General features: G+C 65.3%; 107 protein-coding genes (2 of these 107 cut by a window edge). 55 read left to right on the top strand and 52 right to left on the bottom strand.

Annotated elements, in window-relative coordinates:
• From JQ566_RS17740 to JQ566_RS17700, 9 genes are all read left to right on the top strand, one after another.
• Positions 1 to 131: the final stretch of an efflux RND transporter periplasmic adaptor subunit gene (locus JQ566_RS17740; protein ID WP_212373937.1), read on the top strand. It extends 976 nt beyond the left edge of the window; only the last 131 of its 1,107 coding nucleotides appear in the window; its start codon lies off the left edge, out of view; it ends in the stop codon at positions 129 to 131.
• A 179-nt stretch (positions 132 to 310) separates the two neighbouring features.
• Positions 311 to 3,445 carry an efflux RND transporter permease subunit gene (locus tag JQ566_RS17735; protein WP_212373935.1) on the top strand — a complete coding sequence of 1,045 codons (3,135 nt, stop codon included), beginning with the start codon at positions 311 to 313 and terminating at the stop codon, positions 3,443 to 3,445.
• A 33-nt stretch (positions 3,446 to 3,478) separates the two neighbouring features.
• Positions 3,479 to 4,078: a TetR/AcrR family transcriptional regulator gene (locus tag JQ566_RS17730; protein WP_212373933.1), complete on the top strand. Its 600-nt coding sequence runs from the start codon at positions 3,479 to 3,481 to the stop codon at positions 4,076 to 4,078.
• A gap of 142 nt (positions 4,079 to 4,220) precedes the next feature.
• Positions 4,221 to 4,844: a flavin reductase family protein gene (locus JQ566_RS17725; protein ID WP_212373931.1), complete on the top strand. Its 624-nt coding sequence runs from the start codon at positions 4,221 to 4,223 to the stop codon at positions 4,842 to 4,844.
• A gap of 291 nt (positions 4,845 to 5,135) precedes the next feature.
• Positions 5,136 to 7,403, top strand: a complete 2,268-nt coding sequence (locus JQ566_RS17720) for an acyl-CoA dehydrogenase (protein ID WP_212373929.1) — start codon at positions 5,136 to 5,138, stop codon at positions 7,401 to 7,403.
• On the top strand, positions 7,403 to 8,686 hold the full coding sequence (locus JQ566_RS17715) for an acetyl-CoA C-acetyltransferase (RefSeq protein ID WP_212373927.1): 1,284 nt from the start codon (positions 7,403 to 7,405) through the stop codon (positions 8,684 to 8,686). Before JQ566_RS17720 ends, JQ566_RS17715 begins: the two co-directional genes overlap by 1 nt.
• 2 nt (positions 8,687 to 8,688) lie before the next feature.
• The gene (locus JQ566_RS17710; protein ID WP_212373925.1) at positions 8,689 to 10,785 is read left to right on the top strand and encodes a 3-hydroxyacyl-CoA dehydrogenase NAD-binding domain-containing protein; all 2,097 of its coding nucleotides are present in this window, start codon (positions 8,689 to 8,691) and stop codon (positions 10,783 to 10,785) included.
• Positions 10,786 to 10,806: 21 nt separating this feature from the next.
• Positions 10,807 to 11,217 carry an acyl-CoA thioesterase gene (locus JQ566_RS17705; RefSeq protein WP_212373923.1) on the top strand — a complete coding sequence of 137 codons (411 nt, stop codon included), beginning with the start codon at positions 10,807 to 10,809 and terminating at the stop codon, positions 11,215 to 11,217.
• Positions 11,218 to 11,442: 225 nt separating this feature from the next.
• A complete protein-coding gene (locus JQ566_RS17700) occupies positions 11,443 to 11,634 on the top strand; it encodes a hypothetical protein (RefSeq protein WP_212373920.1) in 192 nt (63 codons plus the stop codon).
• 269 nt (positions 11,635 to 11,903) lie between these two features.
• Here JQ566_RS17700 and JQ566_RS17695 read toward each other — a convergent pair whose 3' ends face one another.
• Entirely contained in the window at positions 11,904 to 12,356 is a 453-nt protein-coding gene (locus JQ566_RS17695; RefSeq protein ID WP_124163309.1) for a nuclear transport factor 2 family protein, read from the bottom strand.
• Between the two features lie 154 nt (positions 12,357 to 12,510).
• On the opposite strand from JQ566_RS17695, the gene JQ566_RS17690 reads away from it, so the two are divergent.
• Positions 12,511 to 13,197 (top strand): HAD family hydrolase, encoded by a 687-nt coding sequence (locus tag JQ566_RS17690; RefSeq protein ID WP_212373918.1) that lies wholly within the window; start codon positions 12,511 to 12,513, stop codon positions 13,195 to 13,197.
• Between the two features lie 137 nt (positions 13,198 to 13,334).
• Positions 13,335 to 14,180 carry a DeoR/GlpR family DNA-binding transcription regulator gene (locus JQ566_RS17685; protein ID WP_035699976.1) on the top strand — a complete coding sequence of 282 codons (846 nt, stop codon included), beginning with the start codon at positions 13,335 to 13,337 and terminating at the stop codon, positions 14,178 to 14,180.
• 3 nt (positions 14,181 to 14,183) lie between these two features.
• On the opposite strand, the gene JQ566_RS17680 is transcribed toward JQ566_RS17685, so the two are convergent.
• Both JQ566_RS17680 and JQ566_RS17675 read right to left on the bottom strand, forming a co-directional pair.
• Entirely contained in the window at positions 14,184 to 14,609 is a 426-nt protein-coding gene (locus tag JQ566_RS17680) for a type II toxin-antitoxin system VapC family toxin (RefSeq protein WP_212373916.1), read from the bottom strand.
• Entirely contained in the window at positions 14,606 to 14,890 is a 285-nt protein-coding gene (locus JQ566_RS17675; protein ID WP_212373914.1) for a type II toxin-antitoxin system Phd/YefM family antitoxin, read from the bottom strand. The genes JQ566_RS17680 and JQ566_RS17675 overlap by 4 nt, the downstream gene beginning before the upstream one ends.
• A 234-nt stretch (positions 14,891 to 15,124) precedes the next feature.
• Here JQ566_RS17675 and glpD point away from each other — a divergent pair, with 234 nt between their 5' ends.
• From glpD to JQ566_RS17640, 7 genes are all read left to right on the top strand, one after another.
• On the top strand, positions 15,125 to 16,675 hold the full coding sequence (gene glpD, locus JQ566_RS17670) for a glycerol-3-phosphate dehydrogenase (protein WP_212373912.1): 1,551 nt from the start codon (positions 15,125 to 15,127) through the stop codon (positions 16,673 to 16,675).
• Entirely contained in the window at positions 16,672 to 17,751 is a 1,080-nt protein-coding gene (locus tag JQ566_RS17665) for an ABC transporter ATP-binding protein (protein WP_212373910.1), read from the top strand. The genes glpD and JQ566_RS17665 overlap by 4 nt, the downstream gene beginning before the upstream one ends.
• Before the next feature lie 12 nt (positions 17,752 to 17,763).
• Positions 17,764 to 18,849 carry an ABC transporter ATP-binding protein gene (locus JQ566_RS17660; protein WP_212373907.1) on the top strand — a complete coding sequence of 362 codons (1,086 nt, stop codon included), beginning with the start codon at positions 17,764 to 17,766 and terminating at the stop codon, positions 18,847 to 18,849.
• Positions 18,849 to 19,823, top strand: coding sequence for a carbohydrate ABC transporter permease (locus JQ566_RS17655; RefSeq protein ID WP_212373904.1), 975 nt, complete (start codon positions 18,849 to 18,851; stop codon positions 19,821 to 19,823). The genes JQ566_RS17660 and JQ566_RS17655 overlap by 1 nt, the downstream gene beginning before the upstream one ends.
• The gene (locus JQ566_RS17650) at positions 19,823 to 20,629 is read left to right on the top strand and encodes a carbohydrate ABC transporter permease (protein ID WP_027575556.1); all 807 of its coding nucleotides are present in this window, start codon (positions 19,823 to 19,825) and stop codon (positions 20,627 to 20,629) included. The genes JQ566_RS17655 and JQ566_RS17650 overlap by 1 nt, the downstream gene beginning before the upstream one ends.
• Positions 20,630 to 20,639: 10 nt before the next feature.
• On the top strand, positions 20,640 to 20,969 hold the full coding sequence (locus tag JQ566_RS17645; RefSeq protein ID WP_212373902.1) for a DUF2160 domain-containing protein: 330 nt from the start codon (positions 20,640 to 20,642) through the stop codon (positions 20,967 to 20,969).
• Between the two features lie 130 nt (positions 20,970 to 21,099).
• Entirely contained in the window at positions 21,100 to 22,842 is a 1,743-nt protein-coding gene (locus JQ566_RS17640) for an ABC transporter substrate-binding protein (RefSeq protein ID WP_212374121.1), read from the top strand.
• Positions 22,843 to 23,031: 189 nt separating this feature from the next.
• Here the strand turns inward: JQ566_RS17640 and JQ566_RS17635 are convergent, their stop codons facing one another.
• The 5 genes from JQ566_RS17635 to JQ566_RS17615 form a co-directional block, all read right to left on the bottom strand.
• Positions 23,032 to 24,132: an alkene reductase gene (locus JQ566_RS17635; protein WP_212373900.1), complete on the bottom strand. Its 1,101-nt coding sequence runs from the start codon at positions 24,130 to 24,132 to the stop codon at positions 23,032 to 23,034.
• Between the two features lie 179 nt (positions 24,133 to 24,311).
• Positions 24,312 to 24,815 (bottom strand): DUF1993 domain-containing protein, encoded by a 504-nt coding sequence (locus JQ566_RS17630; protein ID WP_212373898.1) that lies wholly within the window; start codon positions 24,813 to 24,815, stop codon positions 24,312 to 24,314.
• A 322-nt stretch (positions 24,816 to 25,137) separates the two neighbouring features.
• Entirely contained in the window at positions 25,138 to 26,439 is a 1,302-nt protein-coding gene (locus JQ566_RS17625) for a lytic murein transglycosylase (protein WP_212373896.1), read from the bottom strand.
• Between the two features lie 151 nt (positions 26,440 to 26,590).
• On the bottom strand, positions 26,591 to 28,528 hold the full coding sequence (locus JQ566_RS17620; protein ID WP_249139543.1) for a glycosyltransferase: 1,938 nt from the start codon (positions 28,526 to 28,528) through the stop codon (positions 26,591 to 26,593).
• Complete coding sequence (locus JQ566_RS17615) at positions 28,528 to 29,874, bottom strand: HlyD family secretion protein (RefSeq protein ID WP_212373892.1); 1,347 nt, start codon at positions 29,872 to 29,874, stop codon at positions 28,528 to 28,530. The genes JQ566_RS17620 and JQ566_RS17615 overlap by 1 nt, the downstream gene beginning before the upstream one ends.
• Before the next feature lie 281 nt (positions 29,875 to 30,155).
• Here JQ566_RS17615 and htpX point away from each other — a divergent pair, with 281 nt between their 5' ends.
• Positions 30,156 to 31,103: a zinc metalloprotease HtpX gene (gene htpX, locus JQ566_RS17610; protein ID WP_212373889.1), complete on the top strand. Its 948-nt coding sequence runs from the start codon at positions 30,156 to 30,158 to the stop codon at positions 31,101 to 31,103.
• Positions 31,104 to 31,238: 135 nt separating this feature from the next.
• Positions 31,239 to 31,880 carry a tetratricopeptide repeat protein gene (locus JQ566_RS17605; protein ID WP_212373887.1) on the top strand — a complete coding sequence of 214 codons (642 nt, stop codon included), beginning with the start codon at positions 31,239 to 31,241 and terminating at the stop codon, positions 31,878 to 31,880.
• A 57-nt stretch (positions 31,881 to 31,937) separates the two neighbouring features.
• Here the strand turns inward: JQ566_RS17605 and JQ566_RS17600 are convergent, their stop codons facing one another.
• Together JQ566_RS17600 and JQ566_RS17595 are read right to left on the bottom strand one after the other, a co-directional pair.
• Positions 31,938 to 32,291, bottom strand: a complete 354-nt coding sequence (locus JQ566_RS17600; protein WP_212373884.1) for a hypothetical protein — start codon at positions 32,289 to 32,291, stop codon at positions 31,938 to 31,940.
• A 163-nt stretch (positions 32,292 to 32,454) separates the two neighbouring features.
• Positions 32,455 to 33,255, bottom strand: coding sequence for a hypothetical protein (locus JQ566_RS17595; RefSeq protein ID WP_212373882.1), 801 nt, complete (start codon positions 33,253 to 33,255; stop codon positions 32,455 to 32,457).
• 231 nt (positions 33,256 to 33,486) lie between these two features.
• Between JQ566_RS17595 and JQ566_RS17590 the strand changes: the two genes are divergently transcribed.
• Positions 33,487 to 33,780, top strand: coding sequence for an antibiotic biosynthesis monooxygenase (locus JQ566_RS17590; RefSeq protein ID WP_212373881.1), 294 nt, complete (start codon positions 33,487 to 33,489; stop codon positions 33,778 to 33,780).
• A gap of 178 nt (positions 33,781 to 33,958) precedes the next feature.
• On the opposite strand, the gene JQ566_RS17585 is transcribed toward JQ566_RS17590, so the two are convergent.
• Positions 33,959 to 35,404 (bottom strand): helix-turn-helix domain-containing protein, encoded by a 1,446-nt coding sequence (locus JQ566_RS17585; protein WP_212373879.1) that lies wholly within the window; start codon positions 35,402 to 35,404, stop codon positions 33,959 to 33,961.
• A gap of 227 nt (positions 35,405 to 35,631) precedes the next feature.
• On the opposite strand from JQ566_RS17585, the gene JQ566_RS17580 reads away from it, so the two are divergent.
• From JQ566_RS17580 to JQ566_RS17570, 3 genes are all read left to right on the top strand, one after another.
• Positions 35,632 to 37,266: an isocitrate lyase gene (locus JQ566_RS17580; protein ID WP_212373877.1), complete on the top strand. Its 1,635-nt coding sequence runs from the start codon at positions 35,632 to 35,634 to the stop codon at positions 37,264 to 37,266.
• 32 nt (positions 37,267 to 37,298) lie between these two features.
• Positions 37,299 to 37,511: a DUF4170 domain-containing protein gene (locus JQ566_RS17575; protein ID WP_027575539.1), complete on the top strand. Its 213-nt coding sequence runs from the start codon at positions 37,299 to 37,301 to the stop codon at positions 37,509 to 37,511.
• Positions 37,512 to 37,709: 198 nt separating this feature from the next.
• Positions 37,710 to 38,264 carry a hypothetical protein gene (locus JQ566_RS17570; RefSeq protein WP_212373874.1) on the top strand — a complete coding sequence of 185 codons (555 nt, stop codon included), beginning with the start codon at positions 37,710 to 37,712 and terminating at the stop codon, positions 38,262 to 38,264.
• 113 nt (positions 38,265 to 38,377) lie between these two features.
• Here JQ566_RS17570 and JQ566_RS17565 read toward each other — a convergent pair whose 3' ends face one another.
• Complete coding sequence (locus tag JQ566_RS17565; protein ID WP_212373872.1) at positions 38,378 to 39,259, bottom strand: metallophosphoesterase family protein; 882 nt, start codon at positions 39,257 to 39,259, stop codon at positions 38,378 to 38,380.
• 92 nt (positions 39,260 to 39,351) lie between these two features.
• On the opposite strand from JQ566_RS17565, the gene JQ566_RS17560 reads away from it, so the two are divergent.
• A complete protein-coding gene (locus JQ566_RS17560; protein WP_212373870.1) occupies positions 39,352 to 39,843 on the top strand; it encodes an NUDIX domain-containing protein in 492 nt (163 codons plus the stop codon).
• Between the two features lie 155 nt (positions 39,844 to 39,998).
• Positions 39,999 to 40,514 carry a GNAT family N-acetyltransferase gene (locus JQ566_RS17555; protein WP_212373868.1) on the top strand — a complete coding sequence of 172 codons (516 nt, stop codon included), beginning with the start codon at positions 39,999 to 40,001 and terminating at the stop codon, positions 40,512 to 40,514.
• Positions 40,515 to 40,684: 170 nt separating this feature from the next.
• Here JQ566_RS17555 and JQ566_RS17550 read toward each other — a convergent pair whose 3' ends face one another.
• The 7 genes from JQ566_RS17550 to JQ566_RS17520 all read right to left on the bottom strand — a co-directional run bounded on the left by JQ566_RS17550 (position 40,685) and on the right by JQ566_RS17520 (position 51,302).
• Positions 40,685 to 43,063 carry a TonB-dependent receptor gene (locus JQ566_RS17550; RefSeq protein ID WP_212373865.1) on the bottom strand — a complete coding sequence of 793 codons (2,379 nt, stop codon included), beginning with the start codon at positions 43,061 to 43,063 and terminating at the stop codon, positions 40,685 to 40,687.
• A 144-nt stretch (positions 43,064 to 43,207) separates the two neighbouring features.
• Positions 43,208 to 43,615 (bottom strand): DUF2946 family protein, encoded by a 408-nt coding sequence (locus JQ566_RS17545; protein ID WP_212373863.1) that lies wholly within the window; start codon positions 43,613 to 43,615, stop codon positions 43,208 to 43,210.
• Positions 43,616 to 43,766: 151 nt separating this feature from the next.
• A complete protein-coding gene (locus JQ566_RS17540; protein WP_249139524.1) occupies positions 43,767 to 44,156 on the bottom strand; it encodes a globin domain-containing protein in 390 nt (129 codons plus the stop codon).
• Positions 44,157 to 44,481: 325 nt separating this feature from the next.
• Positions 44,482 to 46,545 carry a hypothetical protein gene (locus JQ566_RS17535; protein WP_212373858.1) on the bottom strand — a complete coding sequence of 688 codons (2,064 nt, stop codon included), beginning with the start codon at positions 46,543 to 46,545 and terminating at the stop codon, positions 44,482 to 44,484.
• Between the two features lie 7 nt (positions 46,546 to 46,552).
• Complete coding sequence (locus JQ566_RS17530) at positions 46,553 to 49,363, bottom strand: DUF4159 domain-containing protein (protein ID WP_212373856.1); 2,811 nt, start codon at positions 49,361 to 49,363, stop codon at positions 46,553 to 46,555.
• Positions 49,360 to 50,304, bottom strand: a complete 945-nt coding sequence (locus JQ566_RS17525; RefSeq protein WP_212373853.1) for a DUF58 domain-containing protein — start codon at positions 50,302 to 50,304, stop codon at positions 49,360 to 49,362. The genes JQ566_RS17530 and JQ566_RS17525 overlap by 4 nt, the downstream gene beginning before the upstream one ends.
• Positions 50,304 to 51,302 carry an AAA family ATPase gene (locus tag JQ566_RS17520; RefSeq protein WP_212373851.1) on the bottom strand — a complete coding sequence of 333 codons (999 nt, stop codon included), beginning with the start codon at positions 51,300 to 51,302 and terminating at the stop codon, positions 50,304 to 50,306. The genes JQ566_RS17525 and JQ566_RS17520 overlap by 1 nt, the downstream gene beginning before the upstream one ends.
• Before the next feature lie 275 nt (positions 51,303 to 51,577).
• On the opposite strand from JQ566_RS17520, the gene JQ566_RS17515 reads away from it, so the two are divergent.
• Genes JQ566_RS17515 through JQ566_RS17495 form a run of 5 tightly spaced genes read left to right on the top strand, consistent with a single transcriptional unit; the run spans position 51,578 to position 55,163 of the window.
• The gene (locus tag JQ566_RS17515) at positions 51,578 to 52,189 is read left to right on the top strand and encodes a DUF1285 domain-containing protein (protein WP_212373849.1); all 612 of its coding nucleotides are present in this window, start codon (positions 51,578 to 51,580) and stop codon (positions 52,187 to 52,189) included.
• The gene (locus JQ566_RS17510; RefSeq protein ID WP_212373847.1) at positions 52,186 to 52,869 is read left to right on the top strand and encodes a CoA pyrophosphatase; all 684 of its coding nucleotides are present in this window, start codon (positions 52,186 to 52,188) and stop codon (positions 52,867 to 52,869) included. The genes JQ566_RS17515 and JQ566_RS17510 overlap by 4 nt, the downstream gene beginning before the upstream one ends.
• Positions 52,866 to 53,129: a DUF6111 family protein gene (locus JQ566_RS17505; RefSeq protein ID WP_212373845.1), complete on the top strand. Its 264-nt coding sequence runs from the start codon at positions 52,866 to 52,868 to the stop codon at positions 53,127 to 53,129. The genes JQ566_RS17510 and JQ566_RS17505 overlap by 4 nt, the downstream gene beginning before the upstream one ends.
• Before the next feature lie 10 nt (positions 53,130 to 53,139).
• Positions 53,140 to 54,396 (top strand): CCA tRNA nucleotidyltransferase, encoded by a 1,257-nt coding sequence (locus JQ566_RS17500; protein ID WP_212373843.1) that lies wholly within the window; start codon positions 53,140 to 53,142, stop codon positions 54,394 to 54,396.
• Positions 54,393 to 55,163 (top strand): sulfite exporter TauE/SafE family protein, encoded by a 771-nt coding sequence (locus JQ566_RS17495; protein ID WP_212373840.1) that lies wholly within the window; start codon positions 54,393 to 54,395, stop codon positions 55,161 to 55,163. The genes JQ566_RS17500 and JQ566_RS17495 overlap by 4 nt, the downstream gene beginning before the upstream one ends.
• 80 nt (positions 55,164 to 55,243) lie before the next feature.
• On the opposite strand, the gene JQ566_RS17490 is transcribed toward JQ566_RS17495, so the two are convergent.
• A complete protein-coding gene (locus JQ566_RS17490) occupies positions 55,244 to 55,807 on the bottom strand; it encodes a hemerythrin domain-containing protein (protein WP_212373838.1) in 564 nt (187 codons plus the stop codon).
• Between the two features lie 318 nt (positions 55,808 to 56,125).
• Here JQ566_RS17490 and JQ566_RS17485 point away from each other — a divergent pair, with 318 nt between their 5' ends.
• Both JQ566_RS17485 and JQ566_RS17480 read left to right on the top strand, forming a co-directional pair.
• Complete coding sequence (locus JQ566_RS17485; RefSeq protein ID WP_212374134.1) at positions 56,126 to 56,305, top strand: hypothetical protein; 180 nt, start codon at positions 56,126 to 56,128, stop codon at positions 56,303 to 56,305.
• Positions 56,306 to 56,485: 180 nt separating this feature from the next.
• A complete protein-coding gene (locus JQ566_RS17480) occupies positions 56,486 to 56,713 on the top strand; it encodes a hypothetical protein (protein ID WP_212373835.1) in 228 nt (75 codons plus the stop codon).
• Between the two features lie 327 nt (positions 56,714 to 57,040).
• On the opposite strand, the gene JQ566_RS17475 is transcribed toward JQ566_RS17480, so the two are convergent.
• The 5 genes from JQ566_RS17475 to JQ566_RS17455 all read right to left on the bottom strand — a co-directional run bounded on the left by JQ566_RS17475 (position 57,041) and on the right by JQ566_RS17455 (position 59,579).
• Positions 57,041 to 57,370, bottom strand: a complete 330-nt coding sequence (locus JQ566_RS17475; RefSeq protein ID WP_212373833.1) for a GcrA family cell cycle regulator — start codon at positions 57,368 to 57,370, stop codon at positions 57,041 to 57,043.
• Positions 57,371 to 57,409: 39 nt separating this feature from the next.
• Entirely contained in the window at positions 57,410 to 57,598 is a 189-nt protein-coding gene (locus tag JQ566_RS17470; RefSeq protein WP_212373831.1) for a hypothetical protein, read from the bottom strand.
• Between the two features lie 147 nt (positions 57,599 to 57,745).
• Positions 57,746 to 58,057 (bottom strand): hypothetical protein, encoded by a 312-nt coding sequence (locus JQ566_RS17465; RefSeq protein ID WP_212373829.1) that lies wholly within the window; start codon positions 58,055 to 58,057, stop codon positions 57,746 to 57,748.
• Between the two features lie 163 nt (positions 58,058 to 58,220).
• Entirely contained in the window at positions 58,221 to 58,436 is a 216-nt protein-coding gene (locus JQ566_RS17460) for a dodecin family protein (RefSeq protein ID WP_212373827.1), read from the bottom strand.
• A 207-nt stretch (positions 58,437 to 58,643) separates the two neighbouring features.
• On the bottom strand, positions 58,644 to 59,579 hold the full coding sequence (locus JQ566_RS17455; RefSeq protein WP_212373825.1) for a LysR family transcriptional regulator: 936 nt from the start codon (positions 59,577 to 59,579) through the stop codon (positions 58,644 to 58,646).
• A gap of 59 nt (positions 59,580 to 59,638) precedes the next feature.
• Here JQ566_RS17455 and JQ566_RS17450 point away from each other — a divergent pair, with 59 nt between their 5' ends.
• Positions 59,639 to 60,616, top strand: a complete 978-nt coding sequence (locus tag JQ566_RS17450) for a Bug family tripartite tricarboxylate transporter substrate binding protein (RefSeq protein WP_212373822.1) — start codon at positions 59,639 to 59,641, stop codon at positions 60,614 to 60,616.
• A gap of 107 nt (positions 60,617 to 60,723) precedes the next feature.
• Here JQ566_RS17450 and JQ566_RS17445 read toward each other — a convergent pair whose 3' ends face one another.
• The 5 genes from JQ566_RS17445 to JQ566_RS17425 form a co-directional block, all read right to left on the bottom strand.
• Positions 60,724 to 60,924: a DUF2158 domain-containing protein gene (locus JQ566_RS17445; RefSeq protein WP_212373820.1), complete on the bottom strand. Its 201-nt coding sequence runs from the start codon at positions 60,922 to 60,924 to the stop codon at positions 60,724 to 60,726.
• A 505-nt stretch (positions 60,925 to 61,429) separates the two neighbouring features.
• The gene (locus JQ566_RS17440) at positions 61,430 to 62,170 is read right to left on the bottom strand and encodes an HAD family hydrolase (RefSeq protein WP_249139523.1); all 741 of its coding nucleotides are present in this window, start codon (positions 62,168 to 62,170) and stop codon (positions 61,430 to 61,432) included.
• Positions 62,167 to 63,054 (bottom strand): oxygen-dependent coproporphyrinogen oxidase, encoded by an 888-nt coding sequence (gene hemF, locus JQ566_RS17435; protein WP_212373816.1) that lies wholly within the window; start codon positions 63,052 to 63,054, stop codon positions 62,167 to 62,169. Before hemF ends, JQ566_RS17440 begins: the two co-directional genes overlap by 4 nt.
• A 20-nt stretch (positions 63,055 to 63,074) precedes the next feature.
• A complete protein-coding gene (gene queE / locus JQ566_RS17430; protein WP_212373814.1) occupies positions 63,075 to 63,707 on the bottom strand; it encodes a 7-carboxy-7-deazaguanine synthase in 633 nt (210 codons plus the stop codon).
• 18 nt (positions 63,708 to 63,725) lie between these two features.
• Complete coding sequence (locus JQ566_RS17425; RefSeq protein ID WP_212373812.1) at positions 63,726 to 64,184, bottom strand: tRNA (cytidine(34)-2'-O)-methyltransferase; 459 nt, start codon at positions 64,182 to 64,184, stop codon at positions 63,726 to 63,728.
• A gap of 278 nt (positions 64,185 to 64,462) precedes the next feature.
• Between JQ566_RS17425 and petA the strand changes: the two genes are divergently transcribed.
• The 7 genes from petA (at position 64,463) to JQ566_RS17390 (ending at position 71,581) form a co-directional block, all read left to right on the top strand.
• The gene (petA, locus tag JQ566_RS17420) at positions 64,463 to 64,993 is read left to right on the top strand and encodes a ubiquinol-cytochrome c reductase iron-sulfur subunit (protein WP_212373810.1); all 531 of its coding nucleotides are present in this window, start codon (positions 64,463 to 64,465) and stop codon (positions 64,991 to 64,993) included.
• 62 nt (positions 64,994 to 65,055) lie between these two features.
• Complete coding sequence (gene fbcH / locus JQ566_RS17415) at positions 65,056 to 67,128, top strand: cytochrome b/c1 (protein WP_212373808.1); 2,073 nt, start codon at positions 65,056 to 65,058, stop codon at positions 67,126 to 67,128.
• Positions 67,129 to 67,367: 239 nt separating this feature from the next.
• Complete coding sequence (locus tag JQ566_RS17410; RefSeq protein WP_212373806.1) at positions 67,368 to 68,042, top strand: dienelactone hydrolase family protein; 675 nt, start codon at positions 67,368 to 67,370, stop codon at positions 68,040 to 68,042.
• 43 nt (positions 68,043 to 68,085) lie between these two features.
• Positions 68,086 to 68,313: a hypothetical protein gene (locus JQ566_RS17405; RefSeq protein ID WP_212373804.1), complete on the top strand. Its 228-nt coding sequence runs from the start codon at positions 68,086 to 68,088 to the stop codon at positions 68,311 to 68,313.
• Complete coding sequence (locus JQ566_RS17400; protein ID WP_349643331.1) at positions 68,301 to 68,603, top strand: type II toxin-antitoxin system RelE/ParE family toxin; 303 nt, start codon at positions 68,301 to 68,303, stop codon at positions 68,601 to 68,603. Before JQ566_RS17405 ends, JQ566_RS17400 begins: the two co-directional genes overlap by 13 nt.
• A 263-nt stretch (positions 68,604 to 68,866) precedes the next feature.
• Complete coding sequence (locus tag JQ566_RS17395; RefSeq protein ID WP_212373800.1) at positions 68,867 to 71,032, top strand: anthranilate synthase component I; 2,166 nt, start codon at positions 68,867 to 68,869, stop codon at positions 71,030 to 71,032.
• Between the two features lie 9 nt (positions 71,033 to 71,041).
• Positions 71,042 to 71,581, top strand: coding sequence for an adenine phosphoribosyltransferase (locus tag JQ566_RS17390; RefSeq protein ID WP_018323310.1), 540 nt, complete (start codon positions 71,042 to 71,044; stop codon positions 71,579 to 71,581).
• 23 nt (positions 71,582 to 71,604) lie between these two features.
• Here JQ566_RS17390 and JQ566_RS17385 read toward each other — a convergent pair whose 3' ends face one another.
• The 11 genes from JQ566_RS17385 to JQ566_RS17335 form a co-directional block, all read right to left on the bottom strand.
• Positions 71,605 to 72,273: a P-loop NTPase family protein gene (locus JQ566_RS17385; protein ID WP_212373798.1), complete on the bottom strand. Its 669-nt coding sequence runs from the start codon at positions 72,271 to 72,273 to the stop codon at positions 71,605 to 71,607.
• A gap of 62 nt (positions 72,274 to 72,335) precedes the next feature.
• The gene (locus JQ566_RS17380) at positions 72,336 to 73,088 is read right to left on the bottom strand and encodes a P-loop NTPase family protein (RefSeq protein ID WP_212373796.1); all 753 of its coding nucleotides are present in this window, start codon (positions 73,086 to 73,088) and stop codon (positions 72,336 to 72,338) included.
• Positions 73,089 to 73,296: 208 nt separating this feature from the next.
• Positions 73,297 to 74,538, bottom strand: coding sequence for a M48 family metallopeptidase (locus tag JQ566_RS17375; RefSeq protein ID WP_212373794.1), 1,242 nt, complete (start codon positions 74,536 to 74,538; stop codon positions 73,297 to 73,299).
• A 33-nt stretch (positions 74,539 to 74,571) separates the two neighbouring features.
• Positions 74,572 to 75,132, bottom strand: a complete 561-nt coding sequence (locus tag JQ566_RS17370) for a LemA family protein (RefSeq protein ID WP_212373792.1) — start codon at positions 75,130 to 75,132, stop codon at positions 74,572 to 74,574.
• Positions 75,133 to 75,300: 168 nt separating this feature from the next.
• Positions 75,301 to 75,807, bottom strand: coding sequence for a hypothetical protein (locus JQ566_RS17365; protein WP_212373790.1), 507 nt, complete (start codon positions 75,805 to 75,807; stop codon positions 75,301 to 75,303).
• A gap of 57 nt (positions 75,808 to 75,864) precedes the next feature.
• Positions 75,865 to 76,836, bottom strand: coding sequence for a small ribosomal subunit Rsm22 family protein (locus JQ566_RS17360; RefSeq protein ID WP_212373788.1), 972 nt, complete (start codon positions 76,834 to 76,836; stop codon positions 75,865 to 75,867).
• A gap of 150 nt (positions 76,837 to 76,986) precedes the next feature.
• Positions 76,987 to 80,451 (bottom strand): chromosome segregation protein SMC, encoded by a 3,465-nt coding sequence (smc, locus tag JQ566_RS17355; protein WP_212373786.1) that lies wholly within the window; start codon positions 80,449 to 80,451, stop codon positions 76,987 to 76,989.
• Between the two features lie 218 nt (positions 80,452 to 80,669).
• Positions 80,670 to 81,341 carry a DsbA family protein gene (locus JQ566_RS17350; RefSeq protein WP_212373784.1) on the bottom strand — a complete coding sequence of 224 codons (672 nt, stop codon included), beginning with the start codon at positions 81,339 to 81,341 and terminating at the stop codon, positions 80,670 to 80,672.
• A gap of 140 nt (positions 81,342 to 81,481) precedes the next feature.
• Positions 81,482 to 81,979 carry a DUF721 domain-containing protein gene (locus JQ566_RS17345; RefSeq protein ID WP_212373782.1) on the bottom strand — a complete coding sequence of 166 codons (498 nt, stop codon included), beginning with the start codon at positions 81,977 to 81,979 and terminating at the stop codon, positions 81,482 to 81,484.
• 12 nt (positions 81,980 to 81,991) lie between these two features.
• Positions 81,992 to 82,312 (bottom strand): HigA family addiction module antitoxin, encoded by a 321-nt coding sequence (locus JQ566_RS17340; RefSeq protein ID WP_212373780.1) that lies wholly within the window; start codon positions 82,310 to 82,312, stop codon positions 81,992 to 81,994.
• On the bottom strand, positions 82,287 to 82,568 hold the full coding sequence (locus JQ566_RS17335; RefSeq protein ID WP_212373778.1) for a type II toxin-antitoxin system RelE/ParE family toxin: 282 nt from the start codon (positions 82,566 to 82,568) through the stop codon (positions 82,287 to 82,289). Before JQ566_RS17335 ends, JQ566_RS17340 begins: the two co-directional genes overlap by 26 nt.
• 83 nt (positions 82,569 to 82,651) lie before the next feature.
• Here JQ566_RS17335 and mutY point away from each other — a divergent pair, with 83 nt between their 5' ends.
• Positions 82,652 to 83,752 (top strand): A/G-specific adenine glycosylase, encoded by a 1,101-nt coding sequence (mutY, locus tag JQ566_RS17330; protein WP_212373776.1) that lies wholly within the window; start codon positions 82,652 to 82,654, stop codon positions 83,750 to 83,752.
• Positions 83,753 to 83,825: 73 nt separating this feature from the next.
• Positions 83,826 to 84,245, top strand: coding sequence for a PaaI family thioesterase (locus JQ566_RS17325; protein WP_212373774.1), 420 nt, complete (start codon positions 83,826 to 83,828; stop codon positions 84,243 to 84,245).
• A gap of 210 nt (positions 84,246 to 84,455) precedes the next feature.
• Here the strand turns inward: JQ566_RS17325 and JQ566_RS17320 are convergent, their stop codons facing one another.
• Positions 84,456 to 85,733: a flavin-dependent oxidoreductase gene (locus JQ566_RS17320; RefSeq protein ID WP_212373772.1), complete on the bottom strand. Its 1,278-nt coding sequence runs from the start codon at positions 85,731 to 85,733 to the stop codon at positions 84,456 to 84,458.
• 127 nt (positions 85,734 to 85,860) lie between these two features.
• On the opposite strand from JQ566_RS17320, the gene JQ566_RS17315 reads away from it, so the two are divergent.
• Complete coding sequence (locus tag JQ566_RS17315) at positions 85,861 to 86,481, top strand: glutathione S-transferase family protein (protein ID WP_212373770.1); 621 nt, start codon at positions 85,861 to 85,863, stop codon at positions 86,479 to 86,481.
• Positions 86,482 to 86,676: 195 nt separating this feature from the next.
• Here JQ566_RS17315 and JQ566_RS17310 read toward each other — a convergent pair whose 3' ends face one another.
• Positions 86,677 to 87,594, bottom strand: a complete 918-nt coding sequence (locus JQ566_RS17310) for a LysR family transcriptional regulator (RefSeq protein ID WP_212373768.1) — start codon at positions 87,592 to 87,594, stop codon at positions 86,677 to 86,679.
• Between the two features lie 91 nt (positions 87,595 to 87,685).
• Between JQ566_RS17310 and JQ566_RS17305 the strand changes: the two genes are divergently transcribed.
• The 3 genes from JQ566_RS17305 to JQ566_RS17295 all read left to right on the top strand — a co-directional run bounded on the left by JQ566_RS17305 (position 87,686) and on the right by JQ566_RS17295 (position 90,646).
• Positions 87,686 to 88,129, top strand: coding sequence for a nuclear transport factor 2 family protein (locus JQ566_RS17305; RefSeq protein ID WP_212373767.1), 444 nt, complete (start codon positions 87,686 to 87,688; stop codon positions 88,127 to 88,129).
• Between the two features lie 50 nt (positions 88,130 to 88,179).
• Complete coding sequence (locus JQ566_RS34870) at positions 88,180 to 88,347, top strand: YjiS-like domain-containing protein (RefSeq protein ID WP_212374119.1); 168 nt, start codon at positions 88,180 to 88,182, stop codon at positions 88,345 to 88,347.
• 289 nt (positions 88,348 to 88,636) lie between these two features.
• Positions 88,637 to 90,646 (top strand): HAMP domain-containing methyl-accepting chemotaxis protein, encoded by a 2,010-nt coding sequence (locus JQ566_RS17295; RefSeq protein ID WP_212373765.1) that lies wholly within the window; start codon positions 88,637 to 88,639, stop codon positions 90,644 to 90,646.
• 59 nt (positions 90,647 to 90,705) lie between these two features.
• On the opposite strand, the gene JQ566_RS17290 is transcribed toward JQ566_RS17295, so the two are convergent.
• From JQ566_RS17290 to JQ566_RS17280, 3 genes are all read right to left on the bottom strand, one after another.
• Complete coding sequence (locus JQ566_RS17290) at positions 90,706 to 91,392, bottom strand: glutathione S-transferase family protein (protein ID WP_212373763.1); 687 nt, start codon at positions 91,390 to 91,392, stop codon at positions 90,706 to 90,708.
• Between the two features lie 127 nt (positions 91,393 to 91,519).
• A complete protein-coding gene (locus JQ566_RS17285; protein ID WP_122404812.1) occupies positions 91,520 to 91,846 on the bottom strand; it encodes a hypothetical protein in 327 nt (108 codons plus the stop codon).
• Between the two features lie 191 nt (positions 91,847 to 92,037).
• Entirely contained in the window at positions 92,038 to 93,168 is a 1,131-nt protein-coding gene (locus tag JQ566_RS17280; RefSeq protein ID WP_212373761.1) for a site-specific DNA-methyltransferase, read from the bottom strand.
• A 417-nt stretch (positions 93,169 to 93,585) separates the two neighbouring features.
• On the opposite strand from JQ566_RS17280, the gene ypfJ reads away from it, so the two are divergent.
• Together ypfJ and moaB are read left to right on the top strand one after the other, a co-directional pair.
• Positions 93,586 to 94,527: a KPN_02809 family neutral zinc metallopeptidase gene (gene ypfJ, locus JQ566_RS17275; RefSeq protein WP_212373759.1), complete on the top strand. Its 942-nt coding sequence runs from the start codon at positions 93,586 to 93,588 to the stop codon at positions 94,525 to 94,527.
• Between the two features lie 158 nt (positions 94,528 to 94,685).
• Positions 94,686 to 95,249: a molybdenum cofactor biosynthesis protein B gene (gene moaB / locus JQ566_RS17270; RefSeq protein WP_212373757.1), complete on the top strand. Its 564-nt coding sequence runs from the start codon at positions 94,686 to 94,688 to the stop codon at positions 95,247 to 95,249.
• A gap of 185 nt (positions 95,250 to 95,434) precedes the next feature.
• On the opposite strand, the gene JQ566_RS17265 is transcribed toward moaB, so the two are convergent.
• Both JQ566_RS17265 and JQ566_RS17260 read right to left on the bottom strand, forming a co-directional pair.
• Positions 95,435 to 96,394 (bottom strand): bifunctional helix-turn-helix transcriptional regulator/GNAT family N-acetyltransferase, encoded by a 960-nt coding sequence (locus JQ566_RS17265; RefSeq protein WP_212373755.1) that lies wholly within the window; start codon positions 96,392 to 96,394, stop codon positions 95,435 to 95,437.
• A 63-nt stretch (positions 96,395 to 96,457) separates the two neighbouring features.
• Positions 96,458 to 97,033 carry a glycosyltransferase family protein gene (locus JQ566_RS17260; RefSeq protein WP_212373753.1) on the bottom strand — a complete coding sequence of 192 codons (576 nt, stop codon included), beginning with the start codon at positions 97,031 to 97,033 and terminating at the stop codon, positions 96,458 to 96,460.
• A gap of 323 nt (positions 97,034 to 97,356) precedes the next feature.
• On the opposite strand from JQ566_RS17260, the gene JQ566_RS17255 reads away from it, so the two are divergent.
• On the top strand, positions 97,357 to 98,196 hold the full coding sequence (locus JQ566_RS17255) for an RMD1 family protein (protein WP_212373751.1): 840 nt from the start codon (positions 97,357 to 97,359) through the stop codon (positions 98,194 to 98,196).
• On the opposite strand, the gene JQ566_RS17250 is transcribed toward JQ566_RS17255, so the two are convergent.
• From JQ566_RS17250 to JQ566_RS17240, 3 genes are all read right to left on the bottom strand, one after another.
• Complete coding sequence (locus tag JQ566_RS17250) at positions 98,190 to 99,800, bottom strand: PEP/pyruvate-binding domain-containing protein (protein ID WP_212373749.1); 1,611 nt, start codon at positions 99,798 to 99,800, stop codon at positions 98,190 to 98,192. The genes JQ566_RS17255 and JQ566_RS17250 overlap by 7 nt on opposite strands.
• Before the next feature lie 10 nt (positions 99,801 to 99,810).
• On the bottom strand, positions 99,811 to 101,739 hold the full coding sequence (locus tag JQ566_RS17245) for a hypothetical protein (protein WP_212373747.1): 1,929 nt from the start codon (positions 101,737 to 101,739) through the stop codon (positions 99,811 to 99,813).
• Between the two features lie 133 nt (positions 101,740 to 101,872).
• A complete protein-coding gene (locus JQ566_RS17240; RefSeq protein WP_212373745.1) occupies positions 101,873 to 104,290 on the bottom strand; it encodes a phosphoketolase family protein in 2,418 nt (805 codons plus the stop codon).
• Positions 104,291 to 104,499: 209 nt separating this feature from the next.
• Here JQ566_RS17240 and JQ566_RS17235 point away from each other — a divergent pair, with 209 nt between their 5' ends.
• The 4 genes from JQ566_RS17235 to JQ566_RS17220 all read left to right on the top strand — a co-directional run bounded on the left by JQ566_RS17235 (position 104,500) and on the right by JQ566_RS17220 (position 108,752).
• Positions 104,500 to 105,663 carry a PA0069 family radical SAM protein gene (locus JQ566_RS17235; RefSeq protein WP_212373743.1) on the top strand — a complete coding sequence of 388 codons (1,164 nt, stop codon included), beginning with the start codon at positions 104,500 to 104,502 and terminating at the stop codon, positions 105,661 to 105,663.
• A 23-nt stretch (positions 105,664 to 105,686) separates the two neighbouring features.
• Positions 105,687 to 106,142: a VOC family protein gene (locus JQ566_RS17230; RefSeq protein WP_212373741.1), complete on the top strand. Its 456-nt coding sequence runs from the start codon at positions 105,687 to 105,689 to the stop codon at positions 106,140 to 106,142.
• 78 nt (positions 106,143 to 106,220) lie between these two features.
• Complete coding sequence (locus JQ566_RS17225) at positions 106,221 to 107,105, top strand: ribonuclease HII (protein ID WP_212373739.1); 885 nt, start codon at positions 106,221 to 106,223, stop codon at positions 107,103 to 107,105.
• Positions 107,106 to 107,243: 138 nt separating this feature from the next.
• Positions 107,244 to 108,752, top strand: coding sequence for a glycosyltransferase family 39 protein (locus tag JQ566_RS17220; RefSeq protein ID WP_212373738.1), 1,509 nt, complete (start codon positions 107,244 to 107,246; stop codon positions 108,750 to 108,752).
• Between the two features lie 130 nt (positions 108,753 to 108,882).
• Here the strand turns inward: JQ566_RS17220 and JQ566_RS17215 are convergent, their stop codons facing one another.
• Positions 108,883 to 109,695, bottom strand: a complete 813-nt coding sequence (locus tag JQ566_RS17215; RefSeq protein WP_212373736.1) for a uracil-DNA glycosylase — start codon at positions 109,693 to 109,695, stop codon at positions 108,883 to 108,885.
• Between the two features lie 237 nt (positions 109,696 to 109,932).
• Between JQ566_RS17215 and JQ566_RS17210 the strand changes: the two genes are divergently transcribed.
• Positions 109,933 to 111,447, top strand: partial view of an electron transfer flavoprotein-ubiquinone oxidoreductase gene (locus JQ566_RS17210; RefSeq protein ID WP_212373734.1) — the 5' portion only. Its footprint extends 147 nt past the window's final position; only the first 1,515 of its 1,662 coding nucleotides appear in the window; the start codon lies at positions 109,933 to 109,935; its stop codon lies beyond the right edge, outside the window.

Raw genomic sequence — 111,447 nt, 5'->3', positions numbered from 1 at the left:
TGAAGTCCTATCAGAGCAACGATGTCGTCATCACGGGCGGCGTGGAAGAGGGCGCCAAGATCGTGGCCCTCGGCGTGCAGAAACTCGATCCGAGCCAGCGGGTGCGGATCGTGTCGTCGCTGTCGTTCTAGGTTTTTTTGTGAGTTACGTCGTGTGAGGTGAGTTTCGGCCTTTGTCCCTAAGCAAAGGCTGAAGCGGCGAAGCGATCCAGAACCTGCCCAGCCCCCTGGATTGCTTCGCTGCCTCGCGACGACGGTTTGAACAGAGCGGCTGTCGTTGTTTGCAACTGGATCGTCTTTCGGAGAGTGCGATGAAGCGCTTCAACCTTTCGGCCTGGGCCGTCAGCCATCCGACGCTAGTGCTCTTCCTGATGCTCGTGCTCGGCGTCGCCGGCTTCTTCTCCTATGAGAAGCTCGGCCGTGCCGAGGATCCGTTCTTCACGGTGAAGGTGGTCAACGTCTCCGTGATCTGGCCGGGCGCGACCGCGCAGGAGATGCAGACGCAGGTCGCCGATCCCATCGAGAAGAAGATCCAGGAGCTGCCCTATTTCGAGAAGGTGCAGACCTACTCAAAGCCCGCCTTCACCGCGCTCCAGGTCACTTTCCGCGACAACACGCCGCCGAAGGACGTGCCCTACCTCTTTTATCTCCTGCGCAAGAAGCTGGTCGACGTGCAGGGCCAGCTGCCGTCCGGCATCCTCGGACCCGTCGTCAACGACGAGTTCTCCGACGTCGATTCCATCCTCTACATGATGACCGGCGACGGCGCCGACTATGCCCAGCTCAAGAAGGTCTCGGAAGGATTCCGTCAGCGCCTGTTGAAGGTGCCTGGTGTCACCAAGGTCGACGTCTACGGCAACCAGGATGAGCGCATCTTCGTCGAGTTCAGCCATGCCAAGCTCGCGACCCTCGGCATCACGCCGCAGGCGCTGTTCGATTCGCTCGCCAAGCAGAACAACGTGACCCCGGCCGGCACGGTCGAGACCTCCTCGCAGCGCGTGCCGCTGCGCGTCACCGGCGCGCTTGATGGCGCCAAGGCTGTCGCCGAGACCCCGGTCGAGAGCAACGGCCGCGTCTTCCGCCTCGGCGATATCGCCAACGTCACCCACGGCTATGTCGATCCGCCGAGTTTCGTCGTCCGCCAGGAAGGCAAGGCCGCGATCGGCGTCGGCGTCGTCACCGCCAAGGGCGCCAACATCCTCGAGCTCGGCAAGGAGGTCGAGAAGGCGACGGCCGAGTTCATGAAGGCCGTGCCGCAGGGCGTCGACGTCAAGCTGATCGCCGACCAGCCCAAGGTGGTCGAGCACGCCGTCGGCGAGTTCGTGCACTCCTTCATGGAAGCGCTCGTCATCGTGCTGTTCGTCTCGTTCCTGGCACTCGGCTGGCGCACCGGCATCGTGGTCGCGCTGTCGGTGCCCTTGGTGCTCGGCATCGTCTTCATCGTCATGAACACGATGTCGCTCGACCTGCACCGCATCACGCTCGGTGCGCTGATCATCGCGCTCGGCCTGCTCGTCGACGACGCCATCATCGCGGTCGAGATGATGGTGGTGAAGATGGAGCAGGGCTGGGACCGCATGCGCGCGGCGTCCTTTGCCTGGGAATCAACTGCGTTTCCGATGCTCACGGGAACGCTGGTCACGGCCGCTGGCTTCCTCCCCATCGGCTTTGCCAATTCGGCGGTCGGCGAATATGCCGGCAGCATCTTCTGGATCGTGGCGATCGCGCTGGTCGCGTCCTGGTTCGTGGCGGTGATCTTCACGCCCTATATCGGCGTCAAGCTGCTGCCTGACATGAAGCACCACAACCACGATCCGCACGCGGTCTACGAGACCCGCATGTACCGGGGCCTGCGCGCCATCGTGCAATGGTGCGTCAACCACCGCATCATCGTGGTGGTCGCCACCGTCGGCGTCTTCGTCGCCTCGATCGTCGGCTTCGGCCACGTCCAGCAGCAGTTCTTCCCGCTGTCGGAGCGGCCCGAGCTGTTCCTGCAGCTGCGCCTGCCCGAGGGCACCGCCTTCAACGTCACCGAGAAGGCGGTGAAGAAGGCCGAGACGCTGCTCAAGGACGACAAGGACATCGAGACCTATACCTCCTATGTCGGCCAGGGCTCGCCGCGCTTCTGGCTCGGCCTCAACCCGCAGCTGCCGAACGAGGCCTTCGCCGAGATCGTCATCGTCGCCAAGGGCGTCGAGGCGCGCGAGCGCATCAAGGCCAAGATCGAAAACGCGGCTGCCGATGGCTTCCTCACCGAGGCGCGCGTGCGCGTCGACCGCTTCAACTTCGGTCCGCCGGTCGGTTTCCCCGTCCAGTTCCGCGTGATCGGCCCCGACGCCAACAAGGTGCGCGAGATCGCGTACCAGGTGCGCGACGTCATGCGGCAGAACAAGAGCGTCAAGGACGTCCAGCTCGACTGGAACGAGCAGTCGCCTTACCTCAAGCTCGTCGTCGACCAGGACCGTGCCCGCGCCATGGGCCTGACCCCGCAGGACGTCTCGCAGGCGCTCGCGATGCTGATCTCGGGCTCGCAGGTCACCACCGTGCGCGACGGCATCGAGAAGGTCGGCGTGGTTGCCCGTGCCATCCCGTCCGAGCGCCTCGATCTCGGCGGCGTCGGTGATCTCACCATCACCTCGCGCAATGGGGTGGCCGTGCCGCTGCAGCAGATCGCCAAGATCGAATATGCCCATGAGGAGCCGATCATGTGGCGGCGCAACCGCGACATGGCGATCACCGTGCGCTCCGACGTCGTCGACGGCGTGCAGGCCCCTGATGTCACCAACCAGATCACGCCGAAGCTGAAGGCGATCAAGGACCATCTCGAGCCGGCCTACCGCATCGAGGCAGGCGGCGCGTTCGAGGAATCGGCGAAGGGCAACGCCTCGATCTTCATCCTCTTCCCGGTGATGGTCATGGTGATGCTGACGCTGCTGATGATCCAGCTGCAGAGCTTCTCGCGCCTGATCCTGGTGTTCCTGACTGCGCCGCTCGGCATCGTCGGTGCCTCGCTCGGCCTCAACGTCGCCAACGCCCCGTTCGGCTTCGTGGCGCTGCTCGGCCTGATCGCGCTCGCCGGCATGATCATGCGCAACACGGTCATCCTGGTCGACCAGATCGAGACCGACGTCTCCCACGGCCTGACCCGGCGCGAGGCGATCGTGGAGGCCACCGTCCGCCGCGCCCGTCCGGTGGTGCTGACGGCGCTGGCCGCCATTCTCGCCATGATCCCGCTGTCGCGCTCGGCCTTCTGGGGCCCGATGGCGATCACCATCATGGGCGGCCTGTTCGTCGCGACCTTCCTGACGCTGCTCTACCTGCCGGGCCTCTACGCCCTGTGGTTCAGGAAGAGCCTGGACGAGGCCGGTACGCCGGAACAGCCTGCCGCGCCGCAGCATGGGAGCGATGACCAGCACGCAATTCCGCTTGCTGAAGCGGCTGAATAAATGAGAAGACTACCGACGAACGAGTCCTGACTGATGGCCCTTATTTCGGAACATATCGAAGTCGACACCCGGGATCGGATCCTCGAGGTGGCCGAGCGGCTGTTCCGCCAGATCGGCTACCAGAAGACCACCGTCGGCGACATCGCCAAGGAGCTCAGGATGAGCCCCGCCAACGTGTATCGCTTCTTCGAATCGAAGAAGGCGATCCACCAGGCGGTGGCCCGTTCGCTGATGGGCGAGGTCGAGCTTGAGGCGCAGCGGATCGTGGCGCGGCCCGGCCCGGTCAAGGAGCGCTTCCGCGAGTTGCTCACCACCATCCATCGCATGAACAGCGAGCGCTATGTCGGCGACAACAAGCTGCACGAGATGGTCGCGATCGCGATGGAGGAGGACTGGGACGTCTGCGTCGCCCATATGGAGTGCATCGCCGGCGTCATCGGCCAGATGATCGCGCAAGGTGTCGCCTCCGGCGAGTTCGAGGCGCCCGACCTGCAACTGGCCTCGCTGTGCGCCTGCACCGCGATGATCCGCTTCTTCCACCCCCAGATGATCGCCCAGTGCGCCACCAAGCCGGGCCCGACCATCGACCAGATGATCGATTTCGTCATCGCGGGTCTGTCGCCGCGCCACTGACGGGCGGGGAAATCTCTCCTATAAGCGAGCTGATGTAGCCCGGATGGAGCGAAGCGCAATCCGGGATGGTTCAGCGTTGCGCTGGCGGCCCCGGATTACGCTTCGCTCCATCCGGGCTACCAGGACCAGGAAAGACTCCGCGGTGACCGACAAAGACCTGTACTTCTACGAGCCCCGCAAGGGCCACGGCCTCAAGCACGATCCCTTCAACGCCATCATCGCGCCGCGGCCGATCGGCTGGATCTCCTCACGCGACGCCAGGGGCCACGTCAACCTCGCGCCCTACAGCTTCTTCAACGCGTTCTGTTACGTGCCGCCGATCATCGGCTTCTCCTCGACCAACTGGAAGGACACGGTCGAGAACATGCAGCAGACCGGCGAGTTCGTCTGGAATCTCGCCACGATGGATCTCGCCAAGCACATGAACGCGACCGCCGCGCATGTCGCGCCCGAGGTCGACGAGTTCGAGATCGCGGGCCTCACCGCCGTGCCCGGCAAGCTCGTCAACGTGCCGCGCGTCGGCGTGAGCCCGGTCGCGTTCGAGTGCAAGGTCTCCGACATCGTCCGCCTCAAGGGTGCCGACGGCAAGGAGGCCGACGCCTGGCTGACGCTGGGCGAAGTCGTTGCCGTCCACATCGACAAGGCCATGATCAAGGACGGCGTCTACCAAACCGCCGCCGCCCGCCCCATCGTCCGTGCCGGCCGCCGCGGCGATTATTTCGAGATCAAGCCGGAAAACATGTTCGAGATGGTACGGCCGGATTAGGCCCGTCTCCCTCAACGCCGTCATTCCGGGGCGCGCCGTCAGGCGCGAGCCCGGAATCCATTCCTCCACCGACACTGCCGCACGATGGATTCCGGGCTCACGCTTCGCGTGCCCCGGAATGACGGCGGAGAGACATTCAGCCCCCAACCCCTCCCGGAACTGCCCCCACGCCCCGGCCGTTATGGCCTGGGCGGCCGCCCGGCCGCGTCAATGTCGCAGGCGAGATGTTCGCCTCCGCCAGCCGATTTCCGCTAAAATGCCCGACAACCGCGCCGATGCATGAGGTCCGCCATGAGCTTCCGCCGCGACACCCTGACAAAGCCGATCTTCGCTCTCGCGCGCGGCGTCTTGCCGGCGATGTCCGATACCGAGCGCGAGGCGCTGGAGGCGGGTGACGTCTGGTGGGATGCCGATCTCTTCACCGGCAACCCTGATTGGTCGAAGCTGCTGAAGGTCCCGCAGGCGACACTGACGGACGAGGAACGGGCCTTCCTCAATGGCCCCGTCGACGAGCTCTGCGCCATGCTCGACGAGTGGAAGGTCTTCTGGGAATTGCGCGACCTGCCGCAGGACGTCTGGCACTTCGTCAAGCGCGAAAAGTTCTTCGGCATGATCATTCCGAAGGAGTTCGGCGGCCTCGGCTTCTCGCCCTATGCGCATTCGGAAGTGGTGCGCAAGATCTCGACCCGCTCGATCGCGGCTGCGGTCACCGTGATGGTGCCGAACTCGCTCGGTCCCGGCGAGCTCCTGATGCGCTTCGGCACCAGGGAGCAGCAGCAGCGCTGGCTGCCGCGGCTCGCCGATGGCCGCGACATTCCCTGCTTCGGCCTCACCAGCCCCGAGGCCGGCTCCGATGCCGCCTCGATGGTCGACACCGGCATCATCTGCAAAGCCATTTTCGAGGACCGCGAGGTCGTCGGCCTCAGGCTCAATTGGCACAAGCGCTACATCACGCTCGGTCCGGTCGCGACGCTGCTCGGTCTCGCCTTCAAGGCCTACGATCCCGATCATCTCGTCGGCGATCAGGACGAGCTCGGCATCACCGTGGCGCTGATCCCGACCAATCTGCCCGGCGTCGAGATCGGCCAGCGCCATCTGCCGTCGATGCAGGTGTTTCAGAACGGCCCGAATTGGGGCCGCGACGTCTTCATTCCGCTCGACTACGTCATCGGCGGCAAGGAGCGGCTCGGGCAGGGCTGGAAGATGCTGATGACCGCGCTCGCCGCCGGCCGCGGCATCTCGCTGCCGTCGCTTTCCGCGGCCGGCGCCGCCTATGCCGCGCGCACCACCGGCGCCTATGCCCGCATCCGCGAGCAGTTCGGCATCTCCATCTCCAAGTTCGAAGGCGTCGAGGAGCCGCTCGCGCGCATCGTCGCCACCGCCTATCAGCTCGATGCGGCACGCCGGCTGACCTGCGCGGCGCTCAACGCCGGCGTTCATCCCGCCGTCATCTCCGGCATCATGAAGCTGCACGCGACCGAGCGGATGCGCATCGCCGTCGACGACGCCATGGACATCCATGGCGGCAAGGCCGTGATCGACGGTCCGCAAAACTATCTCGGCAATCTGCATCGCGCCGTGCCGGTCGGCATCACCGTGGAAGGGGCCAACATCCTGACCCGCAATCTCATCGTGTTCGGGCAGGGGGCCATCCGCGCTCATCCCTATCTCCTCGACGAGATGAACGCGCTCGCTGATCCCAATCGCGAGCGCGGGCTCACCGCGTTCGACAAGGCGTTCTGGAAGCATGTCGGCCATAGTTTCCGGACACTGGTCCGCGCCTTCGGCCGCAGCTGGACCTTTGGCGCCTTCGCGCCGGCGCCCGATGCCGGCGATGCCACGCCATTTTACCGGCAGCTCTCGCGCTACTCCGCGGCCTTTGCGCTCTGCGCCGACATGGCGCTGCTGACGCTCGGCGGCGCGCTCAAGCGCAGGGAGATGCTGTCGGCCCGCTTCGGCGACATCCTGTCCGAGCTCTATCTGCTCTCGGCCGCGCTGAAGCGCTGGCACGATGAAGGCCGGCAGAAGGAGGATTTTGCCGCGCTGGAATGGTGCATGGCCACCGGCTTCCGCACTATCGAGAACCGGCTTGCCGAAATCCTCGCCAATCTACCCAACCGCCTTGTCGCAGGCTTCCTCAGGCTCGTGGTCCAACCGTTCGGCGCGCGCGTGCTCGGCCCCTCCGACCGCGTCGTGCACCGATGCGCTGCCATCGTGCTGGAGCCGTCGGCGGCACGCGAGCGCCTCACGCCGGATCTGGCCCATGTCGATGACGACGGCGGCTTTACCCGGCTGGAGCGCGCATTCAAGCTGGTCGCGGCTACGGATGCGATCGCCAGGCGCCTGCGCGCGGCTCATATCCGCGGCTGGGAGGAGGCCGTCAGCAAGGGCGTGATCACACAGGCCGAGGGCGAGCAACTCGCCGCTGCCCGCGAAGCCGTCACAAAAGTGATCGAAGTCGACGATTTCACGCCGGATGCGCTGTCGCCGATTTACAAGAAAACCGTCAACGTGCATCAGTTCTTCCAGGAACTCGGTGAGCAGAGGGCGGCGAGCTGATGGCACGACCGGTATTCATCGTCGACGGCAGCCGGACGCCGTTCTTGAAGGCGCGTTCGGGGCCCGGTCCGTTCACGCCGGTCGATCTTGCCGTGCAGTGCGGCCGGCCGCTGCTGGCGCGCCAGCCGTTTGCACCTGACAGCTTCGATCAGGTCATCCTCGGCTGCGTCAACGTGATCGCGGACGAGATGAATCCGGCCCGCGTCGCCGCGCTCCGGCTCGGCATGGGCGAGGACATGGTCGCCTTCACCGTGCAGATCAATTGCGGCTCCGGCATGCAGTCGATCGACACCGCCTACCGCTACATCCGCGAAGGTCATGCCGACATGATCCTCGCCGGCGGCACCGAGGCGCTCAGCCACGCGCCGCTGGTCTGGCCGAATTCCGGCGTGCGCTGGTTCGCCGGCCTTGCCACCGCCAAAGGCGTTGCCGCGAAGATCGCAGCAACCTTCAAGCTGCGACCGCGCTATCTCAAGCCGATCATCGGCCTCGAGCGCGGGCTGACCGATCCCGTCACCGATCTGAACATGGGCCAGACCGCCGAGGTCGTCGGCCATCTCTTCGGCATCACGCGCGCACAGTCCGATGCCTATGCCGCCGAGAGCCATCGCCGGCTCGCGCATGCGCAAAGCGCGGGTTATTTGAAAGGCGAAGTCGAGACCGCGTTCTCGCGCGACGGCAAGTTCTTCGATCACGACGACGGCGTGCGGCCGGATTCGACAGCTGAAACGCTGGCAAAACTGAGACCGGTGTTCGAGCGTCCCTGGGGACAGGTCACGGCGGGCAATTCCTCGCAAATCACCGACGGCGCCTCCTGGGTGATCCTTGCTTCGGATGCTGCGGTCGCCAAGCACAAGCTGACGCCGAAGGCCGTCATCGTCGACAGCCATTGGGCAGCGCTCGATCCCAGCATCATGGGGCTCGGCCCCGTGATGTCGGTGACGCCGCTGCTCCAGCGCAACGACCTCACCATCAAGGACGTCGAGACCTGGGAGCTGAACGAGGCCTTCGCGACGCAAGTGCTCGGCTGTCTCGCCGCCTGGAACGACGACAAGTTCTGCCGTGAGATTCTCGGCCTCGATGGCGCCGCCGGCGAGATCGACCGTGAAAAGCTCAACGTCGATGGCGGCGCGATTTCGCTCGGCCATCCCGTCGGCACCTCCGGCAATCGTATCGTGCTGCACCTCGTCAACGCGATGAAGCGGCTCGGCACGCGGCGCGGCGTTGCCACCGAATGCATCGGCGGTGGGCTCGGCGGCGCCATGCTGATCGAGACGGTGTGACCATGGATTCCAAGATCATGACCGCGCTCGGCGATCGCGTGCTGACACTCGGGCCGCAGCCGGCGCAAGACAGTCCCTACAAGCACTTCAAGCTGACGCGCGATGCGGACGGCGTCGCCTGGCTGCTGTTCGATCGCACTGATGCAAGCGCCAACACGCTCTCCTCCGACGTGATGGAGGAGTTCGACGCGGTGCTTGCGGCGATCGAGACCGAGCGTCCGGCCGGCCTCGTCATCCGCTCGGCAAAACCGTCCGGCTTCATTGCCGGCGCCGACGTCAACGAATTCCGCGGCGCCAGCGATCCCGACATGGTGGAGACGCGTATCCGCGCCGCGCATGCGGTGGTCGATCATCTGGAAGCCTTGAGGCTGCCGACGGTCGCGGTGATCCATGGCTTCTGTCTCGGCGGCGGGCTCGAGGTGGCGCTGGCCTGCCAGGCGCGCATCGCCATCGATGGTGCGCGCTTCGGCTTCCCGGAGGTGATGCTCGGCCTGCATCCCGGCCTCGGTGGCACCGCGCGGTTCACCGCGCTGGTCAATCCGACCCAGTCGACGGCGCTGATGCTGACCGGCCGTACCATCGATGCGCGCCGCGCCAAGGTGCTCGGCCTCGTCGACACCGTGACGCAGGAGCGGCACGTCCAGGGCGCGGTGAAGGATGCGCTGTTCGGCCGTCTGAAGCGGGCCAAGCCCGGTCTGCTCACGCGCGCTGCCAATCTCGGCCCGGTGCGTGGCCTGCTGGCCAGGCGCATGCGCGCGGAGGCCGCGAAGGCTGCATCCCGCGAGCACTATCCCGCGCCTTACGCGCTGATCGATCTCTGGGAGGCCCATGGCGGCAGCAAGGCCGCGATGCTGAAGGCGGAGCAGGCCTCCTTCGCCAGGCTGATGGTGACGCCGACCGCGCAGAACCTGATCCGCGTCTTCTTCCTGCGCGAGCAGATGAAGAAGGCGGCAGGCTCCGGCAGCACGGTGAAACATGTCCACGTCATCGGCGCCGGCGCCATGGGCGGCGACATCGCGGCCTGGTGTGCGGGGCAGGGGCTGCGCGTCTCGCTCGCCGACATGAAGGCGGAGCCGATCGCAGGCGCGGTGAAGCGCGCCGCCGAGCTCTACGGCAAGATCATCCGCAAGCCCACGGATGTGCGCGACGCGCTCGATCGCCTCATCCCCGACATGGACGGGGAGGGCGTCCGCAATGCCGATCTCATCATCGAAGCGGTGCCGGAGAAGCTGGAGCTGAAGCAGAAGGTCTATGCCGGGCTCGAGCCAAGGATGAAACCGGGCGCGATCCTCGCGACCAACACGTCGAGCATTCCGCTTCAGGATCTGCGCACCACGCTGGCGCGGCCGGAGCGGCTCGTCGGCCTGCATTTCTTCAATCCGGTATCGCGGCTGCAGCTGGTCGAGGTCGTCAGCCATGACGGCAACGATCCTCAGGTTCTGAGGGAGGCGCTCGCCTTCGTCGGTGCGATCGACCGCCTGCCGCTCACGGTGAAGAGCTCGCCCGGCTTCCTCGTCAACCGCGCGCTGACGCCGTATATGCTGGAAGCGATGGTGATGCTGGACGAAAAGATCGACCAGCGCCTGATCGACGCCGCGGCCGAGCAGTTCGGTATGCCGATGGGGCCGATCGAGCTCGCCGATCAGGTCGGGCTCGACATCTGCCTCGACGTCGGCGACATGCTGCGGACGAAGTTCGGCGATCTGCTGCCGCCGACGCCGGCCTGGCTGCGCGAGAAAGTCGCCAAGGGTGAGCTCGGCCGCAAGGCCGGCAAAGGTTTTTACACCTGGAAGGACGGCAAGGCGGAGAAGACGCCATTGCCGGAGACCGGTCCGCGCGTCACCGACCAGATGATCGATCGCCTGGTGCTGCCGATGTCCAATGTCTGCGTCGCGGCGCTGCGCGAGGGCGTCGTCGACGACGCCGATGCGGTCGATGGCGCCATGATCTTCGGCACGGGTTATGCACCATTCCGCAGCGGTCCGCTGAACTATGCGCGCACGCGCGGCGCGGAAAACATTGTATCCACCCTGCGTGCGCTGGCGGAGCGATTCGGCGCGCGCTTCGCGCCCGATCCGGGCTGGGACAATTTCAAGTGAGCAATCTCGAGTGAGAGAGGCATGAACGAACAAGCCAATACCGGGCCGAGCGGCGATCTCTGCATCCGCACGCTGGCGATGCCGGCCGACACCAACGCCAACGGCGATATCTTCGGCGGCTGGCTGCTCAGCCAGATGGACGTCGGCGGCGGCGTGTTCGCCTCGAAGGTCGCGCGGTCGCGCACCGTGACGGTCGCGATCGAGGCGATGAATTTTCGCAAAGCGGTCTATGTCGGCGATCTCGTTTCGGTCTACGCCAATCTCGTGCGCGTCGGGCGCACCTCGCTGACCGTGCATCTCGAGGCCTGGGCATTGCGGCGCAAGGAGCTTCACCCGTTCCTCGTCACCGACGGCCATTTCACCTACGTCTCGATCGACGACCACGGCCGTCCGCAGGCGATCCAGCGAAACGATCCGCCGATCGCGACGTAGTCGCGCGCGACGCTCTGCCTCATCTCACGAAAACGCAGCAAGCGCCGCCAAACGCGGCGCCGATGCGTCGTTCTCGTCGCGGCTTCGCCAAAAACCAGTCATAAAACGGATGAGGTCCCGGCGTACTCAATTGCGTGTCGATTCGGGGTGGAAACGGCCTCAAATGCCTGAGGAACCTTTGGGCAGGAGCACCGTTATTTGCCCGCACTGAGGAATCCACGGACCATGCCGGACAGCTACATCATCGAAGTCGATTCGCAGACCGCAGGTATCGTCGTTCGTTCCCAAGGAGGCTACTGTTTCTTCGCCTCAGCCCACCGGTTCAACCGTCTCGAAGGCCAGCTCTTCCGCAACGCGCGCGAAGCCGAGCGCGCCGCACGCAGGCTGGTGAACGGCGATGTGAAGGAGGCGGCGTAAGCGCCTGCCGCCGGTGATTTCGACGCGCGAAGCGTGGTCGGAATTTTTTGCCGCCCCTTCCTTCTCCCTCTGTGGGAGAAGGTGGCATAGGCCGCCTCCGGCGGCCGTGCCTTAAGAGAACGCCGAAGCAAAGCTTCGGCTATGGCGCCGGATGAGGGGTATCTTTCGGCGCATTCAAAAGTCAGAGGAGTGCTCGCTGAGGCAACCCCTCACCCGGCTTCGCTTTGCGAAGCCACCCTCTCCCACAAGGGGAGAGGGTAAGAACGTCATCACAGCTTCGTCGCAGCGCGCGACAAGAGCTTCCACTCGTCGCCCTGCTTCTGCCAGTTCATCAGGATGTGAAGGTTGGTCGATACTTTCTTCCCATCGGCCGCCATCTCCTGCTCGCCCAGCCAGTGGAATCGCACGATGGCTGCGGGGCCGACGACCTTGATGGTCGGGTCCTTGTATTCGATCGACAGAAACTTTGATTTGCCGTCAGTGGCGTTGGCGATGAAGGTCGCCTTGTCCTCGACCTTGCCGCTGGAATGGCTGTAGCTCAGATCGTCCCAGCACAGTGCACCAAGTGCCTTCGGGTCGGCCGCGATCTGGGCGAGGCGGAAGGCCTCGACCTTCTTCGCCACGGCTTCCTCGTCCGCCGAAGCGGCGAGCGCCGGCGTTGCGAACGCAAGCGCAGAGACGGCGAGGGTCGAGAGAGCCAGATCGCGTCGGTTGATCGTCATCGTTTCCTCCTTTTTGATCTTGGCCAGAGTGTTGCAGCCGCGCGCAGCTTTGTCGAGTGTCACGTGGCGGTCATGTGGATGCGTCATTGCGCGATCGAGGTCGTATTGATACGTCTTCCGTATCGATGCGTCGCGCATTTGGGAAAGTACGGAAATGATCGAGGCCAGCTACGATGCGATGGGCAGGGCGCTGTTGTTCGACATCGACGGCACGCTCGCCGACACCGATCCGTTGCACCTGAAGGCCTTCAACCAGGTGCTCGGTCCTCACGGCCATGTTTTCGATCACGCGCGCTTCTCCCGGGAGCTGCAGGGCTTCGCCAATGTCGCGATCGGTGAGCGCTTTCTGTCCCACGAGGCGCCGGAGCGGCGCGCCCTGATCCTCGACGAGAAGGAGGAAGTCTTCCGCACGCTGGTGGCCGGGCAGATCGCACCGCTGCCCGGCCTGATGGCGCTGCTCGACCGGGCCGACAGTGCCGGCATCCCCATGGTCGCCGTGACCAACGCGCCGCGTCTCAACGCCGAGCTGCTGCTCTCCGGCCTCGGCATCACGCATCGCTTCAGGGCGCTCGTGATCGGCGCCGAGCTGCCGCACGGCAAGCCGCATCCGCTGCCCTATCAGGAAGGGCTGCGTTTCGTCGGCGCGAGGCCGGAAACCTCGATCGCATTCGAGGACTCCCGCACCGGCGTCCAGTCCGCAGCGGCGGCCGGCATTCCGACCATCGGCATTCGCACCAGCCTCAGCCATGCTGACCTGGTTGCATCAGGCGCGGTCACGTCCGCCAGCGCCTTCGACGACCCGGTGCTGCTCGCGCGTCTTGCGGGCGCCATGACTTGGTAAGAAGTGCCTTGGTAAGAAATGCCTTGGTAAGAAATGGCGTGGTGAGGCCCCTTCATCCATTAACCGTGATCGGCGCGCGCATTGACCGAAGGCGCGAACCGCCGCACCATGCATCATTCTGATTTGAGGCCGTTGCCGTGACCGGACTGACCCATCGCCAAGCCGAAATCCTCAACATCGCGCGGGCCTCCGGCCGTGTCATGGTCGAGGAACTCGCGCGCCGGTTCGAGGTGTCCGCGCAGACCATCCGCAAGGATCTCAACGATCTCTGCGAGCGGAGATCGCTGACCCGCATCCATGGCGGCGCCATCATCGCCTCTGGCGTCGAAAATCTCGCCTATGAGGCGCGCCGTTTCGTTGCCGCCGACGAGAAGAAGGCCATTGGCGCCGCCGCCGCATCGCTGATCCCGAACGGCTGCTCGCTCTTCATCAACATCGGCACCACGACCGAGGAGGTCGCGAGCGCGCTGACCTCGCACGAGGACCTCCTCGTCATCACCAACAATCTCAACGTCGCGATGCTGCTCTACCGCCATCCCCGCATCGAGGTGGTGGTTGCCGGCGGCACGGTGCGGCGCGCCGATGGCGCGGTGGTCGGATCGACCGCGACGCAGCTGATCGGCCAGTTCAAGGTCGACTACGCCATCATCGGCGCGTCTGCGATCGACGAGGAGGGCGCGCTGCTCGACTTCGACTATCGCGAGGTGCAGGTGGCGCAGGCCATCATCGCCAATGCCCGCAGCGTCATGCTGGTCGCCGATTCCACCAAGCTTCGCCGCAGCGCGCCGGTGCGCATCGCCCACATCACCCAGATCCAGACCTTCGTCACCGATCAGGAGCTGCCCGAGCGCCTCGCCACCATCTGCCACAGCAAGGGCATCGAAGTGGTGGAAGCGCTGCCGAAGGGCGCGGACATCGACGATGCGCCGGCCGATGCCCAGGATGCGGCACCGGAAGCCGCGCCGGTGGTGCGGCTGCGATAGGTCTTATACGTCGTCCCACGGATTGAGCAGCCGGACGCCGAACGCCGCAAAATCCTTCACATTGCGCGTGACGAGCGTGAGGTTGTTCGCGAGCGCGGTCGCCGCAAAGAAGCCGTCCATGACGGACAGCGCAACGCCGCTTCTGCGGCTCTGAGCCATCAGGTCGCCCCAGTGCTCCGCCGCGGCGTGGTCGATCGGCAGGACGCGTTCGGCAAACCGCGCAGGCAGATCGTGGGCAAGCCAGGCGGCCAGCGCCGTGCGCCGGCGGCCATCCTCCAGCAATGCGATGCCGTGGCGAAGCTCGGCGATCGAGGCGACGCTGATGAACGCGCGATCCTCATCGATCGTATCCAGCCACGCCAGAACTTTCGGCGAAGGCGCGGGCCGCTGAACCTCCGAGAGCACGTTGGTGTCGAGCAACAGGTTCACGGCATTTCGTCGCGTGGTGTGTCGTGCACGCGCTCGAGGTCGAGGTCGGCGCCGCGCAGCGGCGATGCCAACAGGAATTCGGCCAAGGTGCCTTTGCGCGCAGTCTTGCGCGCCCATTCCTCCGCGGAGACGACAACCGCATTCGGCTTGCCGTGACGGGTGATGACCTGCGGGCCGGTCTGGGCGCGGTCGATCACCTCGGACAGTCGTGCCTTGGCGTTGGCAAGCGTCCAAGTGTCATCAGTCGGAAGCGTGTCGGGGGCAGTGTTGCGATCGGCCATGCGAGCTGGAACCAATATGACTACTATGACTATAATTCTGTGTAGCCGTCCATTCAAGGGGATGCTGCTGCATCTCGAAGCGCCGCCCAAGCTGCTCATTTTCTCATCCAAGTGCTCCCGAAAAAAGATCCTCTTTCACTTCCTTTCGCCTCTCTTTCATCTTGCTTTCGTTTTTCGGTGTGATCTAATCAAAAACGAAAGTAGCCGCTCGACGGAACGGGCGGTCGCCGGGGGATGCGTCTGTTGGAGCGTATTTTCGATCTCGCCATCATTGGAGGCGGTGTTAACGGCTGCGGCATCGCGCGCGACGCGGTGGGCCGCGGCAACACGGTTTTCCTGTGCGAAATGAACGATCTGGCGTCCGGGACCTCGTCCTGGTCGACCAAGCTGGTGCATGGCGGCCTGCGCTATCTCGAATATTACGAGTTTCGGCTGGTGCGCGAGGCGCTGATCGAGCGCGAGATTCTCTGGGGCATCGCGCCCCACATCATCCGTCCCCTGCGTTTCGTTTTGCCGCATCACGCCGGCTTGCGCCCGGCCTGGCTGCTGCGCCTCGGCCTCTTCCTCTATGACCACATCGGCGGCCGCCATTTGTTGCCGGCGACCCGCTCGGTCGATCTCAAGCGCGACGAGGTCGGCAAGCCGCTGATCCCGAATCGCTACGGCCGCGCCTTTGAATATTCGGACTGCTTCGTCGATGACGCTCGCCTCGTCGTGCTCAACGCGCGCGATGCCGCCGACAAGGGCGCCGAGATCCGCACCCGCACCCGCGCCACCGAGATCCGCCAGGCCGACGGCGTCTGGACCGTCAGCATGATCAACACGCTGACCGGCGAGCGCTCGCAGGTCCGGGCACGGGCCCTGGTCAACGCCGGCGGCCCCTGGGTCGAGGACGTGCTCGGCCGCGGCGCCGGCGTCAATGCCAAGGCAAAAGTCCGCCTGGTGCAGGGCTCGCATATCGTCGTGAAAAAACTCTACGATCACGACCGCGCCTACATGTTCCAGAACGCGGACGGCCGCATCATCTTCGTGATCCCGTACCAGGACGATTTCACGCTGATCGGCACCACCGACCGCGACTATGACGGCGATCCCGCCAAGGTGAAGGCGACGACTGAAGAGATCGAATATCTCTGCAAGGCGGCGAGCGAATATCTGGCCAAGCCCGTGATGCCGGAGGACGTGGTCTGGACCTATTCCGGCGTGCGTCCGCTGTATGACGATGGCGCCAGCGAAGCCAAGGCCGCGACGCGGGACTACGTGTTCGAGCTCGACACGCCCGGTGGCGTGCCGCTGCTGTCGATCTATGGCGGCAAGATCACGACCTATCGGCGGCTCGCCGAGGAGGCCCTGGAACGCCTTGCGCCCTATCTTCGCAGCGCGAAAGCGCGCGAGGGCTGGACCGGCAAATGGCCGCTGCCCGGCGGCGACATGAACGTGTCCGACATTGACGGGCTGATTGCCGAGCTTCAGCGCGGCTATCCCTTCCTCGGCCATGAGCATGCAAGGCGCCTCGCGCGCGCCTATGGCACACGGGCGATCAAGCTGCTCGGCGATGCGAAATCGGCCGCCGATCTCGGCCAGGCCTTTGGCGCCACGCTGACCGAGCGCGAGGTCCGCTATCTCATGGCCAATGAATGGGCCGTCACCGCCGAGGACATCGTCTGGCGCCGTTCCAAGCTTGGCCTGCGACTATCTGCCGACGAGATCGCGGCGCTTGACGACTGGATCAGGACCCACGCCGTGCCGCAAAGTCCCCTGCTGGAAGCGGGAGGACGCTCATGACCGTGACACTCGATCACGTGACCCGAACCGTCGAGGGCGTCGAGCACATCCGTGACGTCTCGCTGACGCTGGAGAGCGGTACGCTCAACGTGCTGCTCGGGCCGACGCTGTCGGGCAAGACCTCGATCATGCGATTGCTCGCCGGCCTCGACAAGCCGACATCAGGCAAGGTGCTGGTCAACGGCACGGACGTCACCGGCGCCGACGTGCGCCAGCGCTCGGTCGCGATGGTCTATCAGCAGTTCATCAACTACCCCTCGCTGACGGTCTATGAGAACATCGCCTCGCCCCTGCGCGTGCAGGGCAAGCCGCGCGACGAGATCGAGGCGCGCGTCGCGGAAGCTGCAAAGCTGCTGCGGCTCGAGCCGTTCCTGAAACGCACGCCGCTGCAGCTCTCCGGCGGCCAGCAGCAGCGCACCGCGATCGCACGCGCGCTGGTCAAGGGCGCCGATCTCGTGCTGCTCGACGAGCCGCTCGCCAATCTCGACTACAAGCTACGCGAGGAGCTGCGCGCCGAGCTGCCGCGCATCTTCGAGGCCTCGGGCGCAATCTTCGTCTATGCCACGACCGAGCCGACCGAGGCGCTTTTGCTCGGCGGCAACACGGTGTGCATGTGGGAGGGCCAGGCGCTGCAGATGGGCGAGACCGCCAATGTCTACCGCCGGCCGCAGACCTTGCGCGTCGCGCAGGTGTTTTCCGACCCGCCGCTCAACCTCGTCGGCATCGAGAAGAAGAACGGGTACGTCGCATATGCCGGCGGCACGGCTTCGCCGGCGTCCGGTCTTTACTCGGGCCTTGCCGACGGCACCTATCGCGTCGGCTTCCGCGCCCATCAGCTCGGGCTTGCCAACGGCGAGGCCAACCGCCACGCCTTCCATGCCACTGTCACGGTGACCGAGATCACCGGTTCGGAGAGTTTCGTGCATCTGACCCGCGACGGATCGAACTGGGTGGCGGTGCTGCACGGCGTGCACGAGTTCGAGCCCGGCCAGACCATCGACGCGGTGCTCGATCCGAACGATGTCTTCGTTTTCGATGCCGCCGACCGTTTGGTCGCGGCTCCCGGTCAATCCTGAGGGAGGTGCGCCATGGCCCGCATTGACCTCGTCGATCTCGCGCATTCCTACGGCGGCAACAATGCGCCGCAGGAAAGCTTTGCGCTGAAGCCCGTCACCATGACCTGGAGGCAGGGCGGCGCCTATGCGCTGCTCGGCCCGAGCGGCTGCGGCAAGACCACGCTGCTCAACGTCATCTCCGGCATCATCACGCCATCGCGCGGACAGATCCTGTTCGACGGCAAGGACATCACACCGCTGTCAACCCAGAAGCGCAACATCGCCCAGGTGTTCCAGTTTCCGGTGATCTACGACACCATGACGGTGGGGCAGAACCTGGCGTTTCCGTTGAAGAACCGCGGCGTGCCCAAGGCCGAGATCGACAAGCGCGTTGCCGAGATCGGCCGCCTGCTCGATCTCGAACCCTATCTCAATCGTAAAGCGACCCGGCTCACGGCGGATGCCAAGCAGAAGATCTCGCTCGGCCGCGGCCTCGTCCGTTCCGACGTCGCCGCGGTGCTGTTCGACGAGCCGCTCACCGTCATCGACCCCGAGCTGAAATGGCAGCTTCGCTCCAAGCTGAAGGCGCTGCATCGCGAGCTCGACCTCACGATGATCTATGTCACCCACGACCAGACCGAGGCGCTGACCTTCGCCGACACCGTGGTCGTCATGCATGACGGCCGCGTGGTGCAGAGCGGCACGCCGGCTGAGCTGTTCGACAAGCCGGCGCATACCTTCGTCGGCTATTTCATCGGCTCGCCCGGCATGAACATCCTGCCGGCGGAGGTGCGCGGGCGCGAAGCCAAGGTCGGCGGCCACGTCATCGCGCTCAACCGTGCGTACGACAATCTGCCTGCAGGCGCCAGGATCGAGATCGGCGTCCGTCCCGAATTCGTCGAGGTCGTCGCGCCCGCGCCCGGCCTGCTCACCGCGAAGATCGAGCGCATCGACGATCTCGGCCGCATCCGCTTCGCGCGCGTGCGCGTCGGCGACGCCAAGCTCGCAGCGCGCGCCCCTGGCGGCTTCACCAGCGTGGACGGCACCGCCGGGCTGAAATTCGACCCGTCGCATGTGCACGTCTATGCCGACAGCCTTCTGGTGGAGGGAGCCGCCTGATGGACAAGACCGTCAACCAAAAAGCCTGGTTCCTGGTGCTGCCGGTGTTCCTGGTCGTCGCCTTCTCGGCGGTGCTGCCGCTGATGACGGTGGTGAACTATTCGATGCAGGACACCTTCGGCAACAACCAGTTCTTCTGGAACGGCGTCGGCTGGTTCAAGGAGCTGCTCGATCCCTCGACCGATCTCGGCGGCCGCTTCCTCGCCTCGCTCGGCCGCAACCTGTTCTTCTCGCTGGTGATCCTCGCGATCGAGGTGCCGCTCGGCATCGTCGTCGCGTTGTCGATGCCGCGCGAGGGCTGGACGGTCGCGGCCTGCCTCGTGATTCTCGCGCTGCCGCTGCTGATTCCGTGGAACGTGGTCGGCACGATCTGGCAGATCTTTGGCCGTCCGGACATCGGCCTGCTCGGCTATCTGCTCAACGCTGCCGGCTTCGACTATAATTACGTCTCCAACGACATCGATGCCTGGGTCACCGTCATCGTGATGGACGTCTGGCACTGGACCAGCCTCGTCGCGCTGCTCTGCTACGCCGGCCTGAAGTCGATTCCGGAAGCCTATTACCAGGCGGCGCAGATCGACGGCGCCTCGCGCTGGGCCGTGTTCAAGGCGATCCAGCTGCCGAAGATGAACCGCGTGCTGCTGATCGCGGTGCTGCTACGCTTCATGGACAGCTTCATGATCTACACCGAGCCGTTTGTCGTCACCGGCGGCGGGCCCGGCAACTCCACGACCTTCGTGTCGATCGAGCTGGTCAAGATCGCGCTCGGCCAGTTCGACCTCGGCAAGGCCGCGGCGCTGTCGCTGGTCTACAACCTGATCATCCTGATCGTCTGCTGGATCTTCTACACCGTCATGACCAATGCCGGCGTCGAGCGCAAAGTCCAGGCTTCGAGCGAGCCGGCGGTGGAACCCAAGCCTTCGGTCGCGCTCAAGCCCGTGCCCGCACTCGAGCCAAAGGAAGGAGTGGCCTGATGCATTCGATCCCCGGCCGCCGCCTCATCATGGGGCTGTTCCTGGTCTTCCTGCTGCTGCCGATCTACTGGCTCGTCAACATGAGCTTCAAGACCAACAGCGAGATCGTCTCGACGATGACGCTGTGGCCGCATACCCCGACGCTGCAGCATTACAAGCGCATCTTCACCGACGAGAGCTGGTATTCCGGCTACATCAATTCGCTGGAATACGTCGTCCTCAACACCATCATCTCGATCTCGGTGGCGCTGCCGGCGGCCTACGCGTTCTCGCGCTACCGCTTCCTCGGCGACAAGCACCTGTTCTTCTGGCTGTTGTCGAACCGCATGGCGCCGGCCGCGGTCTACGCGCTGCCGTTCTTCAACCTCTATTCAGCGATCGGGCTGTTCGACACGCCCTGGGCCGTCGCGCTCGCGCACTGCATCTTCAACGTTCCGCTCGCAGTGTGGATCCTGGAAGGCTTCGTCTCCGGCGTGCCGCGCGAGATCGACGAGACCGCCTTCCTCGACGGCTATTCCTTCCCGCGCTTCTTCATCAAGATCCTGGTGCCGTTGATCGCGAGCGGCATCGGCGTCGCCGCCTTCTTCTGCTTCATGTTCTCCTGGGTCGAGCTCTTGCTCGCGCGCACGCTGACCTCGGTGTCGGCCAAGCCGATCGCCGCGATCATGACGCGCACGGTGTCGGCCGCCGGCATGGACTGGGGCCTGCTGGCGGCGGCCGGCGTGCTCACCATCATTCCGGGCGCGCTCGTGATCTGGTTCGTCCGCAACTATATCGCGCGCGGTTTCGCGCTGGGTCGAGTCTAGGGAGGCTCACATGGAATCCATCGCATGGATGGCCTGGACGCTGCCGACCGCGATCTTCTTCGCCGCGCTCGCCTGCACGCTCGCCGTGATGACCTGGCTTGCCGCGGTCTATCCCGAGGCCGAGCGCGTCGGCGTGCTGCGCATCCCGACCACGCGCGGCGATCGCCTGTTCATCTCGCTGATCGCGGCCGCCGTCATCCACCTCGTGTGGATCGGTCTCGTCGGCACCGACCCCATCGCCACGCTGCCGGTCGGCGAGGAGGGGTTTGAGATTTCGAGCCTGTGGCTCGCAAGTGGAATTTCGCTGGTCACGGCCGTGCACATCTTCCGCACGGTCTGAAGCTCGCGAAGGGACGGCCAGATCCGGGGCCAACCCGGGCCTGTATAAAAGTTTGTCGCTGCAACGGAGGAACAACATGCGACAGTTTAGGAGAAGGAAAGGTCCATTGACCAAGAATAGTTTTCTGACCATGTCCAGCGCCGCCGCGATCATTGCGGTGTCGTTCGCCGTCTCGGCGCCGGTCCGCGCCGCCGATGAGGCCGTGATCCAGAAGTGGATCGCGGAATTCCAGCCCTCGACGCTGTCGAAGGAAGATCAGAAGAAGGAGCTGGAGTGGTTCGCCAAGGCCGCCGAGCCCTTCAAGGGCATGGAGATCAACGTCGTCTCCGAGACCATCACGACCCACGAATACGAGGCGCAGACGCTCGCCAAGGCATTCTCCGAGCTCACCGGCATCAAGCTCAAGCACGACCTCATCCAGGAAGGTGACGTCGTCGAGAAGCTCCAGACCCAGATGCAGTCCGGCAAGAACGTCTATGACGGCTGGATCAACGATTCCGACCTGATCGGCACGCACTTCCGCTACGGCCAGACCGTCGCGCTGTCGGATTACATGACCGGTGAGGGCAAGGACGTCACCGACCCCATGCTCGACGTCAACGACTTCATCGGCAAGTCGTTCGGCACCGGGCCGGATGGCAAGCTCTATCAGCTGCCCGACCAGCAGTTCGCCAACCTCTATTGGTTCCGCTACGACTGGTTCACCAACCCCGACTACAAGGCCAAGTTCAAGGCCAAGTATGGCTACGAGCTCGGCGTGCCCGTGAACTGGTCCGCCTATGAGGACATCGCCGAGTTCTTCACCAACGACGTCAAGGAGATCAACGGCGTCAAGGTCTACGGTCATATGGACTATGGCAAGAAGGACCCCTCGCTCGGCTGGCGGTTCACCGACGCCTGGCTGTCGATGGCCGGCAACGGCGACAAGGGCATTCCGAACGGTCTGCCGGTCGACGAATGGGGCATCCGCATGGAAGGCTGCCGTCCGGTGGGCTCTTCCGTCGAGCGTGGTGGCGACACCAACGGACCGGCGGCGGTCTACTCGATCACCAAATATCTCGAGTGGATGAAGAAGTACGCGCCTCCGCAGGCCCAGGGCATGACCTTCTCCGAGTCCGGTCCCGTTCCGGCGCAGGGCAACATCGCCCAGCAGATGTTCTGGTACACCGCCTTCACCGCCGACATGGTGAAGCCGGGCATCGCCGTGATGAACGCGGACGGTACGCCGAAGTGGCGCATGGCTCCCTCGCCTCATGGCTCCTATTGGAAGGAAGGCATGAAGCTCGGCTATCAGGACGCCGGCTCAGCGACCCTGCTGAAGTCGACTCCGCCGGATCGCCGCAAGGCAGCCTGGCTCTATCTCCAGTTCATCGTCTCCAAGTCGGTGAGCTTGAAGAAGAGCCATGTCGGTCTCACCTTCATCCGTGAATCCGACATCTGGGACAAGTCGTTCACCGAGCGCGCGCCGAAGCTCGGCGGCCTGATCGAGTTCTACCGCTCGCCCGCGCGCGTGCAGTGGACCCCGACCGGCAACAACGTGCCCGACTATCCCAAGCTCGCACAGCTGTGGTGGCAGAACATCGGCGATGCGTCGTCCGGTGCGAAGACGCCGCAAGCCGCGATGGATGCCCTTGCGGCCGCCCAGGACTCCGTGATGGAGCGCCTGGAGAAGTCCGGCGTGCAGGGCGCCTGCGGTCCCAAGCTGCACAAGAAGGAGAAGCCGGAATACTGGTTCGCGAAGGCCGAGAAGGACGGCACCGTCGCGCCCCAGCGCAAGCTCGCCAACGAGAAGCCGAAGGGTGAGACGGTCGACTACGACACCCTGATCAAGTCGTGGCCGGCGAGCCCGCCCAAGCGCGCGGAAGTGAAGTAAGCGGCGCGTAACGTCATCAAACACGAAAGGCCGGGAGCGATCCCGGCCTTTTTCTTTTCTTCAATTCGGCACGCCGCGTCCACACCGTCATTGCGAGCGTAGCGAAGCAATCCAGAGTCTTTCGGCGGAGGCAGTCTGGATTGCTTCGTCGCAAGCGCTCCTCTCGATGACGGCGGAGAGAGCGGAACCTTACTCCGCCGGCTCGGCCGCCAGCGTCGGGTAATCCGTATACCCCTTCGCGCCGCCGCCGTAGAAGGTGTTCTTGTCCCAGTCGTTCAGCGCTGCGCCCCGCTTTAGCCGCTCGACCAGGTCGGGATTGGAGATGAACGGCTTGCCGAAAGCGATGAGATCGGCCGCGTTCGCGTCCAGCACCTTGGTCGCGAGGTCGAAATCGTAGCCGTTGTTGGCGACGTAGGCGCCGGAGAAGCGCTTGCGCAAAGCCGCATAGTCGAACGGCGCAATGTCGCGCGGCCCGCCCGTGGCGCCCTCGACGACGTGGAGATAGACCAGCTTGAGCGCGCTGAGGCCGTCGACGATTTGGTCGAACAAGGCTTGCGGATTGGAGTCGGAGAGGTCGTTGGCCGGCGTCACCGGCGAGATGCGGATGCCGGTGCGATCGCTGCCGGCCTCAGTGGCGACGGCCTTGGCGACTTCCAGCATCAGCCGCGCGCGGTTCTCGATCGAGCCGCCATAGGCATCGGTGCGCTTGTTGGCGCCATCCCGCGCGAACTGGTCGAGCAGGTAGCCGTTGGCGCCGTGGATCTCGACGCCGTCGAAGCCGGCTTCCAGCGCGTTCTTCGTCGCGCGCTTGAAATCGTCGATAATGCCTGGAATTTCGGACAGCTCGAGCGCGCGTGGCTCGGAGACGTCGGCGAAGCCGCCGTTGACGAAAGTCTTGCCCTTGGCGCGGATTGCGCTCGGCGCCACCGGGGCTGCGCCATTCGCCTGCAGATCGACATGCGAGATGCGGCCGACATGCCAGAGCTGGATGAAGATCTTGCCGCCGCGCGCATGGACCTTGTCGGTGACCTTGCGCCAGCCGGCGACCTGATCCTTGCTGTAGATGCCGGGCGTGTCCTGATAGCCTTGGCCCTGCTGCGAGACCTGGCTCGCTTCGGTGACCAGGAGGCCCGCGGAGGCGCGCTGGCCGTAGTAGTCGGCGGCGAGTGCGCCGGGCACGAACGTGCCGGGAACGGCGCGGTTGCGCGTCAGCGGCGCCATGACCAGGCGGTTGGCCAGCGTGATCGGGCCGAGCTTGTAGGTCTCAAACAATTTGGTCGAACGGCTCATGGGAAATGCTTCCAGGCGGTGAGAGGTTCCGAACACTTGTGCATTGCGACATCAGGCGCAAGGGATGAGCCATACGGAAAGTGCAGGCGAGCTACGCGGCAGCGCCCGCGTAGCACAATTCATACGCAATTTCGGCCGCGACAGTGGATTGCGACTGTCGCGGCCGTGCGATTTCGCAATCAGTTTGCGCCCATGAAATCGCGTTTGCCGATCTCGACGCCGTTGTGACGCAAAATGCCGTGGGCGGTTGCGGCGTGGAAATAGAAGTTGGGCAGCGAGAACGAGCTCAGGAATTGCTGGCCCTTCATGGTGATGGATTTGTCGGCACCGGCCGGGAAGGTGACGTCCCTGACATCGGCGCCTTCGAACTGCTCGGGCTTGAACGACTTGACATAGTCGATCGTCTTCGCCAGCCGCTGCTTCAATTCCGCGAAGCCGGTCTCCGTGTCGGGCGTCGACGGCACCTCGCTATGGGTCAGCCGGGCACAGCCCTTGGCGGCGAAATCGCTGACGAGCTGGATCTGCCTGGAGAGCGGCAGCATGTCCGGGAAGAGGCGCGAGCCGAGCAGGACATTGGGATCGATCTTCTTGGCCGCGCAATGCGCCTCGGCTTTGGTGAGCAGCCCGGTCACGCTGTTCAACATCTGCAAATAGGCGGGGACGACGGCGTCGTAGAAGGACATCTGATGCTCGCTTCAATGGTGGGAAATCTCAGGAGAAAACCTGAGCCACTCACATGGGAGCCTCATGGAAAAATGCAATCGCGGAAAGTGGCTTGTGCGGTGCGAAAATTCTCTACGGCGTCATCGTCGCTGTCATCGCCCGGCTTGCCGCCTTCGCTGAAGCTTCGGTGAGCCGAGCGCACCTGCAGGCCTCGGCGTAGACTTGGCGGAGCCGGGACCGGGCGATCCAGTACGCCGAGACAGTTTTGATTGAATCGATAGGCCGCGGCGTACTGGATGCCCCGGTCGAGCCAGGTCGAGCCGGGGCATGACAGAGGAGGGTTTAGCGGATCGTCGCCTGGGGCTGCGCCTGCGCCGTGCTGCCGCGCATGCGGGCGAGCAGCTCGGCCGTCGGCCAGGAATCCGCCGGCAGGCCGTGCTTGATCTGCATCGCCTTCACCGCGGCGCGGCTCTGCTGTCCCAGCACGCCGTCGACCTTGCCGACATTGAAGCCGGCGCGGACCAGCAGCTGCTGCAATTCCTTGAGCTCGTTGAACGGCAATTGCGCGACCGGCGCCGTCGGCTTGCGCATCGGCGCGGCACCGGCGATGCGCGAGGCGAGATAGCCCGCGGTGGTCGAGTAGATCAGCGAGTTATTCCACTCGGTATAGGCGGCGAAATTCGGATAGGCCATGAAGGCGGGACCAAAGCGTCCCATCGGCAGCAGCACGGACGCCGCGAGATTGTCGTTCGGCAGCGGCCGTCCGTCCGGATAGGTGACCCCCAGCTGCGCCCATGTCGAGCGCGGCTCGCGCACCGTGAGATCGGTCTTCTCCCATGGCAGGTTCGGCGGCACCTTGATCTCCTCCAGCCACGGCTCGCCGCGCCGCCACTTCAATCCATTGGCGATGTAGTTCGCGGTCGAGCCGATCACATCGGCCCCCGAGCGCAACAGGTCGCGCCGTCCGTCGCCGTCGTAATCGACCGCGTAGTTGACGTAATGCACGGGCAGGAATTGCGTCTGCCCGAGCTCGCCGGCCCAGGAGCCGATCATCTCGTCGGGATGCAGGTCGCCGCGATCGACGATCTTCAGCGCGGCGATGGTCTCGTTCACGAACATCTCCGAGCGTCGGCAATCATAGGCGAGCGACACCAGCGATTTCAGCGTCGGCAGATTGCCCATGTTGGCGCCGAAGTCGCTCTCGAGGCCCCAGAAGGCGGCGATCACGGCCGGCGGCACGCCATATTCCTTTTCGGCGCGCGCGAACGCGGCAGCATATTGCTTGATGTGCTGCTGTCCGTTCTGCATGCGATAGGCCGCGGCCATGCGTCCCGCAAACTCGGTGAAGAGCTGGCCGAACACGCGCTGGCCGCGGTCGCGGTTGACGATGCCCTGGTCGTAGACGAGATAGGGCGAGGCCTCCGCGATCGCGCGCTGCGAGACGCCGGCGGCCACCGCCTGTTGCTTCACGTCGGCCAGGAAGCGATCGAAGTTCGCGCCGTTATGACACGAGGCCGCGCGCGGCGAGGGCGCAGTGGATTTGGGTGGGGCAGGCCTCGTGGGCGGCGGCGCGAACTGGGCGGAGGCGGTGGCGGAGCATGCGAAGAGCGCGACGGCCGCGATCGCAAATCGGGTCTGGAGCATGGGAGTTCCGGCGGGGAGGACGGGCGTGGATTCGCCCGAAGTCTAAAGCATGATCCGGAAAAGTGCGAAGCGGTTTTCCGAAAAGATCATGCGTAAACAACAACCTAAAGTGAAGTGACGGCCTCGGGGGTCATCCTTTCCGCATCACGCTTTAGCCGAACAGCCGCATCAGCAGTGCTTTTCCGACCGGGAGCGCCCTGACGCCCCGATAGGCGCGAACATATTCGCCGGCATAAAACGCTCTGATCGCATGCACGCGCGTATCCATGCTTTCCTCGAACCGGACCGCGAATCCGTCCGTGGTCCGCCGCACCACGATCGCTGCGATCGAGCGGCCATAGATCCGGCACTCGATCGTGCTGCCGGGCCTCGGCGGATCGGGATCGATCAGGCGGGCGCCGGTGATGGAGATGTCGGCGAGCCGCGCGAGATGCGACCTGCCATCCTGGCGCAGCAGCACCGGTTCATTGCGATTGAACCGCTCCGCCTTGCGCTTGCGCGGCTGCTCGATGCAGACGAAGCAGACCACGGTGAGAACAAGCGCGTTGTAGAGACTCCAGGCCAGCGCCAATCCGCCGTAGGCGATGTTCTCGCCGCGCAGACGCAGGATGAAGGCGTAAGCGATGGCCGCGAGCGTGAAGAGAAGGGCGGTGCCATAGAGACGCAGCAGCGGCCATTCGACGAAGCGCCTGTCGCGGTCGCCGCCTTTCGCGGTGACCTTGAACTTGTGTCCTTTCGGCTTCAACAGGCCGCCCGCAACCGCCTTGAGCACGGCGGGCGCGGCAATGAGCTGCGAAACGTCCGTCATCATGGCGAGCGAACGGCCGCGCGACAGCCAGGCCAGGCTGAGACCGTTCCAGACATAGAACGGCAGAAAGATGCGCAATAGCTCGGTGAGGTCGGCCCGGACAGCCTTGATGCCGAACAGCAGGAACAGCCAGGGCACCACGAGGCCGGCCACCTTCGAGGTGTAGACCGCGGCCCAGCTCATGAAGGCGTCGACCAGCGAGAGCCGGTCGATGAAGGCAAGCTTCGACTCCCGCGAGAGCGGTCCGCTGCGGCCGCGTACGATCTGCATCAAGCCGAGGCACCAGCGCGCGCGCTGGGTGATGTATTCCTTCAGGCCTTCGGGCGCGAGCCCGATCGTCAGGCGCTCGTTGAGATAGATCGTGTTGAGGCCGCATTCCTTCAGGCGCAGGGTGACGAGGTAGTCTTCGGTCACCGAGTCGGTGGGAAATCCGCCGATCTGCACCAGCCCGGCGTAGCGAATGAGGGATGAGGTGCCGCAGCAAAACGCGACGCCCCAGGCGTCCTTCGCCGGCATGAGGATGTCAAAGAAGAATCGTTGCTCGTCGGGCCAGACGTCAGTCGCGGCAAGATTGGTCTGGATCGGGTCGGGATTGATGAAGTGCTGCGGCGTCTGCACCACGCCGACCGACGCATCGTCCATGAGCGAGATGGTTCGCGCCAGGAAGTCCGGCCGCGGCACGAAGTCCGCATCGAGAATGGCAACGAATTCCGGCCGCTCCGGCAGCGCGCCGACATGCTTGAGTCCGTGGTTGATATTGCCGGCCTTGGCATGCTGGTTGTCCGGCCGCGTCAGATAATGGCAGCCGAGCTCGCCCGACAGGCGCCGCAGCCAGGGCCGCCTTCCGTCGTCGAGCACCCAGACGCGATAGTTGCCGTAGTCCATGCCGGTCGCGCCGATGATCGTGCGCTCGAGGATCGATCGTTCCTCGTTGTAGGTGCAGATGAAGACATCGATCAGCGGTGCGCGCGGGTCGGTGGCGCGGGCGTCGATCCTCGCCGCGCCGGTGCGGTCGCGCGTCCGGCTCAGGAACAGCAGCGACAACGCGATCGCGACCAGCGAGGCTGCCTCCAGCAGCATGAAAGGGTAGCCGATCACGGCGTCGACAGTCAGATGCGGTGGCGGGAGCGTCGACGTGACACGCCAATGGAGATAGCGCAGCAGCAACGCCACCGATACGACGGCCAGGAACGAGCGTGCCATCGTGCTGTCGCGCCTGAGCAGCGGCACGATCGCCATGAACGCGCCGAGCGCCATCATGCCGGGCGTCAGCGCCGTCATCACGGCGTGGTCTCCTGCCGGGTGAACACGACGCGGCCGGTACGTCCTACGGTGCAGGCGCGGGCCGCGGCATCGCGTGACGCCACGGTCACGCGATAGGGCTCCTTGCTCAGCGCATCCGGATTGATCGCGAGATTGGCGGGCGCGCCGGCGGCGCCGGTCAGATTGACCACGCTGCCGGAGATCGGCTCGCCGCCATCATTCGGCTCGAAGGTGGCGCGATCGCCGAGCTGCAAGCGGTTGTAGACGTTCTCGGTGACATTGGCGGTGATGACGGCGCCGCTGCAGTCGAGCACTTTGAGCAGGGGCTGGCCGGCCTGCACGTCCTCGCCCGGCGAGGTCATCATTTCCCAGACCCGTCCTGCGACGGGTGTCGTGATGTCGGCTTCGGACAGATCGGCGACGCGGGCCTCTTCTATGATGATCTCGTTGGCGAGCCAGGCGATCTCGGTGTCGGTGCGTGCAAGATCGGCCTCGAGGTCGCCGGCGCGCTGGCGCATCTCTTCCTCGCGCTGCACCGAGCTTGGCCGGTCGTTGTAGCTGTCGCCGAGGAAGGAGCCGTTCTGTGCCGCGGCAAGCTCGACCTTGGCGGCGTCCAGCCGCTTGCGCGCGCCGAGCTCGGTCTGCTGCGAGACCGAAAGTTCGCGCGTCAGCCGCGCCAGCTCGACCGTCGAGACATTGCCGGATTTCGCCAGCGAGGAGGCGCGCTCGACAGCGGCGCTGGCCTCGTCCCGCCGCGCGGCCGCCGCCTCGATCGAGGTCTGGATCTCCGCAATGCGCGCCTCGAGCTGGAGCACGCGTCCCTCGCGGAATTGGGTGGCCTGCCGCGCAAGATCCTTTTGTGCGGCCTGGGCCGAGGCAAGCTTGGCGGCAAGGCTCGGCCGCTCGTTTTCAAGGCGCGCTTTCTGCCGCCGGAGATCGTCGAGCCGGGTCCGATCGCTGCGCGAGTTCACGACGCGCAGAATCACGGTTCCGGCTTCGAGCTTGGCCAGGTCGCTGACGCGCTGAGCAGCCGCCACACGGCCGCCGATCGGCGTGCGCAAGGTGACGAGGCGGGAATTCAGTACCGCCTCGACGCTCGAATTCTCCCAGATCGCGCGCAGCGGCAGCCAGCCGAACACGGCGACGATGACGAGCCCGATGGCAATCTTGGCTCCACGCCGCAGATACGACCGGCGCCGCTCTGGTTCGGGCGCAGTCTGCCCATCGGATTGGTGGCGGGACTCGTCGTGGGCGAACAGCTGCTCCTGCACTGCCTCCTGCAAGCCCTTCGCGTCAGTCTTGCTCTCGTTAGGGGCGGGAGTGGATGTGGGGTCGACGGAAGCGGCGCGTGAGCGGTCCATCATCACGGTCACCTTGCTGACGAGATGCCAACGGAACCGGTCAATGCACAAGAACCGTGCGACGTGCCCGGTCACTGCGGATTAAGCCAACCCCGCGCTTTCCAGGTTGCTAAGTGTCCACGTGTGTTTTTGCGCAAATCCCCGTCAAGGTTTAGCGGGAGTGGAAAGGCTGCAGCTGCAATGGATCTGCGGCCCGGCGACGCACGAACCTTGCGGTCGTCGGCGGCATTCATACTTCGGGGGAGCCGGCCAGAGGCTCGCCCGCAGCCGGCCAGGAGACGGCCATGAACTATTTTCGTACCGCAATGCTGCTCGCAGGCCTGACTGCCCTGTTCATGGGCGTCGGCTATCTGATCGGCGGTGCTTCCGGCGCCATGATTGCGCTCGTTATCGCCGCGGCGACCAATCTCTTCACCTACTGGAACTCCGACCGCATGGTGCTCTCGATGTACGGGGCCCATGAGGTCGACCGTTCGACCGCGCCGGAGCTGGTCGGGCTCGTTGCCGAGCTTGCGGGCCGCGCCGGCTTGCCGATGCCGCGCGTGTTCCTGATGGATGAGATGCAGCCCAATGCATTCGCGACCGGCCGCAATCCTGAAAACGCCGCGGTCGCCGTCACCACCGGTCTGATGAACCAGCTCAGCCGCGAGGAGCTCGCCGGCGTGATCGCGCACGAGCTCGCCCATATCAAGAATCACGACACGCTGCTGATGACTGTTACCGCGACCATCGCCGGCGCGATCTCGATGCTGGCGCAGTTCGGCATGTTCTTCGGTGGCAATCGCGACAACAACAATGGTCTCGGCATCGTCGGTTCGATCCTGATGATGATCCTCGCCCCGCTCGGTGCCATGCTGGTGCAGATGGCGATCAGCCGCACCCGTGAATATGCCGCGGACAATCTCGGTGCGCGCATTGCGGGGCAGCCGATGTGGCTGGCCTCCGCGCTGGTGAAGATCGAAGGCGCCGCGCACCAGGTGCCGAACTACGAGGCCGAGCGAAATCCCGCGACAGCGCACATGTTCATCATCAACCCGCTGTCGGGCCACGGCGTGGACAATCTGTTCGCCACCCATCCCTCGACGCAGAACCGCATCGCCGCCCTCCAGCAACTCGCGGCCGAGCTCGGCACGCAGTCGGTGCCGTCGGTCGGCGCCCACGAGAACTACCCGTCGCGCGGTCCTTGGGGCCGCTCCTCGTCACGTGGTCCTTCACGTGGTCCTTGGGGCTAACGGAACCGGTAAGGATTTGCGTCCGGCTTTGTGACCTGGCGCACATAGGGTCGTCCCCGCCGGTGTTAACACCTCGGCATGACCATTCCTTCGAAAGGGGATGCGTGGCCGGTCCTCCGCCGGCCACCGTCGAAGATGACCAGAGCTGCCGTACCATTGCTGATCGTCCTTTGCGTGCTCGTCGGCCTGTCCACGCACATGGTCGTCAATTGTGGCGACGAGGACGATCCCGACATCTGCTCGGCCGTGATCGGCTTCTCGCCGCTCCGCGGCTCGCTGATCGCTTTCGCCTATGACGGGCGCGGGCGGATCGCGCTGCGTCACGGCGACTTCAGGCGGGCGATCGCCGATTTCGACGAGGCCATCCATCTCAATCCCAACCGCGCCTCGTTCTATCGCGACCGGGCGCTGGCGCGCCGGCAGAACGGCGACCTGGAGCTTGCGGTTGCGGATTACGACGAGGCGATCGCGCATGATCCCAAGCGCGCCGCGCCCTATCACCAGCGCGGGCTCGCGCTCGCCGCCATGGGCGATCTCGACCGCGCGATCCTGAGCTACAACACGGCGGTCCGCCTCGACCCCTCCGATGCGCAGGCTCGTCTCGATCGCGGTCTGGCGTTCCTCGCCCGCGGCCAGGCCGACGACGCCCGCGCCGATTTCGAGGCCGCGCTCGCGCTGCCCGCCGGCAAGGACGGCCGCGCGCGCGAGGCAGCGCGCGCCAAGCTGGCCGAGCTTGCAAGTGCGGAGCCGACACAGGTGTCGGCGCCGAGAAGGTGAGGGAGTTGTCTCCCTCTCCCCGTTCTTACGGGCAGAGGTGAGGCGCGCGGGCCGCGCTTACTTCGCCTTCTTGGCTTTTGCCTTCTTCGCCTTGGCGGCCTTCTTCGCCGTCTTCTCCTTCGCCGTCTTCTCCACCTTCACCGCGACCGGCGTGCTGGCGGCGAGCCGCATCGATCGCGCGTAGCTGTCGGCGACGTTGTCGGCGGACATCTGCAGGCGCTTGGCGGCGGCGGTGGCCTGCTCCATGGTGGCCTTGGCCATCATCTTGAAGCGCTCGCCGGTCTCTTTGCCCTTGGCCTTGGCCGCGAGGCCGTTGAAGCGATCCCGCCGCTCCTTGGCGCGGGTCATCAGGCCCGTATGCAGCTGTCTGGCCAGTTGCCGGATCACGACATCCAGGTCGGCGTCCGCCATGTTCTCTTATCCCCTTCGAAAACGGTATCGATGCGGGCGGGACTATGCAGATCGGGCCCCACCTTGGCAATTCCCGGCCGCCCGTCATCCGCAGCTTCCGGTTACCCAAAACAAAAAAGCCGCGCATTTTGCGCGGCTCTTGTGTCCTGACGGTGTTTCCGCCTCACTTCAGCGAGGCAACCGGGCCGCTCGACGCCGCCGGGTCCGGGTCGAAGCCGAACACGCCGACCAGATATTTGTAATAGTCCGGCATCTTCTCCTTGAGCACCTCGCGCGACTTGGGGTCGTGGAATTCGCTCTTTCCGGAGAGGAAGATGCTGGCGGTCACGGCGAAGAACTCCATCGGGTTCTTCAACGCGTAGGATTCCTTGGGCAACTGGTCCTTGGACTTGGCCAGGGCATAGTAGCCGATCACGCCCTTGTTGGCGTAGCCGTCCGGCAGCAGCCGCGCATGATAGGCGTGCAGCAGCTCGTGCAGCAGCACCGCCTCCTTTTCGTAGCGCATCATGTCGGGCCGCAGCATGATCACGCCGAGCCCCGAATCGACCGCGAGGTCGACGGCATTGGGATTGCTCCAGCGCTGCTTGGCGGGATCCCAGACCGTCAGGGTCCGGGGCGCGGTGCGCTGCATGTCCGGCGCGACCCGGCCGTAGCAGGCGGTGGCGGCGCCTTCGTCGAGGCAGGCGAGCTCGCTCGCGACGATCGGAACGGTGTGGAAGAAGCGCAGCACGCGCGGGGAGAGGCCGACGCCTTCGACGACGTCGATCTGGCTCTTCAGGTTCTCGGTGAGCTTGTCGACATCCTTGCGGTCGCGGTTCTCGGATATGTCGAACATGTAGCCGCGGTAGCTCTGGAAGCCCGGCGGCAGCGGCTGCGCCGCATCGGCATCGAGCGCTCCGGCATGGGATGGATTGGCGAAGAGCGCGCCGACGATGGTTGCGGTCAGCAGCAACGCAATGCGCATGATGAACCCCCTGATGTCACTTCGCCCGGCACAATAGGCCGCCGTTGTTTGCGAAAAGTGAGTGCGACGAGACTAAGGCACCGATGTTGAGGCGTGCTTAACCGTTGGTTGCAGATCGCGGAGGCGGATTAGGGTGGGGTTAACCAAGCGTGGATCGGCGGCGCGCTTCGGCGTAACATCGCCTTTGGGCACCAAGCCCGAAAATCCAGACAGCCGGAAGGGGAGGATGCCATGTATGCCGCCATCCGTCAGGCCAAGGCGAAAAGCGGGAGCGCGGAGGAGCTGGCGCGCCGCATCAAGGACGGTGCCGTTCCGATCATCAGCGACGTCGATGGTTTTCGCGCCTATTACGTCGTCTACGCCGGCGACGACACGGTCACCTCGATCTCCATCTTCGACAAGTTCGAGCAGGCGGAGGAAGCGAACAAGCGCGCGATCGCCTGGATCGAGAAGGATCTCGGCCCGCTGCTCGCCGGCGAGGCGCGCGCCGTGGCCGGGCCGGTGATCGTGCATACGCTGGCGTAGGCTCTGGCGGTCACCACACATTCCGCTGTCATTGCCCGCCTAGTGCGCAATTGCGCACAGGGGCGGGCAATCCAGTACTCCGTGACAGCAGTGATAGAGTCGATGGGCCGCGGCGTACTGGATGCCCCGCCTGCGCGGGGCATGACAGTGGTGTGCGTAGTGCACACCAATCGCCCCCTCACAACTCCCGCGCATTCGAGAACGCGAAGCTCGACACCCTTCTCGTCGTCTCGTCCAGGATCAGCGTGCGTGTGATCGGCGGCTCGGCGCGCTGGGCGCAGTTTTCGCGCTCGCAGAGGCGGCAGTTGACGCCGATCGGCGTGCCCTCGATCTTCTCCAGGTCCATGCCCGCGGCGTAGGTCAGGCGCGTGGCGTGGCGGATCTCGCAGCCGAGGCCGATGGCGAAGCGCGGCTGCGGCAGCGGGTGCGGCGCGACGGGGCGGCGCACCATCTGCGCGATCGAGAAATAGCGCGTGCCGTCGGGCAGCTCGATCACCTGCTTGAGCAGGCGGTCCGGCGTATCGAAGGTCGAGTGCACGTTCCACAGCGGACAGGTGCCGCCGAATTTCGAGAACGGAAACGTGCCGGACGAGAAGCGCTTGGAGACGTTGCCGGCATTGTCGACGCGGAGCAGGAAGAACGGAATGCCGCGCGCGTTCGGCCGCTGCAGCGTGGTGAGGCGGTGGCAGACCTGCTCGAAGCCGGAATTGAAGCGCTGCGCCAGCACGTGGATGTCGTAGTTGAGCGCTTCGGCGGCGGCGAGGAACGCCGGGTAGGGCATCATCACGGCGGCTGCGAAGTAATTGCCGAGCGTGATGCGGAACAGCCGGCGCGGGGTGTCGTCCAGCGGTCCGGCGCGGCCGATGATGGTCTCCAGGGCTTGCGCACATTCACCGAGGCCGAGCTGGAAGGCGAGCTGGAAGGCGCGGCCGGGCGGGTCGACCAGCTCGGAGATCAGCAGCTGCCGGCGGTGGCGGTCGAAGCGGCGGAGCGTCTCGCGCATCACGTCGACCGGCATGATCCGGGTCTGGATCGAATGCTTTTCGCGCAGGCGCGCGGCCAGCGCCGCATAGAGCCCTTCGGCGGGCACGTTCAGCTCGTCGCGCAGATTTTCCGCGGCCTGCTCCAGCTCCGGAAAATAGTTGCGGTTGGCCTCGATCAGCTCGCGCACGCGCTCGACCGGATTGGCCTCATAGCGCGTGCCGACGTCGCGGTCGGCCATCTGCGCGGCGGCCAGCGTCTCGCCCTGGCGGGCCTCGGTATAGGCCGCGTAGAGCCGCTGCAGCGCATGGGTGACGCCGGGGCAGAGCTCGGCGAGGTCGCGCAGCTCCTGCTTGGGCACGTCGATCTGGCGGAACAGGGGATCGGAGAAGATCTCGTTCAGCTCGGCGAAGAATCGATCCTCGTCGGCGGTGGCGAGGTCGCGCAAATCGAGGTCATAGGTCTCGGCCAGCCGCAGCAGGATCTGGGCGGTCACCGGTCGTTGGTTCCGCTCGATCAGGTTGACATAGCTCGGCGAGATCCCGAGCCCCTCGGCGATCTGGGTCTGCGACAGCCCCAATTGCTGCCGGATCCGCCGGAAGCGCGGGCCGACGAAAAGTTTCTTGCCGGACTCGGCGGCCATTCTCAGATCTCCAGGCTTATCAAGGTCAGAATCGCTGACCAATATTTACAAGATTTACAAAATAACATCTGTTACATGTTCTGATGTTACATGACATCACCAATAAAAAACAAGGCCTCTATACGAAGTTTCTGTTTTCGCGTTTAGCTCCTGACACGCATATCGCAATGCACTGTCAAGAATGTCGATGGCAAGCCATCGCCACCGTCAGCGAAAGGATCAGGCACATGAATTATCAGCCCCGTGGCATCAACGCGCTCCAGCGCCCGTCCTCGTATCTGGACGAGGTCAAGGCGGCCCAGGCGCTCCTCGAGACCCAGCCGACCTGGAACGGCGTGTCGGCCGAAGCCGTCGCCCGCATGCGCCTGCAGAACCGCTTCAAGACCGGCCTCGACGTCGCCCGCTACACCGCGGCGCTGATGCGCGCCGACATGGCCGCCTATGACAAGGATCCTACCAAGTACACCCAGTCGCTGGGCTGCTGGCACGGCTTCATCGCCCAGCAGAAGCTGATCTCGGTCAAGAAGCACTTCGGCGGCAAGACCGATCGCACCTATTTGTATCTCTCGGGCTGGATGATCGCGGCGCTGCGTTCCGAGTTCGGTCCGCTGCCCGATCAGTCGATGCACGAGAAGACCTCGGTGCCGGCGCTGATCGAGGAGCTCTACACCTTCCTGCGTCAGGCCGACTCGCGCGAGCTCAACGACATCTTCCGCGCGCTCGACAAGGCGCGCAAGGAAGGCGACAAGATCCGTGAGAAGGAGCTGATCGAGAAGATCGACAACTTCCAGACCCATGTCGTGCCCGTCATCGCCGACATCGACGCTGGCTTCGGCAACGCGGAGGCGACCTATCTGCTCGCCAAGAAGATGATCGAAGCGGGCGCCTGCGCGCTGCAGATCGAGAACCAGGTCTCGGACGAGAAGCAGTGCGGCCACCAGGACGGCAAGGTCACCGTGCCGCATGAGGTCTTCCTGGCGAAGATCCGCGCCTGCCGCCACGCCTTCCTCGAGCTCGGCATCGAAGACGGCATCGTCGTGACCCGCACCGACTCGCTCGGCGCCGGCCTGACGCAGCAGATCGCCGTCAGCCACAAGCCCGGCGACATCGGCGACCAGTACAACAGCTTCCTCGATTGCGAGGAAGTGACGCCGGAGAACGCCCGCAACGGCGACGTCATCATCAACCGTAACGGCAAGATGATGCGTCCGAAGCGGCTGCCCTCCAACCTCTACCAGTTCCGCCCCGGCACCGGCGCGGACCGCTGCGTGCTCGATTGCATCACCTCGCTGCAGAACGGCGCCGACCTGCTCTGGATCGAGACCGAGAAGCCGCATATCGAGCAGATCGCCAGCATGGTCGACCGCATCCGCAAGGTGGTGCCGAACGCCAAGCTCGCCTACAACAACTCGCCTTCGTTCAACTGGACCCTCAATTTCCGTTGGCAGGTCTACGACGCGATGAAGGAAGCGGGCCAGGACGTCAGCAAGTACAACCGTGCCGAGCTGATGAAGGCGGAGTACGACGACACGCCGCTGGCGAAGGAAGCCGACGAGCGCATCCGCACCTTCCAGGCGGATTCGGCCAAGCGCGCCGGCATCTTCCACCACCTGATCACGCTGCCGACCTATCACACGGCCGCGCTGTCCACCGACAACCTCGCCCGCGAGTATTTCGGCGAGCAGGGCATGCTGGGCTACGTCAAGAACGTCCAGCGCGCCGAGATCCGTCAGGGCATCGCCTGCGTGAAGCACCAGAACATGGCCGGCTCCGACATCGGCGACGACCACAAGGAGTACTTCGCGGGTGAAGCTGCCCTGAAGGCGGGCGGCGCCCACAACACCATGAACCAGTTCGGCTAACGAACCACGCTACTCTCGATAGGAGACTGACAATGACCAAAGGCAGCAATTTCTGGGTGATCGGCGGCGAGTTCGGTTCGATGAACTTCCACAAGCTCGTGGAAGGCTCGGCCCAGGTCAAAGGTCCGTTCAAGTCCCGCAAGGAAGCCGAGGACTGCTGGCGCGAGGTGTCGGAAGAGAGCCGCCACAAGGCCGGCGTCCGCTTCTCGATCGTGGAAGAGCCGCAGCGCGCCCCGGCAGCCTGATCAGGCGGCTGCCGAGCTGAATTAAGAAGACGTCCAAGGACGGATGGTCCCATCCAGGCCTCAAGCCTGGGTGGGATCGTCTGTTTTTGGCACAGGTGTAAAGGCTGTGGGGCGCTGTAAGTATCTGGAATTGTGGGGCTTTGCGGAGGATGTGGTTGCTGATAGGTTAATGGTGGAAAGTCGAGGACGAGGCCGACAATGTCAGAGCCCGAGACCAGCGTGACCCATCCCGGCCAGCCGCGCCCGGTGCGGCTGCGCGATGCGCTGCTGCGCGCGCGGATCGAGGCCGCCGACCGGACCGGCGTCGTCGTCGATCTCAGGGACGCCGAGGTGGCGCGGCTCGAGATCCTCAACGATGCGCTCGATCCCCTGTTCGCGCAGGTGCCTGATAAGGTCGACCTGTTCGATCGCGGCATCAGCCAGGGCGATACGCCGAGACTCTGGATCGACGTCGTCGCCCACATCGTGATGGGGCGCGACAAGCGGATGTACCGCTTCGTCCAGGACACCCGCTTCGGCCGCATCGTGCTCGCCGAATCGCACGACACCGCTGTGATCGTCGATGCCGTCACCGACTATGTCGCGCGCCGCATGATCGAGCGCGAGCGTGCGATGGTGGTCCCGCCCGAACCGCAAGCCGCAGCCGCGGAGCCGCCGCGCCGCTCGCGGGTCTGGCCGTTCGTATTCGGCTTCGTGCTCGGCGCTGCCGCCTTGTTCGGAGTGGCTCTGCTTGCGGCCTTGCGGAGCTGGTGAGGCCGTCATCCCGGGGCGCGCGCAGCGCGAACCCGGGATCCATTCATCAGCACGCGCTGCGGCCCGATGGATTCCGGGTTCATGCTTCGCATGCCCCGGAATGACGGCCGGGACTAAATCAACCGCACATGCTTGATCTGCCCGATCTGAAATCCAGCCCCGAGGCTCCGCACCGTCTGCTCGCAGCGCCAGCCGGCATTGTCCTTCTCGATCTTGAACAAATTATACGCCGCCGCCGGATAGCGTCCGTGCGCGAGCGCGGAGGCCGAGGGCACGCCGAGCGCGGGAATATTGCCGTTGGGGCCTTCGACCCATATCGTCGAATGAATGTGGTCGTGCCCGTGCAGGATCAGCTCGACACCGTGGCGCTTGAGCAGCGTCAGCAGAGCGGGCGCGTCGGTCATCCGCTTCTGGCGCGCGCTGGACTTCAGCGGATGATGCACCAGCAGCACGCGGAAGACGTCCTCCGCCGCGAGCCGTTCGAGGACCTCTGCGAGCGAGGCGAGCTGATCGCGCCCGAGCGTGCCGGTCGCCATCAGCGGCAGCGTCGGCACCGCCGTGGACAGGCTGATCAGCGCCAGCGGCCCGCGCCGGCGCACGGACGGGAAGCCGATGCGGCCGTCATCGCCCGCAAGATAGGGCGCAAAGGTCTCGCCGAAGCGATGAAAGGTGGCGCGGACATAGGCGTCGTGATTGCCGGGAATCGTGGTGACGCGGTCGGGCGGGCCGACGCTTTCGAGCCAGTCCAGGGCCGGCGCGAACTCCGCCTCCAGCGCGAGGTTGACGAGATCGCCCGTCACCGCGATGTGGTCGGGCGCCTGCGCCTTCATGTCGGCAACGAGCGCGTCGAGAACCTCGCGGCGCTGGTATTTGTGGCGGTTGCGCGTCCAGTTGACATAGCCGAGCGCGCGCTTGCCCGCGAGCTCGATCAGCCGCGGCTTCGGCAAGGGCGCTAGATGCGGGTCGGAGAGATGGGCGAGCGTGAAGGGGGCCATGGCGCGCGATTGCCTCGCTATTGCTCCACTGTAATGGCAAGGTCGCGAGGAACGCGCAAGCAGGGCCTGAATCGCGGCGGCAAGGAAGTCTGATGGGAGAACGTCTGAACCGGGTCCGACGGAAATTCGAGCCGTTGCTGCGGCGGGCCTTCCACGTCTATTTCCTGCTCGTCCGCGGCATGACGCTCGGCGTCCGCGCCGTGGTGCTGGATGCCGAGGACCGGGTCTTCCTGGTCAGGCACAGCTACGTCAGCGGCTGGTATCTGCCGGGCGGCGGCGTCGATTTCGGCGAGGCCATGGAAGAGGCGCTGCGGCGTGAGCTCAAGGAGGAGGGCGACATCGATCTCACCGGCGAGGCGGTCCTGCACGGCATCTTCCTCAACAGCCACGTCTCCCGCCGCGACCACGTCGCAGTCTACGTGGTCAGGCAATTCAGGCAGGATCGCCCGCCCGAGCCCAACCGCGAGATCGTCGAATGCGGCTTCTTCGCCATCGCCGCGCTGCCCGAGGGGACCACGCCCGGAACGCGGCTGCGGATCGCGGAAGTGCTGGATGGCAAGCCCCCGATTGCGACGTGGCGCTGAGGGCGGCCTGTGCTGAAGCGAGATGGATTCTGGCTGAATCGATCGGGCCGCGGGCTCGCTCAACCTCTCCCTCTTGTGGGGATGGTCGGCTGAATTCCCGGCACCGACACCGCCCATGGACCTTCGCATGCGCAAGTGCTACTCCGCGAATTGACATGAACGATCTCTCAGTGACCATCCTTCCCGAGGCCGCCGGCGACGCTCAGGCGATCGAGCGGCTGCACGAACGTACCTTCGGTCCCGGCCGCTTCGTGCTGAGCGCCTACCGGATTCGCGAGCACGTCGACCATCTGCTCGAACTGTCCTTCACCGCCCGCATCGGCACGCTGCTGGTCGGCTCGGTCAGGCAATTGCCGATCCTGATCGGCGACACACCGGCGCTGCTGCTCGGGCCGCTCACTGTCGAGCCGCCGTTCCGCGACCGCGGCATCGGCCGTCTGTTGATGGAGCGCGCGTTGAAGGACGCCAAGGCGAAAGGCCACCGCCTCGTGCTGCTGGTCGGTGACGAGCCCTATTACAGCCGCGTCGGCTTCAAGCCGGTCCCCAAGGGACGCGTCACCTTGCCGGGCCCGGTCGATGCCGCCCGCATCCTCGTGTTCGAGCTCGTCGACGGCGCCTTCGAGGGCGTGTCGGGCGCGGTCGGCCCCGACTGGAGCAAGGCACGAAAGTAGGAGTGGCGCGCGTCGTTGGTAACGCCCGTAGCCCGGATGGAGCGCAGCGCAATCCGGGAAGGTCCTTCCGCGGCGAGAGAACCCCGGATTACGCTGCGCTCCATCCGTGCTGCGACGCTCGCAATGACGGCGTTGGTCGGGGCCCCCTCCAGGGCCCCGACCCGAGCAAGCTAGAACTTGAAGTTCGCGAACGCCCTGACGCCGATGCCCGGCAACAGCACCTGGTCCTTGTTGAAGGAGACGGCATTGCGGATGTTCTCGTTCAGCAGGTTGTTGCCGACGAGCCCCACATGCATCTCGCGCGCGCCGAACCAGCTTTGATCGAGCTTCGTTTTGTAGCTGACCTCGGCCCTTAGCAGGTTGTAGCCGGGCGTCGGCGTCTCCGCGATCGGTGCGATGTCGTTTTGCGCGAACGCGTGCAGCAGGTTGATCCGTGCAAACCAGTCGGCGTCGCGATAGTACACACCACCGCCCAGCCGCTGGGGAGGAATGCGTGGCACGTTGGTGCCGTCGTCGAAGGTCGCGCGCACGATGTCGTATTGACCCTCGATGCCCCAGATCCCGTTCCAGACCGGCATCACGTCGTACTGGAACTGGAATTCGCCGCCACGAAATGTCGCGTCGCGCTGCGAATAGACCGCCTGATTCAATTCGAGGCCCGCGCCAAGCTGGCAAACGCCGTCCTCACACGTGTTGCCGGTCAGGCGCCGGTAGATAAAACCGTTGAACTTGGTGTAGTAGCCGGTGATTTCGAAGCGAAGCGGCCCTACCGCCCGTCGCAGTCCCGCCTCGACCGACTTGGCGGTCTCGATACCGAGATTGGGATTGCCTATGTCGAAAGTGGTGGTGGCATCGTGGCCGCCGCGCGAGAACAATTCCGCCGGTTTCGGCGCACGCTCGACATATTGGCCGGTGATGCTCGCGACCAGATCCCAAGGGAGGTTGTGGATCAGGCCGATGCTCCCGCTCACCGGCGTGAAGTTGCGGTTGACCGCCGTTGCGGGGCCGATCGCTGCCGGATCGACGGCGAGGTCGAACACATCGGGGACGAAGGCTGGCGCCGTGCCGCTCAACCTTGCGCTCTCGACGCGCCCGGCGATCTGAGCCTTGGTAGCTTCGCTGAACTTGAACTCGTTGAAGATGTACCCGGCGACCTTTGTGTTCTTGTTCGGATCGAATAGTCCGTTGATCGGGCTGCCTGGATCGTCCGGACTCGGCGCGGTTAGCTTCTGGTGCGACGCCTGAACGCCCACAGCGGTGGTCAGCGCAGCGAAGCGGACGTCAAACGGCGCAAGCTGCACCTCGACGCGGCCTTCCTGTTCCTTGTTGGTGAAGGTTTGTCTCACGCCGAGGGAGGTGAGATCGGCAGAATCGGCGAGCCCGACCTCATCGTGTTTATAGTCGGTGGCCCCAGCCCAGAACCGGATAGCATCGATCGCCGCAGCGTCCGGCCGATATTCGCCTTTTGTCGTGAATTTTGTTTGTCGTCCGTCGATCCGCGTCAGGAACTCGCTGCCCTCGATACCGGGAATGTGGTAGAGCGCGTTGTGCTGCGTGATCGCCGCGCCAACGTAGCCGCCATCGAAGATGTAGGAGCCGCCGACAGATCCGCCGTAGCCCTGCGATGCCGAATTCGGCTGGCGTCCGTTGAACGGTAGCGTCGGATCGGTCAAGAACGGGTAGCTCGGGATGTTGTAGTCGCCGGCCTTGCGGCCAAATGCATCGGCATGGACGGCAAAGTTACCGCCACCGGCGTCGAGCAGCACCGCACCTTCGACCCCGCGATCGACAGAAGTCACTGCCGTCCGTGTTTCCGCGGTGATGCAGCCCGGCGATCCGACGTTTGCCAGCGGCGCCTTGGTCGGGAGTCCGTAAGTCGAAAAGGGCGCCGTGCAGGACGGCAAGGCATCCGGAATTCGATTGTTGGTTGCGCTGACCACGCCGCCGATCGCGGTGGAGCCGTAGCGCAGCGTCGCCGGTCCGCGGATGACCTCGACCTGGTTGGTTGCCAGCGGATCAATCGGTACGAAGTGGTCCTCGCCGAGATCGGACGCGCCGTTGCTGCCCGTTCCGTTCTCGACGATGCCGACACGGTTGGTGTCGAGGCCGCGAATGATCGGGCGGCTGGACGCGCCGGGTGCGAATTCAGAGCCGGTGATGCCCGGCTTCGAGAACAGGAGGTCGCCGAGCGTGCCGCCGCCGTTGCGCCGAATCTCCTCGTTCGGCACCACGGTGACGGTCGCGAACTGATCGGTCACAACAGGCAGCACGCCTTGCTGAGGCGCGGCAGGCGCCGGGGCCGCCGGCGCGGCTTCCGCCGTTTGCTCACGGCTGCGCACCCGCGCGGTCCGCGTGCCGCGGCCCGCGTTACGCGACGGCACCACCGCTCTGCGCACGATGGGGCTCGGTGCCGTCACGGTAACGGCGGGGATCTCGGTCGACGATTTGTCCTGCGCCGAGTCTTGAGCGAACGCAGATGTGGCGGCGGCGCCGAGCAGGAGCAGGCTTGCTCCGCCAAGACGCTGCGCGCGTCGCAATTGAAATGACATGGTCCTGATTCCAGTCAGGCGCCGTCCGGATGATGGTCTGCTGATCGGAGGCGGCCTGCCGTCGCGGTGCGACGGAATTCGACTTCAACTTCTCCCAGGCATTCGCCGGCGTTGGCAAGGCTGGGCGTGATCAAGCGTTGGACGTCAGGACGCGGGAGGGGCGCGCGGCTGGAACGCCGTGCCGGCCGATTTCAGATGGAGAAATTCTGCATCGGTGGTGCGGTGGAGCAGCTCGATCGCCTGTGGCAGCAGCAGCACGGGCGGTGTCGCCGAAATGATGGTGCCCGCCATCGCAATGATGGCGCAGATCGCGCAACTATCCTCGCGCGAATGCTCGCGATCAGGACTCGAGGGCGATTGCTTCTGGACGGCGGCGTCGCCGGTCGCTGCCACGCCGTTGGCGCTGCCTTCGGCGTGCTGCGCCGCGGATTGGGCGAGCGGCGCGGCCTGGGCAAACCAGTGGCTGTGCCCGAATGTCAGCGCGAATTGCACCAGCATCGCGAACAATGCGAGCCGGGCGCCGTGCCTGACCTTCGACCGGAACCACTTCATCTGAAAACGCCACCCCCACACCGGGGCGTCAATCCCAGGACGCCGCGATGTTATAGTATAACATCACTCGACCGGATGGCAGATGTCAACCGCCGCCGATCTGCGCAGGCGATCCAGTCACACGATGTGTCGTTCATGCAACTAGCGACAGTTACGTACGCCGTGGAGGGCTTGTGATCGGTGAGAATAGCGACGGCGGCGGACTGCTGTGGATTGCGATCATACGCTGAGCAATGATGCCGTAAACCTTCCGCCAGGCCTGCTCCACCTCATCGGTCCAATGCGCGCCAAGACCGCGCGCAAAACTCCAGATCAAAGCTTCGCCGACGATCGGGTAGTGCTCAGGTCTGACGCCATAGCGCAGGTGATTGCGGCCGAGGATGTCGGCACCCGACAACAGTCCAGTTGTCTCGTCGAGGCTGCCAACCAACACCGCGAGCTTCGAGATGAAATCATTCTTGAGGTTGGTCATGTCGGCCGGAAACATCGGTCGGATTTCCGGCGCAAGTTCAAACATCCGATCGTAGAACGTCGTCGTCATGTCGGTCGCGTTCGCGAATACCCTGTCGAAGGAAGACCTGACGTGAACGATCTCCTCTACGGTCAACATCCCAATTCCCATTTGTAAAATCCAGCGACAGGGACTGCTGAGAGGCCACGACACGCGCCGTAGCCTCAACATTCGGTCCGTATGACACCGGCGCAAAAATTCTAGAGAATTCCCCGAATTCCGCAAGCCGGGATGACCGGCAGCGAAGCGCACGAAGTTGGGCCGCGCAGCTGATCATCTTGAGCGCGCACGACTGATGTTCGTGAGCTTGTCATCCGACGGGCGGGCGGATTCAGAGAGCTTTCGTCAGCAGCGTTCAGCGCCCCTCGCGAACCCACGTCGCCGCAAACGCGCCGAGCAGCAGCAGAAGGCCGATCAGGCCGGAGAAGATCGGCAGCACGCCGACGCCCTTCACCACGCTGGCGTCGCGCATCCGCACGCCCATCCAGCCGTCGCCGTGGAAGACGCTGGTGGAGCGCACCGGCAGGATGCGCGGCAGCTCGACGCTTGAGCTACTCGCCACGCGCACGGCGTCGCCGCCCGTCGCCTGTGTCAGCGGCCTCAATGTGTCGACGGTGGAGGTGACCTCCGAAAACTCCTTCGGATTGGTGGGGCCGACATTGATCAGCGCCTTCAGCGTGCCGTCGGTGGCCTGCCACAGGCCGAGCTCGTTCGCCGGCAGGCTGGCGCGCCACTCGCCGGGATCGCCGGGGCCGAGCGTCAGATCGTGCGATACGCCCGACGGCGAGGTCACGCTCACCGGCTGGACGCTGTCCGCCATGGTCTGACGCACCACGACGAGGTCCTTGCCCTGCACCTGGAGGCGAAGCGCTTCTTCATCGAGATCAGGTTGCTTCATCAGCCAGTGCGACATCCGCCGGAGCAGATCGAGATGCGGGCCGCCGCCCTCATAACCGCGCGCCCACAGCCAGATGTGATCGGAGAGCAGCAGCGCGACGCGGCCCTCGCCGAAACGCGACAGGAACAGCAGCGGCTTGCCGTCGACGCCGGTCATGACAGGCGGGTTCACGGCATTGCGGGTGTCGACGGTGCGGAAGAAGCGGCTCCAGCGCGGCGGTTCGCTGGCGGAGCCCTCGAGGCCGCGTGTGACTGGATGGCGTTTGCCGATGTCGGACAGATGCGCATAGAACGGCTTTTCCGTCACGCCGACCGGCTCGGCCGGCAGCACCGAATCCAGCGGCGTGCGCCAGATGCTGGTGTTGGAGGCATAGTCGGGGCCGGCGGAGACCAGCACCGCGCCGCCCGAGCGGACATAGCGCGCGATATTGTCGAAATAGGCGATCGGCAGCACGCCCTGGCGGGCGTAGCGGTCGAAGATGATCAGCTGGAATTCGTTGATCTTCTGCTGGAACAGCTCGCGGGTCGGAAACGCGATCAGCGACAATTCGTTGATCGGCGTGCCGTCCTGCTTCTCCGGCGGACGCAGGATGGTGAAGTGCACGAGGTCGACGCTGGCGTCGGACTTGAGCAGATTGCGCCAGGTGCGCTCGCCCGAATGCGGCTCGCCCGAGACCAGGAGCACGCGCAGCTTGTCGCGCACGCCGTCGATGGCGACCACGGCGCGGTTGTTCACCGGCGTCAATTCGCGTTCGAGCGGCGAGGCCTCGATCTCGACGATGTTCGGGCCGGCATGCTTGATGTCGACGTCGACGCTGGCGGCCTGGCCGCTCGACAGCGTCCGCTCGTTGATGACCTCGCCGTCGCGGCGCACCGTGACCCTGGCGCGCTCGCCGGAAACGCCCTGGTCGTCGAGGCGGTAGGAGATGGTCTGGGTCTGCCCGACGATGCCGAAGCGCGGCGCCGCCGTGATCGCGATGCGGCGGTCGCGCTCGTCCTTCTGCCCCGTGATCAGCGCGTGCACCGGCGCCTGGAAACCGAGCGCGGCGGCGTTCGCCGGGATGTCGTGGACGCGGCCGTCGGTGATCAGGAACGCGCCGGCGACGCGGTCGACCGGGACGTCCGACAAGGCCGAGGCCAGCGCCCCGAACAGCTTGGTGCCGTCGGTCTCGCCGTCGGCCTGGCCGGCCTCGACGACGCGGACTTCGAGGCCCTTGATCTTCTTCAGGCTGTCGACCAGCGCTTCCTGCGCCGCTGCGGCCTCGCGATTGCGGCTGCCGAAGTTCTGGCTCGGGCTCTTGTCGACGACGATGGCGGCGACCGAGGTGAGAGGATCGCGGTCCTCGCGTGTGAAGGAGGGATTGGCGAGCGCCAGCAGGAACAGCGCCAGCGCGGCCACGCGCACCGCGGCGCCGCGCGCACGCGCCACCAGCAGCAGAAGCGCGATGACGACGATCGCGGCCAGCGCGAGCCACAGGACGATCGCGGGAACGAGCGGCGTGAATGCGATGCCGTAATTCATGTCGGTCCTATTGCCCCAGCCGTTCGATCAGGGCCGGTGCGTGCACCTGGTCGGCCTTGTAGTTGCCGGTCAGCGTGTACATCACGATGTTGGCGCCGGCGCGGTAGGCGAATTCGCGCTGGCGGGTGTCGCCGCCGATCACCGGCAGCATGGCGTGTCCATCGGGCCGCACCGCCCAGGCGCCGGCAAGATCGTTCGAGGTGATGATGATCGGCGAGACGCCGTCGCCGCCGCGCGCCGGCCGCTGCGCGCTGTCCTCGTCGTCTTCGCGCGGCAAGGTCTCGACCCAGGTCTGGCCGGCGGTGAAGCGGCCGGGGAAGTCGCGCAGCAGGTAGAAGGTCTTGGTCAGCACGTGCTCGCGCGGCACCGGCTCGAGCTCGGGCACGTCGAGCGACGACAGGATCTCGCGCAGCGTCTGCATGCCCGGGGTCTGCGACGCCCCGTTTGCGCCGGGCGGTGCCTCGATCGCGTCGCGGGTGTCGAACAGCACGGTGCCGCCCTGCTTCATGTAAGCGTCGATCTTGTTGATGGCGTCCTGCGGCGGCTTCGGCGCGCCCGGCACGATCGGCCAATAGATCAGCGGGAAGAAGGCGAGCTCGTCGCGTGTGGGATCGACGCCGACGGGATCGCCGGCCTCCAGCGCGGTGCGTTGGGCCAGGAACAGCGTCAGCCCGTTCATCCCCGCTTTGACGATGGAATCGACGTCGGCATTGCCTGTGACGACATAGGCGAGGCGGGTCTGCGACACCGCCTTCATCGCGAACTCGTCGGATACGCCGTCGGCGCGCGACGGCGCCGGCGCGAGCGAGGCGAATCCCGCGAGCAAGGCGAGCACGATCATGGCGGGTGCGGCGCGGCGGCGCAGCAGCGCGGCAATCCCGCCGCCGAGCACCGCGACGATGATGGCGTCGATCAGGAACAGCGCGAGCGCCGTCGACAGCAGCCAGCCGCGCAAATCCTGCGGCTCCGCATTGGTGTAGGTGGCGTGCCGGGCGCGCAGGGCCGCGGTGTTCAGGGCCGCGATGCGATCGGCGCTAGCAAGCGTGTTCACGGCGAGCGGTCCTTCTGCCGGACCATAGAAGCCGGGCGGATGATCGGGGGTGGCGCGGTCGCGGTAATCCGCAGGCAGCGGCTTTGCGGTCGCCGGCGGCGGGCCGAACGCGCCAAAGCCGTCGAGGATGTGCAGCGGCGCCACCGTCTCGGCAGTCGCTTCGCTGGCAACACCCGGCCCCGGCTTGGCGGTGTAGCCGGACATGTCGACCACCCGCCGCAGCATTTCGACGAAGGTGCCCGACATCGGCAGATCCGACCAGCGCATGTCGGCACTGACGTGGAACAGGCTGACCATGCCCTTGCCGCGATGCTCGCCGGTCACCAGCGGCGTGCCGTCTTCCAGCGAGGCCCAGCTCTTGGTGGCGAGCACGGCGTCGGGCTCGGCCAGCACCTGGCGGCTCACGGTGACGTCCTTGGGCACCGCGACGCCGGCAAACGGGCCGTCGCCCGCGAAGGCGGCGAGATGCTGCGGCTTCTCCCAGGTCAGGCTGCCGCCGAGCGTGCGGCCGCCCTTGCGCAGCTTCACCGGCACGAGATCGTCCTCGGCCTGCGCCAGTCTTGGACCCGCGAACCGCACCAGCACGCCGCCCTGGTCGACCCAGGCATTGAGGCGCTCGCGCAGTTCAGGCGCGATGGTGCCGACATCGGCGAGGATGATCATCGGCAGCTTCTGGTCCAAAAATTGTGTGATGCCCTGCTGCGGCGAGCCCTTGTCGGCGAGCCGCACGTCGGCGAACGGGGCCAGTGCGCGGGTGAGATAGAAGGTCGGCGCCAGCAGCGGCTGCGCAGTCTCGCTGGTCGAGCCCGAGACGATGCCGATGGCGCGGCGGCGCCAGCGCTTGTCGAGCAGTTGCACCGCGCCGGCGGAGCGCTCGCCGGATATTTCGAGCCGCGTGATGTCGTTGCGCAGCTCGACCGGCAGATCGAACGCCGCTTCGGTCTCCTTGTCCTGCGGACCGAACGAATAGCGCGCTTCGCCGATCGGCGACGCCTTCTGGTCCAGCGCGCGCACGGTGCCGACCGCGATGCCGCTGTCGGTGCGCAGCACCTTCACCGTCATCTTCGCTGCGGCGTTCTCGGCGGCGACCAGGGCCAGCGGCGAGGAGGTGCCGCCTTCGAACACGGTCAGGCTGCGATCGCCGATGGTCTTGCCGAGGCCAGCCACGAAGTCCTCGCCGCGGCCGGTGTCGACGCCGTCGGACAGCCAGGCGATCTCGCAGTCGCCGGTGACCTTGAGGAAACGGTCGACCGCAGCCAGCGTGTCGACGCGGTCGATCGAATAGGGCTTTGGCGCCAGCTGCCGCAGCGCGACGCGCGCCGCACCCGCCGGCATCAGGGTGATGTCGCGGTTCGGCTCGGACAGCGGCACCAGCGCGATGCCGCGGCCGTCATTGTCGGCATTGGCTATCAGCTCGTCCGCGGTCCTGATCCTGACGTCCCAGTGCGATGCGGCGCTCCAGCCGTCGTCGAACATGATCATCAGCGGCGCCTTGCTGCCGGCAAGGCCCGTTTGCGGATTCCAGATCGGGCCGGCGGCGGCGAAGATCACCAGCGCCGCGGCGAGCAGGCGGAGCGCGGTCAGCCACCACGGCGTCCGCGAGGGCGTCTCTTCCCTCGGTGCGATGTCGAACAGGAGCCGCGTCGGCGGAAACTCGATGCGGCGCGGCCGCGGCGGCATCACGCGCAAGAGCCACCACAGTACGGGCAGGCTGACGAGGCCGATCAGGAGCAGCGGTTGGGTGAACGCGAGCGGCAATCCCATCATGCGGCCGGCCCCGCCTTGATCGTCGTGGTGCGGGCGCCCGACTTGCTCACCTGCATGCCCGCATGCAGGAACAACAGCAGCTCGGCGGCCGAGCGGTCGGTCGCGTGCGTCGTGAACAGCCAGTCGAGGTTGTTGGTCTCGGCGCGGATCTGGTCGCGATGCAGCGCGAGCCGTGCGGTGTAGTCCTGCGCCCAGCTCTCGGCGCGGCCGGCGGTGATCACGCCGAAGCCTTCGGGCTCGACGAACTCGACGCGGCCGGAATAGGGGAACGACTCCTCGGCGGGATCGACGACCTGGACCATCGTGCCATGCGCGCCGGAGCCGGACAGCCCTGCGAGCGTCGTCCTGATCTCGGAGATCGGCGACCAGAAATCCGACAGCACGATGATCTCGGCCAGCGCGGCCGGAACGAAGGACGGCGGCAGGCTCAGCCGGTCGGCATCGTCATGCAGCATCGCCTGCGCCATCTTGTCGATCACGCTGCGGCTTGCGGTCGGTGCCATCAGCCCGGGAATGCCGACGCGCTCGCCGCCGGCGACGAGCAGCTCGGCGAGCGCGAAGGCGACGATCAGCGTCCGCTCGAGCTTGGACTCGCGCGCGGTCTTCGAGGCGAACGCCATCGAGGGCGAGCGGTCCGGCCAGATCCAGACCGTGTGCGAGGCCTCCCATTCGAGCTCGCGGACATAGAGATGGTCGTCACGCGCCGAGCGGCGCCAGTCGACGTTCTGCGACGGTTCGCCCGAGACGAAGCGGCGGTACTGCCAGAAATTTTCACCGGAGCCGGCGCGGCGCCGTCCATGCAGGCCGTGGATGACGTTGGCGGCGACGCGGCGGGCCTCGAGCACCAGGCGCGGCAAAGAAGCGGCGAGCGTGCGGCTTTCGCCATCGGCACGTCGGATCGCCAGTGTCTCCTTCGCTGCGTGCCCGTTGTCTGCTGCCATCAACCGATCCGTGTCTTCAACTGCCGGATCACGTCCGGAATCGTGCGGCCTTCGGCGCGCGCCTGGAACGTCAGCGCCATGCGGTGCTTGAGCACGGGTTCGGCAAGGTCGAGCACGTCGTCGACCGAGGGCGCGAGGCGGCCGTCGATCAGCGCACGCGCGCGCACCGCCAGCATCAAGGATTGGCTGGCGCGTGGGCCGGGTCCCCAGGCGATGAACTTGCCGGCTTCGCCGGCGTCCGGACCCGGGCGGGCCGAGCGCACCAGCGACAGGATCGCCTCCACGACGGAATCGCCGACCGGCAGCCGCCGGATCAGCCGCTGCGCGGCGATCAGCGCATCGGGCGTCATCGCGCCCTTGGCCAGCGTCTCCTCGGCGCCGGTGGTCTCGAACAGGATGCGGCGCTCGGCATCGCGATCGGGATAGTCGACGTCGATCTCCATCAGGAAGCGGTCGAGCTGCGCTTCCGGCAGCGGATAGGTGCCTTCCTGCTCCAGCGGGTTTTGCGTCGCGAGCACGTGGAAGGGTTTTGGCAGATCATGACGCGCGCCGGCGACGGTGATGTGCTGCTCCTGCATCGCCTGCAAGAGCGCGGATTGCGTGCGCGGGCTGGCGCGGTTGATCTCGTCGGCCATCAAGAGCTGCGCGAACACGGGACCGGCAATGAAGCGGAAGGCGCGCCTGCCCGCGGTGCTCTCGTCCAGCACTTCGGCGCCGAGGATGTCCGAGGGCATCAGGTCGGGCGTGAACTGGATGCGCTTGGCATCGAGGCCGAGCGTGACGCCGAGCGTCTCGACCAGCTTGGTCTTGGCAAGTCCGGGCACGCCGATCAGGAGCGCATGGCCGCCGGAGAGGATGGTGACCAGCGTGTTCTCGATCACGCGATCCTGGCCGAAGATGACGGAGGCGATCGCGTCCTTGGCCGCGCGAATCTGGCTCGACACCTGCTCGGCCGAACGGACGATCCCGTCCTCGAGTTTCTCGACACTCTCCGCCATTCGCTCGCTCCTTCAGCCTGCCACGCGGCTTGCTTGCGTCGTCACGTTCCTGCGTCGTCGCGCCAGCACATGGGCCCAGCACATGGGCCCTATGCTAGACTCGCAGGAAGGCCATGTATTCGTTGAATTAACCTATCCCCACCTTATCGGCTTCGGGGTATGTACGGCATCACGAAGTGGCGACCTCCACACCGGACTATTCCAGGATGGAACCGCGCACCCGAGTACAACGTAGACCTGCACCAATCGTGCCAATCACAGAGTCAGGGCAAACCATGGCGAACCAAGGGCAGAGCGCCGATCGCGGTCTCGAGGGGCTGACTGCCGCCGCCAAAAGTGCTGCCGGTGCCGAAGGCGCCAAGAAGGGCCTGCCTCCGGTGCATCTGTGGAATCCGCCGTTTTGCGGCGATCTCGACATCCGAATCGCCTCCGATGGTACTTGGTTCTACATGGGGACGCCAATCGGGCGTCACGCCCTCGTCCGCCTGTTCTCGACCATCCTGAAGCGCGAGGGCGACAAGCATTTCCTCGTGACGCCGGTGGAGAAGGTCGGCATCCGCGTCGACGACGCGCCGTTCATGGCGGTCGAGATGCAAAAGGACGGCGAGGACAACCATCGCGTGCTGAGCTTCCGCACCAATGTCGACGACTGGGTCACCTGCGATGCCGCGCACCGGCTGCGCTTCGAGCAGGCGGCGGACGGCGGGCTGACGCCCTATCTGCACGTCCGTGCCGATCTCTGGGCCAAGGTGACCCGTGCGCTCTATTACGATCTGGTTGACATGGGCGAGGAGCGGATGGTCGATGGCCAGCCGATGTTCGGCGTCGAGTCGGCCGGCGAATTCTTCGCCATGGCCGATGCGGAGCAGGTGAGGGCCGCGCTTTGAACAAGCCTATCCCCAATAGCGAGCCTGAGCGCGAGCCGGTCGCGCTCGGCGCTGCCGATTTCTTCGCCCGCTCCAGAGCGAGGCTCGGCTTCGACGTGCCGCCCGGCCTCTACGATCCCAACATCATCCCCGCCTCGGGCGATCCCGGCACCGACAAGATGCTCGAGATCATCGCGCGCGAGCAGCCGGTGCGCCCGGCGGCGGTCCTGATCGCGGTGGTCGACCATCCCGAGCCGACCATCCTCCTGACGCAGCGCTCGGCGCATCTCAACGACCATGCCGGCCAGATCGCGTTTCCCGGCGGCAAGATCGATGCGACCGACGCCTCGCCGCTCGATGCGGCGCTGCGCGAGGCCGAGGAGGAGGTCGGCCTGTCCAGGGACTTCGTCGAGCCGCTCGGCTATCTCGACCTCTACGGCACCGGCTTCGGCTTCCGCATCCTGCCGACGGTGGCGAGGGTCAGGCCGGGCTTTTCGCTCGCCATCAACCGTTCCGAGGTTGATGATGCGTTCGAGGTGCCTCTATCCTTCCTGATGAACCCGGTGAACCACCAGGTGCATAGCAAGGAATTCCGCGGCATGGAGCGGTCTTACTACGCGATGCCGTTCGCGGAACGCTACATCTGGGGGGCGACGGCGGGAATGCTGCGTGTGCTGTATGAGCGGATCTATTCATCATGATCCGGACGGTTCTGACCGAGATCGGAATCTTCCTCATCCCCTTTGCCGTCTATGCGCTGTTCCTGGCCGCCACGCGCTCCGGCCTGTTCGCGCGATCCTCCTGGCCGGTCGCGATCGTCGCGCGCCTTGCGCTGGCGGCGATCGTGCTGGTCATCGCCGGCCTGATCGGCCTTGCGCATTTCTCCGGCGCGCCGCCGGATTCGACCTACGTTCCCGCCCATATCGAGAACGGCAAGCTCGTGCCGGGCGCGGAAAAATAGGGGCCGATCGATGAGCGCGGAGCCTTTACTCGCCCATGCGCCCTGGCTGACCGCAGGCGGGACCGCGCGCGTCCTGGAGCTGCTCGGCGCTGATGGCGAGGAGGCGCGGGTGGTCGGCGGCGCCGTACGCAATGCACTGCTCGGTCTCAAGCCTGGTGACATCGACATCGCGACCACGGCGCTGCCGGAGGAGGTGATGCGGCGCGCCAAGGCCGCCGGCATCAAGGGCGTGCCGACCGGCATCGACCACGGCACCGTCACGCTCGTCATCGACGGGCATCCCTATGAAGTCACAACGCTGCGCGAGGACACCGAGACCTTCGGCCGCAAGGCCAAGGTCGCGTTTGGCCGCGACTGGGTGAAGGATGCCGAGCGGCGCGACTTCACCATGAACGGCCTGTCGGTCGATGCGCGCGGTGTCGTCTACGACTATGTCGGCGGCATCGCGGATGCGAGAGCCCGCCGCGTGCGCTTCATCGGCGATCCCGACCAGCGCATCGCCGAGGATTATTTGCGCATCCTGCGTTTCTTCCGCATCCACGCGGCTTTCGGCGCCGGCGAGCCCGACCGCGACGGCTATCTCGCCTGTATCCGGGGACGCGCAGGGCTAGCCAGCCTGTCGGCCGAGCGCGTGCGCATGGAGATGCTTAAGCTGCTGGTGGCCGGCGGCGCCTCCGCGGCCGTGCTGGCCATGGCCGAGGGCGGATTGCTGCAAGCGCTGATCGGCGGCGTTGTCTATACGGGCCCGCTGGCGACGATGGTCGCGATCGAGCGCGAGCTCGGCCTTCCCGCCAGCGGCACGCGACGCCTCGCCGCGCTGGCGGTCGCCGTCACCGAAGACGCCAAGCGCGTCGCCGTGCGCTTGCGGCTCTCCAATGCCGAAAACAAGGCGCTGGATTCGATGGGGCACCGCTGGTGGCGCTTCGCCGCCAAGGACGAAGCCAATGCACGGCGGTTGCTCTACCGGCTCGGGCCTGAGCGCTATCGCGATCGCGTGTTGCTCGGCTGGGCGAGGAACGGCGGCGATGTCACCTCGATGCGCTGGCGTGCGCTCGCCGAGCTGCCGCAGCGCTGGACCGCGCCGAAATTTCCGCTGAAGGCCGCCGACTTCATCGCGCGCGGTCTCGCCGAAGGACCCGCGCTCGGACATGTGTTGACGCTCGCCGAGGACGCTTGGCTTGCGGCGGATTTTCCCCTGGAGGAAGCCGCGCTCGCTGCCATCGCCGATCAAGCTGCGGCACGAATCAGCCGCGACGGGAAATCGTGACCATCGTCTCGGGCTTCGCCGACATCTCGATCCCACAGCTTTTGCTGGTAGCAACGATGGCGTTGTTTGCTTCGGTCATCGGCGGTCTCGCCGGCTACGGCACCGGCGCGCTGATGCCCTTGGTGCTGGTGCCGCTGGTCGGCGCCGAGCCCGTGGTGCCGATCATCGCGATCTCCGCGATGCTGACCAATGCGAGCCGCGCTCTGGCCTATGTCCGCCATGGCGACCGCCGCCGCGTGCTGATCGTGCTGGCCTGCGCGGCGCTGACGACCGCGCTCGGCGCCTACGGCTATACGCGCCTCACCAACGCCGGCGCGGCGCTCGTGATCGGCACCATGCTGATCCTGAGCGTGCCGCTGCGCCGCGTGCTCCGCCGCCGCCAGGTCAAGATCGGCGACACCGGCCTTGCCGCCGGCTCCGTCGGCTATGGTGTGCTGGTCGGCGGCACCTCCGGCTCCGGCGTGATCCTGCTCTCGCTCTTGATGGCCGCCGGCCTCGAAGGCGCCGCCGTGATCGCGACCGATGCGATGATCTCGCTCGGCACCGGCCTCATCAAGATCTCGGTGTTCGGCCTTGCCGGCGCCGTGACCGCGCAGGTGCTCGCCTTCGCGCTTCTGATCGGCGGCGTCGCCGTGCCCGGCGCGTTCCTCGCCAAGGCTTTCGTCGAGCGGATGCCGGTGCACATCCACACCGCGATCCTCGACGTCGCGGTGATCACGGGCGGGCTCGTGATGATCTCGGCGGCTGCGAGGCAGCTGATCCGATAGACGGTCGAGGCATTGACGGTGCGAATCCCCAACCCACGGCGCTGCGGTCTCTAGCTCTATTGTGCTCCAATCGAGCGCCTCTAACGTCGCCCGACTTCGGATTCGTTCTCCATCTGCAAGATGCGCTGTCGTAACGCGCTGAAGGTCTCTTCGGCAGCCTCGCTGAACAGCGGATCCTCATGATCGGTTGAGGTCGAAGCGATCTCGCTCCAATCTGCAGGCTTCAGAGCCTTGAGAGCGGCAGGAAAGAAATCGCGGTCTTCAATCATGATGTGATGCCGCTCGCTCTCTATGAAATCGCGAACGATATTGTCCACGTTTTGCCGAAGGATCTCCCGATCCGAAAGAACACCCTCGATCGCCTGCGCAACGCGGCGCAAACGATCGGTGCCCTTTTTGTGCTCAAGTCTCAGATTGCCGACGCTTGCCGCCGCAGCCGGATCCCGAAGCTCTAGCTTGGCAAAGACCAACTCCTCCAGGGGATGATGATACATCTCGGGATAGAGCTCGAAATAGCTGATGATTGCGCGAATGACCTCATAGTCGGGGTGGTCGCCGCGATCGAAAATCTCAAGCTCGTGCTCGAGCACGGCGAGCAGCGTTTCGATATTGCGGTGTTCCTGGGATAGGCGCTCAATGATCATTGTCGCCTCCAACTAAGTGAATATATTATTACTGAGAGCGATTCCGAATCTTGCGCTAGATCAAGCCGGGGGACCGGGTCGCCGGGGTTGAACAGCCAGCCTCCATTTGACTGCACCCGACCATCGCAGCACCTCGGGCTGTGCCTCAGTCTGGAGGCCTTACGTCGTCGCACGCGATATGCTGCTGCTGGCACCATTGAGTGCACTGTCCCGGTTCGCCGATGGTTCGCTCGGCGCGTCCGCGCTGGTTGCCAATTTCGTGCCTGCCATGCCGAAAAAGGGTAGAGTGCCCCGGGGTCACATCCGAGGAGCAACAACATGACCCTACCCCCCGAGCTGGTTCCCGCTGAGATCGACCGGCACGTCTCCGCGATGACGGCCAACACGATGCCGCCCCGAGATCCTGATGACGACGAAGAGGAGGAGGAGGAAAGGCAAGACGATGAAGGGAACCAAACCGACGAACCGCCGGTCGTGCGCGAGCCGGACGAGGACTAGGCAGGACGCTCAGACGTGGCCTGAGCTTCGGTGAGTGCGGTCTCCCGGCCTACGTGGGCGCGTTGGTGCGTCCGGCGGCTTTCAAGGTCGGTCTGATTCCGAGAGTGGCGGGCAGACGCTGAATGCGCGACGGTTCCCGGCGCAGCAACCTATCGGCGTTCGCGGGTAGAGGAGGCGAGCATGACTCTCATATGGCTTGGTGTGCTCCTTGTTTTCGGCGGCGTGCTCCAAATGGCGTTTCAGCCCATCTGGCGAGGCCGGTTCAGCGGTGGAAGGTGGCTTCGCTCCGGGCGCGATACGCTGGAACCTGAAAGGCCAGGTAGCGGCTTCGGCATCAAATCGAACTGGCCGGGACTCGTGATGGTCGCGCTTGGCGGCGCCTTCTTGCTGGCCGGAGCTGCCATCTGAGTTGAAACGAATTCCTTGTACGAATGTCTTGGGCGTTGCCCGATAGCCGAGCCCGTCGAGCTGGGCCGGGCAGTGACGCAGGACTATCGCATATGACTCGCGGCGGCGGCCTGCGCGCACGCCTCGTCCTTCGCGACGGCGCTTACGCGCCTCCTCAGGATGAGGCTAATTAGCTTCAGTGCCCGTTGAAACTGCAGCCGTGCGCTCCGTCCTCATCCTGAGGAGCCCGCCTCAAGCGGGCGTCTCGAAGAATGGCCGCAGGGAAAAGCTCTCAAATGCGATTGCCCTCGGCATTGACGGGAGCGCCGCGACGTTGGTGGCGAACTCTTAGCCGGTGTTTCTGACCGCCTCAGCCAGAATGGCGTAAAGCTGCTGCTTGCTGAATTCCTTGGGCTGCTGCCTCTCCGCCGAGTTTCGCGGCACCTTCTGTGCGACTGGACGGGCGCAGTCTGCCGACGACGTCGGCCTCAGCTTCGGGGCCGACCTTATCTTGGGTCTTGCCGTGGGCGGCTTGTGGCCACGCTTCAGGCCCTGACGGGTCAGCAGGCCGCAGACCGCGTTACGACTGCACCCGAGACGGCGCGCTATCTGTGCCGCGCTCTGTCCTTCGGACCAGAGCCTGTTGAGGAGCGCTATGTCTTTCGCATCCCAGCCCATGGGAGATAATATATCGCGGACTGCCGAGCACGCGCCAGTCTAGTCTTCGTCCGGCTCGCGCACGACCGCCGGTTCGTCAGCGTCATCTTCCTCCTCCTCGTCGTCGTCTTCGTCCTCGTCCTCTTCGTCGTCATCGGGATCTCTTGGCGGCATCGCGGTGCCCATGAGCACGAGCGGTGTCCAGCCGGCCGCCGCGGTGGAAGATGTTTCGGAGGTGTGTTGCTTCATATTGTTGCTACTCCTCGAAAAGTCGCGCAGTCGCATTTCCCTGGCCAACGACCTGCAGATGTCCAGGGCCCGATCGCTGCAAAGACGCGGACCAGGTTGATTGCATCGGCAGCAGGCGGCACCCCATGCAGCTGGCAGCGCTTTCCGCTACTCTATGCCCGAGGACCCGTTAGGCTCTATGTTCACCAAAACCTCGCCGGTGGTGATTTCGGGAACTCCAAGATCGAGGTCATGAAGACTGGCCTGAACAAACGCCAGTATCTTGGCGTTCGCTGCATTGGCGCTTTCGCGGTCGTCAAATATCATCACGGCGATACCAACACCGTCGCCCGCATCCAGCACATAGTAAGATCTGAATCCGTGCGATTGCCTCAGGATCTCACCGACGCCGCTCTTGGCGCGGCGAGCGGCGTCCGCTACCGAACGAACCTTGGTGTACTTGCGAATGACCATGTACATGGGGCTACCACGCGCAACACGCCTCCACGCATCAAAGCATATCGGGGTTAGTCGGACTAGGGCCTACTTCCGAGAGGGTCCAGCGCCCGGTTAGGCGCAGCACTTACGCGCCTTTCTCAATGAGAGATCCCCGCCCCCACAAGTGGGGGCGAGGTGCCGAGGCTCAGGAGCCCTCGAACTTGAACGACACGTTGAGCTTGGCGCGATAGGCCTCGACCTTTCCCTTGTCATCCAGCTGCATATCGAGCTTGACGACCTCTGCAACGCGAAGATCCCGGAGAGATTTTGCAGCTTGCTCGACCGCGTTGGCGGCCGCCTTTTCCCATGAGTCGCTGCTGGTACCGACCAGTTCAATGACCTTGTAGACGCTATCAGGCATGCTGTCCTCCTGTCCGGTAGGAGCAGGAAATCTAGCACCAGGATATTGACGGCGATACGGTCTCGGGGATGCCCGGAGCCGAGAGGCCTGAGACGGAACCCAAACATCGCGCCGCCGACATGCGGGCCTTCGTGGCTCCTGCCTGCGGATCAGAGCAGGCGCCAGGTACCAAGATGGTACGGCTAAGCTTGCTGCAGCCAGGGCGCGCTAGGCCTTATTCTTTGCCATCGCCCGAACCAGGCTCAAGAACTTCTTGAGCACCGGCGACGGATCGTCTCGCCGCCAGGCCAAGCCAAGAAAAGCCTTTGCTGAGGCATCTGCAAGAGGAAGATAAGTGACCCCTTTCATGCGCGCACTCTGCATCGTTGAAGGCACCAGGGCGATGCCCAGTCCAGCCGCCACCAAGCCGAGTGCCGATGTGATTCTGGGGGCCGGCTGGCCAAGACGAGGTGTAAATGCAGCCCTATGGCAAGCTGCGATTGTCTCGTCGTGCAAACCGGTCCCGGCCGGGCCGATCATGATGAACGGATCGTTTGCAAAGCTCTTCAGGGAAGCTGCCTTGGACTTGGTTCTTGCCGCGCGATGATGGCTTGGCAGGGCGGCGACCAAGGGCTCCTCTTGAAGAGGGGCGACGATGACCCCGTCTGCGTGGATCTGGGACGCGCGCACGAAGGCAACGTCCATCTGGTCGTTGTTGAATTGCGCAACGATGTCATTGCTGAGCCCCTCATGCAACACGAGCGAAACCAGCGGATTGGCTTCCCTGAAGCATCGGATCGAGTCTGGAACGAACGGGTTAAACGGCGCTGTTGGCGCAATTCCGATACACAGAGTGCCCTGTTCTCCGCGTGCTGCACGCCGGGTCGCATCGATCGCACGATCGAACTGTGCAAGGACCGCCTTGGCTTCGCTTAACAGGGCTTGACCCGCGACGGTCATTTCGACGCCGCGAGGCGTGCGACGGAAGAGCTGAATGCCCAGATCTCGTTCCATCAGGCTGATTTGTCGGCTGAGAGGCGGCTGCTGCATATCAAGGCGCTCCGCTGCGCGGGTGATATGTCCTTCCTCGGCAACCGCAACGAAATATCTAAGGCGGCGTAGGTCCACAGCATACCCTGAAAGTATCAAGATCGATCCAAGCATATCATAGCGGAATACGGGTCCAAACGTTAGTCGTTCCGTCGCCAAGCAAGGAGAGCGACATGCAACTGCGGAGGCGCGATCTTGTGAACGCCGCGTTGGCGACGATAGGGACATCTTTTCTGCCGCAGATCGCTTTGGCCGAAGGCTATCCGGCGCGAAGCGTACGGCTTGTCGTCGGATTTCCCGCCGGGGGACCGGTCGACATCGCCGGTCGCTTGATCGCCCCTTGGCTTTCCGAGAGACTCGGTCAGGAATTCATCATCGAAAACCAGCCGGGGCAGAGCGGGAATGTGGCGACGAGATCGGTGGTCAAGTCGGACCCTGATGGTCACACGCTCCTCATTTGTGGACCGGTGAACACCATCAACACGACCCTTTTCAAAGGGCTCGACTTCGATTTCGCCCGTGATATCGCGCCCGTTGCGTTCTTGTATCGGGTCCCGCTGGTGATCGAGGTGCATCCCTCCGTTCCAGTCCGGACGGTCACGGAATTTATCGCCCACGCCAAGGCCAACCCGGGCAAGCTCAAGATCGGATTCGCGGGGAGGGGTACGCCTCAGCACATCGGCATCGAGCTGTTCAAGACGATGACCGGCATCGATGTTGAACTGGTGCCGTATCTCGGTTCAACGCCCGCGCTCGCCGCTCTCTTGGCCGGAAGCATTGACGCAATGTTCGATCCCATGCCCTCGTCGATTGCGCACATCAGGCGAGGCGAGCTCATCCCGATTGCGGTGACAACTTCGAACAGGTCTGCGAGTCTGCCCGACGTGCCGAGTGCCGCCGAGACTGTCCCTGGCTACGAGGCCGGTTCGTGGTTCGGCATAGGTGCTCCAAGAATGACCCCGACAGACATTGTCGAAAGGCTCAACCGGGAAGTTAACGCCGCGCTCGAGAACCCCCGCATGAAGACCAGGATTGCAGAGCTCGGGGGAACGAGCATCCTCGGTTCATCGACACAATTCTCCGAGTTCATCGCTCAAGAGACTGAGAAGTACGCCCGCGTGATCCGCTCTGCAGGAATTGAAGTTAATTGAGACGCTGCCCCTCTTGGCCGCTGTACGACATCCAGCGATGTCCGCCATTGGCAGAAGCGGACATCGGGAGCACCGGAGCGGAAAGCTCCGGCCGGGCGAGGATGCGCCTACTCCTCGTCCTCATCCTCGTCGTCCTCTTCCTCCTCTTCCTCGACCTGCACGAGCACGGCGAGCGGCAGCGTCTCGCGGAAGAGATCGCCTTCCATGCCCATCCACAGGCACAGCACCTCGTTCTCCTTCACCTCTGCAACCGTCAGCGGCTGGCCGCCGGATTTCAGCATCACGACATCGCCGGCTTTCAAATCCATAAATTGTCCTTTCGGGTTGATCGACGCGGGGGAGGCTAGCAGGCGGTCATGACACGGGGAAAACGCAGGGCTATCGCATTTGAGAGCTTTTCCCTGTGGCCATCCTTCGAGACGCCCGCTTCAGGCGGGCTCCTCAGGATGAGGACGGAGTGCGCGGCAGCAGTTTCAACAAGCACTGACGCCGCTTAGCCTCATCCTGAGGAGGCGCGTAAGCGCCGTCTCGAAGGACGAGGCGTGCGCGCAGGCCGCCGCAACGAGTCATATGCGATAGCCATGGGGGAAAACGGCGAGGAACGATGGTCCGCGCCAGTCTACGCGAACGGCTCGAACGCCCGGGGACGGCTCACGCGGAAAATATCTCCGTCGCACGCATCCCGACCATGCCATTATGCCCCTGTTTTGCCCGACGGGTCAAAGGAAATTCGTAAAATCCGTAAGCCTTTGATTTTGCAGCGGCGCCCTACTGTGCATGGGGTTGTTTTTCGATATTTTGTTTTGTGCCTGGTCAAGTCTGGTCAGGCAGCAGCTCGCCGAGCGAGCGGATGATGCGGTCGGGCCTGACCGTCGAGCCTTCGGGCAGGCCCTCGCCGTGCACGTCCATCCAGATCGAATAGATGCCGAGGCGCTGGGGCGTCACGACCTCCCATTCCAGATTGTCGCCGATCATCCAGGTATCCCCAGCGGTGACGCCGAGCGCCTCCATCGCGTGCAGATAGGCGCGCTCCTCGGGCTTGCCGAAACCGTGCTCGCCCTCGATCTGGATGTGGTGGAAGCGGTGCGCGAGCTCGAAACGCTCGACCTTGGCGCGCTGCATGTCGGCGGCGCCGTTGGTGACCAGCGCCAGCTTGATGCCGAGCGCCTTGAACTGGTCGATCGCCTCATGCGCGCCGGGGAAGACGAACATCTCCTCCTCGCGATAGGCGGTGAAGCGGTCGGCGAGGCGAATGGCGAGGTCGTCGGGCAGGGCGCGGTGACCGGCGGCCGCGAGCGCGGCGAACCCGCCCTTCACCGTGAGGTGGCGGGCTTCGGCGAGCTTCATCCGCCACGCTGCTTCCGCGTTGGCCCAGAAGTTTCGCGCGAACGCCAGCACCGCGGTTGCGACCATCGGCGGCGGCAGCGGGGCGAGCTCTTCGGCGAATTCGGCCGTGATCGTGTTCCAGGCGATCTCGGGCCGGCCATAGGCCGACAGGATGGTGTCGTCCATGTCGATCAGCATGGCGCGCGGCAGCGGGTTCACAGCGCTCATGGCCACTTCACCTCCGGCGGCAGCGACGACAGGATGGAGTCCACATTGCCGCCGGTCTTGAGCCCGAAGATGGTGCCGCGGTCGTAGAGCAGGTTGAACTCGACATAGCGGCCGCGCCGGATCAGTTGCTCCTCGCGGTCCGCAGCGGTCCAGGCGCTCGTGAAATTGCGCCGCACGATCTCGGGATAGATCTTCAGGAAGGCGCGGCCGACGTCCTGGGTGAAGGCGAGGTCGGCATCCCAGTCGCCGCTGTCGTGCCAGTCGTAGAAGATGCCGCCGATGCCGCGCGCTTCTTTCCGGTGCGGCAGGTGGAAATATTCGTCGCACCATTTCTTGTACTTGTCGTAGTCGGCAACGCCGCTCGGCTGCTTGCAGGCCTCCTTCATCGCCGCATGGAAGGCGATGCTGTCCGCATCCTCCTGCGTTCGCCTTCGCTCCAGCACCGGCGTGAGGTCGGCGCCGCCGCCGAACCAGGCCTTTGTGGTGACGACGAAGCGCGTGTTCATGTGCACGGCGGGCACGTTCGGATTGCGCATATGCGCGATCAGCGAGATGCCGGACGCCCAGAATTCTGGATCCTCCGCGGCGCCGGGGATCTGGGCGCGAAACTCGGGCGCGAACTCGCCGTGCACGGTCGAGCAGTGCACGCCGACCTTCTCGAACAGGCGGCCATGCATCATCGACATCACGCCGCCGCCGCCGGGCGCGCCAGAGTGGTCGGTGCGCTGCCAGGGCGTGCGCTTGAAGCGGCCGGCCTCGCCCGGATAGAGGCTTTGCGGTGCGTCATCCTCGAGCCGCTCGAAGCTCGCGCAGATGTCGTCGCGCAAGCGCTCGAACCAGGCGCGGGCGCGGGCCTTGCGGTCTTCGATTGTCGTAACGTCCATCTGCATTCGTGGGTCGTGTCCTATCTGATGCCGAGCGATTTGTGGGTCTGCACGCTCAGCCGCCATTGCGGATGGTGCAGGCAATAATCGATCGCGCGCGCGGTGTTCTCGATGACCTCGGGCCCGTCCATCGGCTGCAGCGAGAAGCGTTCGAAGGCGAGATCCTCAAATGCTTCGGGCATCGCCAACGCCTGGGGATAGACCAGCTTCAGCTCGTGGCCGCGCCGCACGACCAGCTCGCTGCCGCCCTTGGGGCTGACGCAGATCCAGTCGAGCCCCTCAGGAGCTGCGATCGTGCCGTTGGTCTCGACGCCGATCTCGAAGCCTCTCGCGTGCAGCGCGTCGATCAGCGCGGCGTCGACCTGGAGCAGCGGCTCGCCGCCGGTCAGAACCACGTAGCGGTTGTCGGCCCTCGCACGCCATTGCGCGGCGATGGTGTCGGCGAGTTCCGCAGCCGAGCCGTAGCGGCCGCCGAGGGTGCCGTCGGTCCCGACGAAATCCGTGTCGCAGAACTTGCAGGTCGCATCCCCGCGGTCGGCCTCGCGGCCGCTCCAGAGATTGCAGCCGGCAAAACGGCAGAACACGGACGCGCGCCCGGCATGGGCGCCTTCGCCTTGCAGGGTCAGGAAGATTTCCTTGACCGCGTAACTCAAGTCTCTCTCCTCAACCTGTCAAACTTGCGGGTTCCGAATCTGCCGCAGCGCCTCGCCTGCGGCCATCGCCGCCGTCATGGCGACATTGAGCGACCGCAGCCCCGCCTTGATCGGGATCACCAGGCGCGCATCGGCGGCCTCGACCACCGCGTCGGTGACGCCGGCGCTCTCGCGCCCGAATAGCAGGATGTCCGAGCTCTGGTAACGAAAATCGCGATAGTCGGTGGCGGCCCTGGTGGTGAACAGCAGCAGCCGGCAGCCCTGGCCTGCGCGCCACTCCTCGAATTTCGTCCAGGAGTCATGGCGGGTGAGCCTGACATGGTCGAGGTAATCCATTCCCGCCCGGCGGAACAAGCGGTCGGAGACGGGGAAGCCCGCAGGTTCGATGATATGGGCGGGCATGTCCAGACAGGCGCAAAGCCTGAGAATCGTGCCGGTGTTCTGAGCGATGTCAGGTTGGAAAAGCGCTATCTGCATGGGCGGTGTCAGGGGCAAGGCGGACCGGAAATGTCTCAATAAAACATCGCCCGCCCGGGAATTCGTGCATGGCACGCTCCCACGCCGTTAGCGGGCTTGCGCTCGCCCGGCAAGGGTGCCAATAGAACGATTCTGGACTGCTGTTTCACCCGTTTAGAGGTGAACAAGCCAAGTTCTGCCGCCGCGGGGGGCCGCGGGCGCCGGCAGCCTTTCCGGGGACCTCTTGGGCGCCCCTCGGAGCGGTTCCACCGGTAGCATAAGAAGAAAGGGTTGGAATCGTGACGACAGCGTCTTCGGCGGACCATCCGACACGCCGTGATTTCTTATTCGTTGCAACAGGGGCAGCTGCAGCAGTAGGGGGCGCGGCTGCGCTCTGGCCCTTCATCTCCCAAATGAATCCTGATGCCTCGACGATCGCCGCCGGCGCGCCGATCGAGGTCGATCTCAGCCCGATCGCCGAGGGCCAGGACATCAAGGTGTTCTGGCGCGGCAAGCCGATCTACATCAGCCACCGCACCAAGAAGCAGATCGACGAGGCGCGCGCCGTCAGCGTGGCGAGCCTGCCCGATCCGCAGGCCGACGAAGCCCGGGTCAAGTCCGGCCACGAGCAGTGGCTGGTCGTGATCGGTATCTGCACCCATCTCGGCTGCATCCCGATCGCTCATGAAGGCAGCTACGACGGGTTCTTCTGCCCCTGCCATGGTTCGGTGTACGATACGTCCGGCCGCATTCGCCAGGGCCCTGCGCCCTCGAACCTGGCAGTGCCGCCGTACCAGTTCGTTTCCGACACCAAAATCCAGATCGGCTGAGCTTCGGACCCGCGTCCGAAGCTTCGCGCCGTCTCGTCGTACTATTTCCTCAGGATCGCATCATGAGCGGACCATCCGACTACCAGCCGAGCAATCCGGCCCTGCAATGGATCGAGCGGCGTCTGCCGATCTTTGGTCTCATGCACTCCTCCTTCGTGGCCTATCCCACCCCGCGCAACCTGAACTATTGGTGGACCTTCGGCGCCATTCTCTCCTTCATGCTGGGGATGCAGATCCTGACCGGCGTGATCCTGGCGATGCACTACACGCCGAATGCCGATCTCGCCTTCAAGTCGGTCGAGCTGATCGTCCGCGACGTCAACTACGGCTGGCTGCTGCGCAACATGCACGCGGTCGGTGCCTCGATGTTCTTCGTCGCCGTCTATGTCCATATGTTCCGCGGCCTTTATTACGGGTCGTACAAGGAGCCGCGCGAGGTGCTGTGGATCCTCGGCGTCATCATCTACCTCCTGATGATGGCGACCGGCTTCATGGGCTACGTGCTGCCGTGGGGCCAGATGAGCTTCTGGGGCGCCACCGTCATCACCAATCTGTTCTCCGCCATTCCCTATGTCGGCGAGAGCATCGTGACGCTGCTGTGGGGCGGTTATTCGGTCGGCAACCCGACGCTGAACCGCTTCTTCTCGCTGCACTATCTCCTGCCGTTCGTGATCGCGGGCGTCGTCGTGCTGCACGTCTGGGCGCTGCACGTCGCCGGCCAGAACAATCCTGACGGGGTCGAGCCGAAGACGGAAAAGGACACGGTGCCGTTCACGCCGCATGCGACCATCAAGGACATGTTCGGCGTTTCCTGCTTCCTGCTGCTGTACGCCTGGTTCATCTTCTACATGCCGAACTATCTCGGCGACGCCGACAACTACATTCCGGCGAACCCGGGCGTGACGCCGCCGCACATCGTTCCGGAATGGTATTACCTGCCGTTCTACGCGATCCTGCGCTCGATCCCGAACAAGCTCGCGGGCGTCATCGCGATGTTCGGGGCGATCATCATCCTGTGCTTCCTGCCCTGGCTCGACAGCGCCAGGACCAGGTCGTCGAAGTACCGTCCGCTCGCCAAGCAGTTCTTCTGGATCTTCGTCGTGGTCTGCATCCTGCTCGGCTATCTCGGCGCGCAGCCGCCGGAAGGCATCTACGTCGTTGCCGGCCGGGTTCTGACGGTCTGCTACTTCGCCTACTTCCTGATCGTGCTGCCGCTGCTCGCGCGCATCGAGAAGCCGCGGCCGGTGCCGAACTCGATTTCGGATGCAGTCCTGGCCAAAACCGGGAGCAGGTCGACGCCGATGGTCTCGACCGCGATCATGCTGGCGCTGGCCGGATCATTGTTCGCGGGCTCGATCGACAGCGCGAAAGCGTCTGAAGGCAGCGACTCGCCTCCGGGCAACAAATGGTCGTTCTCAGGCCCTTTCGGCACGTTTGACCGCGGCGCGCTGCAGCGCGGCCTGAAGGTCTACAAGGAGGTCTGCGCCAGCTGCCACGGCCTGTCCTATATCGCCTTCCGCAACCTCGCCGAGCCCGGCGGGCCCGGCTATTCGGTGGCGCAGGCGGCCGCCTTCGCATCGGACTACAAGGTCAAGGACGGTCCGAACGATGCGGGTGACATGTTCGAGCGTCCGGGCCGGGCGGCGGATTATTTCCCCTCGCCATTCCCGAACGAGCAGGCCGCGCGTGCGGCGAACGGCGGTGCGGCGCCGCCCGACCTGTCCCTGATCACTAAGGCGCGCTCCTACAAGCGCGGCTTCCCCTGGTTCATCTTCGACTTCTTCACCCAGTACCAGGAGCAGGGGCCCGACTATGTCACCGCGGTGCTCCAGGGTTATGAGGAGAAGGTGCCGGAGGGCGTCACCATCCCGGAGGGGTCCTACTACAACAAGTACTTCCCGGGTCACGCCATCAAGATGCCGAAGCCGCTCAGCGACGGCCAGGTAACCTACGACGACGGCTCGCCGGCCACGGTCGCCCAGTACGCCAAGGACGTCACCACGTTCCTGATGTGGACCGCCGAACCGCACATGGAAGCGCGCAAGCGCCTCGGCTTCCAGGTGTTTGTGTTCCTGATCATCTTCGCGGGCCTGATGTACTTCACCAAGAAGAAGGTCTGGGCCGACTCGCACTGAGCGGCGCAAGACGAGACGAGATGAAAAAGCCCCCGCAAGGGGGCTTTTTTTGCTTCGTCATTCCGGGGCGCGCGATAGCGCGAGCCCGGAATCCATCGCGCGACAGAGTTGGTGGATGAATGGATTCCGGGCTCGATGCTGACGCATCGCCCCGGAATGACGAGAGTGTGGATTGCGCCGCCCGCTCCCACCGGCCAAAATACCCTCGACCGCTCCCCAGAAACTCACCGGAGGACACCATGGGAACCACCATCACCTTCAAGCGCCCGGACGGCAAGGACGCCTCGGGCTATCTCGCCAATGCCGCGCGCGGCAACGCGCCGGGCGTGGTCGTGATCCAGGAATGGTGGGGCCTGTCGGATCAGATCAAGGGCCTGTGCGATCGCTTCGCGCTCGCCGGCTTCGATGCGCTGGCGCCCGATCTCTACAAGGGCAAGGTGGTGCCGTATCACGACACGGAGAGCGCCAACAAGGAGATGAACTCGCTCGACTTCATGGACGCGACCACGCAGACCGTGCGCGGCGCCACGCAATACCTGTCGCGCAATGGCGCCAAGGTCGGGCTAACCGGCTTCTGCCTCGGCGGTGCCGTCACCATCATCGGCGCGACCAAGATCCCGGAGCTCGCGGCCGGCGTCGTCTTCTACGGCATTCCGCCGGAGCAGGCGGCCAAGCCCGCCGACGTCAAGATCCCGCTCCAGGCCCATTTCGCCAACAAGGACGATTGGTGCACGCCGGAGCTGGTGGGCGGCTTCGAAAAGGCCATGAAGGCCGCCGGCAAGTCGCTCGAACTATTCCGCTATGACGCCGAGCACGCCTTCGTCAACGAGCAGCGCCAGGCCGTGCACGACCGTGAAGCCGCCGAGCTCGCCTGGGGCAGGGCGACGGAGTTTTTCAGGAAGCATCTGGGCTAGGGAACGGGTCGTTTTCAGTACCCAAGTGGTGTATATTCCGTCCATGACCAAGGACTTGGAAGATGTGATCGAGAAGGTGAGAAGGCTGCCGGAAGATCGGCAAGCCTATGTCGCCGAGGTGCTCGAACAGATCGTCGCCAACGACGACGTTCTGTTCGTCGTGCCTGATGACCATCGCGCGGCCGTGCTTGAGGGGCTTGGACAGGCCGAGCGCGGCGAGTTCGCGACCGACGAGGAAATGGCTGCGCTCTGGAAGAAGTGCGGGCTGTGAAGCTTCGGTACGCCCGGCGTGCCCGCACTGATATCAACGGAATTCACGAATATATCTCGGATCACGACAGGCGCGCTGCCAGCGCAGTTGTGAGGCGCATCCGGTCCGCCAGCCAGTTGCTTGCGAAGTATCCGGGCCTGGGGCGTGCGACTGATATGGCCGGAGTTCGAGTCTTTCCGATCGTCCCGTTTCCGTACCTGATCTATTACCGCGTCACCAATGACGCGCTGGAGGTCATCCACGTGCGTCACGGGCGGCGCGATGTGCCGAAACCGGACGAGCTGGTCTGATCCGAGACTCGATCTCGCTGCCGGCGAGCCATCTGTACGGGCAGCGTCGGGGCCCGGCCGCCCTTGACGCCGCCCCCGTGCCATGGTGAGTATCCCGCCCATGAGCACCGCCGTCCGCCCAGCCCGTCTTTGGTGGCGCACCTCCTGACGAGGTGGCCGGTGCGATTTCCTTTCCAAAATCGTCTGAGGTCGCCAACGCAGTGCGGCGGCCTGATCGTTTGTCCTGTGTGGCGTTCCCTCGGCAAGTTTCGTAAGAGGACGACATGAACAGGACAGTCTTTGCCCTTCCGGCCAGAAGCGACTACGTGACCCGCGCGGGTCTTGCGATCACGCGCGTGGCCGAGCAGTTCACCGGCGGCGCCAACAGGCTCGACGATCTCGTGAGCCTGCTCGACCGCCGCCGCGGCGTGGTGCTGTCCTCAGGCACGACCGTGCCCGGCCGTTACGAAAGCTTCGACCTCGGCTTTTCCGACCCGCCGCTCAAGCTCGAGACATCAGGCGTCAATTTCAAGCTGGAAGCGCTGAACGAGCGCGGCCAGGTGCTGATCGCCTTCCTCACCGAGGTTCTGCGCGAGCCCTGCGTGGTCATCTCCGAGAGGACCGCGACGCGTTTGGCCGGCCACATCATCCGCGGCGATGCCCCGGTCGAGGAGGACCAGCGCACGCGGCGTGCCAGCGTGATGTCGCTGGTGCGCGATCTCGTCGCCGCCTTCTCCGCCAATGATGACGGCCTGCTCGGCCTGTTCGGCGCCTTCGCCTACGACCTCGTCTTCCAGATCGAGGACCTCGTGCAGAAGCGCCCGCGCGAGGCTGACCAGCGCGACATCGTGCTGTACGTGCCCGATCGCCTGCTGGCCTATGATCGCGCCACCGGCCGCGGCGTGGTGCTCGCTTACGATTTCGCCTGGAAGGGGAAGTCGACCGAAGGCCTGCCGCGCGAGACCGCCGACAGCCCATACCTGAAGACGCCGCGCCAGGGCTTTGCCGATCACGCGCCCGGTGAATATCAGGCCACCGTCGAGACCGCGCGCGCCGCCTTCGCGCGGGGCGATCTGTTCGAGGCCGTGCCCGGCCAGCTGTTCGCCGAGCCCTGCGACCGCTCGCCGGCGGAAGTGTTCCAGCGCCTCTGCGTCATCAACCCGTCGCCCTATGGCGCGCTGATGAATCTCGGCGAGGGCGAGTTTCTGGTCTCGGCTTCGCCGGAAATGTTCGTGCGCTCGGATGGCCGCCGCGTCGAGACCTGCCCGATCTCGGGCACGATCGCGCGCGGCAGCGACGCGATCGGCGATGCCGAGCAGATCCGCCAGCTCCTTAATTCGGAGAAGGACGAGTTCGAGCTCAACATGTGCACCGACGTCGACCGCAACGACAAGGCGCGCGTCTGCGTGCCCGGTACCATCAAGGTCCTGGCGCGCCGCCAGATCGAGACTTACTCAAAGCTGTTCCACACCGTCGATCACGTCGAGGGCATGCTGCGCCCCGGCTTCGACGCGCTCGATGCCTTCCTCACCCACGCTTGGGCGGTCACCGTCACAGGTGCGCCGAAGCTCTGGGCGATGCAGTTCGTCGAGGATCACGAGCGCTCGCCGCGGCGCTGGTATGCCGGTGCGATCGGCGCGGTGAATTTCGACGGCAGCATCAACACCGGCCTCACCATCCGCACCATCCGCATGAAGGATGGTCTGGCAGAGGTGCGCGTCGGCGCCACCTGCCTGTTCGACTCCGATCCCGCCGCGGAAGACCGCGAGTGCCAGGTCAAGGCCGCTGCCCTGTTCCAGGCGCTGCGCGGCGATCCGCCGAAGCCGCTCTCGACCTTTGCCCCCGATGCCACCGGCTCGGGCAAGCAGGTGCTGCTGATCGACCACGACGACAGCTTCGTGCACATGCTCGCCGACTATTTCCGCCAGGTCGGCGCCAGTGTCACCGTGGTCCGCTATGTGCATGCGCTCGACATGCTCAAGCAGAAGAGGTGGGATTTGCTGGTGCTGTCGCCCGGCCCCGGGCGCCCTGAGGATTTCGGGATCAAGAAGACCATCGATGCGGCGCTGGCGCAGAAGCTGCCGGTGTTCGGCGTCTGCCTCGGCGTGCAGGCGATCGGCGAATATTTCGGCGGCGAGCTCGGCCAGCTCACCCATCCCGCCCACGGCCGGCCCTCGCGGGTCCAGGTCCGCGGCGGCCGCCTGATGCGCAACCTGCCGAACGAGATCGTCATCGGCCGCTATCACTCGCTCTATGTCGAGCGCGACAGCATGCCGGAGGTGTTGAGCGTCACCGCCAGCACCGAGGATGGCGTCGCCATGGCGCTGGAGCACAAGACCCTGCCGGTCGCCGGCGTGCAATTCCACCCGGAATCGCTGATGTCGCTCGGCGGCGAGGTGGGCTTGCGTATTGTCGAAAACGCGTTCCGGCTGGATGCGCCGGTCAATTGAGAGGCACGAATGACTTTTGACCACGACATCAAGGCGAGCGTCCGTACCATTCCCGACTATCCCAAGCCGGGGATCATGTTCCGCGACATCACGACCCTGCTCGCGGACGCGCGCGCGTTCCGCCGCGCGGTGGACGAGCTCGTCAATCCCTGGGCCGGCAACAAGATCGACAAGGTCGCCGGCATGGAAGCGCGTGGGTTCATCATCGGCGGCGCGGTGGCGCATCAGCTCTCCGCCGGCTTCGTGCCGATCCGCAAGAAGGGCAAGCTGCCGCACACCACCGTGCGCATCGCCTACTCGCTCGAATACGGCATCGACGAGATGGAGATGCATGTCGACGCGATCCAACCCGGCGAGCGCGTCATCCTGGTCGACGACCTCATCGCCACCGGCGGCACCGCCGAGGGCGCGGTGAAGCTGCTCCGCCAGATCGGCGCCAACGTCGTCGCCGCCTGCTTCATCATCGACCTGCCCGAGCTCGGCGGCGCCGCCAAGCTGCGCGCCATGGACGTGCCGGTGCGCACGCTGATGACGTTCGAGGGGCACTGAGGGATATCGCCCGGGAATTCAGCCTACGACCGCTGCAGGATCAGGCTGAGCTCCAGCTCCCGGAAGGCGATGTAATTGCGCCGCGTCCATTGGTGCAGCTCTGTCGAGGAGTCCTTCTCCTGGCGCAGATAGCCGGTGAAGGAGAAGGTCAGCCGGTCGATATAGGTTTTCAAGAAGCCCGGCAGCGCGGGCAGGCGGAACAGGCGGCCGCCCGCCATCGCGGCGGGCAGCTCGCCGCGCACGACATATTCGTTGTCGACCGTGATCAGGTTCATCCGCGGGATCTGCCCGCGCAGCATCTCATGGGCGCGGGCCGAGACGCGGTCGGTGTCGGCGACGAACAGGATCTGCGGTGCGACATGGCGGCGCGCGGCTTCCTTGAGGAGACCGATCTCGTCGGTCATCTTGAAGAACTCGTCAAAGGCGTGGAAACCGAGGTCGATGACCTTGGCGAGCCCGTCATCAACGATGACGCGGTCCATCAGCTGCATCTTGCCGTAGGTGTCGATCACGTCGGCGGTCTCGGTGATCTTCGGCAGGTAATCCAGCAGCGACGGCTCCTTCAGGTTGACGTCGAAGGCCGCGACGTTGCCGTTCTTGAGCAGCAGGAATTCGGCGAGCAGCCGCGCCAGCAGGGTCTTGCCGACCTGCGGGCGGGGCGAGCAGATGATGTAGACGGGGGTCGCGGACATTGCAGGCTATTATTTGAGCGAACTCGTCGCCCAATCCAGCCGTATCCGCTCGGGGTCCGCAACTATTTTTCGCTGTTGCGGGTCACCGGCTTCGAACCGACGATGTCGGTCAGGCGGATGCGGTCGAACTCGCTCCAGACGTTCGCCAGCCAGTGCCGGACATAGCCGCGCAGCACGAACGAATAGTTGGCGGCATCGTCGTTGATGCCCTTGTTGGCGACGAATTTCAGGAACGGGACGGAAGACACCTCGACCTGCTCGTAGGCCATTTCGTTGAGCTTGGGGATGGTCAGCTCGGTCGCGTCCTTGATGCGGTGGAAGTAGGAATTGTAGGTAGCCTGGTCCCACTGGAAGAACTGGGTGTCGTTGATGAAGTTCTTCACCAGGAAGTATTTCGCGCCGCCCATGAAGCCGGCGGTCTCGGCGATCTCCTCCAGCGAGGCGATCGAGGGTCCGAGGATGTGGAACACCGCAAAGGTGATCTGGCCGGCCTTGGCGGCATCGAGGAAGCCGATGTCGCGGAGCGAGGCGAGGGCCGGCGAGAGCAGGCCGGCCCGAACGTCGATCACGGTCACCGACGGGCTCACGGTGTTGAGCGTGTCGAAGATCTTCATCTGGTCGGCCGTGGTCGTCATGTCGACGATCTCGGTGATGTCGGGGTGGAAGCGCCTCAGGGTTCCGCGCGGAGACTCCGTGTCGAACGCGCGCGTCGGCACGTTGTTGGCTGAGAAATAATCGAGCAAGGTCCGCGACACCGTGGTCTTGCCGACCCCGCCCTTGTCCGCGCCCACCACAACCACTGCCGGCTTTGCCATTGCTGTCCCCTAACGCGCGCCCCCGATCGCGAGGTCGCAATCGGCCGGGCCCCAAATCGATGTCCCAAAAGACGTCCCAAGTCTGCTGTTGGGCGCGAACATGGCAGAAACAAGGGAGAATTCAATTCCGTAGGCCCCAGTTACGGCAATTCCCGAGGTTTTTCCCGATCACTGGGAAACACGCCCTATGTAGCGGGAAATCACGTCCTCAGTGACGGCCCCACGGTCCCATCGGATTGCCTGCCGGGGCTCCTGAGGGGCCTGGTGCCGGTACGGGCGGCGGACCAGCCGGGCTGGCTGCGTCGTTCCACGGCCCGTGCGGCAGTGGCTGCTGGGGATCCAGCGGGTTGGCCTGCGCCGCGGGTTGTTCCGTCTCGGGCTGATCCGTCTCGGGCCGATTCGTCTCTTCAGCGGGGTCCGGCAGCGGACCGGGGTCACGGCCGCCGGCGAACTTGACCAGCGCGTCGACCCGGGACTGCACGGAAGGATGGGTCGCGAACAGGTCAGCAAAGCCTTCGCGCGGATTGTCGACGCAGAGCTCCATCACGGCCGAGGTCGCGCCCGGCAGCTCGCCGCGGCCCTCGATCTTGCGCAGCGCCGAGATCATGGCGTCGGGGTCTTTCGTCAGTTCGACCGAGCCGGCATCGGCGAGATATTCGCGCGACCGCGATAGCGCGAGCTTCACCACCTGCGACAGCAGCCAGGCCAGCACGATCAGCACGACCGCGATGATGATGACGATGATCGCACCGCCGCCGGAGCTCTTGCTGTCGCTCGACGACGAGGACGACCGCGACGACGAGGAGGAGCCCGAGGACCACGAGCCGCCGGAGCTCGGGCTCCAGTCGAAGCTCGTGAACAGGCGGAAGAACAATTCGCCGAAGAAGCCGACTACACCGGCGATGATGACGGCGACCACCATGAGCTGCACGTCGCCGTTCTTGATGTGGGTCAGCTCGTGGCCCAGCACCGCCTCGATCTCCTTGTCGTTCAGCGCGTCGAGGAGACCGGTGGTGACGGTGATGGAATATTGCCGCGGATTGAGGCCGGTCGCGAACGCGTTCAGCGCCGGGCTCTCCATGATCTTCAGCTTCGGCATGGTGATGCCGCGCGAGATGCAGAGGTTTTCGAGCAGATTATAGAGCCGCGGCTCTTCCTGCCGGGTCACGTCGTGGCCGCCGGTCACGGCATCGATCATCGACTGGTGGAAGAAATAGGCGATCGCGATCCAGGCGATCGCCGCAAGGGTCGCGAAGGGGGCGGCCTTGAGCAGGTCGGCGAAGGCGCGGCTCAGATAGTAGGCCACCGTGCCATTGCCATTGATGATGACCTCGGCCACCAGCGCACCGGCATAGACCAGCACGTAGACCAGCATGAACAGGCCGGCGAGCAGCAGCATCGAACGAAACTTGTTCGAGGCGATGTGCGTGTAGAGACCATACGCGGCCATGACGCGATGCCCTGCCGGCCTATCGGCTCAACCTCAGAACTTCACCTGTGGCGTGGCCTCGACCTCGGTGCGGCTGGTGCCGAGATCGAAGAAGTCCTTCCTGGTGAAGCCGAACATGCCGGCGAACAGCGCAGCGGGCATCTGCTGGATGCCGGTATTGTATTCCTGGACAGCGTTGTTGAAGAAGCGGCGGCTGGCCGCGATCTTGTTCTCGAGATCCGACAGCTCGCTCGCGAGCTGCTGGAAATTGGCGTTGGCCTTGAGGTCCGGATAGGCCTCCGACAGCGCGATCAGCCGGCCGAGCGCGCCGGAGAGCTGGTTCTCGGCTGCGGACACCTGAGCCGGTCCCTGCGCCGACATCGCCGAATTGCGCGCCTTGATGACGTCGTCGAGCGTGCCGCGCTCGTGCGAGGCATAGCCCTTCACGGTCTCGACCAGGTTCGGGATCAGGTCGTGGCGCTGCTTGAGCTGCACGTCGATATCGGCAAAGGCCTGGCCGACGCGCTGGCTCAGCGCCACCAGGCGGTTGTAGGCGCTGAAGGCGAACAGCGCGAGGACGACGATGACGCCGAGAACGATCCAGCCGGTCGACATGGAGAACTCCTGAAGAGGGAAGAAGGCGGGCGCTAGGGTAGACCAAATTGGCGCAGGATAAGAGCCCGACGCAGAGGGGAGGTAAGACTTGGTCGGATGAGGAACCATCCGAGTTCAAGGCAAAAGCCCCGAACGGGGTTAACTTTCGGCAATGACGGCGGCTGCCGGTTACGCCACGGTATCGAACCTGGGAATGCCGGTGGCATGCACCAGATGCGATACGGCGAGACTGACATCGCGAAACGTCCCGCTCGGCAGGGGAATGGAATATTTCCCACCTTGCTTCAGTTCGACATAGGCACCGTAACTAACTCCGTTCTCGTTGCGGTATTCCATCGTTCCAACCCGGGTGCATTCGTCGAGCGGACAAGCGAATACGATTGTGTTCGGGCGACCGAGCAGGCTTTGCGAAATTGTCAACTTTTGGCCGGTGAGATCGAACTCCACGGTCCAGCGTCGCATGACCGTAAAAAGAAAAATCAATGTCAGGATGGCGAGGACGACAACGCCTCCTGCGGTAGCTCCGGGCGTTGTAACCGTTCCGGTCACGCCATTTGCGAAAACCAACAGGAAGCCGAAGGCAATCACGATCCCGCCGATGGCTGCGCCCAAGCCGGGCTTCGGCGAAACGTATGTGAGCTTGCCGTCCGTGACGGCTGGGTGAGGCTCGATCATAAGGCGATCGTAGCCCAACGTTGGCGAGAGTTGTAGCCTGCCTCAATCTCAGATGAATCAGCCTGCCGTATCGCCCCATCGCCAGCGCCGGGCGTCGGCATAGGCAGCCTTGTCGCGCCGCGGGATTTTCGTCAGCGCGACACCTTCCTCGGTGCAGAGCTTCGCCGCGATCTCGGCCTTGCCGACATCCGGCGGCGCCAGCACGCGCGCGGCGCGCGTTGCCGGTGACGTGCGGGTGAGGGCGACGTAGATGAAGCGCTCGTCCTCGAACGGCACCTCGGCGCCCTTGATCTGGCGGTGCGCCTGCGAGCGCGGCAGGCGTTGGGAGAAATGGCACCAGTCGGGCGCGATGAGCGGGCAGGGCCCTTCGTGCGGGCAGGGCGCGGCGACATAAGCACCCGCTGCGATCAACTGCTGGCGCAACGCGAGGATCCGGGCGTAGCCGGCGGGCGTGCCGGGCTCGATCACGACCAGCGCGTGGCGCGCCTTCGCCCACATGGCTTCCGCAAGCTTACGTTGATCGCTCTCGCCGAGCTCGCCGATGACGTAGCTGGCGACGACGAGATCGGCTTGCGAGACCTCGGCCAGGTTCGCGCCGGCGTCGCCAGGCAGATAGCGGCACTCCGCCAATCGCGTGCTGTCGCGAGCGAGTTCGAGCGCGAGCCGGCTCAGGGTGGCGTTGGCGTCGAGCAGGGTGAAGTCCTGGAGTGACGGAAACGCCTCCGCTGCGGCCCAGCTTGCGGTGCCCGGGCCAGCGCCGACGTCGAGCAGCGTTTCCGGGGCGAGGCTTGGTGCGATCTCAATCAGCGCGTTCAGGCTTGCGGCGACGGCCGCGTAGGTCGCCGGCATGCGCGCCAGCGCGTAGGCGAGGGCATCGGCTTCCGACTTGATCGTGCCGGAGCCCCCACCAGCGCGATAGGTGGTCGAGATTTTCTGGGAGCGCTGCGCAGCGTCGGTGCGCGAGAAGCCCTGGAGCTTGCCGTCGAGGGCGGCTTTCAGTTCGGCAGGGAGGGTGGGTGAGATCTGCATCCGCGGTCATGCCCCGCGCAGGCGGGGCATCCAGTACTCCGTGACAGTGCCGTCAACCGAGAAGCTGCGGCGTACTGGATCATCCGCTCCAGTGCGCAATTTGCGCACAAGGCGGATGATGACGTCAATGGGTGTGGCGCGACCGAGCTATCACGCCACGTTCTGATCGAGAATGTCCACCGCCTCGGCCAGGCTCACCGATACCAGCTGCGACACGCCGCGCTCGGCCATGGTGACGCCGAACAGCCGGTTCATCCGCGCCATCGTGATCGGGTTGTGCGTGATGATGATGAAGCGCGTGTCGGTCGAGCCGGTCATCTCGTGCAAGAGGTTGCAATAGCGTTCGACGTTGTGGTCGTCGAGCGGTGCGTCGACTTCGTCCAGCACGCAGATCGGCGAGGGGTTGGTGAGGAACACCGCGAAGATCAGCGCCATCGCCGTCAGCGCCTGCTCGCCGCCCGAGAGCAGCGACAGCGTCTGCGGCTTCTTGCCGGGCGGCTTGGCGATGATCTCCAGACCGGCTTCCAGCGGGTCGTCGCTCTCGATCAGATGCAGCGCGGCCTCGCCGCCGCCGAACAGCTCCACGAACAGGCGCTTGAAGTGGTTGTTGACGACCTCGAACGAGGTCAGCAGCCGCTCGCGCGCCTCCTTGTTGAGGCTCTGGATACCCTGGCGCAGCCGCTTGATGGCTTCGACCAGGTCGTCACGCTCGGTGACGAGGCCGGTATGCTGGGTCTCGACCTCGCGCAGCTCTTCCTCGGCGCGCAGGTTGACGGCGCCGAGGCGCTCGCGGTCGCGGCGCATCTTTTCGAGGTCTTCCTCAATGTCGTGCAGCGGCGGAAGCTCCGCGCCGGGCTCGATCTCGGCAAGTCCGGCCACGGCCTCCGGCTCGACCTCGAGCATGTCGCGGATCTCGCGCTCGATGTCCTCGAGCCGGCGCCGCGCGCCCTCCATGCGTTCCTCGGCACGGGCGGTGGTCTCGCGGGCGCTCGACAGCGCTTCGAGCGTCAGCTTGGCGACGCGATCGGTCTCCGCCATCGCGCTTTCCGCGGTGGCGAGCGCGTCGGCGGCCATGCGGCGGTCGTTCTCGGCGTATTCGATCTCGGTGATCAGCGCGCTGCGCTTTTCGGCGAACACGGCGGGGGCGTTCTCGAGCTCGCCGCGCTCGATGGTGAGCTCGGCGATGCGGGCCTGGATGGTGTCGATATGGGAGGCCGCGCTCTCCTTGCGGTTCTGCCACTCGGTGCGCTCGGCGAGGATCGCCTGCACGCGGCGGTCGGCGAGCTCGGCCTCGCGCGCCAGCGCCTGCGCCTCGGCGCGGACCTGCGCGGCCATGCGGCGGTGGCCCTCGATGTCGCTGCGGACGGCGGCGAGCTGGGTCTCGGTGTCCTCGCTCGACGGCAGCTCGGAGATCCCGGCTGCGGCATATTCGTAGGCGGCCTCGGCTTCGGCACGGTCGGCGGCGAGGCGGCTGTGCGCTTCCGACAGCGTCGCCTTGCGCGCGGCATGGCGGCTGATCTCGCGCTCGGCGGTGGCATGGCGCTCACGCGCGACGTTGAGCTCGCGCTGCGCGGCGCGCCAGGCTTCGCGGCTGGCACCTTCGGTGCTGGCCGCCATCTGCAGCTCGGACTCGGCGTTCTCCAGCGCCTGGCGCTTGATCTGCGCGTCGATGCGGGCTTGCTCCAGCTCGTTCTCGATGTCGACGAGACGGGCGCGCTCGGCGAGGCGGCGGGCGGCGCCGGTCGGCGCGTGAGCCGCGGCGACGAAGCCGTCCCAGCGCCAGACGTCGCCTTCGGGCGACACCAGACGCTGGCCGGTCTTGAGCTGCGAGACCAGCTCGGCGCCGCGCTCGCGCGGCACCACGCCGATCTGCGCCAGGCGGCGCGCCAGCTCGGCCGGCGCCTGCACGTGGTTGGCGAGCGGCACGGCGCCGTCGGGCAGCTCGGGATCGCCCTCGGTGTGTCCGACATTGGTCCAGCGCATCGGCGCCGACGGATCGATCGGCGCGTCGAGATCGTCGCCGAGCGCGGCGCCGATCGCTTTTTCAAAGCCCTTGTCGACGGTGATGCCGTCGATGATCGGCGGCCACAGATTCTTGGTTTCGCCGTTGACGATCTTGGAGATCGTACGCGCCTCGGTATCGAGCCGCTGCACGCGCTTGTCCGCCTCGACCAGCGGCGAGCGCGAGGATTCCAGCGTCTGGCGTGCCGCGACATGCGCAGCTTCGCTCGCCTGCGCGGCGGCTTCGGAAGCTGCCAGCGTCTGCTCGGCGGTCTCGACCAGCGCGGTCAGCTCGTCGAGATCGCCGAAGCCGCCGGTCTCCTGCGCGAGCTTCTGCTCTTCCGCGGCGACGTTCGCGATCTCCTGGTCGAGCCGGGCGAGCTTGTCGCGGTGGGTGCGGACATTGGCCTCGAGCTGGTTGCGCTTGGCGGTGAGATCGGCGAGCGCGGTGGTGAGCTCGGCGAAGCGCTGCTCGGTTTCGGTCAGCACCGCTTCGGCTTCCGCGACGCGTTCGTCGACGCCGGAGCGCTTCTCGACGCGGGACTTGATCTCTTCCTTCAGCTCGGCGTCTTCAGTGTCGAGCCGCTGCAGCGCGACGTCGGCGTCCATAGTTTGTTGCTGAGCACGGGAAATGTCGCCTTCGAACTGGGCGAGGCGGCGCTCGAGCTCGGCGACGCGCTCCTTGGCGCGCTCTTCCTCGCGGTCAAGCAGCTCGCGGGCATTGGTCAGGCGCTGCAGGCCGGCCGCGGCGCGCGCTTCGGCATCGCGCAGCGCCGGCATTTCGGCGGCGCGGATCGCCTGGATGCGGGCGGCCTCGGCCTGGTGCTGGGTGCGCTCGGCCATCTCGCGCACGGCGAGATCGTGCGTCTGCCCGGATTCGTTGACGTCGGCATGGGCACCGATCCAGCGCAGATGGAACAGCGTGGCTTCGGCCTTGCGGACCTTGGCGGCGACCTCGCGGTAGCGCACGGCCTGGCGGGCCTGCTTCTTCAGGCCTTCCATCTGGCCGGAGAGCTGGCCGATCACGTCCTCGACGCGGGTGAGGTTGGTTTCGGCCGCCTTCAGCCGCAGCTCGGCCTCGTGACGGCGGGCGTGCAGGCCGGCGACGCCGGCGGCGTCTTCCAGCACGCGGCGGCGCTGCTCGGGCTTGGCCTGGATGATCTCGCCGATCTTGCCCTGGTGGACGAGGGCCGGCGAACGCGCGCCGGTGGCGGCGTCGGCGAACAGGATTTGCACGTCGCGGGCGCGCACGTCGCGGCCGTTGATGCGATAGACCGAGCCGGCCTCGCGCTCGATGCGGCGGGAGACCTCCAGCAGCTGGCTGTCGTTCATCGCCGCCGGTGCGGTGCGATCGGCATTGTCGATCGTCATCGTCACTTCGGCGTGGTTGCGCGCGGGACGGTTGCCGGAGCCGGCGAAGATCACCGCATCCATGTCGGCGGCGCGCAGCGATTTGTAGGACGTTTCACCCATCGCCCAGCGCAGCGCCTCGACGAGATTCGACTTGCCGCAGCCGTTGGGTCCGACCACGCCGGTCAGGCCGGGCTCGATGACGAAGTCCGTGGGCTCAACGAAGGACTTGAAGCCGTGAAGTCGCAGGCGGGTGATTTTCATAAGCACGCATCTCTGTTGGCAGGCGCGAATCCCCCTGCCGGGACAATACCATGGAAGGCAATGTCGCTATCCGGGGCGAGTCGCGCGAGGCGCCTCATGCGGCTGGACAATGGCCGCGGTGCGCCGCGAGGGCAACCGGCGAAAGCCGCTTTTCCCAAGGGATTTATGCCGGGAAAGATACGGCTTTCGAGATGCGAATCAGGATCTTGACGAGCGAATCAGCTCTTCAGCAGCGGGTTGATCTTCTTGGCGAACTCCTCGAACGAGGCCTCGCCCTTGATCTTCTCGCCGTTGATGAAGAAGGTCGGCGTCGAATCCACCTTCAACACGTCGCTGGCATATTTCTGGTCGGCGGCGATCTTGTCGAGCAGCGCCTGGTCCTTCAGGCAGGCCTCGACCTGCTGCTGGGTGAGGCCGGCCTGCTTGCCGATCCGCGTCAGGGTCTCGGTGGTGTTCTTCACCACCCAGTCGTTCTGCTGGCGGAACAGCATATCTGTGACGGCGAAGTATTTCGGCGCGTCGTCCTTGGCGATGCAGCGCGACAGCATCGAGCCTGCGGCGGCTTTGATGTCCAGCGGGAACTCGCGGAAGATGTAACGCACCTTGCCGGTGTCGATGTATTCCTTCTTGATCTTCGGGAACACCTGCTCGTTGAAGGCGGCGCAGTGCGGGCAGGTCATCGAGGCGTATTCGGTGATGGTGACGGCGGCGTCCTTCGGGCCGAGCGCCATGTCGGGCAGCGACACCGGCTTGGCGACATCGGCGGCCGACTGCGCCATTGCTTCAGGGATCATGGCGTCAGAGATGAACCGCAGCGGCGAGAGCCCGGCGACCGCGGCAAGCCCGGTCAGCGACAGCATCGTGGTGAAGGCGCGGCGGGTGATGATCAAGGTCGGCTCCCGGGATTGGCAAGGTTCGCCCAAAGGATCGGGTCAAGGTTCCCGCTCGGACGGCCTGTCGCTAGCTTGAAACGCCGTTTGAGGCAATGGCGAGCCGCAGGGACGGCTCCAGTTTGGCCGGGGAATGAGGCTCAATTTCGCTTGATGGCGGCCCCCAGCCGCGCCAGCGCCGCCTTGAGCTCGTCATCTTCGATGCCACCCAGGCTCTCCGCCACCTTGGCGACGCTCTTGGGGTCCGGCGGGCCGGGCCGCACCCGGCGCCGGACGCGCGACAGAGGAGCCTGGCGGAAGGCGAGCTTGCCGACCGCGCTCCAGCCGAAGAAGCGGTTGACCCGCTCCAGGATCACGTCGGCCGAGTGCTGGATCTCCAGCGCCATCGGCCCCTCGACCCGCAGCACCAGGGTCGCCGGCTCCTGCGGCTGGCCCTCCACCGGACGCGGCCATTGCATCTTGAGCGGCTCGGCATGGGCCGCGATCTCGGGCCCCGCAATATGCGCCCACCGCGTCACCAGCTCGCGCGCGGCAAAGCCCTGCTTGGCATAGGCCTCCGCAAAGACGTCGTTGAGCAGGATCGACAGCGGCTTGGCGCTGATGGGGCCGGGCTTGAAGATGGGACCTGATTTGGACATGGGCCGTGTCCGTTAGGCCGCCGCGCGAGGCCGGATGGCCTTGAGGTCGCGATCAATCTCACGCCGCCGCTGCATCAGATCGTAGTCCATCTGGAGCCCTAGGAAAAAGCCCTCCGACAGACCAAAATAGCGGGCGAGCCGCAGGTCGGTGTCGGCCGTGATGTCGCGTTTGCCGAGGACGATCTCGTTGATTCGTCGCGGCGGCACACGCACGGCCCGCGCCAGCGCGTTCTGGCTGAGCTCCATCGGCCTCAAAAACTCCTCCAGCAGGATCTCGCCGGGATGGGGATTGCGGAGGAGCCCATTCCTAGTGGTAGTCGACGATTTCGACATCTCTCGGTCCTCCTTCATCCCACACAAAACAGATGCGCCACTGATCGTTGATCCGGATCGAGTGCTGACCTTCGCGGTCGGCTTTGAGGGCTTCCAGCCGGTTGCCCGGAGGAACCTTGAGATCAGCCAACACCCGTGCCTGGTTCAACAAGCGCAGTTTTCGCAAAGCCACATTCTGGATGTCGGGCGGCAGTTTTCGACTTCGCCGGCCGGACCAGATCAACTCTGTCTCGGAGTTGGCGAAGCTCTGGATCATGTCTGTGTATAACGCAAGGCGTTATAGGGCGCAACGGCCCGGTCCCGCTGGCCACGGGCGTAGTCCTCCTCTAGTAAAGGCGGATGCCCACCACGACCGCGCTCAAGAAGGAACGAAGCTCGGCGGCGAGCACTTCATCGGCTCGCCCGACACTCCTGCTCGCCTGGTACGACCGCCACCGCCGCCGCCTGCCCTGGCGCGCGGCGCCCGGCGAGGCGTCTGACCCCTACCGTGTCTGGCTCTCGGAGATCATGCTCCAACAGACCACGGTGAAGGCGGTCGGCCCCTATTTCGAAAAGTTCGTCGTGCGCTGGCCCGACGTCACGGCGCTCGGGCGGGCTTCGCTGGATGACGTGCTGCGGATGTGGGCCGGGCTCGGCTATTACTCGCGCGCACGAAATCTCCATGCCTGCGCTGTCGCGGTGACGCGCGAGCATGGCGGCGTCTTTCCCGATACGGTGGAGGGCTTGCGCGCGCTGCCGGGGATCGGGCCCTACACGGCGGCGGCGATCGCCGCGATCGCCTTCGATCGCCGCACCATGCCGGTCGACGGCAATATCGAACGGGTGGTGTCGCGGCTCTTTGCTGTTGAAGAAGAACTTCCGCAGGCAAAACCTCTGATCCAGCAACTGGCGGCGACGCTGTTGGCGGACTCCCGCGCCGGCGACAGTGCGCAGGCCCTGATGGATTTGGGCGCCTCGATCTGCACGCCGAAGAAGCCGGCCTGCTCGTTGTGCCCGCTGAACGAGGATTGCACGGCGCGCGCGCAAGGCACCCAGGAGACGTTCCCGCGCAAGGCGCCGAAAAAGAGCGGCACGTTGCGGCGCGGCGCCGCCTTTGTGGTCACGCGTGGCGACGAGCTGCTCGTCCGCTCGAGGCCCGAAAAGGGCCTGCTCGGCGGCATGACGGAGGTGCCGGGCTCGGATTGGCTCGCCGATCAGGACGACGCAAGGGCAAAGCAGCAGGCGCCGGAGCTGAAGGGGCTGTCGCGCTGGCAGCGCAAGGTGGGCGTGGTCACCCACGTCTTCACGCATTTTCCGCTGGAGCTGGTGGTCTACACCGCGAAGGCCGAAGCCCGCACCCGCGCGCCCGAGGGCATGCGTTGGGTGCCGATCGCAACCCTGGCCGGCGAAGCGCTGCCCAATGTCATGCGCAAGGTGATCGCGCACGCGCTGGATCTTTGATCGGGTTTCCAACCTCCTGACAGTACGCTGGCAGCAGCGTTACGTTATCGGCGTGCGATACGGAGGCTCCCCGATGGTCACGACCGCGCTCGACAACTTTCGAAGGCCGCCCTGCGCCGAGCTGCTGGGATGGCGCCTGCTCGATGCCCGCCCGCAAGAGGGCTGGATCAAGCTCGGCTTCGAAGGCAGGCCGGAGTTCTGCAATCCGGCAGGTTTCATCCAGGGCGGCATGCTTTCGGCCATGCTCGACGACACCATGGGCCCGGCGGTGCTGGTGATGAGCGAAGGCCGGCTCTACACCACCACCATCAGCATGACCGTGAATTTTTTGGCACCAGCAAAGCCCGGCCCGATCATCGGTGAAGCGAAGGTGACGCAACTAGGCAAGACCATCGCCTTCGTCGAAGCCAAGCTGATGGCGGAGGATGGTACCGTGCTGGCGACGGCAAGCGCGAGCGAGCGATTGCTGGAGGCGGCGAGGGTGGTGAAGTAAGGCGGGCACCGCTCTCTCGCTCCCTCGCCCCGTTCTTACGGGGCCGCGACGAGCTTCGCTCGCGCTGAGAGGGTGGGGTGAGGGGCCTCTCTCAACACGGGAGGTCCACGAGAGACCTGTACCCCCTCACCCGGATTGCATCTTCGATGCAATCCGACCTCTCCCCGCAGGCGGGGAGAGGTGAACAGGAGGCCGCGGCTCGATGTGTGGCTAACTCACCCGCGTCGCATCCTTGCTCACAATCGGCGGCTTCGCGTTCAGCGCCTCGACCTGGAATCCCGCGACGCGCTTGTAGTTGGCGGCGATGTCTTCCAGCTCCTGCTGCGACAAGACGTCGGTGACGACTTTGTAGCCGTCAGGCGCGCGCTCCTCGACGAGTTGCATCACCTGCTCGGGGCCGTTCTTGCGGTTGAGCAGCACGAGGTCGGTGGTCGCCGGCCTCCGCTCGGCTTCATAGGCGAGCAGCGCCGCTTGCGTCGGGCCGTGCGCGAGGATCTCGCGCGTGATCACGCGGGCATCGAGGATCGCCTGCGAGGCGCCGTTCGAGCCGACCGGGTACATCGGATGCGCGGCATCGCCCATCAGCGTGACGCGGCCGAAGGTCCATTGCGAGACCGGATCGCGGTCGACCAGCGGATATTCATAGGCGTGCGGGCAGTTCCTGATCAGGCCGGGGACGTCGAGCCAGTCGAACTGCCAGCTCTCGAACCAGGGCAGGAACTCCTCAAGCCGCGCCGTGCGGTTATAGTCCTCGCGACGCCACTGATAGGTCGGCGGCATGTGGCGCTCCGCGACCCAGTTGATGAGGTGGTTGCCGTTTGCATCCGGCTCTTTCGAGATCGGATAGCAGACGAATTTCAGGATCTCGTGGCCGGCCATGATCATGGTGCGGCCGGTCAGGAAGGCCTTTGCCGGCGTGACGCCGCGCCAGAGGATGCGGCCGTTCCAGATCGGCGGGCCTTCATTGGGATAGAGTTTTTCTCGCACGGCGGAATGGATGCCGTCGGCGGCGATCAGGATCGCGCCGTCGTAGCTGCCTGCGGCTTTGCCGGTCGCCTTGTCGATGAAGTCGGCGCGCATGCCGTTCGCCGTCTCGGTCCAGCCGGTCAGGTGATGGCTGGTGAGGATATTCTCGCGGCCGAGCCGCTCGATCGCGGCATCGAGCAGGAGCTGCTGCAGCGTGCCGCGATGGATCGAGAATTGCGGCCATTTGTAGCCGGCTTCCAACCCGCGCGGCTCGCTCCAGATCGGCTTGCCGTGCTTGGAGAAATAGGCGAGCTCGCGGGTCCGCACGCCGCTGGCATCGAGCTTGTCCATCAAGCCGAGCTCGATCAGCTCGCGCACCGCATGCGGCAGCACGTTGATGCCGACGCCGAGCGGCTTCAGCTCCGCGACGCTCTCGAACACTTTCACGGGAACGCCGATTTGATGCAGGCTGAGCGCAAGGGTCAGCCCGCCGATGCCGCCACCGGCGATGAGTACCGTCATGAGAAACCCCTCCAATTGCAGGCGTCTTGGCACAACTGGGCGGAGGTGGGCAACTGCGAAGAGGACGGTGTGCTATGGACCTTGGGGTCGACAGCCGCTATTTTCCAGCTTTCCCATGAGGTCCGACATGCTCAAGCTCTACTACGCCACCGGCACCTGCGCGCTCGCCACCTACATCACCCTGGAGGAGGCCGGCGCCGACTACGCGGCCGAACGGCTGAGCTTCAAGGACAACCAGCAGACCAGCCCGGACTATCTCGCCATCAACCCGAAGGGCCGGGTGCCGGCGCTGGTCACCGACCGCGGCGTCCTGACCGAGACGCCGGCGATGCTGGCCTACATCGCGCAAGTCTTCCCCAAGGCGAAGCTCGCGCCGCTCGACGATCCCTTCGACTTCGCCCATGTGCAGTCGTTCAACTCCTATCTCTGCTCGACCGTGCACATCAACCACGCCCACAAGATGCGCGGCGCGCGCTGGGCGACGCAGGAGAGCTCGTTCGCCGACATGAAGGCGATGGTGCCGAAGACCATGGCCGCCTGCTTCAAGCTCATCGAGCAGAAGATGTTCAAGGGGCCGTGGGTCATGGGCGATCAGTTCACGATCTGCGATCCCTATCTCTACACGCTCTCGACCTGGCTCGAAGGCGACAGCGTCGACATCAATGCGACGCCGAAGATCGCCGATCACTTCAAGCGCATGTCGGATCGGCCCGCGGTGGCAAAGGTCATGGCCGCGCAGAAGGCGTAACTAAACGCGGTGTCGTCCCGGGCAAGCGTCAGCGCAGACCCGGGACCCATACCGCGGAATCTATCGATCGCGCTCGGTAGCAGTACCGAACGACCAGTCTTCGCCAAAGTACGTCCTGTGGCTATGGGTCCCGGATCGGCGCGCGCTTGGGGCGCGCTTGTCCGGGACGACACTGTGCTTGTTGAGGCTGTAGACTCATCCAGCCCTCCGCTTCTCCAATTCCCGCCCCGTCTCCAGCATCAGCCGCCGCAGCCAGATCGAGCCCGGGTCCATCTGGGCCCGCGTCGGATGGAACATGAACTGCTCGTCGATCCCGGGGTCGAGCGGAGGGGCCACGGTGACGAGGCCGAGCTGCTTCGACAGCGCGGCGATCAGCCGGCGCGGCACGAAGGCGACGAGATCGGTTCGCGCGGCGACGTGCAGCGCTTCGAGATAGCCTGACACGACCAGCGCGATGTGCCGCTCGATGCCCTTCGTGCGGAGCCAGGTGTCGATCAGATCCTCATTGTTGCCGCGGATGATCACCCCGACATGGCGTGCGGCCAGGAACGTTTCGCGTCGTTTCAGCTTCGCGGCCGTTGGATGGCCGCGCCGCACAGCCAGAGCGTCGCTGTCGGTGTAGAGCAGCTGGCGGTGAAATCCCTTGAAGGCATTGCCGATCGAGATCACGAGGTCGACGGTGCGGGCGAACTCGGCGTGGAAGATCGCAGGTCCCCGCCACGGCACCACGTCGATGCGGACGTTGGGGGCGAGGCGCGTCACCTTCTCCATCAATGGCGGCATCAACAGCTCGACCGCGAGATCGGGCATCATCAGGCGGAACTGCCGCTCGCTGCGTGCGGCATCGAAATCGCCAGGCACGAACAGCCCGCGGACCTGGTCGAGCGCCTGCGCCAGCGGCGCGCGCAGGGCCTGCGCCCGCGGCGTCAGCTCCATCCGCGCGCCGGTGCGCACCAAAAGCGGATCGCCCAGAATGTCGCGCAGGCGCTGCAGGGCGTGGCTCGCCGCCGGCTGCGACAGGCCCATCCTCATCGCGGCGCGGCTGACATTGGCCTCGCGCAGCAGCGCGTCGAGCGCGGTCAGTAGATTGAGGTCAAGGGAATTCAAATTCATAAGACGAATATATATCATATCAACTATCGATTTGAAGAATGCCGATCGGCCGGCGATGATCTTCGCGATGTCACACCACGGAGATGCCGCCATGAGCGCGACCGCCAACAAGAAACTGATGCAGGATATCTTTGCCGCCGCCGCCAATCCCGATCCGGCCGCGCGCGATCGCGCGCTGTTCAGCGCCAGTCTTGCCGAAGACGCCAAATGGATCGTGACCGGGCAGTATTCCTGGTCCCGCACCTTTTCGGGCAAGGAGGCGATCCTCAACGACCTGCACGGCTATGTGCGCACGCGCTTGCGCGACCGCACGCGAACAATCGCTCACCGCTTCATCGCCGACGGCGACATCGTCGTGGTGGAGGCCAAGGGCGACAACGTCACGCCCGAAGGCGTGCGCTACGACAACGACTACTGCCTGGTGTTCCGTCTCGCCGACGGCAGGATCAAGGAGATCAGGGAGTACTGTGACTCGATCCTGACCGAGAGGGCGCTCGGTCCTTTTCCGCAGGCATCGGCGAGGGCTGCGAGCTGAGTGGATTGCGCGTCGCGTCCGCCGGCCGACTTCATCGGGCCGAGCCGGCGATGGTCGTGCGGGCCTGGCGGGCGCTGGTCGAGATGGTCCGTATCAGGCGCGAACGGTCCCGGGCCCGGGATCAACTCGCCGCCATGAGCGAGCGGGAGCTTCTGGACTGCGGGATGACCAGGGCGGAGATCACGTACGAGCTGCACAAGCCCCGCTGGCGGAAATAGAAGGTCGAGGGTCACGGTCCGGCATCATTCGGGCAACGCATGCATCGCTCTGCATGCCGCTCCGCATTCGCACGCGAACTTTGCATAGCTGCCGATAAAAGCAGCAGATTTTGTGCGGGCCGGTCTGGCCCGCGCGAAAAATTGGAAGGTTCAATTAAGGAGTGTCCCCCATTGTGTCGCGGTGCAGCGTGGGTCGCCAGGGCGCGGCGTGCGGCTGCCGGAGTGGCCGTGACGATCGCCGGAGTTGTCCGGCCCCTCGAATTCACATGCATCTGGGTGGACAGTGGGAATGCCGAAATTTCGTTTGCGGATCAGGGGACGCCTGTACGCAGGCTTCATGGCCCTGGTGGCGGTCGGTCTCGTGATGGCAGTGGTTGCCGTCTGGAATTTGCGGGACGTGCAGGATCAGGTCGCAAGACAATCCGCTCTCTCGGACAGCACGGCGCGGGTGCTGGAAATATCAGCCCATCTGCAGGCGATCCAGCGGGCCAACGTGCGCTACGTCTACGACGCCAACGAGCCTGCGATGAAGGAGGCGCAAGAGCGGGAGACCGCGGCGACCGAGCTGCTGCGGGTCGGCGCGCAGGGGACGCTCTCCGAGGAGCGGCGAGCGCTCTACAATGGCCTGATCGACGACATCGCCAGAATGCGACGCCTGCGTGACAATCTCGGCGACGCCGTCAACGAGGCGAGAACGGGCAAGGCGACGCTGCTGCCCAGCGGGGAGGAGCTGGCCGTCAAGATGGGCAAGCTGGTCGATACAGCGCGGGCTGCCGTCGACGAAGACACCGCGGCCCTGGTCGCAGACCTCGAATCCAGAATCCTTCTTGTTCGGGTCGCAAACTGGCGTTTCCTGGCGGTGCGTGACATCCAGGGGCCTGCGAATTTCAGGGCGAGTGTGGACAGAGCAGCGCAACGGCTCGCAGCGCTCGAAAAGAGCCCGCAGGCGACGGAGTTGCGAGCCACGCTCGCGCCGGTGAAGGCCTCGCTGGGAATCTACAAATCGGCGTTCGAGACGACGTCCGCCGCGATGCTTCAGGCCGACGAGATCTACCATAAGAACCTCGCGCCCATCATCGTCGACAGCATCGGCAAGCTCAAGGTCGCGGAAGCGACCCTGAAGAAGGACTACCGGGACTCGCGCAACAATGCCGAAGCCGTGATCGCCGGCACGACGACCGTTCAGGAGGTCGCGGGCGGTCTTGCGATCCTGTTCGGCGGCATCGTGGCCTTCCTGATCGCCCGCAGCATCGTCGGTCCCCTGACCTCGATGACGCACGCGATGGGGCGGCTTGCCGGCGGCAATCTCGAGGTCGAGATTCCCGGCGGCGGCAGGTCCGACGAGATCGGCGACATGGCCAAGGCGATCCAGGTGTTCAAGGACAACATGATCGAGACCGAGCGCATGCGCGCCGAGCAGGCCGAGCTCGAGGCGCGGCAGGCCGAAAGTCGCAAGGAAGACATGGTCAGGCTTGCCGACCAATTCGAGCAGGCGGTCGGTGAGATCGTCAACACGGTGTCGTCGGCGTCGAACGAGCTCGAAGCCTCCGCAGGCACTTTGACCACGACCGCCGCGCGGGCCCAGGACCTCTCGACGGAGGTCGCCAGCGCGTCGCAGGAGGCCTCGGCCAATGTGCAGGCGGTCGCCTCGGCGACCGAGGAACTCTCCTCCTCGGTATCCGAGATTGCCCGTCAGGTGCAGGAGTCCGCCCGCATCGCGGGCGAGGCCGTCGGTCAGGCGAGCAGGACCAACGAGCGCGTCGGCGCGCTCTCCAAGGCCGCCGCGCGGATCGGTGACGTGGTCGAGCTGATCAGCACCATCGCCGGCCAGACCAACCTGCTGGCGCTGAACGCGACCATCGAGGCGGCGCGGGCGGGCGAGGCCGGCCGCGGCTTTGCGGTGGTCGCCTCCGAGGTCAAGGCGCTCGCCGAGCAGACGTCGAAGGCCACCGGCGAGATCGCCCAGCAGGTCTCCAGCATCCAGGCAGCGACGGAGGAGTCGGTCGGCTCGATCAGGGAGATCAGCGGCACCATCGAGCGGCTGTCGGAGATTTCGTCGACGGTCGCCGCCGCCGTGGAGCAGCAGGGCGCGGCGACGCAAGAGATCTCCCGCAACGTCCAGCAGGCGGCCCAAGGCACGCAGCTCGTGTCGTCCAACATCGGCGACGTGCAGCGCGGCGCCTCCGAGACCGGATCGGCTTCTTCGCAGGTGCTGTCAGCGGCGCGCTCGCTCTCGGCCGACAGCAGCCGCCTCAAGCTCGAGGTGGCCAAGTTCCTGAGTTCGGTCCACGCCGCCTAAAGTCTCGAACGCAAAAGGCCACGCGCATGCGCGTGGCCTCGAAGAGCGGCGCGGCGCGATCAGGCCACTTTGGTCGTCATGTGCCTGAACATGTTGCTGCGCGCTTCGTCGTCCATCTCGGCCTTGAAGGTGAACTTGTCCTTCAGGGCGATGGCGCGCGCCGCCGCCGGGCGCGCCGAGATCTCGTCGACGAGCCGCTTCACATTCGGGTATCGCGCAAAGGCGTCGTCGCCGAGCTTGAACGGCACCATCCGCGCCCAGCCCCACAACGCCATGTCGACGATCGAATAGCTGTCACCGACCATGTAGCGGTGGCCTTCGAGGTGACCGTCGAGAATCTTGTAGTGGCGATCGGTCTCGTACTGGTAGCGGTTATGGGCGTAGTCGTGGTTCTGGTCCTTCGGCGCAAAATGCTTGAAGTGCACGGCCTGGCCCGAATAGGGCCCGACGCCGGTGGCGATGAACATCAGCCAGGACAGCATCTCGCCGCGCACGCCGGCGGCGGGCAGGAATTTGCCGGTCTTCTCGGCGAGATAGAGCAGGATGGCGTTCGAGTCGAACACGATGGCGCCGTTGTCGTCGATGGCCGGCACCTTGCCGTTCGGATTGATCTTGAGGAACTCCGGCGTGAACTGCTCGCCCTTGCGGGTGTCGACCGCGACCGGCTCAAAGGGCAGGCCGGACTCTTCCAGATAAAGCGCGACCTTGGTCGGATTCGGCGATCCGTTGAAATAGAATTTGAGCATCACTCATCTCCCCGGTGTCTGTTGCCGCGTGCGGACGCGGCGTCGTTGGGCGGGCCTTGTCTTGCCTGAACCCGTTGCGGGAGAGCAACCGGCGAGTTTGCCGGGCGGTGTCTGCGTGTGGCGCAGATCAGGCGGCGTAACAGAGGCCGATTGCCGCCGTAATGACCATGGCCGTGCCCACGGCCTCCAGCCGCAGGCCGAGCCGTGCGGCGAGATGCATGTCCGAGGCCCGCGCCGCGCGCTCCGATCCGCGCGCGTAGCCGTGAACGATGACGTCGTGGTTGAAATTGTCGTGCGCCTCGTTGCTGCTGGCGAGCCCGACGCAGATCACGAGCACGCCGAACAGCGCCAGGCCGAAAAATCCCAGCAGCGCGATCAGGAACATCGGAAACATGCCGACCAGGAAGATCGGCAGCAGCGGCACCAGCAGCAATGTCTCGGACTGTCGTCGCATGGAGCAGGCCGGTCAGGACGGGGCTGATCGATCGAATCTAGTCCTGGCTGCCGCCTCATTCAAGCACCACTGCTGTCATTCCGGGGCGCGCCTCTTGGCGCGAGCCCGGAATCCATTGGGCCGCAAGTCCTGTGGTTGGATGGATTCCGGGCTCGCGCTTCGCGAGCCCCGGAATGACTTAGGAGAGGAAACTACTCCGTCCCCATACCCGCACGGATCTCGGCACGCAGCTCGTCGATCAGCTTGAGACCCTTCTTGGTCTCGACGTGCCAGAAGGTCCAGCCGTTGCAGGCCTGCGCGCCTTGCGCCACCGCGCCGATGCGGTGGATCGAGCCGACCTTGTCGCCCAGCATGATGGCGCCGTCGGCACGGACCAGCGCGCCTAGCTTCCTCTTGGCGTCGAACAGTTTCGTGCCGGGCATGATCATGCCGCGCTCGATCAGCTCGGAGAACGCAACGCGCGGTGCCTCGCGCGCGGTCATGAACGGGGCGAGGCTCTGTTCCGGCAGCGGCTCGACCGCGGCGATGCGCGCCTCGGCCGCCTTGGCGTAGGTCTTGTCGCGCTCGAAGCCGATATAGGAGCGGCCGAGACGCTTGGCGACCGCGCCGGTGGTGCCGGTGCCGTTGAAGGGGTCGATCACGAGATCGCCGGGCTTGGATGACGACAGCAGCACGCGTGCGAGCAGGCCCTCCGGCTTCTGCGTCGGATGCACTTTCTTGCCGTCGGCGCCCTTGAGGCGCTCCTCGCCGGTGCAGAGCGGGATCAGCCAGTCGGACCGCGCCTGCACGTCCTCGTTGGCGGCCTTCAGCGCCTCGTAGTTGAACGTGTAGCCCTTGGCTTTCTCGTCGCGCGCGGCCCAGATCATGGTCTCGTGCGCGTTGGTGAAGCGGCGGCCGCGGAAATTCGGCATCGGGTTGGTCTTGCGCCAGACGATGTCGTTCAGGAGCCAGAAGCCGAGGTCCTGCATGATCGCGCCGACGCGGAAGATGTTGTGATAGGAGCCGATCACCCAGATCGTCGCCGACGGCTTCATCGCGCGGCGGGCGGCGAGCAGCCAGGCGCGGGTGAAATCGTCGTAGGCCGAGAATGAATCGAACTTGTCCCAGTCGTCGTTGACGGCGTCGACATGGGATTCGTCGGGGCGCTTGAGATCGCCCTTGAGCTGGAGATTGTAGGGCGGATCTGCGAACACCAGATCGACGCTGCCTGACTGAAGCTTCGACATCTCGGCGACGCAATCGCCGAGAATGATGCGATGCGAAGGAGACTCGAAGTTTGTGCGGGGCGCCCTTGCAGACGCCCCGCGACGCGACTCTACCATGACTCAAGAACTCTGACTCAGGCGACGCTGTCGGCGACGCGGGACCAAACAACCGACTGGCCGTTACATTGAAGCGGCAAAGTAAAAAACGACTTAACCCGCCGCTTTCGTGAGCAGCCCTCGCCTTGCCGGTTGTGCGAACGTTGTTGTGCGCATTCGCCGTGTTTTGCAGTGTATTTCGCGTTTGCTCGGCTCGTGGCAGCAATCATGGCTGCAAAAAGGCTGCAAATTTCTCTCGGAAAAAATTGCTCGGCCCTCGGAAAAAATTGCTGGCATCGACATGCTGTCGCACTAGGCAATTTTTGCCGGCCACGATATTGATAAACGCAACGGAAATTTTACGTGTGTGGCGCGTTGAGCTTTCGCACTATGGTGCGCCGTCGAAACTGAATCAGGGATCCCCAAGGGAAGGCCGCCATGCGTTACGATGACTTCCGCCGCAGCGACGACATCGAGGATCGTCGCGATGAAGGTGGTGGCTTGGGCGGCGGAGGAGGAGGCGGGTTCGGCCTGCCGATGGGCGGCGGCGGGCTCGGCATCGGCACCATCATCATACTCGGCCTGGTCGGCTACGCCTTTGGTATCGATCCGCGCATCCTGATCGGCGGCGCCGAGATCCTCACCGGAGGCGGTCATGCACCGACCTACCAGACCGATCGCCAGGCGTCCTCGGGCAAGCGCGGCGCGCCGACCGACGAGATGGGCAGCATGATCTCCGGCATCCTCGGCGAGATCGACGATCGCTGGAGCGAGATCTTCCAGGCCAATGGCCAGACCTATACCGGTCCCAAGATCGTGCTGTTCCGCAATGCCACCAATGGCGGACGCTGCGGCATGGCGCAGTCGGCCATGGGGCCGTTCTATTGTCCGCCTGACCGGACCATCTTTCTCGACACCGCCTTCTTCCGCGAGGTCGAGACGCGCTTTCGCGGCTGCTCCGGCAAGTCGGCGTGCAATTTCACCACCGCCTACATCATTGCGCATGAAGCCGGCCATCACATCCAGAACCTGCTCGGCATCATTCCGCGCGTCACGCGGCTGCAGCAACAGGTCGGCTCGAAGGCCGAGGCGAACGCGCTTCAGGTGAAGGTCGAGTTGCAGGCGGATTGTCTCTCCGGCGTCTGGGTCAATCGCGAGGCGAAGAAGCGGCCGAACTTCCTCGAGCCCGGCGACATCGACGCCGCGCTGACCACGGCGAGCGCCATCGGCGACGACACGCTGCAGCGCCAGGCCACGGGGCGCGTCGTGCCGGACTCCTTCACCCACGGCTCGGCGGCGCAGCGCAAGCAGTGGTTCATGACCGGCTACAAGCAGGGCACGGTCCAGGCTTGCAACACGTTCGGCGCGGGAGCGTTGTAGCGAAGGCTTCGCGCCCCGGACGCAGTGCAGCGCTTCTTCAGCGGTGCGCTGCGGAGCCGGGGCCCACAATGCCGGTCTCACAAGTCTCTAAAGTGGGTCCCGGCTCTGCGGCGCGGCGCTGATGCGCCGCACCTTGTCCGGGACACGAAAGACGCAACATGGCCTCCATCGACGAAACAAAGCAGTTCATCCCGCTCAACATCGCGGTGCTCACCGTGTCCGACACGCGCGCGCTTGCGGATGACAAGTCCGGACAGACTCTGGTCGACCGTCTCACTGCTGCGGGCCATCATCTCGCCGCGCGCGAGATCGTCACCGATGACATCGAGGCGATCCGCGCCGTCATCCGCCGCTGGATTGCCGATAGCGGCATCGACGTCGTCATCACCACCGGCGGCACCGGCTTTACGGGACGCGACGTCACGCCGGAGGCGATCGAGCCGCTGTTCGAGAAGCGCATGGACGGTTTCTCGATCGCGTTCCACATGCTGAGCCACGCCAAGATCGGGACGTCGACGATCCAGAGCCGCGCCACCGCCGGCGTCGCCGGCGCGACCTACATCTTCTGCCTGCCGGGTTCGCCCGGCGCCTGCCGCGACGGCTGGGACGGGATCCTCGCAGCCCAGCTCGACTACCGCACGCGCCCCTGCAATTTCGTCGAGATCATGCCACGGCTGGACGAGCATTTGCGCCGGCCGAAAGCGCAAGGCGCGACGGTGTGAGCGCAGATGTCGCCGCGATCGCATCTGCGGTCTCGTAGGGTGGGCAAAGCGAAGCGTGCCCACCATTTCTGTCGCGGTGTTGGATCGGTGGTGGGCACGGCGCAAGTGCGCCTTTGCCCACCCTACGATTCCTGATTCGCGAAGACATACCTCGCACATTCATTCGCATCGCGCCCGCAGCGAGATCAGAGATCCAGCTCCCACGTCTCCCCGACCAGGTCGGCACCGAAGCTGTGGTGCTTCTCTTCCTTCACGAGCTTGAAACCTGCGCTTTGATAGATGCCGCGCGCGGCAACCAGGATGCTCTGCGTCCACAGCGTCATCTTGCTGTAGCCCCGCTCGCGTGCGCCTTGGATGCATTGCTCGACCAGCGCGCGGCCGACGCCGAGCCCCCGTGCTTTCTTCTCCACCAGCAACAGGCGCAGCTTGGCGATCTCGTCGGTGGCCTTGACCAGAAAGATCGAGCCGACCGGCTCGCCGCCCGCTTCCGCGATCCAGCAGTGCTCGCGCGCGGCGTCGTAGTTCCTGATGAACTGCGCGCAGATATCGGCGACCAGCGCCTCGTAGCTGATATCCCAGTTGTACTCCGCGGCATAGGCGGCGGCCTGCCGGGAGATGACCCAGCCCATGTCACCCACGCGATGACTGCGCAGCATGAAAGCCGCGGGCCGGCATCGGCGTTGCTCCAGCACGGCCTCGATGGTCGCCATGGCCTGCGTGAGCCGCGTCGCATCGCCGGGCGAGAGCTGAGCCAGCATCGCGGCGACCTCGTTCTGCGAGTTCAGGTTCAGCTTGGCGAAAGCCTGGCGGCCCTTGGCGGTGAGGCCGAGCTGGTATTGCCTGCGATCCGCGGGCAGGGGCTTTCGCGTGATCAGCCCCTTTTCGTCGAAGCTCTGGACGATGCGGCTGAGATAGCCGGGGTCGAGACCAAGCTCGTTTCCGATCTCTTTTGCCGCAAGGTCGTCGCGATGCGCGAGTTCATAGAGCACGCGCGCCTCGCTGAGCGAAAACGGGCTCTTGCCAAGGTGCTGGTCGAGCACGCCGAGCTTGCGGGTATAGAAGCGGTTGAAGGCGCGGACCGCTGCGATGTGGTCGTCGGCGACCTGTTCGGCCACAGGGCTTGATGGCGAAGATCTGGATAGCATGGGATCACCTCGATACTTGCCATTGTCAATTAGTTGTTTGACGTTGGCAAGTATCTCGGCGCTTCAGCCGACCATGACGATCCGGCTGCGCAGCATTGTCCGGGACGACCGGCCGAGCCGCCGGAGCAGCCGCGCTTCTGAATGGCGGGCGTGGGGTGGGTAGCCGCCGAGCCGGTCGTAATGATCGCGGGCGATCAACAGCCCCTGATCGCCGAGCGGACCGACGAGCCTGCGCGCCACGGCCCAGAGGACGTCGCGCAATGCGGTATTTACGTAAGGCGAGCGCGCATAGCGGAACACCGCCGCACGATCCCGGCCGCTGGTGGCGACGGCCTGGATGAACTGGGTGGTTTCCTCGATCCAGCCGGTCTCCAGCACGGCGCCTGCAGGCAGGAACATCAGCCATGGCGATCGGGCCTGAAGCGCGCCGGCGGCGAGCGCAGCGCCTTGCGAAGATCCCTCGAACCCGATGAAACGGCAGCCTGCGACGTCGGCAACGCGCTCGATGACGCCGTTGCCAGTGCCGTCGACCAGCAGCACCTCCCGGATCACGCCGGCGGCGGCGCCGGGGACCAGCGCGGCGAGGGTTGCGACCGCCGTCTGCTCGACACCTTCGGTCGGAATGATGACGCTCAGCATGATTGAGGCTTCAGTGTCTGCACTTCGGGAGAAGCGTAGTTTTATATGATGTTGTCATAAACCCGTAGCGTTGCCGAGTGCAACTTTCCGGCGGCGCTTCGGCATGCGATGGTAAACCGCAGCCAGTCATCGCAGCCAAATGTGTCATGTGCGGGCTGGAAATATTGCCGAATGTTTCGGCACAAGCTCATCCCGGCGGTATTAACTCGAAGCTTCTTGGACATTTCGCTGCGCACGGGCAGTCGGTCCCTCTCAGACGAGGATGCAGCTTGCAACATGGGTCGAACGAAGATGTGTGATCTTGGTCCCGGGAGAGGCCTCACATGAACGCCGATCAACTCGCCGTCGGCGCGGCGCCAGCGTCGCCGAAGCAGGGGACTGCGCCGACCTTGCGGATCCGGGCGCTGATGCTGGGCGACCGCATCAATGCTTCTAGCCTGGAGATCGGCACGCTGGTCTCCTCGACGCCGGCCGCCTTCCGCGTCCATGCCGGCCTTGCCGTGATCTTTCGCTACGGCGTCGTCGTGCTGATCGGGCTGCTTCCGTCCGAGGAGAAGGTTCTGATCGACAACCTGAAGTCGCGTGTGACCGGAGAGCTCAGCCCGTACGAGGAGGAGATCGCGCAGGCGCAGCTCTGCAACGAAGAAGCCGCCGAGACGATCCAGCCGGGCGGGCCGATCTGCCTCGCCAAATTCTCCGACGACCGGCTGCTGCTGGTTGCGGATGCGCTCGCCAAGAGCACGTCGCTGGCGCGTGACGAGCGCCGCGTCGCCGCGGTGTTCGATGTCATCGAGCCGTTTGCACGGGAGCTCGCCGAGCACGGTCGTACGCCGCGCCGGCGCACGGGCATTCTGCAATTGATCGGCAATGCGCTGCTGGTGCAGCAGCGCGTCGCCGGCCGCGTCGCGGTCGCCGAGAAGCCCGACGTGCTCTGGGAGAAGCCCGAGCTCGATCGGCTCTATTCCCGTCTCGAGGACGAGTACGAGTTGAAGGAGCGCCTCGACACGCTCGAGCGCAAGCTCACCGCGGTATCGGAGACTGCCAATGCACTGACCGACATCATCGATACCCAGCGCTCGCTGCGCCTGGAGATTGCGGTCGTGGTACTCATCGTGATCGAGGTCGTGATCGGGTGTTTCCAGATCCTGACGGGCACTCACTGAGGCGCGGTGGCGTGCCTGCCATGTCGGCCGGATTGCGCCTGCCAGGCCGCGATCTCGGCAAGCTCGGCTTCGGGCCGTGTCCGGATCGTCTCGCAGCGTCCAAGATAGAGCTCTCCGGCGTCGCCCTCGATCGTAATCCATTCGCCTTCGGCAAGTGCGAGATTGCCGAGCTGAGCCCGCGTCGCGGCAGGATCGATCTTCAACTCACGGCAGCCGACCACGCAGGGCTTGCCCATCTGCCGCGCCACCAAGGCGGCATGCGAGGTGCGCGCGCCGACCGACGTGACGATGCCGGTGGCAAGCGCGAAGCCTGCAACGTCGGCGGTGCTGGTATCGGGACGCAGCAGGATGACCGGCTCGCCCGCCGCCGAGAGGCGCTGGGCGCTTTCGGACGAGAACGCCGCCCGTCCGATCCCGATGCCGCCGGAGGCGCCGATGCCGGTCGTCGCGGGCGTGCCCGGAGCAACCAATCTGGTTTCGTCGAGCGAAGCGAGGTCGATCTCCGCAATCCGTCCCAATGCCTCGTCTTTCGAGATCAGGCCTTCATGCACGAGGTCGATCGCGATCCTGGCGGCGGCCCGCGGTGTGCGCTTCGCCGTCCGGGTCTGGAGGATCCAGAGCCTGCCGTTCTCGACCGTGAACTCGACGTCCTGGACATCGGCGAACGCGTGCTCGAGTCGCCTCAGGACATCGCCAAGCTCCGATTCGAGCTTCGGCAGCTCGCGGGCGATCGCCTCGGCCGTATCGGGCGCGCGTCGTCCGGAAACGACGTCTTCGCCCTGCGCATCGAGGACGAGGTCGATCATCGGGCGCGGCGCGCCCGTCGAGGGATCGCGCGAGAAGGCCACGCCCGCGCCGGAGGAAAGACCGCCATTGCCGAAGACCATCGCCTGCACGGTCACGGCGGTGCCCTCGAGCGCTTCGAGGTGCTGGAGGTTTCGATAAGTCATCGCACGCTCGCTCATCCAGGAGCGATAGACCGCGTGGGCCGCCGCCTCCAGCTGCGCGAAGGCGTCCTCCAGCAGGCCATCGGCGCGATCCTCGATCAGCGCCTGCTCGCGGCTGGCGAGCCGCTCGAGCGCTTCGCTGTCGAGCTCGCGGTCACTGCGGGCATCTTCGGCTGCGACGAGCTCCGCGATGCATCCGGCAAAGGCGGCCTGGTCGAGCTCGAGCACGGTCTCGCCGAAGCTCTCCAGGAAGCGCCGCCGGCAATCCCAGGCGAGCCGCGGCCGGCCGGTCGCACGGATCAGGCCGTGGACGGCGTCTAGCGTGCAGCCGACGTTGAGAACGGTGTCGAGCATGCCCGGCATCGATCGCGCCGCACCCGAGCGAACCGAGACCAGCAGCGGCTGCCGCCGGTCCCCGAAGCGCTTTCCGGTGGCGCTCTCCAGGAACGAGATTCCCTCCTTCAAGCCATCGCGCAGATGCCGCGTGGCGTGCGCATGGCCGGCGATGATTTCGGCGCAGAGCTTGACCGGGAGCACGAAGGCAGGCGGCACCGGCAGGCCCAGCGCCGCGATGCGGGCGAGATTGGCGGCCTTGGCGCCGATCTCGTCGGCGGGCCGCAATTCGGCGGCGTCTGCGTCGATACGCACGATATGCATGGTGACTTCCTCAAGCTGCGAGATCGATCATGATGTGGCGGCGGAGCAGATGTCCGAACGCGGCGAAGCGGTCGGTGGCGCGCTCGACGGCGCGTGCGAGCTCGATCACCGACAGCGAGGTCGCGACGTCGAAGCCGCCGCAGAAGACCAGTGCGGTCGTCGCGCGTTCGCGGCTGTCGGCGGCGTGTTCGGCGTCGATCAGGCGGGTCACCGCGGAAAGCGCGTCCTCTGAATCGGCACGCCGTCCTTCCGGCACGTCGATCGCTGCGGCGACACCGCTCGCAGCCACTTCGGTCGCGGTCTCTGCCACTGCGCAAAGCTCGACCAGCGATGCCAGCAGGGATGGATCGGTCCTTTCCGGCATCAGCGATGCGATGAATGCGGCCTGCTCCAGCTCGTCGACCGCTTCCTCGGCGCGATCGATCAACTGGCCGATCAGCGGGCGGGCATTGAGGCGGTCGACCTCGTTGCGGCTCACGAGCGCGATGCGGTCGGCCTTCTGCTCGATCACGCCGCAGCGTTGGGTCAGCAGCTTGCTGTCGGCGGGCTGACCCGCCTGCAACGCCGCGATATGGCGCGAGATGGCCGCGACGAGATCGTGGGCGAGGCCGATCTGACGCAGCACGGCTGCCAGCAGAGCGCCGTCGACGCGGTCCAGGTGCCGCATCAGATCGGCTTCGATCTGGTCGCGCACCGTCCTGACCGAGCGGCCCGCAAGCAGTGCCTCGGTGGCGGCGCGCAGAGACGCCTTCAGAAAATCGATTGCGGCGTTGCGGCCGAGCGCCTGGTCGAGCCGCTCGCCGAAGCCGATCCGTGTGGGGGCGGCGTTCCGGACGGCCGAGCCCAGCAGATCGTTGCCGCCGAGCTCGAGGAAGCCGCGATGGCCGATCCGTTGACGCGCCGCCCATTCCAGGATGCGTGCCGCGTCCTCCTTGGCTACCCAGGTCCTGAGCAGCTTGCGCGCCTTGTTCCAGTCGATCAGAAAAACCAGTGCGGCCCCGAGCGCCGCGAGGAACTCGTTGCGATCGGCGGCGTGGTCGACCTGATACTGCCCGGTGACGAGATAGAAGGAATTGCCCTCGCCGAGGCCTGCTGCGGTGTGACGATCAAGCCCGCTCCAGGTCGCCTCGAACCCGTCGAACAGCGAGATGAAGAACTTCGCCCGGGCCAGATGCACATCGGTGTAGGTGACGGTGACCGCGTTCTTCTTCACCGCGATCACCACGACATGGGCGTCCGTGGTGCCGATATCGTTCTGGATCAGCAGCCGGCCGCCGGCGCGTGTGGCCATGGTGTCGAGGCCCGGATGATTGAACTTGAGACCCCGCGTCGCGTTCAGGCCCTTCATGAAGGCCGCGACGGCCGGCCGGTCCTCGCTGTGCAGGCCGAAGACATGGGCGCCGTCGAGCGCCTCTTCCGAGCAGCTCGCCACAAGCCTGTTGAGCTGCTTGTGCAGATCCATGACGAGGCGATGCAGGCTGTCGCCGCCTGCGTCGGCAACGCCGGTCAGGCGCGCGATGCGGGAGAGCTCGATCTCGCCGGCGGCATCGAGCAGGCCGGCTGCGCGGATCGCGTCGAGCCGCGCCTGCGCCCTCTCGCCTTCGCTCGCCGCACCGGCGCCGACGGCTCGCACCATGGTCGCTGCATCGTCCGCAATCTCCTCAATCAGCTTCGCAAGATCGGGGGCCGCGAGCCGGCCCTGTCCGATCAGATGCGCGCCGCCGATCAGCGCCGCGATCCCGGCGGGAGCGATGCCTGCAGTCTGGCTTTCGACGCCAAGGTCGTTCGCGGGCCGGCTGGGCTCCTGCGCATGCTGGGCCGCCGCCTGCAATGCGCTCATCCGCACCTTGATGCGGTCGTTGGCGGCGAGCCCTTCCGCCACCAGCGCAGGCAACAGGATGCTGCCTTGTCCGAGCTCTTCGATGATCTGGGTTTTCATGATCTGTCCGCAACCGGGATTGATGCCGTCTGTATGCCGCGAAGACGCGGCGGCAGCATTGCGGCAGATCATTCATAAAAACGTCACGTGACCTGACGTTCGCGGATCAGCGCCGCGCAAGGGCGCGCGATCGTCATCTCTTCGTCGGTTGGGCGAGCGTGTTGCCGCCGGCGCTGTTCGGCCAGACCCAGTCGCGGATCTCGGGCATGTCCTCGCCATGCTCGCGGACATAGCGGGCGTGCTCGATCAGTCTGTCGCGGAATTGCTGCTTCACCTGCGCGGCCCTGGTCGCGAGCCCAGGCACGCGCTCGATCGCCTCGATCGCGAGGTGGTAGCGGTCGAGCTCGTTGAGCACGACCATGTCGAAGGGCGTCGTCGTGGTGCCTTCCTCGGCAAAGCCCCGCACATGCATGCCGGCATGGTTGGTACGGTTATAGGTCAGCCGGTGGATCAGATAGGGATAGCCGTGATAGGCGAAGATCACAGGCTTGTCGCGCGTGAACAAGCTGTCGAAGTCGCGGCCGGAGAGGCCATGCGGATGCTGGTCCTTAGGCTGCAGCGTCATGAGGTCGACGACGTTGACGACGCGGATCTTCAAGTCCGGCAGCGCCTTGCGCAAGAGGTCGACGGCGGCGAGCGTCTCCAATGTCGGAACGTCGCCGGCGCAGGCCATGACCACGTCGGGCTCGCCCTTTCCATCCTCCGTTCCGGCCCAGGTCCAGATGCCGATGCCGGCATCGCAATGCGTCGCCGCATCCTGCATCGACAGCCATTGCGGCGCCGGCTGCTTGCCGGCGACGATCACGTTGATGCGGTTGTAGGTGCGCAGGCAATGGTCGGCGATCCACAGCAGCGTGTTGGCATCCGGCGGGAAATAGATGCGGACGACGTCGGCCTTCTTGTTGGCGACGAGATCGACGAAACCGGGGTCCTGATGGCTGAAGCCGTTATGGTCCTGACGCCAGACATGCGAGGTCAGGAGATAATTGAGCGAGGCGATCGGGCGCCGCCACGGCAGGTCGCGCGTCACCTTCAGCCATTTGGCATGCTGGTTGAACATGGAATCCACGATGTGGATGAAGGCTTCGTAGCAGGAAAAGAAGCCGTGTCGTCCCGTGAGCAGATAGCCCTCGAGCCAGCCCTGGCAGAGATGCTCGCTCAAGACTTCCATCACGCGGCCATCCTGCGCGAGATGCACGTCGTAAGGCTCGATCGGCTCCATCCAGACGCGTTCGGTGGCGTCGAACACGGCGTCTAACCGGTTCGACGCCGTCTCGTCCGGGCCCATGATGCGGAAATTGCGCTGTTGCGCGTTGAGGCGAATGACGTCGCGCAGGAATTGGCCGAGCTCGCGTGTCGCTTCGGCTACGGTGCCGCCGGGCTGCGGCACCTCGATTGCGAAGCTGCGATAGTCGGGCAGCTTCAGCTCTTTCTTCAGGAGGCCGCCATTGGCATGTGGATTGGCGCCCATGCGCCTGACACCTTCGGGCGCGAGCGCCTGAAGCTCGGGAATGAGCGCGCCGTTCGCGTCGAACAGCTTTTCGGGCTGGTAGCCGCGCATCCAGTCTTCGAGCACCTTGAGGTGCGCCGGGTTCTCGCGGCAGCTCGCAACGGGCACCTGATGCGCGCGCCAAAAACCCTCGACCTTCTTGCCGTCGACTTCCTTCGGGCCGGTCCAGCCCTTCGGGCTGCGCAGCACGATCATCGGCCAGCGCGACCGCTCGACGCTTGTGCGCCCATCGCGGGCATGCTGCTGAATCGAGCGGATGCTGGCGAGTGCGACATCGAGCGCATCCGCCATGGCGTGGTGCATCAATTTGGGATCGTCTCCCGCGACGAACAGCGGCTCGTGGCCGAACCCGCGGAAGAGGTCGCGGATCTCCGCATCTTCCATCCGTCCGAGCACGGTGGGATTTGCGATCTTGTAGCCGTTGAGATGCAGGATCGGCAGCACCGCGCCGTCATGGGCCGGGTTCAGGAACTTGTTGGAGTGCCAGGACGCAGCTAACGGGCCGGTCTCGGCCTCGCCGTCGCCAACCACGCAGGCGACGATCAAATCAGGATTGTCGAATGCCGCGCCATAGGCGTGCACCAGCGCATAGCCGAGCTCACCGCCTTCGTGGATCGAGCCCGGCGTCTCCGGCGCCGCATGGCTCGGGATGCCGCCGGGGAAGGAGAACTGCCTGAACAGCTTGCGCAATCCGTCCGTATCGCGCGTGATGTCGGGATAGATCTCGCTGTAGCTGCCTTCGAGATAGGTGTTGGCGACCATACCCGGTCCGCCATGGCCGGGCCCGCAGACATAGATGACGTTGAGGTCCAGCGCTCGGATGACGCGGTTGAGATGGACGTAGATGAAGTTCAGGCCTGGCGTCGTGCCCCAATGGCCGAGCAAACGCGGCTTGATGTGCTCGGGCCGTAACGGCTCGCGCAGCAGCGGATTGTCGAGCAGGTAGATTTGCCCGACGGAGAGGTAGTTGGCGGCGCGCCAATAGCGATCGAGCAGATCGAGGTCGCCGGTCGCGGCGGCCGTTTTTTGTTGAATTGTCATGGTCCTGTCGGCTTTCACCCAGCGATCGTCACCAACTTTGTTCCGGCGCGATCGATCCTGTGCGGGATCAAACGAAATCGTCGTGACCGGCGTGTTGCGTGAGGTCAAAGGCGCGCGCCCGAAATTTGGGCGGCTACTTTGCATGGGGTTGTTTTCACGTTTTTTGTTTGTGTTCTTGATTTGTTCCGTATGCGTGCTATCTTGGTTTCATGAGTCCAGCATCTTCTTCTGCTCTCAAGCACCCGCCGGTCACGGCGCCCTCCGAGCCGGCGGGTGCGGACTCTGATTTTCCCGAGCTTGCGGTCGCCATCGACCGTCAGCGCAGGCGAGGCCGGGGTGCGCAGTCCAACGCCAGCGGCCGCTACGAGGCCGAGGCGCGCGTCGCCTTCGACGACGGCTGGCAGAGCCTTGAGGATTTGCCGCCGTTCAAGACGACGATAGCAGTCGACACCTCGCGCAAGGTGATCACCCGCAACGACTCCCCCGATATCGGTTTCGACCGGTCGATCAATCCGTATCGCGGCTGCGAGCATGGCTGTGTCTATTGCTTCGCGCGGCCGACCCACGCCTATCTCGGCCTGTCGCCGGGGCTCGACTTCGAGTCAAAGCTGTTCGTGAAGCCCGAGGCGCCTTCGCTGCTGGAGAAGGAGCTCGCCGCACCCGGCTACGAGCCGCGGATGATCGCGATCGGCACCAACACCGATCCCTATCAGCCGATCGAGCGCGAGCGCAAAATCATGCGCGGCATCCTCGAGGTGCTGGAGCACGCCGGGCATCCGGTCGGCATCGTCACCAAATCGGCGCTGGTGGTGCGCGACATCGACATTCTCCAGCGGATGGCCAAGCGCAACCTCGCCAAGGTCGCGATCTCGGTCACCTCGCTCGATCCAAAGCTGGCGCGCACCATGGAGCCGCGGGCCTCGACGCCGCCAAAGCGGCTGGAGGCGCTGAAGCAGCTCTCTGAGGCCGGCATTCCGACCACGGTGATGGTCGCGCCCGTGATCCCTGCGCTGAACGATTCCGAGATCGAGCGCATCCTCGATGCCGCCGCCCATGCCGGCGTCAAGGAAGCCTCCTATGTCCTGCTGCGGTTGCCGCTGGAGGTGCGCGATCTCTTCCGCGAATGGCTGATGGCAAACTATCCGGACCGCTATCGCCACGTCTTCACCCTGATCCGCGACATGCGCGGCGGGCGGGACTACGACGCCAAATGGGGCGAGCGGATGAAGGGCACCGGTCCGATGGCCTGGACCATCGGCCGCCGCTTCGAGATCGCCTGCGACAGGCTCGGCCTCAACAAGCGGCGCTCGAAGCTGACGACGGACCACTTTGCGCGGCCGAAGCGGAACGGCGATCAGCTCAGCCTGTTCTAACCGGGAAGGTGGAGAGACATAGCATGGTTAAGGAACTCGCCGTGCTGGTGCCGCGACTGTCCGTCATCACGTTAGGTGTGAGCGACATCCGCGCCAGCATCGCCTTTTACGACGCACTCGGCTTCTCGCGCCGGCTGAAGGCAACCGGCGAGGCGGTCGCCTTCTACGACACCGGCGGTCCGGTGCTCGCCTTGTATCCGTGGGATCAGCTCGCGGCAGACGCGACCCTGCCGGACGCGCCGAGGCCATCGACCTTTCGCGGCACCACGCTCGCCTGGAACTGCCGGACGCGCGAGGAGGTCGATGCGGTGCTGGCCTTCGCCGTCGGGAAGGGGGCTAGCTTGCTGAAGGCGGCGCACGCGACCGATTACGGCGGCTATTCCGGCTACTTCACCGACCCCGACGGCCATCCTTGGGAGGTCGTGGTCGCGCCCGGTATCGAGGTGGGCGAGGACCGGCGGGTGCATCTGGCGGAGTAGGGGCGGCCGGCCTGAATAACGGGAATTATCCTGGGTTCCCGGTTGCGCTGGCGAAGCCCCTTGCGCACGATCCCAGCCATGATTCGGGACAAGTCCGCCAAGAACCCAGCCAAGAACCCAGCCAAGGACGCGCCAAAAAAGCAGGCTGCGAAGAAGGCTGCGCCTGCCAAGGCGGCTGAGACGCCTGCGGCCAAAACGTCTGCGGTCCCGGCTCCGAAGGTTGCTGCCGGCAAGAAGGGTATCATTGCCATTGCCCCCCCCAGCTTCCGCCGCGAGCGCGCGCTGATCAAGCGCGGCGTCTGGCCGGTCGCCGGCTGTGACGAGGCCGGTCGTGGCCCGCTCGCCGGCCCCGTGGTGGCGGCGGCGGTGATTCTCGATCCCGACCGCATTCCGCGCGGCATCGACGATTCCAAGCGCCTGACCGCCGAGGAGCGCGAGAAGCTGTTCGACAAGATCTGCGCCACCGCGCAGGTCTCGGTCGCCGTGGCCTCGCCCGCGCGGATCGACCGTGACAACATCCTGCGCGCCTCGCTGTGGGCGCTGAAGCGCGCCGTGGTGGCACTGCCCGAGGCGCCCAGGCACGTCTTCGTCGACGGCCGCGACCGGCTCGACACCGAATGCGATTGCGAGGCGGTAATCGGCGGCGACGGCATCGTGCTGTCGATCGCCGCGGCATCCATCGTCGCCAAGGTCACCCGCGACCGGCTGATGTGCGCGCTGGCGCAAGACTGCCCCGGCTACGGCTTCGAGCAGCACAAGGGCTACGCTGTCCCCGAGCATCTCGACGCCCTCGACCGCCTCGGCCCGTCCATCCACCACCGCAGCTTCTTCGCCCCCGTCGCCGCCGCCCGCGCCAAGCACATGCCCTGGACCGTCGAGCCAGGGCGGGACTTGTTCTCAGTCACCGAGGTCGAGGTGCAGGTGGACGCGGCCGTCGAGATCGATGCCTCAGCGAATCTCTAGCTGATCCTTCCACAGCATCCATCCGTCATGGCCGGGGCTTGACGATCTGCGGCGGTTGCCACAACCCGTGACGCCCTTTATCAAAATAGATGTGAGCGAATAGGGCCGGCTGGACTGGCTGCATCATTCGGACGTTGCATGCGGTTTACCTCCCTGGTCATCGAGCTCATTCGCGCCCGGCCGCGGCTGATCGTCTGGATCGCCGTGCTGCTGCAGGCCGCGATGTGGCTGTTCGTGGCGCTGGTGTTCTACCGTAGCCCGCCCGGCACCCTCGCGACGCTCCTGGCCTTCGGCAGGGAATACCGGGTCGGCACCGATCTCGGCCCGCCGCTGCCGGTCTGGCTCGCCGACATCGCCTATCGCGCCGCCGGCGGCCACATGCTCGGCGTCTATCTGCTCGCCCAGCTCTGCGAGATCGCGACCTTCATCGCACTCTATCATCTCTCCCGTGCCGTGATCGGCTCGCAGCAGGCAGTGCTCGCCGTGCTCTTGACCATGACGGTGCTGGCCTTCTCCTCGTCCGCGCTCGACTTCGGCCCGTTGGTGCTGGCGCGGCCGCTCTGGGCGCTCTTGCTGCTGCACTCCTGGCAAATCATCGGCCAGCGCCGCGGCAATGCCTGGTTCGCCTGGTCGATCGAAGCAGGCCTCTTGCTGCTGACGACGCCCGCCGCGATCTTTCTGCTCCTGCTGATCGTCGTCTTCGCGATCTCGACCGCCGCCGGCCGCCGGACGCTGCGCGGGCTCGATCCGCTGTTTGCGCTGATCGTCGTTGCCGTGCTGGCGCTGCCCTATGCGGTCTGGCTGATGCGTGCCGAGACGTTGACGCTGCCGGCCTTGCCGCAAGTCGCCGAGCTCAACGCCCGCGCGCTGCATGCGGCCTGGCTGCTCGGAGGGTTGGTGCTCGGGGCTGCTGCGATTCCGGCGCTGACCTTCCTCAACACCGGTCTGTTCGCCGGCAAGGGGGAGGAGCCGCCGATCATCTACCGCCCGCCGGTCGAGCCGCTCGCACGCAACTTCGTCTATTTCTTCGCGCTGGCTCTGCCGCTCGGCGCGGTGCTGATCTCCGGTTTGCTCGGCCTCGACTCCGTCGTCGGCGGCGCCGGTGTCGTGCTGGTCATGTCGGGGCTTGCCGTGGTCGTCGCGGCCGGCGATCTCATCGCGATGCGCCGCGCGCGGATGCTGCGCATGGTCTGGGCTGCCGCCGTCGTCGCGCCCGCCGTCGGCGTGGTGCTCGCCATCCTGTTCCTGCCCTGGACCGGCGCCAACGAGATTGCGACCTCGATGCCGGCGCGCGCGATCTCGGGCTTCTTCGACGAGAGCTTCGCCCGACGCACCAACCATCGCCTGCGTGCCGTCGCCGGCGAGACCCAGCTCGCCAGCCTGATCGCGCTGCATTCCGGCCGGCCGCATCTCTTCATCGACGCCGATCCGGCGCGTACGCCGTGGATGAATCAGGCCAAGTTCAGCGAGACCGGCGGCGTCGTGGTCTGGCGCGCCTCCGACACCGCCGGCACCCCGCCGCCCGAGATTCTCAAGCGCTTCCCCGGGATCGTGCCGGAAGTGCCGCGCGCCTTCGAATGGCTGGTGACCGGCCGCCAGCAGCTCTTGCGCATCGGCTGGGCCATCGTTCGGCCGAAGGGGACGTAGCGACAAACGCGGCCGTCATTCCGGGGCGCGGCGAAGCCGCGAGCCCGGAATCCATTCATCCACCAACTCTGCCGCTCGATGGATTCCGGGCTCTCGCTTCGCGAGCCCCGGAATGACGGCGTGGGTGTCGTTACACGGCACCCTGCGCCAGCACCTTCGCGATCGCCCGCAGATCCTGCCAGGCCAGCCGCTTGTACGACGGCGAGCGTAACAGATAGGCCGGATGGAACGTCGGCAGCGCGCGGATGATGCGCTGGCCGGTGTCGTAGTCGAACCAGCGCCCGCGCGTGCGCATGATGCCCTCGCGCGTCGACAGCAGAGTCTGCGTCGAAGGATTGCCGAGCGTCACCAGCACGTCCGGGTTCACCAGCTCGATCTGGCGCTGGATGAAGGGCAGGCAGATTTGCGTCTCTTGCGGCGTCGGCGTGCGGTTGCCGGGCGGCCGCCAGGGAATGACGTTGGCGATATAGGCGGTGGTGCGGTTGAGGCCTATGGCTCCTATCATCAGATCGAGCAGCTTGCCGCTGCGGCCGACGAAGGGCAGTCCCTCGATGTCCTCGTCGCGGCCCGGGGCTTCGCCGACGAACATGATGCGCGCCTGCGGATTGCCGTCGGCGAACACCAGCCGCGTCGCCGTATGCTTCAACGCGCAGCCCTCGAAGTTCTGCATCAGCTCGCGCAGCGCCTCCAGGGTCGGCGCGGTGCGCGCGGCCTCGCGCGCCGAGGCGATGGCGACGTCCGGTGCAGGCGCGGCTTCGCCACGCATGACGGCGGGCGCGGCGACCGGCCGCGGCGCCTCGACCGGCGCCGTGCGCGGGCTGGGTGGCGGCGCATCGATTTCCGCCAGGCGGTCTATCGGTTCCTCCGCCAGCGCGCAGTCGACACCGGCCTCCAGATAGAAGGCGAGCAGCTCTCGGACGGTGGGTGCGGGTTCGGAGATCATGGGAAAGTCTGACTTTTATAGCATAGCGTTTTCAAGCGAAGTGGACACCGGTTCGCGTGAAGAAAACGCGTCAAAAAATGCTCGGGACCTCCCCGGTTCTGGCGTACCAGAACCGGGGTGGTCCCGCTTGGACGGCCTTGCATCCCGGCGGAACGCGATTCCGAGGTTGTCCTACCCGGAAAAATCGGAAACAAGAGGGCGCAAACGACCAAGGACCGTCTCAAGGGCTGAGATCAGATGAGCACCGAAGAACTTCCCCCGCGCGAATCCATGGAATTCGACGTCGTCATCGTCGGCGCCGGCCCTTCGGGCCTGTCGGCCGCGATCCGGCTGAAGCAGCTCAACGCCGATCTCAACGTGGTCGTGGTGGAGAAGGGCTCCGAGGTTGGTGCGCACATTCTTTCGGGCGCGGTGATCGACCCGGCCGGCCTCGACAAGCTGATCCCGGACTGGCGCGAGGATGCCGACTGCCCGCTGAAGACGCAGGTCAAGGACGACCGCTTCTACTGGATGACCGGCGGCGGTGCGATCAAGCTGCCGAACTTCATGATGCCGCCGCTGATGGACAACCATCACTGCTACATCGGCTCGCTCGGCAATGTCTGCCGCTGGCTGGCGCGCAAGGCCGAGGCGCTCGGCGTCGAGATCTATCCGGGCTTTGCGGCGGCCGAAGTGCTTTATGACGAGGACGGCAAGGTCAAGGGTATCGCCACCGGCGACATGGGCATCGGCCGCGACGGCAAGCCGAAGGATTCCTTCACCCGCGGCATGGAATTGCTCGGCAAGTACACGCTGTTCGCCGAAGGCGCCCGCGGCAGCCTGACCAAGCAGCTCATCAACAAATTCGCCCTGGACGCCAAGAGCGAGCCGCCGAAGTTCGGCATCGGCCTCAAGGAGGTCTGGCAGATCGATCCCGCCAAGCACCAGAAGGGTGTGATCCAGCATTCGTTCGGCTGGCCGCTTGACCTCAAGACCGGTGGCGGCTCGTTCCTTTATCACTACGACGACAATCTCGTTGCCGTCGGCTTCGTCGTGCATCTGAATTACGACGATCCCTATCTATCCCCGTTCGACGAATTCCAGCGCTTCAAGACCCATCCCTCGATCCGCGGCACCTTCGAAGGTGCCAAGCGGCTCGCTTACGGCGCGCGTGCGATCACCGAGGGCGGCTATCAGTCGGTGCCGAAGCTGAGCTTCCCCGGCGGCGCGCTGATCGGCTGCGCGGCCGGCTTCGTCAACGTGCCGCGCATCAAGGGCGTGCACAATGCGATGGGTACCGGCATGCTCGCCGCAGAGCATGTGGCAGCCGCACTCGCGGCGGATCGCGCCAATGACGAACTCGTCGAATACGAGAACGCCTGGCGCTCCTCGTCGGTCGGCAAAGATCTGTTCCTGGTTCGCAACGTCAAGCCGCTGTGGTCGAAATTCGGCACCGTGCTCGGCGTCGCGCTGGGCGGCTTCGACATGTGGTGCAACACGCTGTTCGGCGCCTCGCTGTTCGGCACCCAGTCGCACGTCAAGCCCGACCGCGCCACGCTCGATCCGGCCAAGAGCCACGCGCCCAGGAATTATCCGAAGCCCGACGGCAAGCTCACGTTCGACAAGCTGTCCTCGGTGTTCTTGTCCAACACCAATCACGAGGAGGACCAGCCGATCCATCTGAAGGTTACTGACATGAACCTCCAGAAGACCTCCGAGCATGACGTTTTCGCCGGTCCCTCGAATCGCTACTGCCCGGCCGGCGTCTATGAA

Origin of the sequence: Bradyrhizobium sp. SZCCT0231, from assembly GCF_018130245.1 — a bacterium.
Classification (GTDB): domain Bacteria; phylum Pseudomonadota; class Alphaproteobacteria; order Rhizobiales; family Xanthobacteraceae; genus Bradyrhizobium; species Bradyrhizobium japonicum_F.
The sequence above is the reverse complement of the archived record's forward strand: the minus strand, read 5'-3'. Positions and strand labels throughout refer to the sequence as shown.

Bases quoted from the DNA above. Each gene is read 5' to 3' on its own strand.
- JQ566_RS17560 (WP_212373870.1), top strand. From the start codon at position 39,352: ATGGGAGAACGTCTGAACCGGGTCCGACGGAAATTCGAGCCGTTGCTG.
- JQ566_RS17580 (WP_212373877.1), top strand. From the start codon at position 35,632: ATGAATTATCAGCCCCGTGGCATCAACGCGCTCCAGCGCCCGTCCTCG.
- JQ566_RS17590 (WP_212373881.1), top strand. From the start codon at position 33,487: ATGTATGCCGCCATCCGTCAGGCCAAGGCGAAAAGCGGGAGCGCGGAG.
- JQ566_RS17595 (WP_212373882.1), bottom strand. From the start codon at position 33,255: ATGCGCATTGCGTTGCTGCTGACCGCAACCATCGTCGGCGCGCTCTTC.
- JQ566_RS17470 (WP_212373831.1), bottom strand. From the start codon at position 57,598: ATGAAGCAACACACCTCCGAAACATCTTCCACCGCGGCGGCCGGCTGG.
- JQ566_RS17735 (WP_212373935.1), top strand. From the start codon at position 311: ATGAAGCGCTTCAACCTTTCGGCCTGGGCCGTCAGCCATCCGACGCTA.
- JQ566_RS17255 (WP_212373751.1), top strand. From the start codon at position 97,357: ATGAACGCCGATCAACTCGCCGTCGGCGCGGCGCCAGCGTCGCCGAAG.
- JQ566_RS17285 (WP_122404812.1), bottom strand. From the start codon at position 91,846: ATGCGACGACAGTCCGAGACATTGCTGCTGGTGCCGCTGCTGCCGATC.
- JQ566_RS17395 (WP_212373800.1), top strand. From the start codon at position 68,867: ATGAACAGGACAGTCTTTGCCCTTCCGGCCAGAAGCGACTACGTGACC.
- JQ566_RS17710 (WP_212373925.1), top strand. From the start codon at position 8,689: ATGGATTCCAAGATCATGACCGCGCTCGGCGATCGCGTGCTGACACTC.
- JQ566_RS17715 (WP_212373927.1), top strand. From the start codon at position 7,403: ATGGCACGACCGGTATTCATCGTCGACGGCAGCCGGACGCCGTTCTTG.
- JQ566_RS17445 (WP_212373820.1), bottom strand. From the start codon at position 60,924: ATGGATTTGAAAGCCGGCGATGTCGTGATGCTGAAATCCGGCGGCCAG.
- JQ566_RS17530 (WP_212373856.1), bottom strand. From the start codon at position 49,363: ATGATGGGATTGCCGCTCGCGTTCACCCAACCGCTGCTCCTGATCGGC.
- JQ566_RS17565 (WP_212373872.1), bottom strand. From the start codon at position 39,259: ATGGCCCCCTTCACGCTCGCCCATCTCTCCGACCCGCATCTAGCGCCC.
- JQ566_RS17520 (WP_212373851.1), bottom strand. From the start codon at position 51,302: ATGGCGGAGAGTGTCGAGAAACTCGAGGACGGGATCGTCCGTTCGGCC.
- JQ566_RS17525 (WP_212373853.1), bottom strand. From the start codon at position 50,304: ATGGCAGCAGACAACGGGCACGCAGCGAAGGAGACACTGGCGATCCGA.
- JQ566_RS17220 (WP_212373738.1), top strand. From the start codon at position 107,244: ATGCGGTTTACCTCCCTGGTCATCGAGCTCATTCGCGCCCGGCCGCGG.
- JQ566_RS17720 (WP_212373929.1), top strand. From the start codon at position 5,136: ATGAGCTTCCGCCGCGACACCCTGACAAAGCCGATCTTCGCTCTCGCG.
- JQ566_RS17375 (WP_212373794.1), bottom strand. From the start codon at position 74,538: ATGGCCGCGTATGGTCTCTACACGCACATCGCCTCGAACAAGTTTCGT.
- JQ566_RS17550 (WP_212373865.1), bottom strand. From the start codon at position 43,063: ATGTCATTTCAATTGCGACGCGCGCAGCGTCTTGGCGGAGCAAGCCTG.
- JQ566_RS17405 (WP_212373804.1), top strand. From the start codon at position 68,086: ATGACCAAGGACTTGGAAGATGTGATCGAGAAGGTGAGAAGGCTGCCG.
- hemF (WP_212373816.1), bottom strand. From the start codon at position 63,054: ATGGACGTTACGACAATCGAAGACCGCAAGGCCCGCGCCCGCGCCTGG.
- JQ566_RS17505 (WP_212373845.1), top strand. From the start codon at position 52,866: ATGATCCGGACGGTTCTGACCGAGATCGGAATCTTCCTCATCCCCTTT.
- JQ566_RS17440 (WP_249139523.1), bottom strand. From the start codon at position 62,170: ATGAGCGCTGTGAACCCGCTGCCGCGCGCCATGCTGATCGACATGGAC.
- JQ566_RS17500 (WP_212373843.1), top strand. From the start codon at position 53,140: ATGAGCGCGGAGCCTTTACTCGCCCATGCGCCCTGGCTGACCGCAGGC.
- JQ566_RS17325 (WP_212373774.1), top strand. From the start codon at position 83,826: ATGGTCACGACCGCGCTCGACAACTTTCGAAGGCCGCCCTGCGCCGAG.
- smc (WP_212373786.1), bottom strand. From the start codon at position 80,451: ATGAAAATCACCCGCCTGCGACTTCACGGCTTCAAGTCCTTCGTTGAG.
- JQ566_RS17310 (WP_212373768.1), bottom strand. From the start codon at position 87,594: ATGAATTTGAATTCCCTTGACCTCAATCTACTGACCGCGCTCGACGCG.
- JQ566_RS17235 (WP_212373743.1), top strand. From the start codon at position 104,500: ATGAGTCCAGCATCTTCTTCTGCTCTCAAGCACCCGCCGGTCACGGCG.
- JQ566_RS17650 (WP_027575556.1), top strand. From the start codon at position 19,823: ATGCATTCGATCCCCGGCCGCCGCCTCATCATGGGGCTGTTCCTGGTC.
- JQ566_RS17320 (WP_212373772.1), bottom strand. From the start codon at position 85,733: ATGACGGTACTCATCGCCGGTGGCGGCATCGGCGGGCTGACCCTTGCG.
- JQ566_RS17635 (WP_212373900.1), bottom strand. From the start codon at position 24,132: ATGAGCCGTTCGACCAAATTGTTTGAGACCTACAAGCTCGGCCCGATC.
- JQ566_RS17575 (WP_027575539.1), top strand. From the start codon at position 37,299: ATGACCAAAGGCAGCAATTTCTGGGTGATCGGCGGCGAGTTCGGTTCG.
- JQ566_RS17585 (WP_212373879.1), bottom strand. From the start codon at position 35,404: ATGGCCGCCGAGTCCGGCAAGAAACTTTTCGTCGGCCCGCGCTTCCGG.
- JQ566_RS17230 (WP_212373741.1), top strand. From the start codon at position 105,687: ATGGTTAAGGAACTCGCCGTGCTGGTGCCGCGACTGTCCGTCATCACG.
- JQ566_RS17345 (WP_212373782.1), bottom strand. From the start codon at position 81,979: ATGTCCAAATCAGGTCCCATCTTCAAGCCCGGCCCCATCAGCGCCAAG.
- JQ566_RS17645 (WP_212373902.1), top strand. From the start codon at position 20,640: ATGGAATCCATCGCATGGATGGCCTGGACGCTGCCGACCGCGATCTTC.
- JQ566_RS17390 (WP_018323310.1), top strand. From the start codon at position 71,042: ATGACTTTTGACCACGACATCAAGGCGAGCGTCCGTACCATTCCCGAC.
- JQ566_RS17250 (WP_212373749.1), bottom strand. From the start codon at position 99,800: ATGCATATCGTGCGTATCGACGCAGACGCCGCCGAATTGCGGCCCGCC.
- JQ566_RS17335 (WP_212373778.1), bottom strand. From the start codon at position 82,568: ATGATCCAGAGCTTCGCCAACTCCGAGACAGAGTTGATCTGGTCCGGC.
- JQ566_RS17705 (WP_212373923.1), top strand. From the start codon at position 10,807: ATGAACGAACAAGCCAATACCGGGCCGAGCGGCGATCTCTGCATCCGC.
- JQ566_RS17605 (WP_212373887.1), top strand. From the start codon at position 31,239: ATGACCAGAGCTGCCGTACCATTGCTGATCGTCCTTTGCGTGCTCGTC.
- JQ566_RS17490 (WP_212373838.1), bottom strand. From the start codon at position 55,807: ATGATCATTGAGCGCCTATCCCAGGAACACCGCAATATCGAAACGCTG.
- JQ566_RS17665 (WP_212373910.1), top strand. From the start codon at position 16,672: ATGACCGTGACACTCGATCACGTGACCCGAACCGTCGAGGGCGTCGAG.
- JQ566_RS17660 (WP_212373907.1), top strand. From the start codon at position 17,764: ATGGCCCGCATTGACCTCGTCGATCTCGCGCATTCCTACGGCGGCAAC.
- JQ566_RS17225 (WP_212373739.1), top strand. From the start codon at position 106,221: ATGATTCGGGACAAGTCCGCCAAGAACCCAGCCAAGAACCCAGCCAAG.
- JQ566_RS17540 (WP_249139524.1), bottom strand. From the start codon at position 44,156: ATGACGACGACGTTCTACGATCGGATGTTTGAACTTGCGCCGGAAATC.
- JQ566_RS17475 (WP_212373833.1), bottom strand. From the start codon at position 57,370: ATGGGCTGGGATGCGAAAGACATAGCGCTCCTCAACAGGCTCTGGTCC.
- JQ566_RS17215 (WP_212373736.1), bottom strand. From the start codon at position 109,695: ATGATCTCCGAACCCGCACCCACCGTCCGAGAGCTGCTCGCCTTCTAT.
- fbcH (WP_212373808.1), top strand. From the start codon at position 65,056: ATGAGCGGACCATCCGACTACCAGCCGAGCAATCCGGCCCTGCAATGG.
- ypfJ (WP_212373759.1), top strand. From the start codon at position 93,586: ATGCGTTACGATGACTTCCGCCGCAGCGACGACATCGAGGATCGTCGC.
- JQ566_RS34870 (WP_212374119.1), top strand. From the start codon at position 88,180: ATGGTCGTGCGGGCCTGGCGGGCGCTGGTCGAGATGGTCCGTATCAGG.
- JQ566_RS17380 (WP_212373796.1), bottom strand. From the start codon at position 73,088: ATGGCAAAGCCGGCAGTGGTTGTGGTGGGCGCGGACAAGGGCGGGGTC.
- JQ566_RS17280 (WP_212373761.1), bottom strand. From the start codon at position 93,168: ATGGTAGAGTCGCGTCGCGGGGCGTCTGCAAGGGCGCCCCGCACAAAC.
- JQ566_RS17305 (WP_212373767.1), top strand. From the start codon at position 87,686: ATGAGCGCGACCGCCAACAAGAAACTGATGCAGGATATCTTTGCCGCC.
- JQ566_RS17425 (WP_212373812.1), bottom strand. From the start codon at position 64,184: ATGCAGATAGCGCTTTTCCAACCTGACATCGCTCAGAACACCGGCACG.
- JQ566_RS17545 (WP_212373863.1), bottom strand. From the start codon at position 43,615: ATGAAGTGGTTCCGGTCGAAGGTCAGGCACGGCGCCCGGCTCGCATTG.
- JQ566_RS17290 (WP_212373763.1), bottom strand. From the start codon at position 91,392: ATGCTCAAATTCTATTTCAACGGATCGCCGAATCCGACCAAGGTCGCG.
- JQ566_RS17385 (WP_212373798.1), bottom strand. From the start codon at position 72,273: ATGTCCGCGACCCCCGTCTACATCATCTGCTCGCCCCGCCCGCAGGTC.
- JQ566_RS17315 (WP_212373770.1), top strand. From the start codon at position 85,861: ATGCTCAAGCTCTACTACGCCACCGGCACCTGCGCGCTCGCCACCTAC.
- JQ566_RS17340 (WP_212373780.1), bottom strand. From the start codon at position 82,312: ATGTCGAAATCGTCGACTACCACTAGGAATGGGCTCCTCCGCAATCCC.
- JQ566_RS17695 (WP_124163309.1), bottom strand. From the start codon at position 12,356: ATGACGATCAACCGACGCGATCTGGCTCTCTCGACCCTCGCCGTCTCT.
- JQ566_RS17515 (WP_212373849.1), top strand. From the start codon at position 51,578: ATGGCGAACCAAGGGCAGAGCGCCGATCGCGGTCTCGAGGGGCTGACT.
- JQ566_RS17370 (WP_212373792.1), bottom strand. From the start codon at position 75,132: ATGTCGACCGGCTGGATCGTTCTCGGCGTCATCGTCGTCCTCGCGCTG.
- JQ566_RS17620 (WP_249139543.1), bottom strand. From the start codon at position 28,528: ATGACGGCGCTGACGCCCGGCATGATGGCGCTCGGCGCGTTCATGGCG.
- JQ566_RS17570 (WP_212373874.1), top strand. From the start codon at position 37,710: ATGTCAGAGCCCGAGACCAGCGTGACCCATCCCGGCCAGCCGCGCCCG.
- JQ566_RS17295 (WP_212373765.1), top strand. From the start codon at position 88,637: ATGCCGAAATTTCGTTTGCGGATCAGGGGACGCCTGTACGCAGGCTTC.
- JQ566_RS17485 (WP_212374134.1), top strand. From the start codon at position 56,126: ATGACCCTACCCCCCGAGCTGGTTCCCGCTGAGATCGACCGGCACGTC.
- mutY (WP_212373776.1), top strand. From the start codon at position 82,652: ATGCCCACCACGACCGCGCTCAAGAAGGAACGAAGCTCGGCGGCGAGC.
- glpD (WP_212373912.1), top strand. From the start codon at position 15,125: ATGCGTCTGTTGGAGCGTATTTTCGATCTCGCCATCATTGGAGGCGGT.
- JQ566_RS17260 (WP_212373753.1), bottom strand. From the start codon at position 97,033: ATGCTGAGCGTCATCATTCCGACCGAAGGTGTCGAGCAGACGGCGGTC.
- JQ566_RS17600 (WP_212373884.1), bottom strand. From the start codon at position 32,291: ATGGCGGACGCCGACCTGGATGTCGTGATCCGGCAACTGGCCAGACAG.
- JQ566_RS17555 (WP_212373868.1), top strand. From the start codon at position 39,999: ATGAACGATCTCTCAGTGACCATCCTTCCCGAGGCCGCCGGCGACGCT.
- moaB (WP_212373757.1), top strand. From the start codon at position 94,686: ATGGCCTCCATCGACGAAACAAAGCAGTTCATCCCGCTCAACATCGCG.
- JQ566_RS17360 (WP_212373788.1), bottom strand. From the start codon at position 76,836: ATGCAGATCTCACCCACCCTCCCTGCCGAACTGAAAGCCGCCCTCGAC.
- JQ566_RS17465 (WP_212373829.1), bottom strand. From the start codon at position 58,057: ATGTACATGGTCATTCGCAAGTACACCAAGGTTCGTTCGGTAGCGGAC.
- JQ566_RS17690 (WP_212373918.1), top strand. From the start codon at position 12,511: ATGATCGAGGCCAGCTACGATGCGATGGGCAGGGCGCTGTTGTTCGAC.
- JQ566_RS17700 (WP_212373920.1), top strand. From the start codon at position 11,443: ATGCCGGACAGCTACATCATCGAAGTCGATTCGCAGACCGCAGGTATC.
- JQ566_RS17655 (WP_212373904.1), top strand. From the start codon at position 18,849: ATGGACAAGACCGTCAACCAAAAAGCCTGGTTCCTGGTGCTGCCGGTG.
- JQ566_RS17455 (WP_212373825.1), bottom strand. From the start codon at position 59,579: ATGCTTGGATCGATCTTGATACTTTCAGGGTATGCTGTGGACCTACGC.
- JQ566_RS17240 (WP_212373745.1), bottom strand. From the start codon at position 104,290: ATGACAATTCAACAAAAAACGGCCGCCGCGACCGGCGACCTCGATCTG.
- JQ566_RS17450 (WP_212373822.1), top strand. From the start codon at position 59,639: ATGCAACTGCGGAGGCGCGATCTTGTGAACGCCGCGTTGGCGACGATA.
- htpX (WP_212373889.1), top strand. From the start codon at position 30,156: ATGAACTATTTTCGTACCGCAATGCTGCTCGCAGGCCTGACTGCCCTG.
- JQ566_RS17730 (WP_212373933.1), top strand. From the start codon at position 3,479: ATGGCCCTTATTTCGGAACATATCGAAGTCGACACCCGGGATCGGATC.
- JQ566_RS17615 (WP_212373892.1), bottom strand. From the start codon at position 29,874: ATGATGGACCGCTCACGCGCCGCTTCCGTCGACCCCACATCCACTCCC.
- JQ566_RS17675 (WP_212373914.1), bottom strand. From the start codon at position 14,890: ATGGCCGATCGCAACACTGCCCCCGACACGCTTCCGACTGATGACACT.
- JQ566_RS17365 (WP_212373790.1), bottom strand. From the start codon at position 75,807: ATGATCGAGCCTCACCCAGCCGTCACGGACGGCAAGCTCACATACGTT.
- JQ566_RS17245 (WP_212373747.1), bottom strand. From the start codon at position 101,739: ATGAAAACCCAGATCATCGAAGAGCTCGGACAAGGCAGCATCCTGTTG.
- JQ566_RS17480 (WP_212373835.1), top strand. From the start codon at position 56,486: ATGACTCTCATATGGCTTGGTGTGCTCCTTGTTTTCGGCGGCGTGCTC.
- JQ566_RS17265 (WP_212373755.1), bottom strand. From the start codon at position 96,394: ATGCTATCCAGATCTTCGCCATCAAGCCCTGTGGCCGAACAGGTCGCC.
- JQ566_RS17410 (WP_212373806.1), top strand. From the start codon at position 67,368: ATGGGAACCACCATCACCTTCAAGCGCCCGGACGGCAAGGACGCCTCG.
- JQ566_RS17640 (WP_212374121.1), top strand. From the start codon at position 21,100: ATGTCCAGCGCCGCCGCGATCATTGCGGTGTCGTTCGCCGTCTCGGCG.
- JQ566_RS17630 (WP_212373898.1), bottom strand. From the start codon at position 24,815: ATGTCCTTCTACGACGCCGTCGTCCCCGCCTATTTGCAGATGTTGAAC.
- JQ566_RS17460 (WP_212373827.1), bottom strand. From the start codon at position 58,436: ATGCCTGATAGCGTCTACAAGGTCATTGAACTGGTCGGTACCAGCAGC.
- JQ566_RS17625 (WP_212373896.1), bottom strand. From the start codon at position 26,439: ATGCTCCAGACCCGATTTGCGATCGCGGCCGTCGCGCTCTTCGCATGC.
- JQ566_RS17535 (WP_212373858.1), bottom strand. From the start codon at position 46,545: ATGAATTACGGCATCGCATTCACGCCGCTCGTTCCCGCGATCGTCCTG.